This is a genomic window from Corallococcus exiguus (assembly GCF_009909105.1).
In the GTDB taxonomy this organism is placed as follows: domain Bacteria; phylum Myxococcota; class Myxococcia; order Myxococcales; family Myxococcaceae; genus Corallococcus; species Corallococcus exiguus.
This window is the reverse complement of the sequence record NZ_JAAAPK010000008.1, coordinates 1-114,827: the sequence shown is the minus strand read 5'-3', so window position 1 is coordinate 114,827 and position 114,827 is coordinate 1. Positions and strand designations below refer to the sequence as shown.

91 protein-coding genes, 1 pseudogene and 1 riboswitch (1 of these 93 running past the window's edge) are annotated in these 114,827 nt (G+C 70.0%); of the genes and pseudogenes, 39 read left to right on the top strand and 53 right to left on the bottom strand.

All coding sequences use genetic code 11. From position 1 onward, the window contains the following. From GTZ93_RS26835 to GTZ93_RS26825, 3 genes are all read right to left on the bottom strand, one after another. Positions 1–894: the 5' portion of an exo-beta-N-acetylmuramidase NamZ family protein gene (locus GTZ93_RS26835; protein WP_139919878.1), read on the bottom strand. Its footprint begins 297 nt before the window's first position; the window shows 894 of its 1,191 coding nt (coding positions 1–894); the start codon lies at positions 892–894; the stop codon falls past the left edge of the window. Positions 895–938: 44 nt separating this feature from the next. Beyond that, on the bottom strand, positions 939–2,273 hold the full coding sequence (locus tag GTZ93_RS26830; RefSeq protein ID WP_161663089.1) for an adenylate/guanylate cyclase domain-containing protein: 1,335 nt from the start codon (positions 2,271–2,273) through the stop codon (positions 939–941). A gap of 67 nt (positions 2,274–2,340) precedes the next feature. Next, complete coding sequence (locus GTZ93_RS26825; RefSeq protein ID WP_139922146.1) at positions 2,341–3,075, bottom strand: tetratricopeptide repeat protein; 735 nt, start codon at positions 3,073–3,075, stop codon at positions 2,341–2,343. 75 nt (positions 3,076–3,150) lie between these two features. Between GTZ93_RS26825 and GTZ93_RS26820 the strand changes: the two genes are divergently transcribed. From GTZ93_RS26820 to GTZ93_RS26795, 7 genes and pseudogenes are all read left to right on the top strand, one after another. Then, the gene (locus GTZ93_RS26820) at positions 3,151–5,556 is read left to right on the top strand and encodes an endonuclease MutS2 (protein WP_139922150.1); all 2,406 of its coding nucleotides are present in this window, start codon (positions 3,151–3,153) and stop codon (positions 5,554–5,556) included. A gap of 79 nt (positions 5,557–5,635) precedes the next feature. Then, positions 5,636–7,822, top strand: coding sequence for a putative metal-binding motif-containing protein (locus GTZ93_RS26815; protein WP_139922144.1), 2,187 nt, complete (start codon positions 5,636–5,638; stop codon positions 7,820–7,822). 57 nt (positions 7,823–7,879) lie between these two features. Then, entirely contained in the window at positions 7,880–10,135 is a 2,256-nt protein-coding gene (locus GTZ93_RS26810) for a putative metal-binding motif-containing protein (RefSeq protein ID WP_139922142.1), read from the top strand. A 78-nt stretch (positions 10,136–10,213) separates the two neighbouring features. Beyond that, the gene (locus GTZ93_RS26805; protein WP_161663088.1) at positions 10,214–12,295 is read left to right on the top strand and encodes a putative metal-binding motif-containing protein; all 2,082 of its coding nucleotides are present in this window, start codon (positions 10,214–10,216) and stop codon (positions 12,293–12,295) included. A gap of 56 nt (positions 12,296–12,351) precedes the next feature. Continuing rightward, positions 12,352–12,852 (top strand): annotated as a pseudogene (locus GTZ93_RS43310) (putative metal-binding motif-containing protein); the annotation flags it as partial. 1,003 nt (positions 12,853–13,855) lie between these two features. Further along, the gene (locus GTZ93_RS42945) at positions 13,856–14,101 is read left to right on the top strand and encodes a hypothetical protein (protein WP_261778898.1); all 246 of its coding nucleotides are present in this window, start codon (positions 13,856–13,858) and stop codon (positions 14,099–14,101) included. Between the two features lie 598 nt (positions 14,102–14,699). Next, complete coding sequence (locus tag GTZ93_RS26795; RefSeq protein WP_139923480.1) at positions 14,700–15,290, top strand: DUF642 domain-containing protein; 591 nt, start codon at positions 14,700–14,702, stop codon at positions 15,288–15,290. Between the two features lie 264 nt (positions 15,291–15,554). On the opposite strand, the gene GTZ93_RS26790 is transcribed toward GTZ93_RS26795, so the two are convergent. Both GTZ93_RS26790 and GTZ93_RS26785 read right to left on the bottom strand, forming a co-directional pair. Then, entirely contained in the window at positions 15,555–15,776 is a 222-nt protein-coding gene (locus GTZ93_RS26790) for a hypothetical protein (RefSeq protein WP_139923481.1), read from the bottom strand. 6 nt (positions 15,777–15,782) lie between these two features. Beyond that, the gene (locus GTZ93_RS26785) at positions 15,783–15,923 is read right to left on the bottom strand and encodes a hypothetical protein (protein ID WP_161663086.1); all 141 of its coding nucleotides are present in this window, start codon (positions 15,921–15,923) and stop codon (positions 15,783–15,785) included. A gap of 215 nt (positions 15,924–16,138) precedes the next feature. Here GTZ93_RS26785 and GTZ93_RS26780 point away from each other — a divergent pair, with 215 nt between their 5' ends. After that, positions 16,139–19,519: an ATP-binding protein gene (locus GTZ93_RS26780; RefSeq protein WP_139923482.1), complete on the top strand. Its 3,381-nt coding sequence runs from the start codon at positions 16,139–16,141 to the stop codon at positions 19,517–19,519. A gap of 4 nt (positions 19,520–19,523) precedes the next feature. Here the strand turns inward: GTZ93_RS26780 and GTZ93_RS26775 are convergent, their stop codons facing one another. Then, positions 19,524–21,929: an ABC transporter permease gene (locus GTZ93_RS26775; RefSeq protein WP_161663085.1), complete on the bottom strand. Its 2,406-nt coding sequence runs from the start codon at positions 21,927–21,929 to the stop codon at positions 19,524–19,526. A 167-nt stretch (positions 21,930–22,096) separates the two neighbouring features. On the opposite strand from GTZ93_RS26775, the gene GTZ93_RS26770 reads away from it, so the two are divergent. From GTZ93_RS26770 to GTZ93_RS26755, 4 genes are all read left to right on the top strand, one after another. Beyond that, positions 22,097–22,879, top strand: a complete 783-nt coding sequence (locus GTZ93_RS26770; RefSeq protein WP_139921393.1) for a class I SAM-dependent methyltransferase — start codon at positions 22,097–22,099, stop codon at positions 22,877–22,879. Between the two features lie 15 nt (positions 22,880–22,894). Continuing rightward, positions 22,895–23,353 (top strand): YdeI/OmpD-associated family protein, encoded by a 459-nt coding sequence (locus GTZ93_RS26765; RefSeq protein ID WP_139921391.1) that lies wholly within the window; start codon positions 22,895–22,897, stop codon positions 23,351–23,353. A gap of 80 nt (positions 23,354–23,433) precedes the next feature. Beyond that, positions 23,434–24,078, top strand: a complete 645-nt coding sequence (locus GTZ93_RS26760; protein WP_139921388.1) for a hypothetical protein — start codon at positions 23,434–23,436, stop codon at positions 24,076–24,078. Positions 24,079–24,121: 43 nt separating this feature from the next. Continuing rightward, positions 24,122–24,637: a hypothetical protein gene (locus GTZ93_RS26755; protein ID WP_120581624.1), complete on the top strand. Its 516-nt coding sequence runs from the start codon at positions 24,122–24,124 to the stop codon at positions 24,635–24,637. On the opposite strand, the gene GTZ93_RS26750 is transcribed toward GTZ93_RS26755, so the two are convergent. Together GTZ93_RS26750 and GTZ93_RS26745 are read right to left on the bottom strand one after the other, a co-directional pair. After that, positions 24,604–25,566 carry a class I SAM-dependent methyltransferase gene (locus tag GTZ93_RS26750; RefSeq protein ID WP_139921386.1) on the bottom strand — a complete coding sequence of 321 codons (963 nt, stop codon included), beginning with the start codon at positions 25,564–25,566 and terminating at the stop codon, positions 24,604–24,606. The genes GTZ93_RS26755 and GTZ93_RS26750 overlap by 34 nt on opposite strands. A 24-nt stretch (positions 25,567–25,590) precedes the next feature. Continuing rightward, positions 25,591–26,619, bottom strand: coding sequence for a zinc-dependent alcohol dehydrogenase family protein (locus GTZ93_RS26745; RefSeq protein WP_257979405.1), 1,029 nt, complete (start codon positions 26,617–26,619; stop codon positions 25,591–25,593). Positions 26,620–26,730: 111 nt separating this feature from the next. Between GTZ93_RS26745 and GTZ93_RS26740 the strand changes: the two genes are divergently transcribed. Continuing rightward, positions 26,731–27,642 carry a LysR family transcriptional regulator gene (locus GTZ93_RS26740; protein ID WP_139921384.1) on the top strand — a complete coding sequence of 304 codons (912 nt, stop codon included), beginning with the start codon at positions 26,731–26,733 and terminating at the stop codon, positions 27,640–27,642. Here GTZ93_RS26740 and GTZ93_RS26735 read toward each other — a convergent pair. Further along, the gene (locus GTZ93_RS26735) at positions 27,635–28,858 is read right to left on the bottom strand and encodes an MFS transporter (RefSeq protein ID WP_139921383.1); all 1,224 of its coding nucleotides are present in this window, start codon (positions 28,856–28,858) and stop codon (positions 27,635–27,637) included. The genes GTZ93_RS26740 and GTZ93_RS26735 overlap by 8 nt on opposite strands. Before the next feature lie 77 nt (positions 28,859–28,935). Between GTZ93_RS26735 and GTZ93_RS26730 the strand changes: the two genes are divergently transcribed. Beyond that, the gene (locus tag GTZ93_RS26730; RefSeq protein ID WP_161663084.1) at positions 28,936–29,829 is read left to right on the top strand and encodes a LysR family transcriptional regulator; all 894 of its coding nucleotides are present in this window, start codon (positions 28,936–28,938) and stop codon (positions 29,827–29,829) included. 4 nt (positions 29,830–29,833) lie between these two features. On the opposite strand, the gene GTZ93_RS26725 is transcribed toward GTZ93_RS26730, so the two are convergent. Together GTZ93_RS26725 and GTZ93_RS26720 are read right to left on the bottom strand one after the other, a co-directional pair. Continuing rightward, positions 29,834–30,697: a sigma-70 family RNA polymerase sigma factor gene (locus GTZ93_RS26725; RefSeq protein ID WP_139921379.1), complete on the bottom strand. Its 864-nt coding sequence runs from the start codon at positions 30,695–30,697 to the stop codon at positions 29,834–29,836. A 1-nt stretch (position 30,698) separates the two neighbouring features. Next, positions 30,699–31,160, bottom strand: coding sequence for a carboxymuconolactone decarboxylase family protein (locus GTZ93_RS26720; RefSeq protein WP_139921377.1), 462 nt, complete (start codon positions 31,158–31,160; stop codon positions 30,699–30,701). Between the two features lie 117 nt (positions 31,161–31,277). On the opposite strand from GTZ93_RS26720, the gene GTZ93_RS26715 reads away from it, so the two are divergent. Continuing rightward, entirely contained in the window at positions 31,278–31,889 is a 612-nt protein-coding gene (locus tag GTZ93_RS26715; protein ID WP_139921375.1) for a pyridoxamine 5'-phosphate oxidase family protein, read from the top strand. Positions 31,890–31,892: 3 nt separating this feature from the next. On the opposite strand, the gene GTZ93_RS26710 is transcribed toward GTZ93_RS26715, so the two are convergent. From GTZ93_RS26710 to GTZ93_RS26700, 3 genes are all read right to left on the bottom strand, one after another. Further along, the gene (locus GTZ93_RS26710) at positions 31,893–32,927 is read right to left on the bottom strand and encodes an ABC transporter ATP-binding protein (protein WP_167548418.1); all 1,035 of its coding nucleotides are present in this window, start codon (positions 32,925–32,927) and stop codon (positions 31,893–31,895) included. Continuing rightward, positions 32,927–34,585: an ABC transporter permease gene (locus tag GTZ93_RS26705; RefSeq protein ID WP_161663083.1), complete on the bottom strand. Its 1,659-nt coding sequence runs from the start codon at positions 34,583–34,585 to the stop codon at positions 32,927–32,929. Before GTZ93_RS26705 ends, GTZ93_RS26710 begins: the two co-directional genes overlap by 1 nt. Before the next feature lie 463 nt (positions 34,586–35,048). After that, a complete protein-coding gene (locus tag GTZ93_RS26700) occupies positions 35,049–36,095 on the bottom strand; it encodes an ABC transporter substrate-binding protein (RefSeq protein WP_139918470.1) in 1,047 nt (348 codons plus the stop codon). 158 nt (positions 36,096–36,253) lie between these two features. On the opposite strand from GTZ93_RS26700, the gene GTZ93_RS26695 reads away from it, so the two are divergent. Then, entirely contained in the window at positions 36,254–37,246 is a 993-nt protein-coding gene (locus tag GTZ93_RS26695; RefSeq protein ID WP_139918472.1) for an aldo/keto reductase, read from the top strand. Between the two features lie 73 nt (positions 37,247–37,319). Beyond that, positions 37,320–38,678 carry a glycoside hydrolase family 16 protein gene (locus GTZ93_RS26690; RefSeq protein WP_139918474.1) on the top strand — a complete coding sequence of 453 codons (1,359 nt, stop codon included), beginning with the start codon at positions 37,320–37,322 and terminating at the stop codon, positions 38,676–38,678. 61 nt (positions 38,679–38,739) lie between these two features. Here GTZ93_RS26690 and GTZ93_RS26685 read toward each other — a convergent pair whose 3' ends face one another. After that, positions 38,740–39,948 carry a polysaccharide deacetylase family protein gene (locus tag GTZ93_RS26685; RefSeq protein ID WP_139918476.1) on the bottom strand — a complete coding sequence of 403 codons (1,209 nt, stop codon included), beginning with the start codon at positions 39,946–39,948 and terminating at the stop codon, positions 38,740–38,742. A gap of 102 nt (positions 39,949–40,050) precedes the next feature. Between GTZ93_RS26685 and GTZ93_RS26680 the strand changes: the two genes are divergently transcribed. From GTZ93_RS26680 to GTZ93_RS26665, 4 genes are all read left to right on the top strand, one after another. After that, positions 40,051–40,920 (top strand): ABC transporter substrate-binding protein, encoded by an 870-nt coding sequence (locus GTZ93_RS26680; protein ID WP_139918478.1) that lies wholly within the window; start codon positions 40,051–40,053, stop codon positions 40,918–40,920. Then, the gene (locus GTZ93_RS26675; protein WP_139918480.1) at positions 40,917–41,711 is read left to right on the top strand and encodes an ABC transporter ATP-binding protein; all 795 of its coding nucleotides are present in this window, start codon (positions 40,917–40,919) and stop codon (positions 41,709–41,711) included. The genes GTZ93_RS26680 and GTZ93_RS26675 overlap by 4 nt, the downstream gene beginning before the upstream one ends. Further along, the gene (locus GTZ93_RS26670) at positions 41,708–42,643 is read left to right on the top strand and encodes a FecCD family ABC transporter permease (protein ID WP_139918482.1); all 936 of its coding nucleotides are present in this window, start codon (positions 41,708–41,710) and stop codon (positions 42,641–42,643) included. The genes GTZ93_RS26675 and GTZ93_RS26670 overlap by 4 nt, the downstream gene beginning before the upstream one ends. A 143-nt stretch (positions 42,644–42,786) precedes the next feature. Next, complete coding sequence (locus GTZ93_RS26665) at positions 42,787–43,626, top strand: tetratricopeptide repeat protein (protein WP_121753633.1); 840 nt, start codon at positions 42,787–42,789, stop codon at positions 43,624–43,626. Positions 43,627–43,647: 21 nt separating this feature from the next. Here the strand turns inward: GTZ93_RS26665 and GTZ93_RS26660 are convergent, their stop codons facing one another. From GTZ93_RS26660 to GTZ93_RS26650, 3 genes are all read right to left on the bottom strand, one after another. Continuing rightward, positions 43,648–43,866 carry a DUF3185 family protein gene (locus GTZ93_RS26660; RefSeq protein WP_180946065.1) on the bottom strand — a complete coding sequence of 73 codons (219 nt, stop codon included), beginning with the start codon at positions 43,864–43,866 and terminating at the stop codon, positions 43,648–43,650. A gap of 51 nt (positions 43,867–43,917) precedes the next feature. Further along, positions 43,918–47,067 carry a ribonuclease R gene (gene rnr, locus GTZ93_RS26655; RefSeq protein ID WP_139918483.1) on the bottom strand — a complete coding sequence of 1,050 codons (3,150 nt, stop codon included), beginning with the start codon at positions 47,065–47,067 and terminating at the stop codon, positions 43,918–43,920. A 127-nt stretch (positions 47,068–47,194) separates the two neighbouring features. Then, positions 47,195–48,595, bottom strand: a complete 1,401-nt coding sequence (locus tag GTZ93_RS26650) for a protease inhibitor I42 family protein (protein WP_139918485.1) — start codon at positions 48,593–48,595, stop codon at positions 47,195–47,197. 162 nt (positions 48,596–48,757) lie between these two features. On the opposite strand from GTZ93_RS26650, the gene GTZ93_RS26645 reads away from it, so the two are divergent. The 3 genes from GTZ93_RS26645 (at position 48,758) to GTZ93_RS26635 (ending at position 51,625) form a co-directional block, all read left to right on the top strand. Further along, positions 48,758–49,987 carry a molybdopterin molybdotransferase MoeA gene (locus tag GTZ93_RS26645; RefSeq protein ID WP_139918487.1) on the top strand — a complete coding sequence of 410 codons (1,230 nt, stop codon included), beginning with the start codon at positions 48,758–48,760 and terminating at the stop codon, positions 49,985–49,987. 122 nt (positions 49,988–50,109) lie between these two features. Further along, positions 50,110–50,784, top strand: a complete 675-nt coding sequence (gene ribA, locus GTZ93_RS26640; protein ID WP_121753638.1) for a GTP cyclohydrolase II — start codon at positions 50,110–50,112, stop codon at positions 50,782–50,784. 34 nt (positions 50,785–50,818) lie between these two features. Further along, positions 50,819–51,625, top strand: coding sequence for an MBL fold metallo-hydrolase (locus GTZ93_RS26635; protein ID WP_120577806.1), 807 nt, complete (start codon positions 50,819–50,821; stop codon positions 51,623–51,625). A 6-nt stretch (positions 51,626–51,631) separates the two neighbouring features. Here the strand turns inward: GTZ93_RS26635 and lipB are convergent, their stop codons facing one another. The 11 genes from lipB to GTZ93_RS26580 form a co-directional block, all read right to left on the bottom strand. Further along, a complete protein-coding gene (gene lipB / locus GTZ93_RS26630; protein WP_139918489.1) occupies positions 51,632–52,717 on the bottom strand; it encodes a lipoyl(octanoyl) transferase LipB in 1,086 nt (361 codons plus the stop codon). Further along, positions 52,714–54,453, bottom strand: a complete 1,740-nt coding sequence (locus GTZ93_RS26625; RefSeq protein WP_139918491.1) for a ClpX C4-type zinc finger protein — start codon at positions 54,451–54,453, stop codon at positions 52,714–52,716. Before GTZ93_RS26625 ends, lipB begins: the two co-directional genes overlap by 4 nt. Before the next feature lie 99 nt (positions 54,454–54,552). Further along, the gene (locus GTZ93_RS26620; RefSeq protein WP_139918492.1) at positions 54,553–55,824 is read right to left on the bottom strand and encodes a dihydrolipoamide acetyltransferase family protein; all 1,272 of its coding nucleotides are present in this window, start codon (positions 55,822–55,824) and stop codon (positions 54,553–54,555) included. 43 nt (positions 55,825–55,867) lie between these two features. Further along, positions 55,868–56,797, bottom strand: coding sequence for a lipoyl synthase (lipA, locus tag GTZ93_RS26615; RefSeq protein WP_014396538.1), 930 nt, complete (start codon positions 56,795–56,797; stop codon positions 55,868–55,870). Positions 56,798–57,087: 290 nt separating this feature from the next. Next, a complete protein-coding gene (locus GTZ93_RS26610; RefSeq protein WP_161663082.1) occupies positions 57,088–58,536 on the bottom strand; it encodes an OmpA family protein in 1,449 nt (482 codons plus the stop codon). Positions 58,537–58,745: 209 nt separating this feature from the next. Beyond that, a complete protein-coding gene (locus GTZ93_RS43305) occupies positions 58,746–59,594 on the bottom strand; it encodes a SpoIID/LytB domain-containing protein (protein ID WP_161663081.1) in 849 nt (282 codons plus the stop codon). Positions 59,595–60,100: 506 nt separating this feature from the next. After that, positions 60,101–62,404 carry a penicillin-binding protein 1C gene (gene pbpC, locus GTZ93_RS26600; protein ID WP_161663128.1) on the bottom strand — a complete coding sequence of 768 codons (2,304 nt, stop codon included), beginning with the start codon at positions 62,402–62,404 and terminating at the stop codon, positions 60,101–60,103. Continuing rightward, positions 62,404–68,301 (bottom strand): Ig-like domain-containing alpha-2-macroglobulin family protein, encoded by a 5,898-nt coding sequence (locus GTZ93_RS26595; protein WP_139922712.1) that lies wholly within the window; start codon positions 68,299–68,301, stop codon positions 62,404–62,406. Before GTZ93_RS26595 ends, pbpC begins: the two co-directional genes overlap by 1 nt. A gap of 104 nt (positions 68,302–68,405) precedes the next feature. Further along, positions 68,406–68,618 (bottom strand): hypothetical protein, encoded by a 213-nt coding sequence (locus GTZ93_RS26590; protein ID WP_139922709.1) that lies wholly within the window; start codon positions 68,616–68,618, stop codon positions 68,406–68,408. Between the two features lie 106 nt (positions 68,619–68,724). Then, positions 68,725–70,128 (bottom strand): hypothetical protein, encoded by a 1,404-nt coding sequence (locus GTZ93_RS26585; RefSeq protein WP_161663080.1) that lies wholly within the window; start codon positions 70,126–70,128, stop codon positions 68,725–68,727. A 64-nt stretch (positions 70,129–70,192) separates the two neighbouring features. Continuing rightward, positions 70,193–71,149 (bottom strand): SDR family oxidoreductase, encoded by a 957-nt coding sequence (locus tag GTZ93_RS26580; RefSeq protein ID WP_139922175.1) that lies wholly within the window; start codon positions 71,147–71,149, stop codon positions 70,193–70,195. 102 nt (positions 71,150–71,251) lie between these two features. Here GTZ93_RS26580 and GTZ93_RS26575 point away from each other — a divergent pair, with 102 nt between their 5' ends. Further along, positions 71,252–72,250: a helix-turn-helix transcriptional regulator gene (locus GTZ93_RS26575; RefSeq protein WP_139922177.1), complete on the top strand. Its 999-nt coding sequence runs from the start codon at positions 71,252–71,254 to the stop codon at positions 72,248–72,250. Here the strand turns inward: GTZ93_RS26575 and lpdA are convergent. Then, the gene (lpdA, locus tag GTZ93_RS26570; RefSeq protein ID WP_120581104.1) at positions 72,247–73,644 is read right to left on the bottom strand and encodes a dihydrolipoyl dehydrogenase; all 1,398 of its coding nucleotides are present in this window, start codon (positions 73,642–73,644) and stop codon (positions 72,247–72,249) included. The genes GTZ93_RS26575 and lpdA overlap by 4 nt on opposite strands. A gap of 81 nt (positions 73,645–73,725) precedes the next feature. Between lpdA and GTZ93_RS26565 the strand changes: the two genes are divergently transcribed. Then, complete coding sequence (locus tag GTZ93_RS26565; RefSeq protein WP_257979453.1) at positions 73,726–74,865, top strand: hypothetical protein; 1,140 nt, start codon at positions 73,726–73,728, stop codon at positions 74,863–74,865. Between the two features lie 59 nt (positions 74,866–74,924). Here GTZ93_RS26565 and GTZ93_RS26560 read toward each other — a convergent pair whose 3' ends face one another. The 10 genes from GTZ93_RS26560 to hisG form a co-directional block, all read right to left on the bottom strand. Beyond that, complete coding sequence (locus tag GTZ93_RS26560; RefSeq protein WP_120562860.1) at positions 74,925–75,368, bottom strand: DofB protein; 444 nt, start codon at positions 75,366–75,368, stop codon at positions 74,925–74,927. Positions 75,369–75,590: 222 nt separating this feature from the next. Further along, the gene (gene hisIE / locus GTZ93_RS26555; RefSeq protein WP_139922180.1) at positions 75,591–76,208 is read right to left on the bottom strand and encodes a bifunctional phosphoribosyl-AMP cyclohydrolase/phosphoribosyl-ATP diphosphatase HisIE; all 618 of its coding nucleotides are present in this window, start codon (positions 76,206–76,208) and stop codon (positions 75,591–75,593) included. Next, positions 76,205–76,987 (bottom strand): histidinol-phosphatase, encoded by a 783-nt coding sequence (hisN, locus tag GTZ93_RS26550; RefSeq protein ID WP_139922182.1) that lies wholly within the window; start codon positions 76,985–76,987, stop codon positions 76,205–76,207. Before hisN ends, hisIE begins: the two co-directional genes overlap by 4 nt. Next, positions 76,984–77,745 carry an imidazole glycerol phosphate synthase subunit HisF gene (gene hisF / locus GTZ93_RS26545; protein WP_120581100.1) on the bottom strand — a complete coding sequence of 254 codons (762 nt, stop codon included), beginning with the start codon at positions 77,743–77,745 and terminating at the stop codon, positions 76,984–76,986. Before hisF ends, hisN begins: the two co-directional genes overlap by 4 nt. Further along, positions 77,745–78,290, bottom strand: coding sequence for an imidazoleglycerol-phosphate dehydratase (locus GTZ93_RS26540; RefSeq protein WP_120581099.1), 546 nt, complete (start codon positions 78,288–78,290; stop codon positions 77,745–77,747). Before GTZ93_RS26540 ends, hisF begins: the two co-directional genes overlap by 1 nt. Next, entirely contained in the window at positions 78,287–79,003 is a 717-nt protein-coding gene (locus tag GTZ93_RS26535) for a 1-(5-phosphoribosyl)-5-[(5-phosphoribosylamino)methylideneamino]imidazole-4-carboxamide isomerase (RefSeq protein ID WP_139922184.1), read from the bottom strand. The genes GTZ93_RS26540 and GTZ93_RS26535 overlap by 4 nt, the downstream gene beginning before the upstream one ends. Next, positions 79,000–79,593 (bottom strand): imidazole glycerol phosphate synthase subunit HisH, encoded by a 594-nt coding sequence (gene hisH, locus GTZ93_RS26530; RefSeq protein WP_121753694.1) that lies wholly within the window; start codon positions 79,591–79,593, stop codon positions 79,000–79,002. The genes GTZ93_RS26535 and hisH overlap by 4 nt, the downstream gene beginning before the upstream one ends. Continuing rightward, the gene (locus tag GTZ93_RS26525) at positions 79,593–80,630 is read right to left on the bottom strand and encodes a pyridoxal phosphate-dependent aminotransferase (RefSeq protein WP_161663079.1); all 1,038 of its coding nucleotides are present in this window, start codon (positions 80,628–80,630) and stop codon (positions 79,593–79,595) included. Before GTZ93_RS26525 ends, hisH begins: the two co-directional genes overlap by 1 nt. Next, complete coding sequence (gene hisD, locus GTZ93_RS26520; RefSeq protein WP_139918283.1) at positions 80,627–81,928, bottom strand: histidinol dehydrogenase; 1,302 nt, start codon at positions 81,926–81,928, stop codon at positions 80,627–80,629. The genes GTZ93_RS26525 and hisD overlap by 4 nt, the downstream gene beginning before the upstream one ends. Further along, a complete protein-coding gene (gene hisG / locus GTZ93_RS26515; RefSeq protein WP_120596683.1) occupies positions 81,925–82,782 on the bottom strand; it encodes an ATP phosphoribosyltransferase in 858 nt (285 codons plus the stop codon). Before hisG ends, hisD begins: the two co-directional genes overlap by 4 nt. Positions 82,783–83,075: 293 nt before the next feature. On the opposite strand from hisG, the gene thiO reads away from it, so the two are divergent. The 3 genes from thiO (at position 83,076) to moaA (ending at position 86,668) form a co-directional block, all read left to right on the top strand. Further along, positions 83,076–84,191, top strand: a complete 1,116-nt coding sequence (gene thiO / locus GTZ93_RS26510) for a glycine oxidase ThiO (protein ID WP_139918281.1) — start codon at positions 83,076–83,078, stop codon at positions 84,189–84,191. Positions 84,192–84,363: 172 nt separating this feature from the next. After that, a complete protein-coding gene (locus GTZ93_RS26505) occupies positions 84,364–85,596 on the top strand; it encodes an HD-GYP domain-containing protein (RefSeq protein ID WP_139918280.1) in 1,233 nt (410 codons plus the stop codon). 67 nt (positions 85,597–85,663) lie between these two features. Next, on the top strand, positions 85,664–86,668 hold the full coding sequence (moaA, locus tag GTZ93_RS26500) for a GTP 3',8-cyclase MoaA (protein ID WP_139918278.1): 1,005 nt from the start codon (positions 85,664–85,666) through the stop codon (positions 86,666–86,668). 3 nt (positions 86,669–86,671) lie between these two features. On the opposite strand, the gene GTZ93_RS26495 is transcribed toward moaA, so the two are convergent. After that, positions 86,672–87,079, bottom strand: coding sequence for a DUF4870 domain-containing protein (locus tag GTZ93_RS26495; protein WP_120575787.1), 408 nt, complete (start codon positions 87,077–87,079; stop codon positions 86,672–86,674). A 128-nt stretch (positions 87,080–87,207) separates the two neighbouring features. Continuing rightward, positions 87,208–89,079, bottom strand: a complete 1,872-nt coding sequence (gene thiC, locus GTZ93_RS26490) for a phosphomethylpyrimidine synthase ThiC (RefSeq protein WP_139918276.1) — start codon at positions 89,077–89,079, stop codon at positions 87,208–87,210. 45 nt (positions 89,080–89,124) lie between these two features. Continuing rightward, positions 89,125–89,237, bottom strand: a riboswitch (TPP riboswitch). Between the two features lie 339 nt (positions 89,238–89,576). Between thiC and GTZ93_RS26485 the strand changes: the two genes are divergently transcribed. Next, positions 89,577–91,517, top strand: a complete 1,941-nt coding sequence (locus GTZ93_RS26485; RefSeq protein WP_257979157.1) for an amidohydrolase — start codon at positions 89,577–89,579, stop codon at positions 91,515–91,517. 55 nt (positions 91,518–91,572) lie between these two features. On the opposite strand, the gene GTZ93_RS26480 is transcribed toward GTZ93_RS26485, so the two are convergent. Next, the gene (locus GTZ93_RS26480) at positions 91,573–92,697 is read right to left on the bottom strand and encodes a hypothetical protein (protein WP_139918272.1); all 1,125 of its coding nucleotides are present in this window, start codon (positions 92,695–92,697) and stop codon (positions 91,573–91,575) included. Positions 92,698–92,771: 74 nt separating this feature from the next. Here GTZ93_RS26480 and GTZ93_RS43475 point away from each other — a divergent pair, with 74 nt between their 5' ends. Next, positions 92,772–93,230: a Kelch repeat-containing protein gene (locus GTZ93_RS43475; protein WP_455423667.1), complete on the top strand. Its 459-nt coding sequence runs from the start codon at positions 92,772–92,774 to the stop codon at positions 93,228–93,230. Here the strand turns inward: GTZ93_RS43475 and GTZ93_RS26475 are convergent. From GTZ93_RS26475 to GTZ93_RS26465, 3 genes are read right to left on the bottom strand one after another with little or no spacing between them, the layout of a single operon-like run. Continuing rightward, positions 93,178–95,445 (bottom strand): xanthine dehydrogenase family protein molybdopterin-binding subunit, encoded by a 2,268-nt coding sequence (locus GTZ93_RS26475; protein ID WP_139918270.1) that lies wholly within the window; start codon positions 95,443–95,445, stop codon positions 93,178–93,180. The genes GTZ93_RS43475 and GTZ93_RS26475 overlap by 53 nt on opposite strands. Before the next feature lie 11 nt (positions 95,446–95,456). Next, on the bottom strand, positions 95,457–95,918 hold the full coding sequence (locus GTZ93_RS26470) for a (2Fe-2S)-binding protein (protein WP_120553579.1): 462 nt from the start codon (positions 95,916–95,918) through the stop codon (positions 95,457–95,459). After that, positions 95,915–96,586, bottom strand: coding sequence for an Isoquinoline 1-oxidoreductase subunit (locus tag GTZ93_RS26465; RefSeq protein WP_139918268.1), 672 nt, complete (start codon positions 96,584–96,586; stop codon positions 95,915–95,917). Before GTZ93_RS26465 ends, GTZ93_RS26470 begins: the two co-directional genes overlap by 4 nt. Positions 96,587–96,938: 352 nt before the next feature. On the opposite strand from GTZ93_RS26465, the gene GTZ93_RS26460 reads away from it, so the two are divergent. Beyond that, positions 96,939–97,304 (top strand): hypothetical protein, encoded by a 366-nt coding sequence (locus GTZ93_RS26460; protein WP_120596694.1) that lies wholly within the window; start codon positions 96,939–96,941, stop codon positions 97,302–97,304. Position 97,305: 1 nt separating this feature from the next. On the opposite strand, the gene GTZ93_RS26455 is transcribed toward GTZ93_RS26460, so the two are convergent. Continuing rightward, complete coding sequence (locus tag GTZ93_RS26455; protein WP_139918266.1) at positions 97,306–98,016, bottom strand: siderophore-interacting protein; 711 nt, start codon at positions 98,014–98,016, stop codon at positions 97,306–97,308. A gap of 194 nt (positions 98,017–98,210) precedes the next feature. On the opposite strand from GTZ93_RS26455, the gene GTZ93_RS26450 reads away from it, so the two are divergent. Beyond that, complete coding sequence (locus GTZ93_RS26450) at positions 98,211–98,918, top strand: DUF6600 domain-containing protein (RefSeq protein ID WP_180946058.1); 708 nt, start codon at positions 98,211–98,213, stop codon at positions 98,916–98,918. Here GTZ93_RS26450 and GTZ93_RS26445 read toward each other — a convergent pair. The 3 genes from GTZ93_RS26445 to GTZ93_RS26435 form a co-directional block, all read right to left on the bottom strand. Further along, complete coding sequence (locus GTZ93_RS26445; protein ID WP_139918264.1) at positions 98,875–100,593, bottom strand: B12-binding domain-containing radical SAM protein; 1,719 nt, start codon at positions 100,591–100,593, stop codon at positions 98,875–98,877. The genes GTZ93_RS26450 and GTZ93_RS26445 overlap by 44 nt on opposite strands. A 121-nt stretch (positions 100,594–100,714) precedes the next feature. Continuing rightward, entirely contained in the window at positions 100,715–101,698 is a 984-nt protein-coding gene (locus GTZ93_RS26440; RefSeq protein WP_139918262.1) for a hypothetical protein, read from the bottom strand. Then, positions 101,695–104,112, bottom strand: coding sequence for a helicase-related protein (locus tag GTZ93_RS26435; RefSeq protein WP_139918260.1), 2,418 nt, complete (start codon positions 104,110–104,112; stop codon positions 101,695–101,697). The genes GTZ93_RS26440 and GTZ93_RS26435 overlap by 4 nt, the downstream gene beginning before the upstream one ends. A gap of 241 nt (positions 104,113–104,353) precedes the next feature. Here GTZ93_RS26435 and GTZ93_RS26430 point away from each other — a divergent pair, with 241 nt between their 5' ends. Beyond that, the gene (locus GTZ93_RS26430) at positions 104,354–104,830 is read left to right on the top strand and encodes a ferritin-like domain-containing protein (protein WP_161663078.1); all 477 of its coding nucleotides are present in this window, start codon (positions 104,354–104,356) and stop codon (positions 104,828–104,830) included. 60 nt (positions 104,831–104,890) lie between these two features. Here the strand turns inward: GTZ93_RS26430 and GTZ93_RS26425 are convergent, their stop codons facing one another. Then, complete coding sequence (locus GTZ93_RS26425; protein ID WP_121753679.1) at positions 104,891–105,898, bottom strand: fatty acid desaturase family protein; 1,008 nt, start codon at positions 105,896–105,898, stop codon at positions 104,891–104,893. Between the two features lie 86 nt (positions 105,899–105,984). Next, on the bottom strand, positions 105,985–106,812 hold the full coding sequence (locus GTZ93_RS26420) for a PPK2 family polyphosphate kinase (RefSeq protein WP_139918257.1): 828 nt from the start codon (positions 106,810–106,812) through the stop codon (positions 105,985–105,987). A gap of 434 nt (positions 106,813–107,246) precedes the next feature. Here GTZ93_RS26420 and GTZ93_RS26415 point away from each other — a divergent pair, with 434 nt between their 5' ends. The 4 genes from GTZ93_RS26415 to GTZ93_RS26400 all read left to right on the top strand — a co-directional run bounded on the left by GTZ93_RS26415 (position 107,247) and on the right by GTZ93_RS26400 (position 112,902). After that, complete coding sequence (locus tag GTZ93_RS26415) at positions 107,247–108,899, top strand: OmpA family protein (RefSeq protein ID WP_161663077.1); 1,653 nt, start codon at positions 107,247–107,249, stop codon at positions 108,897–108,899. Between the two features lie 58 nt (positions 108,900–108,957). After that, positions 108,958–110,979, top strand: a complete 2,022-nt coding sequence (locus GTZ93_RS26410; RefSeq protein ID WP_161663076.1) for an Ig-like domain-containing protein — start codon at positions 108,958–108,960, stop codon at positions 110,977–110,979. Between the two features lie 195 nt (positions 110,980–111,174). Next, positions 111,175–111,375: a hypothetical protein gene (locus GTZ93_RS26405; protein ID WP_139923302.1), complete on the top strand. Its 201-nt coding sequence runs from the start codon at positions 111,175–111,177 to the stop codon at positions 111,373–111,375. Between the two features lie 87 nt (positions 111,376–111,462). Further along, the gene (locus GTZ93_RS26400) at positions 111,463–112,902 is read left to right on the top strand and encodes a cytochrome-c peroxidase (protein ID WP_139923304.1); all 1,440 of its coding nucleotides are present in this window, start codon (positions 111,463–111,465) and stop codon (positions 112,900–112,902) included. 10 nt (positions 112,903–112,912) lie between these two features. On the opposite strand, the gene GTZ93_RS26395 is transcribed toward GTZ93_RS26400, so the two are convergent. Next, complete coding sequence (locus GTZ93_RS26395) at positions 112,913–113,416, bottom strand: SRPBCC family protein (RefSeq protein WP_161663075.1); 504 nt, start codon at positions 113,414–113,416, stop codon at positions 112,913–112,915. A gap of 441 nt (positions 113,417–113,857) precedes the next feature. On the opposite strand from GTZ93_RS26395, the gene GTZ93_RS26390 reads away from it, so the two are divergent. Then, complete coding sequence (locus GTZ93_RS26390; RefSeq protein WP_139923307.1) at positions 113,858–114,490, top strand: OsmC family protein; 633 nt, start codon at positions 113,858–113,860, stop codon at positions 114,488–114,490. Positions 114,491–114,827: the final 337 nt, after the last annotated feature.

Below are 114,827 nucleotides of genomic sequence, written 5' to 3'. Positions count from 1 at the left end.
CGACTGGCCCGTGTACTTGTCGAACGTGGGGGTGAAGCCCACCGGACGGAAGGTCACGCCCGGCAGCCGCTCCTTGTCCAGCCGGGCCATCAGCTGATCCGTGTCCACCCACGGCGCGCCGAACTGCTCGAAGGGCCGGCAGGTGCCGCGGCCTTCGGACACGTTGGTGCCCTCCAGCTGGCACATGCCCGGGTACACCAGCGCTGTGTCCGCGGTGGGCATGTTGGGCGACGGCGGCAGGAACGGCAGACCCGTGTCGCTCCAGTGCATGTCGCGCGTCCAGCCCTCGCACGGCACCACCGTGAGCTCACAGCCGAAGCCCTCCTGCGCGTTGAACAGCCGGGCCAGCTCCCCCGCCGTCATGCCGTGGCGGTTGGGCAGCGCGTACAGCCCCACGAAGGAGCGGAACTTCTCCCCCACGAGGTTGCCCTCCAGCGTCACCCCATCCAGCGGGTTGGGCCGGTCCAGCACGTAGAACGCCACGCGGGCCTGGGCCGCGGCCTTCATCGCCAGGGCCATGGTGTAGACGTAGGTGTAGTAGCGGCTGCCCACGTCCTGGATGTCGAACACCAGCGCGTCCAGCCCCTTCAGCCACTCCTGCCGCGGCGAGAGCGACTCGAAGGTGGAGCCGTAGAGGCTGTGCACCGGGACGCCCGTCTTGCGGTCGCGCGCCTCGTCCACGGCCACCATGTACTGGGCTTCACCCCGGATGCCGTGCTCCGGCCCGAAGAGCGCCGCCAGCGTCACGCCGTCCGTGCCGGCCAGCAGATCCGCCAGGTGGCGGAAGCGCGAGTCCACGCTCGTGGGATTGACGATGGCGCCCACGCGCTTGCCCTTGAGCGCGGAGAACCCCTGCGCCGCCCACACATCCAGTCCCGTCTTCACCTTCGTCACGTTCAGTCGCCTCGTCCCGCAGATACGCGCGGGCGCAGGAAGGGTCAGTTCGCGGGGAGACGCTTGAGCGCGTCCGCCGCCGCCTGCTTCGAGTCACAGGTGCCCAGGCCGAGGAACCCACCGGCCGTCCCTTCGTTCGGGCCTCCGTCGTCGGCCAGGGATTCCAGGGCGCCGCGCGCGTCTTCCAGGCGCAGGCTGCCCACGGCCGCCGCCGCGCTGGAGCGCACGCCGCACTGCTCATGGTTCAGCAGGGAGATGAGCCGGGACGACGCACGGCCGTTGGCGTCCTTGCGCACCGCCGCCGCGTAGTGGACCACCGCGGCGCTCATGTTGCCCTGCGCCTCCTCCAGACGCCCGCTGAAGTAGGAGCGCTGGTCCGCCTCCTCCAGCTTGATGAGCCGCTTGGCCTCGTTCACGCGCTGGGTCTTCTCCGGGCCGGTGGTGCCCTCCACGTCGCGGATGGCCCGCATCGTGGCGCCGCCTCCGCCGACGAGCAGCCCCCCGCCCAACAGCACCACCACCAGTCCCGCGCACATGCTCCAGCCGGCCACGGTGGACGACACCTTCGTCGTGATGGCGGGCGGCAGCTTCGCGTACACGCGCGCCCAGAGTGCATCCGTCGCGGTGCGCGCCTGCTGGCCCAGCACCGTGGCCCGCTGCCCCACCGCCACCGCGCCCGCCGCCGCACGCTGGCCCACCGCCACCGCGCCCTGCCCCATCGCCGCCGCGCCCGCCGCCGCGCGCTGGCCCAGATCCAGATTCGACTCCACGCGCGCCAGGGCCAGGTTGCCGTAGGGAGGCAGCAAGGCCGCCTCTTCCGGCGAGGGCAGCACCGCGTCAGGCGCCGCCGGCGCCAGCACCCGGTAGGGCGCGCGCGGCACGCGGAAGACGCGGATCTTCCCGGGGATGCCCTTCAACTCGAACGCGCCCACCTCCTGCGACGGCACCTCCGCCTTGTTCATGGAGAGGTAGACGGCCTCCGTGAAGAAGACCTCGCCCGCGTCGGTGATGCCCTCCACGCGGGCGGCGATGTTCACCGGCTCGCCGAAGATGTCGTTGGTCTCCACCCGCACCTCGCCCACGTTCACCGCGACGCGCACGTGGATCTGCTCGTCCTCCTGCAGCTGCCGGTTGTGGTGCCAGAGCCGGTCCTGGATGGCGATGCCGCTCAGCACCGCCTGGGTGGGGGACTCGAAGGTGACGAGGAACGCGTCGCCAATCGACTTGATGATGCGTCCACCGAACGCCTTAAACAGCGGCGCGAGCAACGCGTCGTGCACCTGGAGCAGACGCTGGTTCTCCTCCAGCGTCTGCCGGCTGGTGCGTTCGGTGAAGCCCTTGATGTCGGTGAAGACGATGGCGAGGTTGGCGGTCTTCAAAGCGGGGGCAGTGTATGCAGCGCGTCGCGCGAAGCAATCGCCACGGACCGCGCCCCGCCGCTCGCTGTCAGCGCTTTGAAGGTTTGAGGGCCCGCATGTTGCGCTTCTCCGGCGCCGTCAGCTGCGCCCTCACCTTCGCTGCGAGCTGGGGCCTGTCCGTCCGCTCGTAGAAGGCCGCCAGGGTCCTCAGGACACCCGGGTTGTCCGGCTGGGCGTCGCGCGCGGCCAGGAACTCCCGCTCCGCGTCCAGCGTGCGGCCCTGCTTCTCCAGCACCGCCGCCAGCTGCATGCGCACCTGCACCCACGCGGGCCGGGACTTGGACAGGGGGCGGTAGTGCAGCTCCGCCTTGAGCCAGTCCCCCGCCTGCGCCCAGAGGCCCGCGAGCCGGAAGCGCGCGTCGTCATACGACGGGCGCAGGGTCACGGCCTTCTCATAGGCGCGGATGGCGTCGAAGGTGGCGCTCTTCTCCTCCAGGAGCTGCCCCTGGAGGAAGTACACGCGGGGGTTGTCCGGGGCCTCGCGCAGGGCGGCGTCCAGATGGGTACGGGCGCGCTCCAGCTCCGGGGCGCTTCCTCCCTTGAGGAGCAGCCGCGCGGCCTCCAGCCGGGGCAACTCCCAGCGGGGCTGGTTGGTAATCAGCCGCTCCAGGGCGACGAGTGCACCCGCGTCGTTGCCCGAGGTCTCCAGCGCCAGCGCATCCGCCAGCGGACTGGGGGCCGGGGCCGCTTGCGCCGTCAGGACCGGAGAGGCCGGTGCGTCGGACGCGCCCGCAAGCAGCGCCGCCACGAGAACCCACATCATGGTTGGCAGATAGCAGGTCCCGGTGGGCCACCTCAATACTTCCGCTTGACGGACACCCGGCCTCGCATGAAACCCATGACCGTGCAGATTTCCCAAAGGACGTTGGAAGACCTTGGTTTCCCGGAAGTGCTCCGCGCGCTGACGCAGCGCTGCCGCACCGAGCCAGGAAGGGAGCGGGTGCTGGCCCGTCCATTCCTGGACACCGAGACGGAGGTGGCCGAAGCGCTGGCGCTCGTCGACGAGGCCCGCTTCCTCTCCCAGCAGCAGTTCTCCATGCCCCTGGGCGGCGTGACGGACCTGCGCACCGCGGTGGGCCACGCGGAGAAGGGCGGCGTGCTGGAGCCCCGCCAGCTCATCGACGCGGCCCAGCTGCTCTTCGCCTTCGCCCGCACCCGCGAGGCCCTGGACGAGCGCAAGGAGCGCGTCCCCCGCCTGGTGGAGATCTCCAAGCGCCTGCCCTTCCTGGAGGCCATGGCGCGCCGGTTGGATCAGTGTTTCGAACCGGACGGAACCATCTCCGACCGCGCGAGCCCCGAGCTGAAGGAAGCGCGCGACCGCGCACGCGGCCTGCACCGGAGGATCAAGACGCGCCTGGACGAGATGCTCCACGACGCGACGTTCACCACCAAGCTGCGCGAGAACTACTACACGCTGCGCAACGGGCGGTACGTGGTGCCGGTGGTGTCGAACTACCGCGCGGAGGTGGATGGCATCGTCCACAACGCCAGCCAGACGGGGCAGACGCTCTTCATGGAGCCCCAGGCGATGGTGGGCCTGGGCAACGACCTGGCCATCGCGCAGTCGGAGGTCGCGGAGGAGGAGCTCAAGGTCCTCCAGGAGCTGAGCCGGCTCGTGGGCCGCGAGTCCGCGCGCATGCTGGAGGGCCTGGAGGCGGTGGCGGAGCTGGACGAGGTGGAGGCCATCGCCATCCTGTCCGCGGACCTGGACGCCACGACGCCCACCTTCGTGGGTGTGAAGGAACTGCAGCTGCGCGCGCTGCGCCACCCGCGCCTGGTGCTCAAGGGCACGGAGGTGGTGTCCAACGACGTGACGCTCACCGAGAGCGCCCGGGCGCTGGTGGTGTCCGGCCCCAACGCGGGCGGCAAGACGGTGACGCTGACGGGCGTGGGGCTGTGCGCGCTGATGCTGCGCGCGGGCCTGCCCATCCCGGTGGGCGAAGGGTCGCGGATGCCTCTGTACCGCTCCGTGCACTCCACCGTGGGTGACACGCAGGACCTGTCGCAGGGCCTGTCCTCGTTCAGCGGCCACGTCACCCTGCTGCGGGACATCCTGGCGGCGGTGGGGACGGACTCGCTGGTGCTCATCGACGAGATCGCCTCGGACACGGATCCTCGCGAGGGCGCGGCCATCGCCATCGCGGTGCTGGAGGAGCTGTTGGGCAAGGGGGTGTACGTCCTGGTGACGACGCACCTGGAGGAGCTCAAGGCGCTGGCGCACATGGATCCGCGCTTCCTCAACGCGCGCGTGGGCTTCGACTCCAAGCGGATGGCACCCACGTTCCGGTTGCAGATGGGCGCGTCCGGTCAGTCGTCCGCCATCGACGTGGCGGCGCGGGTGGGCCTGCCCGCCTCCGTGTGCGAGCGCGCTCGGGAGCTGTCGCTCAACGCGGGCGGTCCGCTCACCAAGGCGCTGGCGGCCGCGGAGGACGAGCGGCGCAAGCTCTCCGAGGAGTTGGAGAAGGCGCGCATCGCGGCGAAGGAGGCGGAGGCGCTCCGCGCGGACCTGGAGAAGCAGAAGGTCGCCTTCGAGCGTGAGCGCAAGGGCCGGATGATGCAGTTCAACGAGGACGTGCACTCGGCCAGCGAGCACGCCGCCCAGGAGGTCCGCGACCTGCTGGCGAAGCTGCGCTCGGAGCAGAACGAGAAGGCGCTCTCCGAGGCACGGCTTCAGCTGCAGCAGCGCGCGGATGAGGCGCAGAAGCGCGCGGCGGCGGCGAAGGCGGAGCTGTTCCAGGTGGAGGCCCCGGGGCCCGCGACCCTCAAGGTGGGCGCGTGGGTGCACCACTCCGGCCTGGGCCGGGACGTGGAGATCCTGGAGCTGACGGAGGGCCAGGCGGTGGTGTCCGCGGGCGGCGCGCTGAAGATGCGCGTGGCCACGACGGAGCTGTCCGGTTCACGGGGCAAGAAGCCGCAGCAGGCGAAGTTCCCGGAGCAGCGGAAGGGCGAAGCGGCCCTGAAGCGAGCGGCCTCCGCGGCGCCGTCGCAGGTGGAGGCCACGAACTTCCGCTGCGACGTGCGCGGAATGCGCGCGGACGACGCGCTGGCGGAGCTGGAGACGTTCCTGGACCAGGGCCTGCGCAAGGGTGAGGACGCCGCGCTCATCATCCACGGCCACGGCACGGGAGCCCTCAAGCAGGCCATCCGGGACCACCTGGCTGCCTCGCCGTACATCCGCATGTTCCGCCCCGGCGAGAGCCACGAGGGCGGAGACGGCGTCACCGTGGTGTCCCTGCGCGGCTGAGGTCCCCTGTTGACGGGGAGTCGGGGTCTTACCGGCCCCGCTCCCCTGCCCCGGGAGGTGTTGGCTACAGTGCGGAGCCATGGTTCGGCTCTGTCTGCTGGGATGCGTGTTGCTGCTGGCTGCCTGTGGGGAGAAGGCTCCCGACGAAGGCGCCATCCGTGTGTCCGTGAAGTACGGATCCTTCAAGCCCGCGTGCGTGCGCGTGGAGGTGGAGGACACGAAGGGGCACCAGGAGGCCACGGACATCCCGGCCACCCAGTTCAAGACCCCGGACAAGCAAGAGGTCCTGGTCGCGGTGCGCCGCAAGGCGGACTGGGACACGGCGCTGAGTCTCACGGTGTCGTCGTACACGGAGGCCACCGGAGACAGGTGCTCGGGCGAGGTCGTGGAGACGCGCTCCAGCGAGCAGCCCGTGGTCGTCCCCGCGAAGGAGTTCGCCCGGTGGGACCTCCGGCTCTCCGCCGAGGACAGCGACGGGGACAGCTACCTCGCGGGTGCCACGTGGTCAAAGCCGCCCGACTGCGTGGACTCCGATCCCACCATCCACCCTGGCGCCACCGAGACCTGCGGCGACACGGTGGACTTCAACTGCAACCAATTGGTGGGCTGCCAGGAAGCGAACTGCTGGGGCACGGCGTGCGACGACGGCAATGCGTGCACGCTGAACGACCGCTGTGTAGGCAATGGCATCGAGGCGCGGTGTGCTCCCGAGACCACGACGACCTGCAACCAGCCTGGCGTCGCGTGTCAGCCACGTCAGGAGTGCCGGCCCGACACCGGCATGTGCGAGACCGTGGAGTCCCCCGCGGGACAGACTTGCGACGACGGCAACAAATGCACGGACGGAGACAGGTGCGACGCCAACGGGACGTGCTCGGGCACCCCGAAGTCGTGCACCACCACGGAGCAGTGCTTCGCAGCCCAGGGCACCTGCAACGCGAGCACCGGCGCCTGTGAATTCACGCCGCTCCCCAACACGACGCCCTGCCAGGACAACGAGAAGTGCACCGATCCAGACCGCTGTGATGGGTCCGGGGCGTGCGTGGGAACGCCCAAGGTCTGCTCGGCGCCGCTGTGCCAAAAGGTCAAGCAGGTCTGCTCGGCCACGAGCGACTGCGAGTTCGAGCCCGACGTCAACGCCCTCTGCACGACCTCGGGAGGAGTTCCCGGCGTGTGCCAGGCGGACCTCACGTGCACCCCGTTCCCCTACCGGCCCTACAACTTCGATCCGACCACCATCGCGGCCGCGGACATCGGTGAGATCAAGACCAGCGGGGACATCACGTTCAACACCACCGACAAGAGCTGGAGCCCCACGGGTGCCATCTCCACCGCGGGGTCACTCAAGATCGTGTCGATGCCGCAGCAGAATGGGAATCCGCCCGTGCTGCTCATCCCGGTCCGGACCCTCGAGCTGAATGGAACCCTGCGGATCAGTGGCCCCTCCCCCGTCATTCTGGCGGTCTATGGCGACGCGAACGTCAGCCAGTCCATCCTGGTCTCGGGCACCATCGCGAATCCCACCTTGGCCTGCGGCACCTCCCAGGGCGGGAACGGCACGTTCGGCGGAAAGACGGGCGGTGGCGGTGGCGGCGCTGGCAATGGCACGCCTGGCATTGCCGGAGGAGGGGGCTACAACAACAGCACACGGTTTGGCGCCGCGGGAACCTCCCGGCCCTCCGGGGCCGAGCCCCTCCTGGGAGGCTGCCCCGGCGGCAACGGTGGCGGCAATGGTTCATCGACTCCTGGCACGGGTGGAACAGGAGGAGGCGCCATCCAGCTGTCGGTCGCACGCAACCTGACAATTTCGAAGGCCGTCGGCGCGAGTGGCTTCGGTGGCCAGAGAGGTTTTGGAGGAGGCGCGGGCGGGGGCGGCAGCGGCGGCCGGATCGTGCTCGAAGCCTTCCAGCTGACGCTTAATTCGAGTGCCCGCGTCACCGCCAACGGCGGCGGTGGTGGCAGGGGTGGCTCCAGCACCAACAATGACGGCGTGGACGGGGCCAATGGCAGCGAGGACTCGGCGAGCCCGGCCCCTGGCGGCGACAGCGGGAACGACACAGGAGGCAACGGCGGCGCCGGCGGTGCGGGCACGGCAGGTCCCGTCAAGGGCGCTGACGGCATCAAGGATGGCTTCGGCACCGAAGGCAGCGGCGGTGGTGGTGGCGGTGCCGCGGGCGCCATCCACCTGCGCAGCGTCCAGACCTGTTCTCTCGCGGGCGGACACCTCGTCAGCCCTCCGGCCACGGGCGGTTGCCTCACCCCCTGACCTCTCCGATTTCGCCAGATTTCAGGAGAGCGGAGACGGCAGGTACAGTGCGGAGCCATGTCTAGGCTCTGCCTGTTGGGGTGTGTGCTGCTGCTGGCTGCCTGTGGGGAGAAGGCCCCCGACGAAGGCGCCATCCGTGTGTCCGTGACCTATGGCACCTTCAAGCCCGCGTGTGTGCGCGTGGAGGCGAAGGACGCGAAGGGGAACCAGGAAGCCACGGACATCCTCTCCAGCCAGTTCAAGAACACGGAGAAGAACGAAGTCCTGGTCGCGGTGCGCCGCAAGGCGGACTGGGACGCGACGCTGGGCCTCACGGTGTCGTCGTACGCGGAGACCGACGGCAACCGCTGCGCGGGGGAGGTGGTGGAGCGCTTCACGAATGCCGCGCTCACGATCGTTCCCAAGGAGTACACGCGCTTCGATGTCACGTTGATTGCGAAGGACGGAGACGGCGACGGCTCCCCTACCGGCATCGAGTGGGCGGGCATCTCCGACTGCGACGACAAGCGGGGCGACGTCCGACCGGGCGCGGTGGAGCAGTGCGACACGGCCGTCGACTACGACTGTGATGGGAAGTTCGCGTGCGCGGACTCGGACTGCTCGGAGAAGACGTGCACGGACGGGGACCTGTGCAACACGGGCAAGCGGTGCGTCGGCGTGGGGCCGGCGGCGCAGTGCGGAGGTGGCGCGCCCAAGTGCACGCAGCCGGCGGGCCAGTGTCAGGCGACGGTGACGTGTGAGGCCTCCACGGGAAAGTGTATCGAAGAGGCCTTGCAGGTGGGCGCGGCCTGCAACCCTGGGAACCTGTGCGTGACGAATGGCCGGTGCACGGCCGACAAGCAGTGCGTGGGAGACGTGAAGACGTGCACCACGCCAGACAACACCGATTGCCAGGAGTCCACGGGCACCTGCAACCCGACCAACGGCTTCTGCACCTACGCCCCCAAGCCGGTCTCCACCTCCTGCGTGGACGGCGACGTCTGCCATGATCCGGGCTTCTGTGATGGCAATGGAACGTGCATCGGCACGGACACGCCCTGCCCTCCCACGGAGTGCAAAACGGCCGTGGGTTGCACGGCGAACAACTCCTGCGTCTACGTGGGAGATCCGACGCAGGCCAACCTGCCCTGCAGCGATGACAACTCGGGAACGCCGCGTGTGTGCAGCGCGACAGGCCAGTGCGTCGCGTTCCCCTACACGCCCAGCAACTTCAATCCGAACACCATTCCTGGCGATGACATCGGCTATCTGACGACCACGGGAGCGGTGGTGTTCGACACGGAGACCCGGACCTGGACACCCCAGGCGAACGGAGGCCCGGACACCACCGCCTTCAAGGTCCTCACGCAGCCCCAGACTGGCGGTTCCCCCGATATCCTGCTCATTCCCTTGCGGACCCTGTCCCTGGGTGGCGAACTGCGCATCGTGGGCACCCGTCCGGTCATCCTCGCTGTGTATGGGGATGCGACACTGAACCACGACATCCTGGCCAGCGGGCGCATCGTGAACGACTCACCGATTCCTGGAGCTGGCGGCAATCAAGCGTGCGCCACGTCGTCGCAAGGAAAGCCCGGGCAGTTCAGCGGAGGCCAGGGCGGCGGCGGAGGTGGCGCGGGTGGAGCGACGGCCGGAGCCAATGGCGGCAAGGGGGTCAACTCCAACGCCACGCCGGGCGACGCGGGTCCCCAGCAAGGCTCGACCCCCACGCCGCTTCTGGGTGGGTGCGCGGGAGGCGCTGGCGGTGGCACGGGCAACGCGGCCGGTGGGCCAGGCGGCGCTGGTGGTGGCGCCTTCCAGATCTCGGTCGCCAGGACATTGACGGTCGGCAAGGTCCTCTCCGTGAGCGGCGGTGGCGGCCTCGGCGGCAAAGCGGGCAGTTCGAGTGGTTCGGCGGCGGGAGGCGGCGGTGGCGGGAGCGGCGGGCGCATCGTGCTGGAAGGCTTCCAGGTGAGCCTGACGTCCGACACGCGGATCACCGCCAACGGCGGCGGCGGTGGCGAGGGCGCCGCTGCCGGCACTGGCGCCGCGGATGATGGAAGGAATGGCGCGAGTGGCCTCGAGGACGCCAACAGCAGTGCCAACGGCGGCACGGGGGGCGCTCCCCTGGGTGGAGACGGTGGCAAGGGTGGCACCTCAGCCGCCCCCACTCTTGGCGAAAACGGAGGAACGCTCTTGCTGGTGAACGGTGGCGGCGGCGGTGGCGGTGGCGCCGCGGGCTCCATCCACCTGCGCAGCATTCGCTCCTGCGTCCTGAACAACAACGCCGTGCTCAGCCCGGCTCCCACGGGAGACTGCCCCACCCCCTCACCCTGACGTGTCGGGTTGGCCACGGGTCACGTCATCAGCCGCGAGGTTTCAGGGGAGAAGGGGCGACAGGTAAACTGCGGAGCCATGTATCGGCTCTGCCTGTTGGGATGTGTGGTGCTGCTGGCGGCCTGTGGCGAGAAGGCTCCCGACGAGGGAGCCATCCGCGTGTCCGTGAAGTATGGCTCCTTCAAGCCTGCGTGCGTGCGCGTGGAGGCGAAGGACGCCAAGGGGAACCAGGCAGCCACGGACATCCTCTCCAGCCAGTTCAAGAACGTGGAGAAGAACGAGCTCCTGGTCGCGGTGCGCCGCAAGGCGGACTGGGACGCGACGCTGGGCATCACGGTGTCGTCGTACGCCGAGGGCTCAGGCAACCAGTGCTCGGGGGAAGCCGTCGAGCGGTTCACGAACGCTTCGCTCACTGTCGTCCCCAAGAAGTTCACGCGCTTCGACGTCACGTTGGAAGCAGTGGATGAGGATCGCGACGGCTCCCCTACTGGCGTCGAATGGGCGGGCGTCTCCGATTGCGACGACACGCGAAGCGACATCCACCCAGGCGCCTTGGAGACCTGTACCGGGACGGAGGACCTCAACTGCAACCAGATGATGGGCTGTCAGGAACAGGATTGCGTGAACACGGCCTGCGACGACGGCAATCCCTGCACCGACGATGACCGTTGCACGGGCACCGGCCCCACCGCGCAGTGCATGGGCGCCGAGCGCACCTGTTCGAAGGCCGCGACCTGCATGCAGACCTCGGGGACCTGCAACAAGGCCACCGGGGAGTGCGAGTTCAAGCCGCAGTCCTACGGGTCGGCCTGCGTGGATTCCCAGACCTGCACCATCAATGACTTCTGCGACGGCAGTGGCGCCTGCGTCGGCGGAACACCGACTCCCTGCCCTGCCCGGACCTGTTTCCTGGCCGCCACCAGTGGCTGCGTGGCGAACAATGACTGCAACTACCCTCCCGACCCGGCGCAGGTGAACACGGCGTGTGTGGATCCGGCCAACTCGCGTCCGGGATGGTGCCGCACAGGGGACGGCGCCTGCAGCACGTTCCCCTACCGCCCCAGCAACTTCGATCCGGACGCCGTCCCCGCCGCGGACATTGCTGCCCTCATCACCACCGCCGAAGTGACGTTCAACACGGACACGCTCACGTGGGCTCCGGAAAACGGCGTGACCAACAGGAACACGCTCAAGCCGAGGCTCATCACGACCCTGAACGGGGGCCTCTCGGCGGTGCTGCTCCCGGTGAGTTCGCTGACCCTGGGCGGAACACTGCGCTTCGTGGGGTCGGCGCCCATCATCCTCGCCGTCTACGGGGATGCGAATCCCGGGCAGCCCATCCTGGCCAATGGCCGTTTCGACAGCGGCGCCACCGTGCGCGGCGCGGGTGGCAATCATGGCCAGTGTGGCTCCGCCACGGGCGTGAACGGCGGCGTGACCAGCAGCAAGGGAGAAGGCGGAGGCGGAGGCGGCAACGCGGCCACGGGCGCTGCGGGAGGCGTGGGTTATTCGGGTGGGACGACAAGAAGCGGAGGCAATCCCCAGAACAACGATCCCCTGCTGTTGCAGGGGGGCTGTGCCGGCGGAGACGGCGGCGGCACGGGCACCATGGCGGGAGGACGCGGGGGCGCCGGTGGCGGAGCACTCCAACTCTCCGTGGCGAGGACCCTGACGCTCCAGAAACCGCTCTCCACGAGCGGCGGCGGAGGTGCCGGCGCCATCGCCAGCAGGACCTCGGGCGCGGGCGGCGGGGGTGGCGGCGGCAGCGGGGGCAGGTTGGTGGTGGAGGCCTTCGCGGTGAACCTGACGGCCGCCGCCCGGCTCACCGCCAATGGCGGAGGGGGTGGAGAGGGGGCCACGTTCAAGAGCAACAACGAGGACAACGGCGCCAACGCGAGCAGCGGCAGTGTGGACAGCGCGACCCCTGCCCCTGGTGGCTCGAGTGCTTCGGAGAGCGCGGGGAATGGCGGACAGGGAGCGGCGCGGAACGGCGCTGCGGGCCAAGGACAGAACGGCGGGACCACCAACAACTACGAAGGCGCAGGCGGTGGTGGTGGCGGCGCCGTGGGGTTCATCCACCTGCGAGGCATCCAGTCCTGCACCGTGAACGCCGCCGCCGTGCTCAGCCCTTCCGCCACGGGAGGCTGTACGCAACCCTGAACACCTGCCGGCCTGGAATTCCAGCAATGGAGGTCTGACGGGTACAGTGCGGCACCATGCGTCTGTTCTGTCTATTGACCTGCATGGTGCTGCTGTCCGCCTGCCGCATGAAGGAGCCCGCCGAGGGCGTACTTCGCGTGACGGTGAAGTACCCCTCCTACCGGCCCCAGTGCCTACGTGTGGAGGTAGGCGACGGAAGCAATCAGGTAGAAACTGACCTTCCCTCGAGCCATCTCAATAGACCAAACGCGAAAGAGGTCCAGGTCGCGATGGTCCGCAAGCCGGCGTGGGGCGACAGGCTGAACGTGAAGGCGACTTCCTTCGCGTCCTTCAATGGCAATCAATGTGGGGGAGCAGTCGTGGAGGTCCACGAGGACCGTGCATTGGATGCACCTCCCGGCAAGTCCATCGACTGGACCGTCACCTTGCTGGCGGTGGATCAGGATGGCGACGGCTTCGTCGCGAGTGCTCCCGGCACGGAGTCTCCAGACTGTGATGACTCCCGAGCGGACGTCCATCCTGGGGCTCCGGAGCTGTGCGACGTAGGGGTGGACTCTGACTGTGACGGCCTCAAGTCCTGCGAGGACAGTGACTGCACGGAGAAGGCATGTACGGAAGGTGACCCGTGCATGGTGGGCAAGCGGTGCGTGGGGACTGGCACCGCGGCGTCGTGTGAGGGAGGAACACCGAAGTGCACTCAGGCGCCGGGGCAATGCCAGCCCACGATGACCTGCGATGCTTCGTCAGGTGCATGTATCGAAGGAGCGGTGCCAGTAGGCGCCGCTTGCGATCCCGCGAACCTGTGCATGAGCAACAGCCGGTGTACGACGGACAGGCAGTGCCTGGGCGATGTGAAGACGTGCACAACGCCTGCGAACACTCAGTGCCAGGAGTCCACGGGTGTCTGCAACCCAACAAGCGGTATGTGTGAATACTCTTCGAGGCCGGCCACCACGTCCTGTGAGGACGGGGACGCCTGCCATGATCCGGGCTTTTGTAATGGCAATGGCGCATGCACGGGCACCCCAACGCCCTGCCCTCCCAAGGAGTGCAATGCGGTCGCGGGCTGCACGCGCAACGCCTCCTGCCTCTACGCGGGAGACCCGGCTCAGCTCAATCAGCCCTGCAGTAATTACACCACGGGCGCGCCGCGCGTGTGCCGAGCGGACGGCCAATGCGTTACGTTTCCCTATTCACCCAGCAGCTTTGATCCGAACAGCATTCCAGGCCTTGAGATTGGCGAACTGAGGACCTCCGGCGCCGTGGTGTTTGACACGGACGCCCGCTCCTGGACGCCTGGTAGCGCCGGCCCGAATACAGGAGACTTCACCATCAAGACCTTGCCCCAGACGGGAGGCGCTCCTGATGCGCTCCTCATTCCATTGAGGACGCTGGTTCTGGGGGGCGAACTGCGCATCGTAGGCAGCCACCCGGTCATCTTCGCGGTGTATGGGGATGCGACATTGAGCCACGACATCCTGGCTAGCGGGCGCATCGTGAATGGCACACCCGTTCCCGGAGCCGGCGGCAACCAGTCGTGCGCGACGTCACAGGGGAGTAATGGAACGTACAACGTGGGGCCGGGTGGAGGAGGTGGTGGCGGTGGTGGGGCGGGTGGCGGGACGAGAGGAGGCCTTGGTGGACAGAGCTACGATCGCAGCGCACTTCCAGGTGCCGCAGGTGCTCAGCGGGCCACGCCTCTTGCGCCGCTCGTTGGAGGGTGTGCAGGAGGCAATGGCGGAGCCACGGCAGTCGGAGGTGGCGCTGGCGGTGGTGCCCTTCAGCTATCGATCGCCAGGACGCTGACCGTCGGAAAGGCCCTCTCCGTCAGTGGCGGAGGTGGCCTGGGCGGCTGGGCGAGTGCCAGTGGCCCCTTCGCACTGGGGGGTGGAGGCGGTGGGAGCGGAGGACGCATCGTGTTGGAAGCCTTCCAGGTGAGGCTGATCTCCGATGCGCGTCTCACTGCCAATGGAGGAGGGGGCGGACAGGGAGGCAGCGCAGGGTCCGGCACCGCCAGTAATGGGGCAAACGGAGAGAGTGGCAGCGAGACTGGTGAAGGGCGCGCCGCCGGTGGATCTGGAACCAGCATTGATGGGGGTCCGGGCGGCGCGGGTGGCGCTTCGATGGGTCCCTCATCGGGAGAAGACGGACATGGAGGTGGCGGTGGTGGAGGCGCCGCAGGCTCCATCCACCTACGCAGCGTCCAGCCCTGTGTCATCAATGCCTCATCCGTGATCAGTCCCGCACCCACGGGTGGCTGCACACCCCTCTGACCCGCCCGGAGGCCAACCAGCCCAGCAACCCCACTGTGAAGTTTCACACACTTGATGTGAAATCATGTACGGTATGTTTCGCCTGTCGCACGACGCGCGGGCGAAACACATATCAGGGGGAATCACATCATATGAATGGCAAGCAAGTGCTGCGTCGCGGCGCGGTGGTGGGCTTTGGCTTCTTCGCGCTGATGGGCTGTGGGGGCCCGGATGCCGCGATCCAGGAGCCGGAGCTCGGCAACGTCGAGCAGGGCGTCGTCGTGTCGACCAACGGCAGCTTTGAGAACAACAACATCGGCAATTTCAACTACGTGGTCCTCAACGCCGGTAGCACGGCGCTGCCGGGCTGGACCATCACCAGCGGCATCAAGGTGATGAAGAACACGTACAAGACGGCGCAGAGCGGCATCCAGTCCATCGACCTCAACGGCCTGGGCGCGGGCTCCCTATACCAGGACGTCCCCACCGTCGTCGGTGGCGGCTACACGGTGTCCTTCTACGTCTCCAACAGCCCCACCTGCACCACCGTGTCCCGGTCGGCCACCCTCAACTACGGCCCGAGCACCGCCAGCTTCTCCAACAGCTCCGGGACGTGGTCGACGTTCCCGCGCACCTACGTGTTCAACGCCACCAGCACCGTCTCGCGTATCGAGCTCATCAGCACCTCCGGTGGCGTCGGCTGCGGTCTGGCCATCGACAACCTCACGGTGACCGGACCGTGATGCACGCGGTCCGCTGATCCATGCGGGCTCAGGGCCGCCGCTCCCCTACTCGTGGGGCGGCGGCCCTCTCTGCGACTGGACGGTGGACCATGGGCCGCCTGACCGCCCTGCTCCATCCCACAGGCGCAGCCTCCGGTTCTGACCCGCCTGGAGGGCAGCAGTCAGCGCAATGACAGCACTCGCCAAGCCATACACACTGGAAGTGAACACACCTGGAGTGTGTTTCGCCCGCCATGAAGCACGGGCGACACATCTCAACGGTAATCACACCACATGAATGGCAATCACATGCTGCGTCTCGGCGCCCCGGTGGGCTTTGGCCTCTTCGCGCTGGCGGGCTGTGGAGGGCCGGACGCCGCGCTCACCGAGCCGGAGCTGAGCAGCGTCGAGCAGGGCATCAACGTCGCCACCAACGGCAGCTTCGAGACCGACCACCTTCTGCGCATCCGTCAGCCCTGCCTGCGCCACCGTGCGGCGGGAAGCCACGATCAGCTACGGCCCGAAAACCTCCGCGTTCTCCACGACATCCGGCGCATGGAGCCAACCGCGCATGTACGGGTTCACCGCCACCAGCACCACCACGCGGATCCAATTCACCAGCACGTCGAAGTTCACCAACTGCGGTCTGGCCATCGACAACGTCAAGGTGACCGGACCGTGATGCACGCGGTCCGGTGACCCGGGCCGCGAACGGTCGCCTGGTCACCCTCCAGGCGACACGCCGTTCATCGATGCACGTTTCGCCAGGGCCTCCGCTCTGCGCACTGGCCATCGCCCGGCGAAACCCCGAAGTTCCATCCCCCAGCAGTGGCCTCCATTCTTGAAGGCGCGCATGGGCGTGGAGGCACATGGGCGCGGTGGACGACATCCTGCGAGGCGGTGGCGCGTGTGGCGCCCTGCTGCGGCAGGTGGACTGGGCGAGGACGTCCCTGGGCCCCGTGGAGACCTGGCCCCAGTCGCTGCGCACGGCCGTCAGCATCGTGCTCGCGTCCGACTATCCGCTCTACGTCGCGTGGGGTCCGGAGTTCGTCCAGTTCTACAACGACGCGTACCGGCCCATCTGCGGACGCACGAAGCACCCCGCTGCCCTGGGGCAGGCAGCGGCCGTCACCTGGCCGGAGGTCTGGCACATGCTCGGCCCCGGCTGGGAGCGCATGCGCCAGACCGGCGAGGCCATCTTCGTCAATGACCTGATGATGCCGCTCGACCGCAACGGCTTCGTCGAGGAGTGCTACTTCACCTACAGCCACTCGCCCGTGCGCGACGAGTCCGGCGACGCGGCGGGCATCTTCGCGGCGCTCACTGAGACCACCGGACAGGTGGTGGGTACGCGGCGGCTGGACATGCTGCGCGAACTGGGTGCCTCCACCGCGGACCGGGCCACCACGGACGACGCCTGTCGCGAGGCCATGCGAGTCATCGCCGCTGCGCCGCTCGACGTGCCCTTCGCCCTGCTCTACCTGGTGGATGACGCCACCGGCACCGCGCGGCTCGCCGGGACGAGCGGGATGGCGGCGGGGGATGCGCTCGCTCCCGAGTCGATTCCCCTCCCGGACAGCACGGGCCAGGCGCGCGCGGACTGGCCCCTGGGCTACGCCGCGAGCACCCGCGCGGCCTTCCTCTGGGAGAGGCTGCCTGGGGAGACAGGCACCGTCAGGGTGGGGCCGTGGCCGGAGGGAACGGCCTCCGCGTGGGTGCAGCCCCTTCCGCGCGTGGGGCATGCGCGGCCCGCGGGCTTCCTGGTGACGGGGCTGAGCCGCAGGCTGGCACTGGATGAGAAGTACCGGGGCTTCCTGGAGCTGCTGGCCCGGGGCGTGACGACGGCCATCTCCCAGGCTCGCGCCCGCGAGGAGGAGCGCCGCCGCGTGGAGGCGCTGGCCGCGTTGGATCGCGCGAAGACGGACTTCTTCAGCAACGTGAGCCACGAGTTCCGGACTCCGCTGGCGCTGATGCTGGGGCCGGTGGAGGACGGCCTCCAGGATCCGCTGGAGCCGCTCGGTCCCCGGCAGCTCGAACGGCAGCGGACGGTGCACCGCAATGGCTTGCGGCTGCTCAAGCTCGTCAACACGCTGCTGGAGTTCTCCCGCATCGAAGCGGGCCGCCTGCACGCGACCGCGGTGCCCACCGACCTCGCCGCGCTCACCCGCGGGCTCGCCAGCGGCTTCCGCTCCACCGTGGAGCGCGCGGGCCTGACGCTCGACGTGGACTGTCCCCCGCTGCCGCACCCCGTGAAGGTGGATCCGGAGCAGTGGGAGAAGATCGTCCTCAACCTCATCTCCAACGCGTTCAAGTTCACGCACCAGGGCGGCATCCGCGTGAGCCTGCGCTGGCGCGGAACGCAGGTGGAGCTGCGCGTGGCGGACACCGGCACGGGCATTCCACCGGAGGAGCTGCCGCTCATCTTCGACCGCTTCCACCGAGTGCAGGGCGCGCAGGGACGCAGCTACGAGGGCAGCGGCATCGGGCTCGCGCTGGTGCGGGAGCTGGTTCGCCTGCATGGCGGCGACGTGCAGGCGGAGAGCCGCCCCGGCCAGGGCAGCACCTTCACGGTGACGCTGCCCGCGGAGGCGTCCTCCCTGGCTGACGCTCCACGGGAGACGGCGGCGTCCACGTCCGAGCGCGTCCCGACGAGCGCGACCGCCGCGACGTTCCTGGAGGAGGCGTCCGGCTGGTTGGGGCCGGAGGGCACGCCGGCCATGCTCGCGGTCGACGCGGCCCCCGCGCCCCTCATGCGGACCGTGGGCGGCCATGTCCTGTTCGCGGACGACAACGCGGACATGCGCGCGTATGTGCACTCGCTGCTCGCGGACCGCTTCGAGGTGACGCTCGCGGCGAATGGACTGGAGGCGCTGGAGTCCTGCCGGGCCCGGATGCCGGACCTCGTCATCAGCGACGTGATGATGCCGGAGCTGGATGGCTTCGGGCTCCTGCGGCGGCTGCGCGAGGACCCGGCGACGGTGCACGTGCCCGTCATCCTGTTGTCCGCGCGCGCCGGCGAGGAGGCCACGGTGGAGGGCCTGCGCATGGGCGCCACCGACTACCTGGTGAAGCCGTTCTCCGCGCGGGAGCTGCTGGCGCGCGTGGAGGGGAATCTCGCGGCGGCTCGGGCGGGCCGGGAGCAGCGCCTGGCGGAGCGGGAGCGCGAGAAGCTGATTGCCGTGGTGGAGCAGTCCTCGGACCTCATCGGCATTGGAGGACCGGACGGACGGGCTCTGTTCGTCAACGAGGCGGGCCAGCGGATGCTGGGACTGGAGGGGCCGGAGGCGGTGCGAATCACGCACCTGTTCGACTACTTCCTGGAGGAGGACCGCGCCTACGTGCGCGACGTCATCCTGCCCAGGCTGCGCGAGCACGGGCGCTGGGACGGAGAGTTCCGCCTCCGCCACTTCCGCACCGGAGCGGCGATCCCCGTGCACTACAACTTCTTCACGCTGCGCGATGCCGCGACGGGCGAGGACATGGGCATCGCCACGGTGAGCCGCGACATCACCGAACGCCACCGGCGCGAGGCGGAGGCGCGGGAGCAGCGGGAGTTCGAGCAGCAGCTCATCGGCATCGTCAGCCACGACCTGCGCAATCCGCTCAACGCCATCCTCCTGTCGGCGAACGCCCTGCTCCAGCGCGATGACCTGGGGGAGCGCGCGACAAAGAACACCGGCCGCATCATCAGCAGCGCCGAGCGCGCCAACCGCCTCATCCGCGACCTGCTGGACGTGACCCAGGCGAGGCTGGGAGGAGGGCTGCCGGTGCAGCGGCGCCGCATGGACTTCCACGAGGCCACGCGCCACGCGCTGGAGGAGGTCCAGGTGGCGTTCCCGGAGCGGCAGGTGGTCCTGGATCAGCAGGGCGACGGCCTGGGCTCGTGGGACGAGGAGCGGCTGGGCCAGGTGGTGCAGAACCTGGTCACCAACGCCCTTCGCTACGGCGAGCCGGGCTCCACGGTGCGGGTGTCCACTCGCGAGGAGGGGGACGACCTCGTCCTGGAAGTCCACAACCGGGGCCGTCCCATTCCGCCGGAGATGCTGACCACCCTCTTCCAGGCCATGCGGCGCGGCCACCATGACGAAGGCCGCTCGTCGCGCAGCGTGGGGCTGGGGCTCTACATCGTGCAGCAGGTGGCGCGGGCGCACGGAGGCCACGTGAGCGCGACCTCCAGCGAAGAGGCCGGAACGACGTTCACGGTCCGCATGCCGAGGGAAGCGCCCCCCGCCTACGACACCGTGTCCTGAAGCCCTATTCGTCCGCCCGGAGCGCGATGGCCGGCGTCACGCGCAGCGCGCGGCGCGCGGGCAACCCACTGGCCACGAGCGCCACCGCGCCCAGCAGCAGGGGCACGCCTCCGAACGTCAGGGCGTCCAGCGCGCCCACGCCGTAGAGCATCCCCGCGAGGCCGCGCGCGAGCACTGCCGCCCCCACGATCCCCACCCCCACGCCGATCGCCGCCAGCCGCAGCCCCTGCCCCACCACCAGCCACAGCACCTGCCGGTCCGTCGCGCCCAGCGCCATGCGGATGCCCAGCTCGCGCGTGCGCTGGCTCACCGTGTACGCCAGCACGCCGTACAGCCCCACGCCCGCCAGCGTCAGCGCGAGCAACGCCATGGCCGTGAGCAGGCCGCTCATCACCCGCGTGCGGCCCAGGCTCTCCTCCACCACGGCCTCCAGGTCGCGCACCTGGACCAGCGGCAGGCTTGGATCCACCGCGCGAAGCTGTTCGCGCAGCGCGGGCAGCAGCGCCTGCGAGTCCCGGGTGGCGCGCACGGCGACGACCATGAACAGGCCCTCGAATTGATCCATGGGCAGGTACACCTCCGCGCGCGGCTCCTCCGCGAGGCTCGCGTGGTGCACGTCTCCCACCACACCCACCACCTCCCGGAACGGCTCGCCGTCGAGCGTCAGTCGTGCGCGCTGGCCCAACGCGGAGCCCTTTGAAAGGAAGCGCCGCGCGAAGGTCTCGTTGACCACCATCACCGGCGCCGCGCCCGCGCCGTCCGTGGCGTTCACGTCGCGGCCCTCCTTCAGTGGGATGCGCAGCGTGGCGAAGTAGCCGTCGCTCACCGCGCGGAAGTTGACCGCTTCGCGCGCCTGGGCCTCCGCCTCTGTCTCACCGGGCAGCACCACCGCGCTGAAGCCGTTGCGGTTCCACAGCGGCAGCGTGCTGGCCAGTCCCGCGGACTGCACCGACGGCAACGCCCGCACCCTCGCCAGCAGCTCCGTACTCACCTGCCGTCGGCGGGTGTCATCCCTCCCGTAGGCCTCGCGGGGGAATGACAGGTCCATCGCGCTGACGCCTCGCGGGTCGAAGCCCGGCACCACGGCATGCAGCGCATGGAGCGTGCGCAGCATCAGGCCCGCGCCCACCAGCGGCACGAGCGCCAGCGCGACCTGCGCGACCACCAGCACGGCCCTCGCACGCATCGCGCCGGTCGCGCCCTTCCCCCCGCGAAGCCCCCCGAGCGCCCCCTTCGCCTCCGCGCGGGATGCGCGCAGTGCGGGCACCAGGCCGAAGAGGACGCTGGTCGTCAGCGACAGGCCCGCCGCGATGGCGAGCACGTGCGGCTCCAGCCGGAGTTCTTCCGGCGACACGACCTCTCCGGGGACGAACACGCGCAGGAGGTCCATCCCCCACAACGCCAGCAGCAGGCCCGCCGCGCCGCCCATCAGGGCCAGCACCGCGCTCTCCGCCAGGAACTGCCGCACCAGCCGTCCCCGGTCCGCGCCCAACGCCGCGCGCACCGCCACTTCGCGCTCGCGGGCACTGGCGCGCGCGAGCAGCAGGTTCGCCACATTGGCGCACGCCACGCACAGCACCAGCGCCATCACTCCGGCCAGCAGCCACAGTTGCTCGCGCGAGGTCTCCACCACCTGCTCATGCAACGGCACCAGCCGCACCCCGGGCGCCGCTTCACTCCCGCCCATCGTCGCGGCCCAGGCGCGCGAGTGCGCCTCCAGCTCCGCGCGGGCGCACTCCAGCGGGACACCCGGCCGCAACCGGCCCACGCCCCGCAGGTACAGCTCCTCCGAAGCCTGACCCGGAGGCGCGGGCGTCAGCGGCTTCCACAGGTCCACGCCCGGCCAGAAGCGGAACGACGCGGGCAGCACGCCCTGGACGACATGGGGCGCGCCATCCAACGTGAGCGTCTGGCCCACCACGTCCGCGCGTCCACCGAAGTGGCTCCACCAGAAGGCGTGGGACACGAGCACGCTCCGGTCTCGCCCTGCCCCCTGGGACTCAGGTCCGAAGTCCTGTCCACGCTCGGGCCGCACGCCCAGCAGTGACAGCAGGCCCGGCGTCGCGAGCCCCGCGCGCACCCGCTGCGCCGCGCTCGGGCCGGTCAGCGTGTAGTCCATCGCGGTGGCGCCCTCGATGGCCTGGAACGCGCTCGGACGCTCGCGCCACGCCTGGAGGTACGAGTACGCCACACCGCCTCGCTCACGCTGCGGCGTGGACTGGTAGAGGCGCAGCAGCTCCTGGGGTTCAGGGTACGGCAGGGGCTTGAGCAGCACCTGATACACGAGGCTGAAGACCGCGGTGGTGGCCCCGATGGCGAGCGCGAGCGTGGCCACCACCACCGTGGTGAACACGGGCTCGCGGCGCATCCGGCGCAGCGACAGGCGGACGTCTTGGAGGAGCTGGGACATGGCGTCGGTCCGAGGCGGGCTGCAACTCTAGCGCCACGGCCGCCCTGCGGGTCGGAGGGCCTCCGGGACGGACGCGCGGTGTCCGCTCGTGGCACGTGGCGTCCCGCAAGCGGACAATGACCTTCTTTTCGGAAGGCAGGCGCGGGCGCGGGCGGTATGGATCGCCCATGCGAAATGCACTGATGGCGGCATCGTTCCTGGTCCTCGCGGGCTGTTCCCACTCGACGCCCACGGCTCCGGCGTCTTCCACCCAGACGCAGGCGGCGGCCGTATCCGCACAGGCGCTGGTGGATGCGCCGGACCGCACGGAGGCGGACCGCAAGCTGGACGCGGGCCGGCATCCGGCCGCCCTGCTGGAGTTCGTGGGCGTGAAGCCCGGCATGCACGTGGCGGAGCTGATGGCGGGTGGCGGCTACACCACGGAGCTGCTGGCGCGCGCGGTGGGGCCCGAGGGCAAGGTGTACGGCGAGAACCCCAAGGTCGTGCTGGAGCGGTTCGCGGAGAAGCCGTGGCAGGAGCGGCTGGCGCGGCCGATGAACCAGAACGTGGTGCGCCTGGACCGTGAGCTGGACGCGCCCTTCCCGCCCGAGCTGAACGGCACGCTGGACGCGGTGGTGAGCCACATCATCTACCACGACACGGGATGGCTGGGCGTCGACCGGGCGAAGATGAACGCGGCGGTGTTCCAGGCGCTCAAGCCGGGCGGCGTGTACGTCATCCTCGACTCCAGCGCGAAGGCGGGCACGGGCATCACGGAAGGCCAGACGCTGCACCGCATCGACGAGCAATTGGTGCGTGACGAGGTGCAGGCCGCGGGCTTCCAGTTCCAGGAGGAGAGCAAGACCTGGCGCAACCCGGAGGACACGCGCGACTGGAGCTCCAGTCCGGGCGCCGCGGGCGAGCGCCGGGGCACGAGCGACCGGTTCGCGTTCAAGTTCGTCAAGCCGTAGGCCCGGGACACGCTCATGGCCGCGCGCAAGTTCAAGGCGAAGCTCGAGGTTGCCAACGACATAGGAGGCCGGTTCGTGCGCTGTCCGTTCGACAGCCGCGAGGAGTACGGCGAAGCCCGGCCGCCCGTGGTGGGCACCGTCAACGGACAGCCCTTCCGGAGCCGGTTGATGGTGTACGGAGGCATCACCTACCTGGGCTTCACCAAGGAGGTGCGCGAGGCCGCGGGCGTCGAGGACGGCGCGATGCTGAGCATCACGCTGGAGCGGGACACGGCACCTCGGGAGATCGAGGTGCCGGAAGACCTCCAGCGCGCGCTGGACGCGGAGCCCGCGCTGCGGGACGTCTTCACGAACCTGGCGTTCACGCACCGCAAGGAGTTCGTGAAGGCGCTCACCGAAGCGAAGAAAGAAGAGACCCGCGCCCGTCGCCTGGCCCAGACGCTGGAGAAGCTGCGCGCCAAGGTGGCAAAGTAGCCTCGGAGGCACACGAAGACATGGTCCCCAGGTGGCTTCGACTCGAGGAGGAAACGACCCTGTGGCGGGCAGTGCCCATCGTGGCGCTGCTGCTGCTCCTGGTCGCGGTGGTGTCCTTCGCCCCGTTTCCCCAAGCGCTGCTGATGGGTTACAGGAACAGCCCGCTCGCGGCCGCGGCAGGGCTGTCCTTCGTCCTGGCCATCGCGGCCATCCTGTCACGGGCACTCAAGCCGAGCCGGCGGCTGTCGGTGCTCTCATGGCTCCTGGCCGTACCGGTGTTCCTCTTGTTGCTCCTGGCGACGGCGGTGGCCTTCGGCCCGTTTGCCCTGCTGCTGCTGGACTTCCCGCTCGTGCTCGTGGCGGGGCTGTTCTTCGTCCTGGCCGTCCTGGGAATCCTGCCACGGGTGTCCAAGCCGAGCCGACGGTTGTCGGTGCTCGCACTGCTCCTCGCCGCACCGGTGTGCTTCTTCTTCTCTGGCACGGCATACCAGCTCCGCGGGCTGTACCGGCTTCATGCCGTGGCGACCGAAGCCTGCCGGGCCGCTCGCGAGAATGCCCAGCCGACGTCCGATGACGCCTTCGAACATGCCGTCCGGCTCGCGAAGCTGTCGCCCTCACAAAGCGCTTCCATGGTGCTGAGCTGCAACAGCCAGTTCGATCGGGTCTACATCACCAATGGCTTCGACCCGGTGTGGGGGATCTCCGACGACGGTGTCCTGCACTGAGCCCTCCATGGAACGCCAGGGGAATGAAGTAGCATCCGCCCCGATGACCTCTCCTCGTCCAGCGCCTTCTGCCCACGCCCAGTCCCAACAGAAGACACGCCTCCTCGCCTGTGGCGCGTCGGCCCTGCTCTTCGTGCTCGCCTGTGCGACGCCCGCGATGACCGTGTTCAACGCGAACAAGCGTGACGAGGAACAGATGTGGGGCCTCGCGCTGCTGCTCATGGGTTGGCTGGGGGTGTTCACGATGCAGTTCGGCTGGTTCGCGAACCCCCTGTTGTGCGTGGCCTTCGTCATGCTCCTGGTGGGTGCGGACCGGAAGGCGCTCTGGGTCGGCGGCGCGGCGTCCATCCTCGGACTGACGTCGCTCACCTGGTACATCAACCCCATCCCCGCGGATGAAAGCGGCGGGGACCGCTACCTGGAGCTGCTCTACCCCTCCATTGGCTTCATCTTCTGGCTGGGCAGCCTGCTGGTGATCCCTCTCACGGCCCATCACCTCTCGCAGCCCGAGGCGGAGTCGAAGCCTCAGGCGTCTTCATCACCCGAACCGGAAGCCTGACCTCTCACCGCCGTGAGCAGCAGGTCGTACTTGCCGCCCAGGAACGTGCGGAAGCCGTGCTGGTGCAGATAGCGGCGGTAGAAGGACAGGTCCTTCACCAGCAGCGACAGGTCCGGTTCGCGCAGGTTGCGCACGCGCGCGCCGTACACGACCTCTCCGTCGCGGAAGCGTGAGTTGGGGAAGCCCAGCACCAGCGAGGCCTTGGGCTCCAGGTGCTCCTGCACCAGCTTGCGCAAGAGCGCCCGGTCATCCACGCCCGGGCTCTGCAACGTGCCCACCGACACCACCGCGTCGAAGCGGCCCAGGTCCGAGGGCAACGCGTTCAGATCCGCCTGCACGAACGCATGGCGCGGATCCGGAAACGCCGCGCGAGCCTCCGCCAACGCGCTCGCGCTGTGGTCCACACCGACGAAGCGGATTCCCTCCACCTCCGCGAACGCTGCCAGCTCATCCCCCCGGTTGACGCCCAGGTCCAGGAGCCTCGCGCCCGGTGGCAGCGCCAGCCGCCCCACCGCCTCCAGCCAGGGCAGCAGGAAGCCCGCGTCCTCGAACTTCCGCACGCGCGCGAAGTCGGACGCGGCGCCATAGCGCTCCTGCGGCGCCTCCGTCCGAGCCCCGCCTCCCGCGTGCCACGAGGCCTCCGAGCCCAGTGGCTCGAACGTGAGCCGCACGTGCGTCGCATCCACCCCGCGAGGCGTGCGCAGGCGGCACGACAGCCCCTCCGCCAGGTCGCACCAGCTCCGCAGCGGACGGTGCACGAGCCCACCCTCCACGCGCTCGCCGGGATAGCACCCGTGGCCCAGGTCCGGATCCGGCACGTCGATGGACACGGGCCCGGACGCCAACAGCGCCTCCAGGTGGCGCAGGACGACAACCAACGGCTCGTCTTGGAAGCGGCGTGGGCTTTCGGCGGAGGGGCGCGACGACATGCGCCGCACCCTACTCCGCGTGGCTCAGTGGGACTCCACCACGATCTTCCCGAACGCGCCCTTCCGCAGGTGCTCCAGGGCAGCAGGCAGGGCCTCCAGCGGATAGCGCGCGTCGATGACCGGCTTGAGCCCGGTGGCATCCACCGCGCGCACCAGGGACTCCAGCGCCCTCCGGGTGCCCACGTTGATGCCGCGAATCGTCGGCTCCTTGAGCAGGAGCGGCCCGGACGGTCCCGTCACCGTGAAACCCTCGAAGACGCCAATCACGGAGATGGTCCCGTGCAACGCCACCGCCTCGATGGACCGGCCCAGGTTCGGGCCGCCCGCCAGCTCCAGGATGTGGTCCACGCCCCGGTCCGCGGTGATGCAGTAGACGGCCTCCACCCAGTCCTCGCGCTCGCGGTGGATGACGTGCGTCGCGCCCAGCGACTTCGCGCGCGCCAGCTTCTCGTCGCTGCCCGACGTGACGATGACGTCCGCGCCCTGGGCCCGAGCGAGCTGCAACCCGAACAGCGCCACGCCGCCCGTGCCCTGCACCAGCACCGTCTGTCCCGGACGCACCGGGCCGTTCTCGACCAGCGCGGTCCACGCGGTCAGCCCCGCGCACGGCAACGTGCTGGCCTCGCCCGCGTCCAGCGTGGTGGGCGCTTTCACGAACCAGTCCTCCGGAAACGCGACGTACTCCGCGAGCACGCCCGGATACGCCCCACCGAGCGTCTTGTACGGAGGCACACGCGCCGTCCCCAGCGCTGGCCCGTCCAGGCGCCCCGGCGAAAACGTGGAGATGACCTTCTCCCCCACCGCGAACCGCGTCACGCCCGCTCCCACGGCCGACACCACGCCCGCCAGGTCCGAGCCCGGCGTGAACGGGAACTCCAGCGACAGCCCCATCCCGCTCTCCAGCACCAGCAGGTCCCGGTAGTTCAGCGACACGGCCGCGACCTTCACCAGCACCTCGCCAGGCCCGGGCTCCGGAACCGCCACGGTCCGCAGGTGCGGTCCGTCACGTCCCACGGCATCCAGCTCCCAGCGCTTCATCGTCGAAGTTCCCACGCGCACGGCTCCTTGCAACAGGTTCGCGGGGGAAGGTATTGGCGAAGGAAATTCCCCGGTGGCGACAAGAATTCCTTTCACTGTCGCCGCCAGGGCGACAATGGGTGGACCATGAGCGATCCCCTGCAGGGCGTGGCCGTCTTCGTGGAGGCAGTGGAGGCCGGAGGCTTCTCCGCCGCGGCCGCGAAGCTGAACCTGTCGCGCTCCGCCGTGGGCAAGACGGTGGCGCGACTGGAGGAACGGCTAGGCGTGCGCCTCTTCCACCGCACCACGCGTTCACAGGGCCTGACCCAGGACGGCCAGGTCTTCTACGAACGATGCCTGCGCGCATTGGGTGAACTGCGCGCGGGCGAGGCCCTGCTCGAATCCGGCAAGCAGGAGGTCGCGGGCCGTCTGCGCGTCAGCATGCCCGTCCTCTACGGCCGCCGCTGCGTGGCGCCCATCCTGCGCGACCTGGCCCGCGCGCACCCGAAGCTGGAGTTGGATCTGTCGTTCAACGACCGCATCGTGGACCTGATGGAGGACGGCTTCGACCTGGTCCTCCGCAGTGTCGGGACCCGGGGACTCGACGCGGGTGACGGACTCACCGCCCGCCGCGTGGGCTTCCAGCGCATGACTGTCTGTGCGTCACCCGGCTACCTCCGCAAGCACGGCACGCCGCGCACGCTGGAAGCACTGTCCGGCCACGACGCCATCCGCTACGTCCGCTCGGGGACGACGCGCCCGTGGCTGTTTCCCCAGGAGGACGGCACGAACGTGGAGCTTGTCCCCCGGGCGAGGCTGCGCTTCGACGACCTGGAGGCCATCCTGGACGCGGCCATCGCGGGCATGGGGCTGGCGTGGCTGCCCTGCTGGCTCATCCAAGACGCCGTGCGCGACAAGAAGCTGGTGCGCGTGCTGACGGACCTCCCGGGGCTCTGCTTCGACGTCCACGCGCTCTGGCCCACGTCGCCGCACCTGCCCGTGCGGGTGCGCGTCGCCATCGACGCGCTCGCGCAGAAGCTTCCCGCCTTCGTCAAATGACGGCAGGCGACGCCGCGGCCCGCCGCGCCTGGATCTGTTCCCACACGAACGCGAGGACCAGGAACCCACCGCCCACCGAGCACACACCCCGCCAGCCCGCGTGGTCCCACGCGATGGCGGAGAGCGCGGAACCACAGGCGCCGCCCACGAAGTAGAACATCTTGTAGAGCGTGTTGAGGCGCGTCTGCGCGGTGGGGTGCAGGCGGTACAGCTCCGTCTGGTTGGACACCGTGGCGGCCTGCGCCCCCAGGTCCAGCAGCACCACGCCCGCGATGAGCCCGGCCCACAGCGTGCCGAAGACGGCGAACACGCCGAACGCCGCCAGCATCGTGACGATGCACGCCCGGACGATGCGCCGCGCGCCAATGCGCTGCGCGTGCCGGCCCGTGACGTTCGCGGCGAGCGCCCCCACCGTCCCGATGAGACCGAACATGCCCGCCGTGCCCGGCCCCTGGTGGTACGCGTCACTGCTAAGGAAGAACGCCAGCGAAGCCCAGAACGCGGAGAGCGCGGCGTACATCAGCGCGCCCGTGAGCGCGATGGCCCGAAGCCCCGGCACGTCCCGCTGCAGCGTCCACAACGATTGCAGGAGGCGCGGATAGGTCAGCCGCGTGGAGGACTCGTAGCGAGGCAGCCCCAGCCGCAGCGTCATCGCCACGCCCACCATGGTCGCACCGGCCGCGAAGTACACCCCGCGCCAGCCCAGGTGCGTGGCCACGAAGCCGCTGAGCGTGCGGGAGATGAGCACGCCCACCAGCGCGGCGCTGAGCACCACACCCAGGTTCCTCCCCCGCTCCTCGGGCGAGCTGAGCGCCGCGACGAAGGGGATGAGGATCTGCACCAGCACCGCCGTGAGCCCAATGGCCACGCAGGCCGCCAGGAACAGAGGGAACGTGGGAGCCAGGCCCGCCGCGAAGAGCGCCGCCGCCGCGAGCCCCAGCATCGTCACCAGCAGACCGCGCTTCTCCAGCACGTCGCCCAGCGGCGTCAGGAGCACCAGTCCGGCCACGTAGCCCAGCTGCGACATCATCGGCACGGAGCCCACGGCGGAGGCGGACAGGCCGAAGGTCTGCGCGATGACGCCCAGGAGCGGCTGGCTGTAATAGACGTTGCCCACCGCGAGCACCGTCGCCGTCGTCATCGTCCACAGCAGCCGGCGGTCCATCGGCACGGCCTGGGGCACGGCGGCGGTGAGCACGGCGGAGGAAGTCTCCATGCGACATGCCTAGCGCTCCCCCATTCATACATCCAATATATCCTGGGTCTGGAATCCAGACCTGGAGCGTATGGACCATGGAGCTGCGCCACCTGCGGTACTTCGTCGCGGTCGCGGAGGAGCTCAGCTTCACCCGCGCCGCGAAGCGGCTGCACATTGCCCAGCCGCCGCTCAGTCAGCAGATCCGCAAGTTCGAAACCGAGCTGGGCGGAGCCCTCTTCGAACGCGAAGCCCGCGCGGTGCGCCTCACGAAGCTGGGGCGCGAGCTGCTGCCGGAAGCGCACCAACTCCTGGAGCGCGCGAAGCGGTTCCAGGAACACGCGGCACGGCAGGCCCGAGGCGAACAGGACGTGCTGGTGCTGGGGCTCATCTCGTCGTTCGCGACGCCCCGGTTCGCCACGATGCTCCGGGCCTTCCAGAAGAAGGTACCGGGGGTCCACATCGAGCTGAGCAACCATCCGTCCGCGTGGCAGTTGGAGGCGTTGGAGCGCGGCACGCTGGACGTGGGCATCCTGCGCCCGCGCGAGCGGATGCCTCCGAACGTCGTCTCACACCTCATCCGACGGGAGCCCTTCCGGCTGGCGGTGCCCTCACGGCATCCGTTCGCGAAGCGGAAGGCGGTGGCGTGGAAGGACCTGCGGGATGAACCGCTCGTCCTCGTGGAGCCCGGCGTCGCGCCACCGGACTACTACGCGGCGTTCTTCGACCGGCTCCGCGACGCGGGCGTCGAGCCCGCCGTGCGCCAGTACGCGCAGAACGTCGCGACGAAGATCTGGTTCGTCTCCGCGGGCTTCGGCATCGCGCCCATGCCGCACACGCCCGACACGGAGCACCACTCCGGCGTGGCCTTCATCGACCTGCCGGACGATGCGCCGGTGACGAACACCGCCATCGCCTGGCGCAAGGCCGGAAGCACCCCGGCCCTGCTCCGGTTCGTCGAGTTCGCGCGCGAGTCCTTCGCCGCGCACTGAAGCCCTACGACGGCTCGCCGCCCACCGCCCGCCGGATGCCCATCAGCTTGTCGGGGTTGCGCGTGATGTAGAGGGCGACGATGCGGCCGTCCTCGATGCCGAGCGCCGTGGTCTGCAGCGTCCCATCCGCCTCCAGCGTGACGAACGCGGGCAGGCCGTCGATGGAGCCCTCGTACACGAGCTGTGACGAGTTCACGCCCGTGCGTCGGACGAACGCCTCGAGCATGCGCACGATCTTGGCTTGGCCGTAGATGGGATTGAGCACCGCCTTCGCCTTGCCGCCCCCGTCCGAATAGAGCACGACGTCCTGGGCCAGCAGCGCCTGGAGCGCGTGCGTGTCACCGCTCCGGGACGCGGCATGGAACGCCGAGGCCAGCTCGTGGCCCTTCGCCTCGGTCACGGGGAAGCGGGGCCGGGCCTCCTGGACGTGGGCCCGCGCCCGGCTGGCGAGCTGTCGGCACGCCGCGGGATCGCGGTCGATGGCCTTCGCCACCTCCTCGAAGTCCATGCCGAACACGTCGTGCAGGAGGAACGCGGCGCGCTCCAGCGGGGACAGGCGCTCCAGGGCCATCATCAGGGTCAGCGTCAAGTCGTCGCCCTCCACTGTCTCGATGATGGGCTCTGGAAGCCAGGTCCCCACGTACTCCTCGCGCCGCACGCGCGCGGACTTCAGGACGTCCAGGCACAGCCGGGTCACCGTGCGGACGAGCACGGCCTCGGCGTCCCGCACGGCGTCGCGGTCCGTCTGGTGCCAACGGAGGTACGCCTCCTGCACCACGTCCTCCGCCTCCGCGACGATGCCCAGCATCCGGTACGCGATGCGGAGCAGGCGGGGGCGGAGCGGGTCGAAGGCGTCCGCGGGGTTCACGTCAGGCGGCTTCACTGCGCGAGGTCACCGGGTGCATGGACCGGAAGCCGACGGAGATCCGGTTCCAGGTGTTGATCAGGCCAATCAGGAGGGTCAGGCTCACGATCTCCTCTTCCGTGAAGTGCGGCTTGAGCGCAGCGTAGTCCGCATCCGGGGCGTGCGTCTGGGAGACGAGCGTCAGGGCCTCGGTCCAGCCCAGGGCCGCCCGCTCGCGCTCAGTGTACAGCGGCGACTCACGCCAGCCGTCCAGCAGATAGATGCGCTCCTCGGTCTCCCCGTGCGCGCGGGCGTCACGGGTGTGCATGTGGATGCAGAAGGCGCAGCCATTGAGCTGCGAGGCGCGAATCTTCACCAACTCCTGGAGGTTCGACTCCAGCCCGAGCGCCGACACCTTCCCGCTGTACTCCATCATGGACTTGAGGGCGTCCGGCGCGACCGCGAAAGGATTCATCCTGGCCTTCATTAGGAACTCCTCGTTCTGGGGGGCGAAGTGCCCTTCCATCCCCAGGACGACGCAGCCGGTGCCGCGTGTGACATGGCCATTTTAAATGCCTAAAAAGGCCCCGGGAGGCGCCCCCGGATGAAGACCGTGAACGATGTGGAGACGCTCGAACGCCTGTACGGGGTTCCTGGGAAGTCGTCCGTGCTCAAGGAGGTGGACCACCTCCACCCGGCGTACCGACCCTTCATCGAACGCTCACCGTTCATGGTGCTCGCCACGTCCGGCCCTGAAGGGCTGGATGCCTCGCCGCGAGGAGACCCCGCCGGGTTCGTGGTCATCGAGGACGCGCGCACGCTGCTCTTGCCCGACCGCCGGGGCAACAACCGCATGGACTCGCTGCGGAACATCGTGGCGGATCCGCGCGTCGCGCTGCTGTTCTTCGTCCCGGGCGTGAACGAAACCCTGCGCGTCAACGGGCGGGCGAGCATCGTCATCGAGCCGTCGCTGCTGGAGCGCTTCACCTTCGAGGGGAAACAGCCCCGCTCCGTGCTGCGCATCTTCGTGGAGACGGTCTACTTCCAGTGCAGTCGCGCCTTGATCCGCTCCGGGCTCTGGGACCCGGCCCGGCAAGTCCCCCGTGCCGAATTCCCGAGCCCCGGATCCATCCTCGAAGCGCTGAGCCCGGAAGACTTCGACGGAGGCGAGTACGACCGTGAGCTGCCAGCCCGGGTGAAGACGACGCTGTACTGAGCCTCAGGCGCCCGCGTCGAACACCGTGGCCTTGCGCACGCGCACCCGGAGCGTCTGACCGGCGCGCACGCCCTCCAGCGCCGGCCCGATGACGCGCAGGAACGCATCCCCCACCGGGAAGCGGTACTCCGCCGCGTGCCCCAGAAACAGACGAGCGGAGAGCACCAGCGGCGTTCCAGTCTCCCCCAGCTCCAGATCCTCTGGACGCACGACCAGCGTCCCCGGCCCGGGCTTCGCGTCCATGGGCAGGTCGAACGAGGTCTCCGCGCCCGCACAGTGGAAGGCGCCCGCGCGCACCTCGCCCCGCAGCACGTTCGCGCCTCCGACGAAGCCCGCGACGAACGGAGTCGCCGGTTCCCGGTACAGCCGCTCCGGAGTGTCCACCTGTTCGATGACGCCCCGGTTCATCACGGCGATGCGGTCCGACAAGGCCAGCGCTTCGCCCTGGTCGTGCGTGACGAACACGAGCGTCGTGCCCAGCCGGGCTCGCAGTGCGGCGATCTCCGCGCGCAACTCCTCGCGCAGGGCCGCGTCCAGGTTGGAAAGGGGCTCGTCCAGCAGCAGCACGCGAGGCCCTGCCACCAACGCCCGCGCGAGCGCCACGCGCTGCAACTGTCCGCCGGACAGTTCGTGCGGCATCCGCGCCGCATAGGCCTCCAGCCGCACCCAGCGCAGGGCCTCGCGCACGCGGGAAGCCACCTCGTGGCGTGGCACCTTCCGGAGCGACAGGGGATAGGCGACGTTCGCTTCGACGCTGCGATGCGGCCAGATGGCGTAGCTCTGGAACACCATGCCCAGGCCGCGCTTCTCGGGAGGAACGCGCACACCGGGTGCAGCGACCACTTCATCCCCCAGGCGGATGACGCCCGCGTCCGGATGCTCCAACCCCGCGAGCATCCGCAGCGTCGTCGTCTTCCCGCATCCAGAAGGGCCCAGCAGGGACACCAGCTCGCCCTGCCCTACTTGAAGGCTCAAGCCACGCACCACGGGCGTCCCGCCGTAAGCCTTGACCAGGTCCTCCAGGACGATGGCCGCCATCACCGCACCTCCGGAACTCGACGCCTGGCCCACGCCAGCACGGCCTGTCCCGCGACCACCAGCACCACGAACGCGCAAGCGAGCACGGCCGCGGCGGCCGGGTCCGCGTAGCTCTGCAACTCGAACAGCAGCGTGCCCAGGACCTCGGAGCCCGCGGGCACCAGCAGCACGGACAGCGTGATCTCCGTGGCGCACGCGAGGAACGCGAGCACGAACGCCACCACGAGCGCGGGCCGCAGCAATGGCAGCGTCGCGTCCACGAACGCCCGCACGGGCCCGGCACCGCCGACGCGCGCGGCCTCCGCGAGCGAAGGATCCACCTGGGCCAGGGCCTCGGAGCTGTTGCGTTCGCCGAGCGCCAGGTACTTCCCCACGTAGCCCACGAGCATCAGCCACGGCGTATGCGCCAGCGCCAGCACGAACGCCACGCGGTCCAGCACCACCAGCCGCCAGTCCCGAGAGAACGCCACCAGCAGCGCGAGCGCCAGCACCGTGCCCGGCACCGCGAAGGGCCACACCGCCATCGCCTCCACGGCCGCGCCGCCACGACGAAAGGCTCGCCGAAGGAGCGCACCTGCAAGGCCCAACCCCACCACCAGCAGGCCCGCCCCCGCGGCGAGCAGCACACTGCGCCCCGTGGCCCGCAGCGTACGCGCGTCCCACAGCACGCCAGACCAGTGCGACAGCGTCAGCGCGTCCCAGGTCAGCGCCGCGCCGAAGCTGCGTTGCAGCGAAGTGAGCAGGATGGCCGCCAGGGGCAGGACCACCAGCACCCCGCCCACGAGGCCCACTCCGGCGAGCGCGGCGGTCCGCCACGTGCCCAACGCGAGCACGCGAGGAGACACGCCCTTCCCCGCGCTCAATCGCACCCGTCCGCTTCGGCCCAGCACCCAGGTCAGTCCCAGCGCCAGCGGCGTAAGCAGCAGGAGGAACGACGCGAGCACTGACGCACGAGGCAATCCCTCCTCGCTGCCCAGCAGCACCAGTTCATAGATGCGCGTGGTGAGGACGCGGGTGGGCGGAGACGCCGAAACGCCCAGCAGATACGGCACGCCGAAGGACGATGCTGCCATGAGGAACACCATCACCGCGCCCGACAACAGCGCGGGCATCACCAGGGGAGCGGTGGTGTTCAGCACGGCGCGAAGCGGCGAGGCGCCACACACCCGGGCCGCTTCTTCCAGAGCCGGATCCACGCGCCGCAGCGCCGCCGCCCCCGCGAGCAGCACCAGCGGCAGGCCCGAGAGTCCCTCCACGAACGCGATGCCCGCCGCGCCATAGAGGTCGAACACGTCCGCGCCCAGCATGCGGTTCAGGTAGCCGGCACGAGGGCTCGCGAGCGACAGCCACCCCATGCCCCAGATGAACGCGGGGATGGCGGACGGCAGCGTGAACAGCACGGTGAACGCGCCACGCAGGGGCAGGTCCGTGCGGAACAGGAGGAAGGCCAGCGGAGCCCCCAGGCACAGCGCCCACGCCGTCGCGCCCAGCGAAATGCCCAGCGTGTTCACCAACGCCCCGGACTCCGCCGCGAGCACCGAACCCAATCCCCCCGTCGCCGCACCCACGCCCCGCACCAGGAGCGCCACGACCGGAATCACCGCGAAGAGCAGCAGCGGCACGAGCCACAAGGCCAACGCAATCCACCGCCCCCTCATCGCGCGCCCCCATCAAGGCTCACGTGCTGGTGCTTGCGGTACGCCAGTCCTTCGGACAGGCCGCCAATCCAAGCGGATGAGAAAGGAAGAATCCTGAAGAGGCGCCCCGACGGCGGCCCACTGAAAAAACCTGTCCGACTGTCGGACAAGCCTGGGCCACCGCTCGAGCCTGTCCGACTGTCCGACTGGTTTGGACTACCGAGCGAACCTGTCCGACTGTCCGACAGGTTTGGCCTATCGAGCGAACCTGTCCGGCTGTCCGACAGGTTTGGACAGCCGCCGGGGACCCCGCGTGCTGACGGCTTCCCGCTGTCGCTCCCCATCGTCCTGGCTGCATCCTCAGCCAGGACGGAGGTGCTCCCTTCCCAACAGGGCAGCGAGAACCTGTCCGACTGTCGGACAGGTTTTGAGCGCGCCGCTCCGGCGGAGGCCCTCTCCCGTCCTCCGCAGGGGCGTTCCTGACTCATCGCGCGAACGCCCGGCTGAAGGCTTCCTTGATGTCGCCGCCGTGCAGCAGCCCCTGCTCCAGCAGCTCGGGCGTCCAGGGCTGCGCGCGGCTCAGCAATCCGTCCACGCCGGACTCTCCGCGCGGGCCGCTCAGGCGCGGGTCCACGGCGTGCATGTCCCCCTTCTCCACGATGATGCGCTGGCCCTCGGGAGACAGCAGCACGTCCACCAGCGCCTTCGCCGCCACCGGATTGCGAGTCGACGCGAACAGTCCCACCGGTCCCGGGATGACCACCGCGCCGTCCTCCGGCCAGATGACTTCGATGGGACTGCCCTTCGCCTTCGCCGTCAGCGCGTTCTCCAGCAGCAGCACGCCAGCGTCGACCTCGCCGCTCTCCACCTTCTGGAGCACCGCCGCGTTGCCACCCGCCACCACCGCGCCCCGCTCCCTCAACCCGGCGAAGTAGGCGTCTCCGCGCCGCGCGTGCAGAAACACCGCCCACGTGAACGCGGTGCCCGACGTGAGTGGATCCCCAATGGCCACCCGTCCCTTCCAGCTTCCATCCACCAGCGCCGCGAACGACCTCGGCGCATCGCCCGCGCCCACGCGGTGCACCAGCACCATCGTGGACAGCCGCACCGCTGCGTACCTCGCGTCCAGGTCCAGCAGCGTTCGCGGAATGCGCAGCGCGTTCACGGACGCGTAGCGCAGGAACGCGCCATCCCGCGCCAACCGCTCGTAGAGGAACGGATCCGACGTCATCAGCACGTCCGCTCGCACCGCGCCCGCGGCCCGCTCCGCCTCCAGCCGGCTGGCCACCTTCTCACTGCCCGCCTGGTACCAGTGCACCTGCACGCCGGGCAGCCGCTCCTTGAGCAAGGGATCCAGCGCATCCAGCACGTGCCGGTACATCGACGTGTAGACCCACACCTCTCCGGACGGAGTCGAGGCCTGCGCCACGACGGCGCCTCCCGACGGTGCGGCGGATTCGATGCGGCACGCGGCCAGGAGGATCAGCGCGAGGAGCGGACCCACGCGCCGCACAAGGAGGGGAATGCGCATGCGGGTGTCGATTATGCGGCACACGCCCGCCCTGCACACGCACTCCGCAGCGGTGGCTCCTGCACATTCGACCCTCGCGCCCGTTGTCCCGGGCGTCGCCCGGTCCCAACGTCGGCCTCCCAGACGCTGCCTGCCCTCTGGAAGAAGGACGCCCGCGCATGACCCGGAAGGAATTCCTCGCCGCGACGCTGTCGCTGATGGTTGCCCCGCCCGTGCTCGGGGCTTCGCCCAAGAAGGCGAAGAACGCGTCCGCCGTGCCTCGCCGCAAGCTGGGCCGCACCGGCCAGGAGGTTTCGTGCATCGGGCTCGGGGGCTTCCACATCGGCAAGCAGAAGGAGGAGTCGGAGAGCATCGCGCTCATCCGTGGCGCGTTGGACCAGGGCATCAACTTCCTGGACAACTGCTGGGACTACAACGACGGCAAGAGCGAGGAGCGCATGGGCAAGGCGCTGCGCGACGGCTACCGCGCCAAGGCCTTCCTGATGACGAAGGTCGACGGCCGCGACAAGAAGACCGCCGCGAAGCAGATCGATGAATCGCTCCAGCGCCTCCAGACGGACCACCTGGACCTGCTCCAGCTCCACGAAGTCATCCGAGACAACGACCCCGACCGAGCCTTCGCCGAAGGCGGCGCCATCGAGGCGATGAAGGACGCGCAGAAGGCAGGCAAGGCGCGCTTCCTGGGTTTCACCGGCCACAAGTCCCCGGACATCCACCTGAAGATGCTGGAGACCGCGAAGAAGCACGGCTTCCGCTTCGACACCGTCCAACTGCCCCTCAACGTGATGGACGCCCACTTCAACAGCTTCGAGAAACGCGTGCTGCCCGTGCTCGTGAAGGAGGGCATCGGCGTGCTCGCCATGAAGTGCATGGGCGACCCGTTCATCCTGGACAGCAAGACCGTCACCGCTCCCGAGTGCCTCCGCTACAACCTGTCCCTGCCCGTCAGCGTCGTCATCACCGGCATCGATTCGCAGGAGCGCCTGCAGCAGGCGCTGACCGCGGCGCGCACCTTCAAGCCCCTGAGCGAAAAGGACGTCCAGGCCCTGCTCGCCAGGACGAAGGACGCTGCCCAGGACGGCGCCTACGAGAAGTACAAGACGAGCCACCACTTCGACGGAACCGTCCAGAATCCCCAGTGGCTCGGCTGAGGCGCTTCCAGACTTCCTGGCAAGACGCGTTAAAACCGGCAAATATGAATGCTCCCCCTACCCCGGAGCATTCATGCACCGCCCTTTTCGAGCAGGCCTCGTCGCCGCAGGACTCCTGACCACCCTCTCCGGCTGTTCTCCCGAGCCGGAAGCCGCCGCCCCGGTGGAGGCGGAGGGTTACGGCCAGACGCAGCAGGGCGAGCGTGCGTACGACCCGGGCTCGGGGTGGTCGCTGTCGTGGCAGGACGACTTCACGGGCACGACGCTGAACACGGGCGCGTGGAACGTGCTGACGAGCAACTGGGATCCGGTGACCAACAACTGCAACTTCGGCACGGGTGAGCTGGAGTTCCCGCGCGCGCAGAACGTGGCGGTGGCCAACGGCAAGCTGATCATCTCGGCGGAGCGCACGGCGGACAATCCCACGGACTCGCGCTGCGCGGGGCAGTACCGGTCGTTCTATTCCGGCCGCATCCACACCAAGGGCAAGGTGGAGGGGCGCTACGGGAAGATCGTCGCGAGCATCAAGGTTCCGCCGGGCTACGGCATGTGGCCGGCGTTCTGGACGCTGGGCTCGAACATCCAGAGCGCGGGCTGGCCGGCCGCGGGGGAGATCGACATCCTGGAGTGGAAGTCCACGGAGCCCACGTGGATGAAGTCGGCGCTGCACTGGCACAACGGCGGCAACGCGGACTGGGGCACGGGCGCGAGCCGTGGCGTGGACCTGTCGCAGGACTTCCACACGTACGAAGTGGAGTGGAACGCGAACACCATCGTGTTCCGCCTGGACAAGGACTTCGTGTCCACGGCGACGTTCAACCACAACGAGTCGGAGTTCCAGCAGAACCACTACCTCATCCTGAACCTGGCGCTCGGCGGCGTCTGGTACGGAAACCCAGCGCCCGCCTCCATCGACCTGGCCTGGGGCGCGAAGAAGACGATGGAGGTGGAGTGGGTGCGCTGGTACCAGCCGGGCGGCTCGCAGTCGCTGGGGCTGACCAACCCGGGCTTCGAGAACGGCATGACGGGCTGGACCACCTGGAGCCCGAATGGCACGGGCACGGCGGCGTTCTCGGAGACGTACAACGGCGGGCACTCGGGCAGCTTCCACCTGACGCAGTGGACGTCCGCGGCGGCGTACGAGGCGTGGACGTACCAGACGAAGTCCGGTCTGGCGTCCGGCAATTACAAGCTGCGCGCCTGGTTCCGCAAGGGAGGCACGTTCGACTTCGCGCGCTTCCAGGTGAAGAACTGCGGTGATTGCGCTCCGGCCATCACCAACCTTGGCACCTACGGCAACTACACGCTGCTGGAGACGCCCGCCATCAACGTCACCAACGGCTACCTGGAGTTCGGCCTGCACAGCAAGTCGCCGGCCCACAACGGCTCCAACTTCATCCACATGGATGACGTGGAGCTGATCAAGCTGTAGGCCCTGATTGCCTTCACGCGCGCGCCGGAGCTGGCACCGGCGCGCGCAGTGGCGCCGCGACTTACGGCACGAGCACGAAGTCGTCCATGTACAGCGTGCCCTGATCCGATCCCGATTCGTCCATCACGTAGAAGTCATCCACCGTGCCGGACGTCGCGCCCAGGGCGCTGAGCGGGATGGAGACCTTCTGCCAGGTCCCCGCCGAGATGGGGTGCCCCAGCGCCGTCTCCAGGCTCATGCTGCCCAGCGGCGTGCTGCCGTTGTAGAGCGCCAGCCGCACCTGCTGTCCACCCGTCGTGCCTCCGTGCACCCAGAGGTCGATGGACTGGTACAGCGACAGATCCAACCCCGAGTGGTGGAACATCAGCGCCTCCCAGTAGTCCGGCTCGAAGCTGACCGCCGTGGATCCCGAGTGCACCGTGACGGACTGGTCCAGGTCGTGCGTCGCCCAGCTCCAGTTCTGGAAGCCGCTGCCCATCGCGTCGTCGTAGACCACCGTGCCCACCGACGGCGGCGCCTCAGTAAGACCGTCCGTCAGCGCGAGTCCCTGCTCCACCGTCACCGTGCGGATACCCGTGGACTGCACGTAGTTGAGGATGTTCGTGAAGTTCGTCGTCCGGTACTGCGTCTCGCGCGTGGGCGCGCTGCTGGTGAACTCGTGGAAGAGGATGATGAGCCAGCTCTTCTCCGCGATGGCCTGGTTGATCCACCCCTTCACCTGCGCCACCGTCACCGCGCTCGACACGTCGTTGGCGCGCAGTTCGTAGATGACCGTGTCCTTGAAGTTGCGGCCCGCGTTGATGGTGCGGTGGCTGGCGTACTCTGTCTTCAGCGCCGTCATCACCGTCGCGTTGTACGCGCCGTAGGGTGACGCGAAATCCTTGCCGCACATCGCCCCCACGTTCGTCTGCAGCCACGTGCGCGAGTCGTGCAGTTCCGACGTCAGCTGCGCGGGCGTCAGCGACGTGAGGTCCGCGTGCGTGCGCGTGTGGCTGGCGATTTCATTGCCCTCCGCCTTGAGCGTCTGCACCTGCGCGAGGCTCATATAGCCGCCCCATCCCTGCGCCACCGCGTCGGTGACCAGGTAGTACGTCGCGGGGATGTTCCGCGACTTCAGCGCCGGCCGCGCCAGCGTGTACTGCGTGCTCCAGCCGTCATCCAACGTGATGGAGATCATCCCTTCCGCGAACGGCGACGCGGCAAAGGCCGAGGAAGTGCAAAGCAGCGCCGCGGCGCAAAGCGCGCGGGACGTCCAATTCATCCAGGTCATGTCCGGGTATTCCCTCTGTGAGGAGTTCCCAGGATAAGCGAAACCCAGACACCGCTTCCCGGACACCCGTCCGTCACGCGCGTGCTAGAAGTCGGCCCGCCCATGAGTCTCTTCCGCCTCCCCTCCCTGCTGTGCGTGGTGCTCGCGCTCGCGGCGGGCTGCCAGCGTCCCGCGCCCCCCGCTCCGGAAGCCCAGGCGCGGCGGATCGTCTCGCTGTCGCCCTCCGTCACGGAGACGTTGTTCGCCCTTGGGGCTGGCGCGGAGATCGTGGGCGTGTCCGACTACACCGCCCTGCCCCAAGGCACGCCCGCCCTGCCCAAGGTGGGCACCACGTTCGCGCCGAACTTCGAGGCCATCGCGAAGCTCAAGCCCACGCTGCTCGTGGATCAACAGGTGAAGCAGGCCCCCGCGGAGGCGCTCTCCGCGCTCGCGCCGCTGAAGGTGCTGCCGTGGACGTCGCTCCAGGAGGTCGTCGGCAGCGTGAAGGAGCTGGGCCGGCTGAGCGGCCGAGAGCCCCAGGCCGAGGTGCTCGCGGAGAAGCTGAGCCAGACGCTGTCTCGCCCCGCTCCGAAGGATGCTCCACGCGTATTGCTGGTGCTGGGCGACACGGCGGGCACGCTGTCGGAGGTCTGGTACATGAAGCGCGCGTCGCTGCACGGCGCCGCGCTGGAGGCGGCGGGGGCTCGCAACGCCGTCGCGGAGGACGTCACGGGGCCGCCCAACCTGTCGCTGGAGGGTGTCATCGCGCTGGATCCGGACGCGGTGCTGGTGCTGATCAGCGCGCCGGCCCTGGATGCCGCGAAGCAGGCGCAGCTCCTCGCTCCGTGGAAGCAGCTCACCGGCCTGCGCGCGGCGCGGGAGGACCGGGTGCGGCTGGTCATCGGGCCCGACGTGCAGTCCACCGGGCCCGCCATCCTCGATGTCGTCGAGCGGCTCCGCGCCGCCCTGGGCACCCTGCCCTCCGCACGATGACGGCCGGGCTGACGCTGGACGCGGTGACGGTGCGGGCTCGGGGGCGGACGCTCCTGGACAGCGTGTCCCTGCGCGTGGCCCCCGGTGACTTCGTGGCCATCGTCGGGCCCAACGGCGCGGGCAAGTCCACGCTCCTGCGCGTGGCGCTGGGCCTGCTGCGTCCGGACGCCGGGCATGTGTTCGTGGACGGGCAGGACGTATCGGGCCTCGCCCCCCGGGAACGTGCGGCAAGGCTCGCGTGGCTGCCCCAGCGGCTGGAAGCAGCGGAACCCATCACCGCGCTGGAGCAGGTCGTCTCCGCGCGCTACCGCTTCCCCGAATCCCGCCGGGCCTCCGAGACAGCTGCACACCAGGCTCTGGCGGAAGCAGGCGCCCAGTCCTTCGCCCTGCGCCCCATCACGGAGCTGTCCGGCGGTGAGCGGCAGCGAGTGGCGGTCGCCGGGCTGCTCGCGCAGGAGACCCCGCTGGTGTTGCTGGACGAGCCCGCCAACTTCCTGGACCCCGCGCAGCAGCTGGAGCTGTACACGCGCATGGGCCACCTCTGGCGCGCGGGGCGCGGCATCCTCTGCGTCACCCACGACATCAACGTGATCTCGCACGCCCACGCTCCAGGCACGCGCGCTCCCCGCGTCGTGGGCCTGTTCCAGGGCCGCGTGGCCTTCGAGCGGAACCACGACGCCCCCGACCTGGGCGAACAGCTGGGCGAGCTGTTCGGCGTTCGCATGCACGGGACATCCGTTGAAGGCCATCGCGTCTTCGTGGGCCTGCCCCGGAGCGGAGGCGCCTCGTGAAGGCCTGGGTCCTCGTGGGGGTCTGCGTGGCCGCGTGCGCGGTGGCGCCGTTCATTGGCCCGGGGCTTTCCCCGGACTCGGTGGACTTCGTCTTCTGGCAGCTGCGCGTGCCCCGCACGCTGATGGCCATGCTGGTGGGCGGCACGCTGTCGCTGGTGGGCGCGGTGTATCAGTCCCTATTCGCGAACCCTTTGGCCGCGCCCAGCACCGTGGGCACCACCGCGGGGGCGACCCTGGGCGCGCTGGTGGCCATCATCCTGGGGGCGCGGCTCGCGCCGGGTGGACTGCCGATCATCACCGCCGCGGCCTTCATGGGGGCGCTCGGCGTCAGCCTGGTGGTGGCCGCCATCGCCGCGGGCCGCCGCGTGCGGATGAACGACGTGGTGCTCGCAGGCATCGCGTGCTCCATGGCGGCGGGCGCCATCTCCACTGGCTTGCAGTTCACCGCGGACTCCGCAGAGCTCATGGCCGCCATGCGCTGGTCGCTCGGCCACCTGCCGCAGGTGGGCTACTCGGGCGTGCGGCTCCTCACCCCGTTCGCGGCCGTCACCATCGTGGGGCTGCTCGCCCTCACCCGCGCGCTGGAGGTCTTCATCGCCGGCGAGGAGCACGCCGAGTCCCAGGGTGTCCCCGTCCGCCGCGTGCGCACGGTGGCCATTGGCCTGGGAGCGCTGGGCGTCGCCGCCTGCGTGGCGTGGTGCGGCCCCATCGCCTTCGTGGAGCTCATCGTCCCGCACCTGGTGCGCCGGACGCTCGGTGTGAGTCGCCGGGTGCTGCTGCCCGGGTCCGTGGTGGTGGGGGCCGCGTTCCTCGCGTTGTGCGATGCGTCGGCGCGGTTGATCCTCCCCGGGCGTGAATTGCCCGTGGGAGTGGTGACGGCCGCCCTGGGCGCACCCCTGCTCGTCTCCCTGCTCGCGCGCGCACGCTCCTGAAGCGCCCTGCCGGACAGGGCCCCCGGAGAGCACAGCCCCGCCTTCAGGACGAGGGGTACCCGAGGCGAGTTCGGGTATATTCCGCGCCACGTGGGGCCCCCGGCTGGGACGTGCCCCCTGGAACTTCACGAAAGGCTTTGGGCATGAAGCGGCTGGGTAGCGTGGGTTTGATGCTGGGTGTGCTGACCCTGGGCGGTTCCTTCGGCTGCGCCGATGAGAAGGAAGAGAAGGCCAAGGAGCACCGGGTCAAGGGCACCAACTTCCTCGCCGACAAGAACTACGCGGAGGCGGTGAAGGAGTACGAGGAGTCGCTGAAGATCGACCCGAACCAGGAGAAGGTCTGGGAGAAGAAGGCCTTCGCGCACATGCAGGCGGGCCAGACGGAGGAAGCCGCGCAGGCCGCGCTGAAGCTGGTGGACTACGCGAAGACGCCCGCTGAGAAGGCCGACGTCTACCGCAACGTCGCGGCGATGTACGCGAAGAGCGGCCCGCTGGACAAGGCGAAGCAGTATTTCGAGGAGTGCCTGAAGATCAACCCGAAGGACACCGACGCGCTCGGCTGGATCGCGGAGGTGCACTCGCAGCGCGGTGGCGCCCGCTCCATGTCCGCGCCCGCGGTCCCCGCGGAGCTGGAACTCGCGCTGAAGACGTATGATCAGGTCATCGCCATCAACCCGGACCTGCCCAACCCGTACCTGAACAAGCGCGTCGTGATGTTCAAGTACATCGAGCATGAGAAGGCCATGATGCAGGCCGCCGATCAGGAGGCCGTCGAGGCCGCCACGCCGCCCAAGCCGGAGAAGGGCAAGAAGCCCGTGGTGGATCCGACTGCCGCGGAGCGCGTCGCCGCCGCCAAGGCGAGCTCCGCCGCGCACGCCAAGCGCATCGAGGAGCTGACGGCCCAGGCCACCGAGGCGACCAAGCAGTTCAGCGAGGCGACCAAGCGCGCCAAGGCCGCTCAGGCCTCTGGCGCCACCAAGTAGTCCCGGTGGAGGGGACGGGGCCTAACGTCGGCCTCGTCCTCCCCCGAAGAGGGCCAGCAGCACGCCGCCCACGAGCGCGGCGCCGCCGCCCGCGACGTAGAGCGTGGTCTGCTCGGTGTTGCGGCCGGTGATGAGCTCGGTGGCGCGCTCCGAGAGCGAGTCCCGCGCCTTGAGCCCGGTGAACAGCAGCACTCCGCCCGCCACCGCGAGCATCAATCCCACGATTCGCACAGCACCCACACGGCCTCCTTGAGTGGAACGGCTGCGTGGCCGGAAGTTCCGGCCCCGCGTTCAGCGCTTGCGCTTGCCTGGGGCGCCTCGCCCCTGCTTCTGGCTCGCGCCCTTCGAGCCGCCGGCCTTCGTAGGCGCGGACTTCTTCGAGGGCTTCGCCTTCGCGCTCGCGCCAGAGGCTGCCTTGCGGACCTTCTTGGACGCGCCCGCGCGGCCCGGAGCCGCCTCCGTGGAGAGCTGACCCCGCTGCGCGGCCAGCGCGCGGATCCGGTCGAAGCCCGGGTGCGGTGAAGCGGCTGGGGCGCTGTCGTCGGATTCGATAGCGGGCGGAGTGAAGGCCTCGCGAGGCACCTGAGCCTCGGAGGAGGTACCGGCCTCGTCGCCTTCCTCGACCACGGGGAGCGAGGGACGGATGACCTTGCGCTTGCCCTTGGCCGGAGTGGCGGGCTCCGCCTTCGGCGCGGGGGCCTCTTCCGTGCGGGACCGCAGGTAGCGGGACGTGGCGCGAGCGGGCGCGGCCTCTTCGCGGCGCCCTTCCCGGCTGAAACGTCCTCGCGGACGCGACGCGGCCGGCGCTTCTCCCAGGACTTCATCGCCATAGCCGGAGACCGTCGCGGCCTCCACCGTGGCGGCGTCCTCGGGAGTGGGCGGCGCCCACGCCTTCTTCACTCCGAACGGCGTCTCCTCCGACTCGCCGAGCGACCGCCACTGCTCCGCGTCCGTGGCCTCGTCCGCCCCGGCGGGCTTGCGCGACGGCGTGCGGCCCGTCTTCGCGGCCTCGCGCTCGCCGCGTCCGGGCCTGCCGCCCTTGTGACGGCCCGGCGCTTCGTTCACGTATTCGCGCCGGCGCGGCGCGGGACTCGCTCCGGGGGTCCGCTGGAGCGGGGCCTCGTCCGCGAACTGGAGCGCCTCGAAGTCGATCTTCCGCGACGTCGTGTTCGCGGACAGCAGCCGCACGCGCAGCTTCTGCCCCACGCGCACGCGCCGGCCATTCGAATACACGAGCGAGTGCGTGCGCTTGTCCAGCTTGGAGCCCGGCCCCAGCGACTCCGCCTTCACCAGGCCCTCGACGTGGACCTCGTCCAGCTCCACGAAGAAGCCGAACTCGGCGATGCCCGCCACGGTCGCGTCGAACTCCTCGCCCACGCGGTCCTTCATCATCAGGGCCGCGTAGAACGCCACCACCTCGCGCTCCACCGTCATGGCCGCGCGCTCGCGCTCCGAGCACTGCTGCGCCATGCCCTCCAGCCGCTCCTCCTCGCGGTCCAGCTGCGCTTCCGAGGGCTTCTTGCCCTTGCGCGCCCACACCGCCTTCAGGACGCGGTGCACCAGCAGGTCGGGATAGCGCCGGATGGGCGACGTGAAGTGAAGGTAGTTCTCCGCCGCCAGGCCGTAGTGGCCCACGCGCGTCGCCGTGTACACGGCCTGCATCATGGAGCGCAGGAGCAGCTGGTTCAGCGCCCGCTGCTCCGGGTGCCCCTGCAGCTGGGTGATGAACGCGTCCAGCTCCTTGGACGAAACGCCGTCCTCCACGTCGAGCTGGAAGCCGTACGCCTCCGCCAGCACCGCGAACGCCGCCAGCTTCTGCGGATCCGGCTCGCCGTGGAACCGGTACACCGTGGGCAGGCCCTCGTCCTGGAAGTACGTGGCTACCGCCTCGTTGGCGGCCAGCATGCACTCCTCGATGAGCCGGTGGCTGTCCTTGCGCTCGCGCTTCTCCATGCGCTGCGGCAGGCCATCCTCGCCCAGCAGCACCTTGTGCTCCGGCACGTCGAAGTCGATGGCGCCTCGCGCCTTGCGCATGCCCATCAGCGCGCGCGCCAGCGCCATCAACTGCTCGAACTGGGGCTTGAGGAAGTTGCGGTGCGGCACGTCCTTGCCGTCCAGGACATCCTGCACCTCGTTGTACGTGCAGCGCGCCACGCTGCGCATCACCGCCGGGTACAGCTCGTGCGTACGCCGCTGGCCGTGGCGGTCGAACGTCATGTCCGCCACCATGCACAGCCGGTCTTCGTCCGGGCGCAGCGAGCAGATGCCGTTGGACAGCCGCTCCGGCAACATCGGCAGCACGCGGTCCGGCAGGTACACGGACGTCGCGCGGTTGAGCGCCTCCGCGTCCAGCGCGCTGCGCTCCTTCACGTAGTGCGACACGTCCGCGATGGCCACCACCAGCCGCCAGCCTCCGGCCTGGGGCTCCGCGTACACGGCGTCGTCGAAGTCGCGCGCGTCCTCGCCGTCGATGGTGATGAGCGGCATCGAGCGCAGGTCGCGGCGGTTGCCCTCCGTGGCCTCCGCTTCGGTGACCTTCACCGCGAACGCGTCCGCCTCGTCCATCACCTCCGGCGGGAACTCGTCGGAGAAGCCATGGGCGAAGGCGGACCCCAGCACCTCCGCGCTCGGGTCGCCCGGCCGTCCCAGCGAACCGGCCACCTCACCGAACAGCCCCTGCCCGGGCTCCAGCAGGTCCGCGCCCACGCCCAACCGGACCTTCACCAGGTCGCCGTCGCGCGCCATCTGCGTCGGCGGCACGCGGATGGGCCCCGGCAGGCTCGTGTCCGTGGTCATCACCAGCGAGTGCCGGCCCTGCGCCACGTACGTGCCCACGGCCAGCTCACGCCGCCGGTTGATGACACGCACCAGCCGGCCCTCGAACCGGCCCGGCCGTCCCGCCACCTCCACGATGACGCGGTCGTTGTCGAGCGCCCGCTGCGCCTCGCCGGGCGGCAGGAAGATGTTCTCGCCCTCGCCCGACACCGGGTGCACGAAGCCGAAGCCGTCCCGGTGCATGTGGAGGATGCCCTCCACCGCGGGCTGCCCGGAGTCCTCGAAGCGGTCTTCCCGGAAGCCACGCTGCAGCGAGCGCCGGACGTCGCCGCCGCCACGGAAGCCCGGACGGTCGTCGCGGAAGCCGCCGCGGCGCTCCTCGCGTCCGCTGCCCGGGGCGGGGCCCCGCTTCTTGAAGGGGGGCGTGGAGGCGTCCCGGCGCGATTCGGAGCTGGCCTCGGGCGCGCGGGGCACGCGAGGGCCTTCCAGGCGGAAGCGCTTGCCGTCCTTGACGATGGTGCCCGCGCGCACCAGTTCACGCAGGGCGCGCTTGAGCTCGGTCTGCTGGCCGGGATTCATCCCCGCGACGCGAAGGAGCTCCTTCACGCCCAGGGGGTGATCGGCTTCAGCGAGCAGCTGTCGGATGTGATCTTGGGAGAGGCTCACGGTGGGGATGCGGCAAGGCCGCTGAGGGAACGGGTAAGCCCGAAGGGTGCGGGCGGGAACCCCCCGGCTCCCATTCGCCCTCCCTGGCAGACCTTGCGGTCCAGGGAGGGCCCGTGCGCCCAAGCCGTCAGGGCTTGACGGTGACGCTGATCTTGAAGGAGCGCTCCACCACACCCGGCGTGAACGCCTTGGCGAGGAAGAACTCCACTTCGAAGTTGCCGGGGTTGCGCGGCGTGAAGAAGAACTCGCGGGTGGCGGGGCCGCCGGCGGCGCCCTGCTCGAAGTTGGCCTCGCGCAGACCCACGCGCTTGGCCAGCGTCGGCTCGATGGCCCAGGTGGCGCCGGGCTGCTCCTGCAGGCGCACCGTGAGGCCGTGGTTGAGCTTCACGTCCACGGACGTGGGCACCTCGCCCTCGATGTGCACCAGCTCCATCTCGTCGCGAGACACCGAGCGCGCCTCGGACGGACGCGGCTCCACCGTCTCCGCGGTGATGCGGCCACCCCAGCCGGACGTCTTGTCCACCACGCCCGTCACCTGGAGCGTCTGCCCCACGTGCTTGCGCAGGCTCTTCACCGCGGCCTTGCCCTCGATGGCGAAGGACACCTGCTGGCGCGTGCCGCCGTTGGACACGACGAGCACGAAGTCCTCGCCCATCATCTCCAGGTTGCCCCGGATGCTGGCGAAGCCCTTGATGCCGGCGCCCATGCCCGCGGCGACGGCCATGGAGACCTCGCCGGGCGACAGGTAGCGCAGCTTCGGCTCTGAATCCGACGGAGCCGGCGCGACCTCTTCCACCTCGGGCTTCTTGGCGGAGTACTTGCGTACCTCCACCACGCCGCTGTGGTTGGTCGTCTTCTTGATGAGGCCGCTCACGGAGACCTTGTGGTCCACGTAGGCCGGCAGCACTTCCTGATCCGGTCCCTGCAACAGGAACGTCAGCTCGCGCTTGTCGCGGCCCACGACGACCAGGTGGGGCATCTCGCCGCTGAGGACGAGCCGGCCCTTGAGGCTGCCCTCGCCCGTCACGCCGCGGCCCTCGCCGGCGGTGAGCAGCTGCTCCATCTCACGCTTCGTGAGCGGCTCGCCCACGGGCGGAAGCTTCGTCGCGCGCGGACGCGGCTTCTCCACGGGAGGACCGGCGGGGACGACCGACGGGGCCTTGCCTCCCGCCTTCCCGGCACCCTTCTTCCCGGGAGGGGCGGCGGGCGCGGTCTTCGCGGCGGGCGCGGTTTTGCCGGCCTTCGCGGGAGGCGTCGTGGGAGCAGGGGGAGCGGCCTTGGCCGCCGCCTTCTTGGCGGCCGCGGGGGCCTTCTCCACCTTCTCCGCCACCGCCTTCTTCGCCGCCGCGACCTTTCCCTTCGCCCCTTCAGCCACCGCCTTGACGACCTTCGTCGCGGCCGTCGCCACCTTCTTCGAGGCGTTCCTGATCAGATCCAGGCGGGCCGCGTTGTCCTTCTTCGCGGCAGGCTTCGCACCGGCTTTTGCAGCGGGAGTCGGCTTCTTCGCCCCGGACTTGGGCTTGGCCATCGACGCTGTCTCCTTGGAAATTTCCCGTGTGCTATCAACGGGTTGGCGGGACGCCCCTGCTGTTGGACGCGAGCCTCGCGATCACGATTGCTTGTAACGATGATCAGCTGGGCTGTCAAACTAACACTTGATTTTCCCACGGACTTTGGGTGGGAAAACAGCATGAGTGACACCCCCGAATTGCTGCCGGTGGAGGAGGCCCGAGCGCGGATCCTCGGGCTGTGCACGCCGCTGGCCACCGAGTGGGTGCCCGGGGATGACGCCCTGGGCCGCGCGCTGGCCGAGGACGTCCCCGCCCGCCGCACCCTGCCCCCCTGGGACAACTCCGCCATGGACGGCTTCGCGGTCCAGGCCCGGGACCTGGCGGGCCCCCTGCCCGTGCGGCTGACGGTGGGCGAGACGGTGTTCGCCGGCAGGCGCCCCACCCGGGAGGTCGTCCCCGGCACGTGCGCTCGAATCATGACCGGGGCCCCCCTGCCCCCCGGCGCGGACGCGGTGGTGATGCGCGAGCGCACCCGCCCCGTTCCGGGCGAACCGGACGCCGTGGAGCTCCTGGAGGCCGTGGGGCCGGGGAACTTCGTTCGCCCCCGGGGCGAGGACGCGAAGGAAGGCGACGTCTTGCTGCGGCGCGGCACGCCCCTGGGCATCCCGGAGCTGGGGCTCCTGTGGGCGCAGGGCCAGGGCACGGTGCCGGTGCCCCGCCGGCCGCGCGTGGCGGTGCTGTCCACCGGCGACGAGCTGTGCCGCGTGGACGAGCCCCCCGGCGACGGCATCGTGGACATCAACGCCCCCGCCCTGGCCCTGGCGGTGCGGCGCGCGGGCGGCGTGCCCACGCTCCTGGGCATCGCCCGGGACACGCGCCAGGCCGTCCAGGAGGCCCTGGCGCGCGCCGAGGGCTTCGACGTGGTGCTCACCAGCGCCGGCGTCTCCGTGGGCGACCACGACTTCGTGAAGGACGCCCTGGGGGCCCTGGGCGTGGAGCAGCGCTTCTGGCGCGTGGCCATCAAGCCCGGCAAGCCGCTGGTGGTGGGCCAGCGCGGCTCCACCCTGTTCATGGGCCTGCCCGGCAACCCCACGTCCTCCCTGGTGACCTTCGAGCTCTTCGTGCGCCCCGCCCTGCGCCGGCTCCTGGGGCACTCGGACGTGGAGCCACCCCGCGTCGCCGGCCGCCTGGAGGGACGGCTCTCCAAGGCCCCGGGGCTTGCTCACTTTGTGCGCGTCACGGCCACCTGGCGGGCGGGCGAGCTGTGGGCAAAACCCCTGGGGACTCAGACGTCGGGTGCCCTGCGTTCAGCTGCGGCAGCCACACATTTGCTTCACTTCCCCCGAGAAACCAACAGCCTGGCTGATGGCTCCCATGTGGAGCTGCTCCCCCTCTCGTGGGTCGCTTGAGCAACGCAGTCCACGTCCGCCGCATCCAAACAGGCGGGTTTCACCACACCCATCGGGGTGTCACCTTGACTTGCATCCAGGGGGGCGAGAAGTAACGGCCCCCCTCTGGGAGACGACCTACCATGTCCGACACGCGCTCACCCCAGGTCCTGCCGACCCGAAAGCCGACCCAGCACCTGGAGCGGTACTCGGAGGCGGACGTGCCCACGGCCCGCGGGGTGCTGAAGACCATCGTCTTCCGCGACAAGCGGAACGGCCGCGAGCACGTGGCGCTGGTGGTGGGCGAGCCCAAGGGGCTGGAGGGGGTGCCGGTGCGCATCCACTCCGAGTGCCTCACGAGCGAAGTCTTCGGCAGCCTCAAGTGCGACTGCCGCGAGCAGCTGGACCGGGCGCTGGACTTCGTGACCCAGAACGGACTGGGCGTGGTGCTCTACCTGCGCCAGGAGGGCCGGGGTATCGGCCTGGGCAACAAGATCAAGGCCTACGCCCTGCAGTCCAAGGGCCTGGACACCTACGAGGCCAATCGCCAGCTGGGCTTCGCGGATGACTTGCGCTCGTACGACATCGCTGCGGAAATGCTGCGGTCGTTGGATGTGCGGTCGGTGGACCTGATCACCAACAATCCGCTGAAGATCGCCGGGCTGGTGGAGGAAGGCGTTGCGGTTCGGCGCCGAATCCCTTCCCGGACCGAGCACAATCCGCATAACGTCGACTATTTGAAGACGAAGCGCGAGCGTACGGGGCACCTGATTGAGCTCTTCGCGGAGGACGACGACACGGAAGCCAAGGCCGGCTGAGCGCCCGGCCCGGCGGAGCACCGCGCGCTTCGAGGTGCGCTTCTGGGGGGTGCGCGGTTCCATCCCCGCGCCAGGTCCGGCGACGAAGCGCTACGGCGGCAACACGCCGTGCGTGGAGGTCCGCTGTGGAGATGAGCTGCTCATCTTCGACCTGGGCTCTGGAGCGCGCGGGCTGGGAGATGCGCTGGTGGCGACGCGAAAGCCCGTCAAGGCGTCCATCTTCATCTCGCACTACCACTACGACCACCTGCAGGGCCTGCCGTTCTTCTCGCCGATGTTCTCTCCGGCGAACGACGTGACGCTGTACGGGTCACCTCGGGACGGCAAGTCGCTCAAGCAGATCCTGGCCGGGCAGATGGTGCACCCCTACTTCCCGGTGACGGCGGAGGAGGTGTTCCGCACGCGCCTGGCGTACCGGGACGTGGTGGTGGGCGAGGACATCCCGGTGGGCAAGGCCACGGTGCGCACGCTGGAGCTGAACCATCCCGGCGGCAACGTGGGCTACCGGGTGGACTTCGGCGGGCGCTCGCTGGTGTACGCGACGGACGTGGAGCACGGCACGGCGCTGGACGCGAAGCTCTTCGACTTCGCGCGGGGCGCGGACGCGCTGATCTACGACTCCATGTACACGGAGGACGAGTACCGGGTCCGCACGGGCTGGGGCCACTCCACCTGGGAAGCGGCGGTGCGCGCGGCGGACGCCAGTGGGGTGAAGCAGCTGGTGCTCTTCCACCACGACCCGGGCCGCGACGACGCGAGCATGGACAAGCTGCTGCGCGAGGTGCGCAAGCACCGCAAGGACGCCATCGCCGCGAAAGAGGCGATGGTCATCAAGCTGTAGAGGCTGTCACGGCCCGGGCGTCTTGAGCGCCCGGGTCACCGTCTCGCGCAGGCCCCGGAAGGGCAGCCGCGCGAGCGCCGTGGGCACGTCCACCCACTCGAAGGCGTCGTGCTCCGGGCCCAGGCGCACCTGGGTGTCCGGCGCGGCGTGCACCGCGAAGCCGTGCTCCTCCACCAGCTTCGGCGGCAGCACTTCCCCCAGCGCGAACGCGTGGCGGTAGGCCAGGTCCACCACGGGGAGCCGGAGGCCCGTCTCCTCCGTCACCTCGCGGCGGGCGGCCTCCACGGGGGACTCGCCCGGCTCCAGGCGCCCCGTCACCGTCTGCCAGAAGCCACCGCGCTCCGGCGTCCGGCGCAGGAGCAGCACGCGAGCCTCGGGCCCCCGGCCGTGCATCACGGCGACGCTCACCGTGCGCAGGTCCACCGTGCCGTCCACGCGTTGGGCATCGAAGACCTGGGTGAACTCGCGCGCGAGTACCTCCTCCACGTCCGGGACGGACACGGGGTGGCCCAGCTCGCGCTGCATGGACGTGACGCCCGCTTCGCGGATGCCGCACGGGACGATGTGCTGGAAGTGCTCCAGGTTCGTGTTCACGTTGAGCGCGAAGCCGTGCGTGGTGAGCCAGCGCGACAGGTGCACGCCAATGGCGCCAATCTTCCGCGCGTCCTGCGAGCCCTCCTGGCCCAGCCACACGCCCGGCCACTTGGGGATGGCGCCGGCGGTGAGACCGAAGGTCGCGAGCGTCTGGATGAGGCCGCGCTCCACGTCGCGCACATAGCGGCGCACGTCGCGGCGCTCCGGTGGCAACAGGAGGATGGGGTAGCCCACCACCTGTCCGGGGCCGTGGTAGGTGACGTCGCCGCCGCGGTTGGTGTCGAACACCTCCACGCCCTCTTCCGCGAGGCGCGCGTCCGTGGCGGTGATGTTCTCGCGCTTCGCGGCGCGGCCCAGCGTGAGGACGGGCGGGTGCTCCAGCAGCAGCAGCGAGTCCCCGATGCGCTCCTGAAGACGGGCCTCGCCGAACAGGTGCATCAGCTTCAGTCCGTCCTCGTACTCCACCCGGCCCAGGCGGAAGACGGTGAGCGTGTTCATGGTGATCCCTTTCGCCCCCCTCGTGGGTTGTGGGATGGCGCGGCGGGCGTCTGGGCCGCTTCCAGGCTCCAGCTGCCCGCGTAGACGCGCGACAGGAGCGCCTGGAGCTCATGCCCCGCGCGTGGAGAGCGGACCGCTTCGGCGGCGAACGCCCCCAGGACTTCGTCCGTCAGGGTGACCGCCGGCTGGCGCAGGGCCAGGGTGCGGCGGGCCACTTCGACCAGCTCCGGCACTGTCGGGCGGCGCACCGGGAGCAGCACCTGCACGCGCTCCAGGAGGGACACCGGCACGGTGCCCTGCACGGCTTCAATCATGCCCGCGGTGGTGGGGACGGGCAGGCTGCCGCCCTCCCCTCGCACCCACAGGCCCAGCGATGACACGGCGCCACGAGCACTCATCACCACCGCGCGCGCCGGGCGGTTCGCGAGGAACGCCGTCAACGCGGCCTGGGCCCGGGGCTCCAGGCGGTCCACGTCCTCCACGAGGAGCGGCTCCGTGCCCGGGGTGGACTCCAGTGCGTCCACGGACGCGAGCACGCCCTGGCCGCGCCGCTGGAGCGTCTGGAAGAAGAGGCTCTTGCCGCAGCCCTCCGGGCCCACGAGCAGCAGGCAGCGCGCGCCCGCCTGGACCGTGCGCTCCAGCAGGGTCTTCACCTCGTCGTGGCCCACCATCTCCACGGCCCCCGCGCGCGGCTCCTCCACCACCGGCTTGCGCACGGGAGACGGAGCGACGACGTCGCCCAGCAGGCCCTGGGATTCGCCCAGGCAGCCCTTGCAGATGAACGCGCCCGCCGGGCCCGCCACCAGGTCGCCGACCTCGCCTCGGGGCCGGCAGCAGAACGAGCACCATGCGTCCAGGGCCGGGTCCGCGCGGGTCGGGCCCCGCTCGATGATGCGCTTCTCGCGCCGACGGCTCCGCGTAGGCTCGGCGTGCACGGGCGAGGTGTCCTCGTCCGGCGGCCGCAGGAGGCCTCCGGGAACGACGGGGTCCTCGGCGCCCGAGGCGCGCAGCAGGCCGGTCGCGGGATCGAGCTCGTCCTCTTCCGGAGGCAGGAGCATTCCGCCCGGGACGACGACGTCGTCGTCAGGGGCATTGCGCTGGCCGCTCGGACTGACGGCCTGCGTCCGACCGGACAGGGGCCGCGACTCAGCCGAGGCGGCTCCCTCCGCTGACGGCGGCGAAGCATCGCGATTCGCAGCCGAACGCGGCCCCCCGCCAGAAGCGGTGGCCTCCGCGTCTTCGAACGAAGCTCGCGGGCCACCGGCATCGCTACCAGCGGTTCCCTCGGGAACGGCGGCTGGGCTCGCAGCGGCGGTCCCCTGATGCGGAGTGAGGGCCTCGGCCGGGGACGGCGCACCGATGGCGGCGATCCTTCCAGCGAGCCGGGGCAGGCCGGGTTCGGTGGGCAGCTCCGAGCCGGTGGAGTCGTCCAGCGTGTGCGCCACGGCGTCCGCCTTGTCGTTGAACGCGTCGGAGACGGCGTCGCCCCAGCTCACCGCGCGGAAGGCCACCGCGTCCTTGTTGCCCGTCATCGCCGCGGTGAAGGCCGGGCTGACGTCCGGGGCGCGGGCCTTCATCTGGCGCGCCTGCCGCAACAACTGCGAGGCGCGCGAGGTGTGCCCGGACTTCTGGTACAGCGCGGCGGCCTGCTCCAGACACTGCGCCGCTCGCGCGCGGTCCCCCTGGAGCTCGGCGGTCTGCGCGGCGCGGATCAACTCACGGGGATTGTCGGCCATCGCGGATGCCCGCCTTCAACGTTGCTGTTCCGGAGGTCCCCCGCTTCCCGGCCGCCCCCCGGAGCAGGAGCGGTCGGGAGTGCCCCACGACGCGTGTCCTCACGCCATCGCGAGGAACAGCAGGTCCGGCGCTTCCAGGTACTTGATGATCTCGTACACGAAGCTCGCCGCGACATCGCCGTCGATGACGCGGTGGTCGCAGGACAGCGACAGGTTCATCATGTCCCGGACCACGACCTGGTCGTTCTTCACCGCCGGGCGCTTCTTCAGCTTGTGAACGCCCAGGATGCCCACCTCCGGGTGGTTCAGGATGGGCGTGGCGAACAGGCCGCCGCTCTGCCCCAGCGACGTGATGGTGAAGGTGCCGCCCGTCAGCTCCTCCATCTTCAGCTTGCGGTCGCGCGCCGCGACGCTCAGGCGGGTGATCTCCTTCGCCAGCTCGCCCAGCGTGAGCTGGTCCGCGTTGCGCACCACCGCCACCGTGAGGCCGTCCGGAGTGGCCACCGCGATGCCGATGTTGTACTCGCCGCGCACCACCAGCTCCTGCGTCGCCTCGTCGAAGTTCGCGTTGAGGTGCGGGAACTTCTTCATCGCGGCGATGGTCGCCTTCACGATGAACGGCAGGTAGGTCAGCTTCGTGCCGTCACCGGCCGCCGCCAGCTGGCTGTTGAGCCGCGTGCGCAGCGCGACCAGGTCCGTGGCGTCCACCTCCTCCACGAACGCGAAGTGCGGCATCGTGAACTTCGAGCGCACCATCTTCTCGGCGATCTTCTTGCGCAGGCCGCGCAGCGCGACGCGCTCGTCGCCCTTGCCCGCGGACAGCGGCGCCGCCGGGCGCGCGGCCTGGGGCGCGGGAGCCGCGACCTCGTTCTTCTTCGGCGCGCCGGTGCCACCCTCCAGCGCCGCCACCACGTCCGCCTTCGTCACGCGGCCCTGCGGGCCAGAGCCGGAGATCTCCGCCAGGTCCAGGCCGTGCTCGCGCGCCATGCGGCGCGTGACGGGCGTGGCCAGCACCTTCGTGGCGGAAGCCGGGGCCGCGGGCGCCGCCGCCTGTGCGGGGCTCGAAGCCGGAGCCGAGGGAGCGCCGTGGGACGCCGGGGCGCCATGGGCCTGCGCCGCGGGGGCGCCGCCCTCCATCTCCAGCGTCACCAGCAGCTGGTGCACCTTCGCCATGTCGCCCTCACGGCCGTGCGTCTTCACGACGCGGCCGGCGTGGGGGGTGGGCACGGTGACGGTGGCCTTGTCCGTCATCACCTCGGCGAGCACCTGGTCTTCCTTCACCAGGTCGCCCTCCTTGACGTGCCACTTCACGAGCTCGCCCTCCGTCACGCCTTCGCCGAGATCCGGGAGCTTGAATTCGAAAGTCGCCATGAGCGGGAGTGTCTCTCTGGGGTTGGGGAAGGGGTGCGTCCGGTCAGCCGAGTCGCTCGACGCGCTCGCGCTCCATCAGGCCCTTCATGAAGAATTCGGCGGCGCGGTAGCTGGAGCGAACCAGCGGCCCGGACGCCACGTAGAGGAATCCGAAGGACTCCGCCAGCGCCTTGTAGGCTTCGAACTGCGCGGGCGTCACGAAGCGCTCCACGCGCAGGTGGTACTGCGACGGCTGCAGGTACTGGCCCAGCGTGAGCACGTCCACGCCCACGTCGCGCAGATCCTTGAACGTGCGCTCCAGTTCCTCGTCCGTCTCGCCCAGGCCCACCATGACGGACGTCTTGGTGTAGACCTTCTCCGGGCGGTTCTTGAGGTACTCCAGCACGCGCAGGGACTGGCGGTACGTCGCGCGGCGGTCGCGCACCGTGGGCGTCAGCCGCTCCACCGTCTCCACGTTGTGCGCCACCACGTGCGGCTTCGCCTGCGCCACCGTGGCCAGGTCCTCTTCCTTCCCCTTGAAGTCGGGGATGAGCACCTCCACGAGCGTGCGCGGGCTCTCCTTGCGCAGCTCCCGGATGGCGGACGCGAAGTGGCCAGCGCCTCCGTCCGGGCGGTCGTCGCGGTTCACCGACGTGACGACGATGTACTCCAGGTTCATCTCCCGCACCGCCTGCGCCAGATGGATGGGCTCCATCGGGTCCAGCGGCGGTGGCGCCCCCACCTTCACGTGGCAGAAGCGGCAGGCGCGCGTGCACACCTCGCCCATCAACATCACCGTGGCGGTGCCACCGCCCCAGCACTCGGCGATGTTCGGGCAGCGGGCTTCCTCGCACACCGTGGAAAGCCCCACCCGCTTCACGATGGCCTTCACCCGCTCATAGCCCTCGCCATGCGGCAGGCGCACCTTCAACCACTCGGGTTTACGGGTGCTTTCAGAGACCTGTGGGAGGGGAAACCTGTCGGGAGTCGCCATGGGTCGCGGGCCTTCTAGAGGGTGGGTGAAAGCAGGGTCAAGCGTGAAGCCCTAACGCCTCGCGTTAGCGCGGGCCAACCCCGAGGACAACTTCCGGGAGGTGTAACGCGGTGGACAGGGCGCGGCCATGCGCGGCGGGCAGCCCCATCCTCCAGCGGGACCCGAGCGGCGGGAGCGCCTCCTCGGCCGCCTGCCGGGCGGGGTGTGAGCACGACCTCGTGACTCAAGACAGCGGCGCCCGGCCCTCGAAGTGAGGACCGGACGCCGCCGGGGCCACGTGGCCGGGGGGACTACTGACCGAGGACCTGCACCTCGATGCGGCGGTTCTGCACGCGGCCCGCGGGGGTGTCGTTGGGGGCGATGGGACTGGCGTCACCCTCGCCGCTGACCTCGATGCGGTCCTGCGGGATGCCTCGGCGCACGAGCGCCCGGCTCACGCTCTCCGCACGGCTCTGCGACAGCTGACGGTTGGCGTCCGCGTCGCCGGTGGAGTCCGTGAAGCCATTGATGCGCACGCGCGAGTCAGGCTTCTCCTGCATCACGACACCCAGCTCGCCCACCATCTTCTGGCTCTTGGCGGTGAGCTGCGACGAACCCGTCTTGAACTCCACGCCCTCCAGCACGAAGCCCTGCTCCGCGCTGGGGCCGTTGAAGGCCTCACGCAGGCTGTTGGGGTCGCTCGCGCGCATCTTCTCCTGGCCCGAACCGCCGGTGCCCGCTTCCTCCTTCTTCTGGGTGTCCGCCGCGCCCGCGGTCTGCTTCTCCACGTCGCCGGAGCCGCCCGTGCCCTCATTGGTCTGCGTGCCGGCACCACCCGTGGCGGGCGGGGTCGGCTGCGCGGTATGCGGCGGCTCCGCGGGAGGCGTCGCGGGCTGCTGCGGCTGCGTGGGCCGCACGGGCTCGGGGGCCTGCGCGACGCGCTCCTGTGCGGGAGGCGGTGTGGTGCGGCTCACCTGCGGGGCCCGGGCGGACTCGTGCCTGCGTCCACGCAGGGCGCCCCACGCGAGCGCGACCAGGGCGAGCAGGGCCAGCGGAACGGCCCAGCCGGCGATGCTCTTCTTGCGCTCCGGTGGACGGTTGTAGGTCGTCCGCGGCGTCGCCTCGCGAACGGTGTGAGCCTCGCGCACGGGCGCCGTCTCACGGACCTGCGTCACGGTCTCGCGGTGGGGTTCGATGACCTCCGCGACCGCGTGGCGCGCACCGCCGAAGCCCAGGATGCCGCCCAGGCCCGCCGGCAGCGCGGCGGCGATGTTGTTGCGCTGGCCGTTGAGCAGCTGCATCAGCCCGGACGAGCCCATGCGCTGATCACGCACCTGTTTGCCCAGGACGCCCATCAGCATGGGTGCGGCCAGGGACAACAACCGCGTCGCCGAGCCGGCGTTGCGCATCCCGCCGAAGCGCGTGAGCCCGTCGGTGATGCCGCCCAGCTTGTTGCCGAAGATGCCGCTCAGCATCCCCTTCCCGCTCTCCTCCTCGTCGAGGAGCCCCTCGCCTACGCCCCCGGCGCGAGGGGGCGCGTCCGGTCCGGTGTAGCCGCCCTCGTTGAGCTTCGTCAGCAGGCGGTGGGCACCGGCCTCGTTTCCGCCCTGGTCCGCGACGCCCGCGGCCACGGCGGCGATGGCGCCCGGCAGCGCCTTGGTGGTGGCCTGCGGATCCTCGCCCAGCGAACCGCTGATCTTCTGGAGCAATCCCTTCTGCATGAACTGTGAGCCGACTGCTTCGATCAGATTGAACGCCATGTGATGCCTCCCGGTTGGGTTCCGCACCGGGATGGCCGGTGCGCGAAGCCACCTCCCCACCGGACCGCGCGGGGCTGAGGGCTCTGGTGCAATCGATACGGAGCACGACGGCTGCTGGTAAGCCCTCACAGAGAGGCCAGGGGAGAGCCCCCGGAGGGCCGTCACCTTCGCGGACGACTGCGAACAGGAGGCCATTCCGGCCCTCGCGTTCACTTGTCCCGCGGCGTCTCCAGAAGGGCGCGCGGGAAGTAGTGCGCGAGCAACTGCTCCGCGGTCCAGCCCTGCCGTGCGAGCAGGGCCGCGCCGGCCTGACAGAGGCCGACTCCGTGGCCGTGGCCCTGTCCTTCGAGGAGTGCCTGGTCACCGCCAAGCGTCATCGAGAACCGCGCGCTGCGGATCCGATCCCAACCGGCACGTGCTCCGAGCGCGCGGAAGAACGCGTCGCCGCGGCCATCGCGTCCCGAAGCGCGGTCCACGATGCGCACCACCGCGCCGCTGGAGTCCCTGTCCAGCAGCAGATCCTCCGCCTGCGCGGGGACACCGACCGCGACCGAAGCCGCGGCCGTCACCAACGCGCGAGGCACGACGGCGCGCCACGGAGACGCGGGACAGCGGTCGGGCACGGCGGCGGCACCGGTGAGGTCGGGGGCACCGAACACCGCCACGGGCTCGGCCGTATGTCCGCCGCAGCTCGCGTGGAATGGAGCGAGGGCCACTGCGCCACCGGGCAGCCGCAGCACGACGCCTTCCGTGGAGCGGGCGGCATCGCGTGCGCGGCGCAGGTGGCGGGCGAAGCCCTCACCGCGAAGGACCTGGCAGTGGGTGAGATCGCAGGCGCGGGCCTCGTCGTGCCGCTTGCCGGAAGCGAGCACATAGCTGCGCGCGGTGATGGCCTGGGCACGGAGCGCCTCGAAGGGGGTGTCGATCTCGGTCTCGCTCGCGGTGACGGCGGCGACGTAGGCCTCCAGCGCGAAGGTGGCGACGACGATCAGTTCACCGTCCCTGGCCTCCAGCGAAAGCGCGGCCGCATAGCGCCGGTCCAAGCCACGGCCACGCACATGCCAGCGGCCAGCATCGAGTCGTAGGGCGTGAGGCTGGGGGCGGCCGTCCACGACGAGCGTGTCTCCCGAGGCAACGACCTCCAGCGAGCGCGGACCGTCCAGCCGCAGCCGCGCGGGCCGGTGCTTGGAGAGGATGCGAACGTCGACCTGTGTATCGGCCGTGGGCTTGCGCTCGCGGGCGGCAGGCGAGGAGGACGCGCTCGCATCGACCGGTGAGTTGACTACGGGCGACGACCGCGCGGGCCGTGAAGTGGGGCCGACTTGCGTATCGCCTGCGGGCTTGCGCGCACGGGCAGCAGGCGCGGAGGACGCGCTCGCATCGGTCGGCGATCTGGCTGCTGGCGACGACCGCGCGGACCGTGAAGTGGAGCGGACCTGCGTATCAGCCACCGGGCGCAGCGCGCTTCGCCCAGACGAGGGGGCATCCAACGCGCCCGTACTCTCGACGCCAGGCGCCGTGCCCGCCACCAGCGCGGCGATGAGCACGGCCGCGCCCGCCGCGTTCATCGGACCCGGAACCGCGTCACCGCCAGCGGTTCGGAACCACCGGGCGCCCAGAGTTCCAACCGGCGCTCGCCCGCCACCGCTGGCAGTCGTGTCACGAAGGGCGGGCGCAGCTCGATGCGGCGGCCGTCGTCCGTGCGCAGCTCCAGCAGCTTCGCCCCCTGTGGCGCCATCACCCGCACGGGCACGGCCTGCGCGCTTTCGGGCAGCTCGGGTTCCACCAGGAACTCATCGCCGTTCGCCGGCAGGATGAAGCCGGGCTGCGCTCCCGGCCCTCCCTCGGCGCTCACGGACGTGGAGGCCAGTCCTTCCGCCTGTGCCCACGCGAGATACGCCGGGCCCACGTCCAGCGAGCCGTCGCCACGGTGCATGGTGCACGTGTGGCGCGGCGCCGTGCCCGGCAGGTAGACCTCCTTCATCGCGCCGGGACAGTTCGGGCCCGCGCGCTCGCCGGACAGCGGGCAGATCTCCGCGGCCTCGAAGTGGCTCCGGTCCACCAGTGGCGCGGCGCGCAGGCCCCTCATCGCCAGCGCCATCACCCGCGCGAACACCGGGCCCGCGCCCGTGATGCCGGACACCCCGCGCATCGGCGTGCCGTCGAAGTTGCCCACCCAGACCGCCACCGTGCGCTCGCGCGTGAAGCCCGCTGCCCAGTTGTCCACGTGCGCCCGGCTCGTCCCCGTCTTCGCCGCCACCCGGAACGGCAACCGCAACGCATTGTCCAGACCGAAGGCCGGTGCCCGCGCGGCCTCGTCCGCCAGCACGTCCGTGAGCAACTCCACCGGCCTCGCCGCCAGGAAGCGGTGCTCCTCCAACTCCTGCGGAATCCTCAGCGGCTTGCCATCCGGCCCGAACGCGACGCGCACCTCCCTCAACGGCCCCACCACCCCCCCCCGAGCCAGCCCCCGGTACGCCCGAGCCAGCTCGCGCAGCGTCACGTCCCCGTTGCCCAGCACGATGCCCACGCCGTAGTGCGACGCGCTCTCCTTGAGACTCTGGAAGCCCGCCTCGCGCAGCACGCGCAGCACCTGCTCCGGCCCCAGCGCGTCCGCCACCCGCACAGCCGGGATGTTGTAGCTGGACGCCAGCGCCGCCCGCAGCCGCACCGGGCCGTGCGCGCGCCGGTCGTAGTTCTTCGGAACGTACGCGCCACCCGGCGTCGCCAGGTGAACCTCCACGTCCGCGAGCACGCTCGACGGTGTGAAGCCCTTGCTCAGCGCCAGCCCATAAGCGAACGGCTTGAGCGCCGACCCAGGCTGCCGCAGCGAACGCACGCCATCGTTCTGCCCGCCCTTCTCCTCGTCCAGGAAGTCCGAGGACCCCACGTACGCGAGCACCTCGCCCGAGGCATTGTCGATGACGATGGCCGCCGCCTCGCCCACGCGCCGGTGCGCCAGGCCCCGCAGCTCCTCCGTGATGGCCTTCTCCACCGCCGCCTGGAGCGCGGGGTCGATGGTCGTCTCGATGCGCGACGCCCGGTCCAGGCCCAGCTCCGGCAGCCGCTGGAGCAGCGCCGTCGTCAGGTGCGGCACCTCGAACACGCGCTCCGGAGGCACCAGATCCAACGGCGTCTCCTCCGCCAGCCGCGCCTCCTCCTTCGTCAGGAAGCCCTCCACCACCATGCGCGACAGCACATCGCGCATCCCGGCCATGGCCATCTCCGGCCGCCGGTACGGATCCCTCCGCGCGGGCGACCGAGCCATCCCCGCGAGCAGCGCCGCCTGTCCCGCCGACAGCCGCTCCGCGGGCCGCCCGAAATACCGCCGCGCCGCCGCCTCCACGCCGAACGTGGAGTTCCCCAGCGGCACGCGGTCCAGGTACTCCAGCAGCACCTGCTCCTTGGACAGGTGCGCCGTCAGCCGCAGCGCCCACAGCGCCTCGCCGGCCTTGCCCCACCACGAGCGCTCCCGGGGCACCAGCCTGCGCGCCAGCTGCTGCGGAATCGTGGACGCGCCGGACACGATGCGCCCGGCGGACACGTTGTCTCGCGCCGCCCGGGCCACCGCCACCACGTCCACGCCCGGATGCCACGTGAAGCGTTGATCCTCCGCGGCGATGAACGCCTGCCGCACCTTCGGAGGAATGCGTCCCTCCGGAAGGCCCACACTGCGTCCGTCCTCGCGGGAGAGCACCTCGCGCAGGGCGTGGCCCGTGCGGTCGGTGAGCACCAGCGAGGACAGCGCCTCGCGGGACAACAACGTCCCCGGCAGGGGCCACGCGATGAAGCCCGCGCAGCCCACCACCAGGAGCGCCGCCAGTACCGCAACGGCGCGCACCGTCCCGCGAAGCGTGAGGCGCTTCATCACTTCGAAGCGACCTCGTCCGGCATCAGCACCGGGAAGCGCCCACCCTCGGAGCGGCCGAACACCTCCGGCGCGTACATCTCCTCCGCGTGCGCGGGCTTGAGCAGGAAGTCACCCGGCGTCGTGGCCCGGGCGACAAAGGTCGCCACGTGCACGCCGGGGGGCAGCTCGTCGGCGAAGAACACCACGCGGTCATCCCGCATCTCCGTGTGGTTGAACGGCGACCAGAAGCGCGTCGCCCAGACGTTCTCGGACTCGTCCGTCTCCGACAGGTCCTCCTCGCTCTCGTACTCGTAGCCCTCGCCGGGGCCCTCCTCCTGGCCGGAGCCCGCGGGGCCCGGCAGCCGCGCCGTGCTGGCCAGCGACGTGTCCACCGGCTCCAGACCCGCGGGCAGCGGCACGTCCACCGCCACGAAGTTGCGCCGCATGGGCGTGGCCACGCGCACCCGCACGCGCACCAGCTCGCCCGCGCGCGCCGCCTTCGCCTGGCCGCCGCCCGTGTACGGCTCGAACCAGCGCTGGACGATGATGCCCCGGTCCATGGGGTCCACCGGCAGCTGCGCCGGTGCGTAGCGCAGCAGCGCCCCGTAGTAGAGGTTGCCCGTGCCGTTCACCCCGAAGGTGAGCGGCTGCGCCTTGTCCGCGGGGCCCAGCTTCTCCACCGGCACCTGCACCGTCTTCACGCCCATGTCGCGGCCCTTGAAGTCGGCGGAGGCGATCACCTGCCCGCCCAGCTTCACCACCGCCTCGAAGGACGGCACGGCCGTCTCCTTGCGGCGCACCACCTCCGACAGCGCCATCAGCGTGAAGGCCGCCTCCTGCGTGTTGCGGAAGCGCCCATCACCCTCGCGCGCGGACGCCAGGTAGCGCCCCATCTTCGACACGTACGGGTGGTCCGGCTGCACGTCCACCAGCGTCTGGAGCACCAGCGCCGTGGTGCGCGTGTCGGAGGACCAGAGCGGCGCGTACGTCTTCGCGTCCGTCTCCTGGAAGTGCACGCCCGCCGCGGACTCCTGGGCCTTGTTGAGCAGCTCCTGGAGCAGCTTCTGGCCCTGCGCGCGGTTGCCCTTCCCCACGAAGATGGCGTCCGTCAGCATCGCCTGCGCGAAGAGCGGCAGCTTCTGCCGCTGCTCGAACAGCTCGTTGTAGTACGACGGCCGCGGCGCCCCCATGCGAGACAGCGTGTAGAGCGCGAAGACCCGCGTCTCCAGGCCCGGCGCGTTGCAGCCGTACGCGCACTGCGTGCACACGCCCGCCGCCACCTTGTCCGCCAGGTACTTCTTCGCCTTGTCGAGGACGGCCGCCTCCACCGGGTAGCCCACCTCCTTCGCGCGCGCCAACGCCAGCGTCGCGTACGCGGACGCATACGGCGAGGAGCACTCACTGGAGGCCCAGAAGCGGAAGCCGCCGTCGTGGTTCTGGAGCGCCTGGATCTTGCGCACCGTCGCCGTCACCACCGTGTCCGGATCCAGCGAGCCCTGCGTCTTCAGCGCGTCCTCGCTGAGGAAGCCGCGCACGAACGCCTGCTTCTGCTCATCCGAACCACCGGTCCACGCCACGCCGAACTTGCCGGACAGCTCGCGCAGCGCGACGAACGGCACCAGCCGCGACGACATCTGCTCCAGGCAGCCGTAGGGGTAGTCCACCAGCTGGTTCATCGACTCGTCGAACCCGCCCATCACCGTGGAGGACATCGTCAGCGAGAGGCCGCCCATGCCCGGGCGCACGCCGCCCGGCGGCTTGAGCCCCTCCACGCGCTCGCTGGTGGTATCGCCGTAGACCGCCACCGCCTCCATGCCCACGGGCAGCTGCACGGGGATCTTCTGCTCCACCGCGTCCGTCTCACCGCCACCGGCGACGGCGAAGCGCAGCACCGCGGTGCCCGGCTGCTCGGCCACGAAGGTGAAGCGCACCTCGCGGGCCTTGCCGTCCAGCTGCACCGTCTTCTCCGAGGGCCCCTCCACGCGCACGCCCGTGAGTTGCGCGGTGACCTTGACCTCCTTGATGGCCGGGTTGGTGGTGTGGATGACCACGCCCGCCTCCGCCTTGTCACCCACGCGCACCAGCCGGGGCAGCGCCGGCAGCGCCAACAGCGGCTTGGCCACCTGCACCTTGCTCTCGCCCACGCCAAAGCGGTCCGCGTCCGTCACGGCCACCGCCATGATGCGGAAGGTGGTCAGGTTGTCCGGCAGCGTGAACTCCACCTTCGCCATGCCCTGGTCGTCCGTCTCCACCGACTGGAACACCGCCGTCGTCTTGAAGTTGGACCGGATGCCGGAGCCCGTCGTGTCGGAGCCGCCGGAGCCGCCCGGCCGCGAGCCCTTCTCGCCGTACAGCTTGCGCAGCACCAGGTGGATGAGCGGCTCGCCGATGCGCACCGACAGGCCGCGCTCCTGGAACATCGCGTCCAGCGGATCCGGGGCCTTGTAGCCCGTCAACCGCAGCACGCCTTCGTCCACGGCCCAGAGCGTGACTTCGGACTTCGTGCCCTTGCCCGTCGAGTCCTTCACCGCGACGTCCACCGTCACCTTGTCGCGCGGGCGCTTCTCCGGCGCGTCCGGCGTCAGCGCCACCGACAGGCGCTTGGCCTTCTTCTCCACCTTCAGCTGCGTGTAGCCCACGCGAACCGCGGGGCGGCCCGGGTCATCACCGGACTCGATGCCCTTGGCCGCCTCCACGCGGCCGCGCACCAGCACCACGCCCACGAAGACGTTGGGGATGGCGCCCTCACCCAGAGGGACGTCCAGCGCGGTGGCGCTGCCCTTGAGCTTCACGCGGCGCACGCTGAGCACGCCCTCGCGCTCCACCGTGAGGATGGCGTCCGCCTGCGGGTACGGGCTCTTCACGAGAATCTTCGCGGTGTCGCCCACGTCGTACAGCTGCTTGTCCGCCACCAGGTCGATGCGGTCCGTGTCGTTGCGCTGCCAGGACACCCAGCCGGAGCCGGTGACGTAGAGCGAGTCACGCGTCGTCGCCTTGCGGCCCTTCGCGTCCGTGGCCACCGCCTCCATCACGTAGAGGCCGGGCTCGGCCGGGGTGAACTTGCACGGCTGCGGCGTCGCCGCGCTCTTCACCGAGCACTTCGCCGCTTCCGTCTCCACCGGCTCCGTGACGGTGAACCACTGGCCGCCATCGCCCTTCTTGCGGATGGACTTCCACTCGCGGCGCTTGATGTTCACATCCACCGCGACGCCGTCCTGGCGCTTGCCCTCGGGCGATACGGCGACCAGCTCCAGGGCCACCTCCTTGCCGGCCTCCGCGAAGCCGGTGGAGAGCGTGCGCAGGCCCGCGTAGACATCCGCGGGGTGCACGATGATGAGGTTGCGGTTGGCCACGCGCTGGCGGTTGACGTCCTCCACCTCCGCCTCCAGCGTGTACTCCCACGTCTTGCCACCGGGCGCGTCCGCGGAGCCGACCGCCAGCGCCAGCTGGCCCTGCGCGTCCGTGCGGCCGTCACCGGAGCCGAACGATTCGCTGCTGTGCTCCGGCTGATCGTCGTCCCACCACCAGGTGTTCACCCCGAAGGTGAAGGCTTCATTGCCCGGGGGCGTGAAGAAGGAGCTCACACGCTGCACGCTCCAGCGCACCTGCGCGTCGCCCATGGCGCCGCCGAACAGGTAGCGCGCGTCCACGCGGGCGGTGAGCGGCTCGCCGGCCGCGACGTCCTTCTTCGGCACCGCCACGTCCACGCGGAACTGCGGCGCGCGGTACTCCTCCACGCGGAAGGTGCCGCCGTAGTTCAGCGTCTCGCCGCCGACCTTCAGCTTCGCGGCCACGTCGTAGTAGCCAAGCGGAATGTCCTTGCCCAGCTTGAGGTCCGCGCGGAAGGTGCCGTACTTCGTGACGGTGGCCTCCGTCTGGAAGACCTTCTCGCCGCGCGAGCTGGTCACCGTCACCTGCGCCTTCGCGTTCGCGGGCGGCGACTTGAGCACGCCCAGGCGGCGGTAGCGCGCCACGCCCTTGAGCATCACGTCGTCACCGGGGCGGTAGATGCCACGGTCGGCGAACACGAAGCCCAGGCTGTCCGGGACGCGTCCCTCCCACGCGCTCTGCAGCGAGAACGCGCCGGGCGACATGCCGCCTTCCCACGTGGACAGCGTCACGCCGATGTCCGTGTCCTTCACCGCGGACACCATGGCCCAGGGCGTGTTCCAGGTGGACTCGTCCTTGGGCTTGAGCAGCTCCGACAAGCCCGGCACCTTCGCCAGGCCGTTGGCGTCCGTCGTCCCCGTCCAGTGCTCCGTGCCCTGCTTGTCCCAGAGCGTGAGCTGCGCGTCCGGCACCGGAGCGCCCGTCGCCAGCGACGTCACCCACACCACACCGGAGGCCGCGCCCAGCTTCGCGTGCACCGCCAGGTCCGTCACCTGCCCGATGACCCGGCGCGGATACTTCTGCTTGAGCGACGGCGCATCCAGCCGCGCGAGGAACAGGCCCGTCTTCGCCCCGTTGAACGCCGGGCGCAGGTCGAGCGGCGAGGTGCGCTCCAGGTTGCGCGCGGCCTTCGTGTCCACCGTCGTGCGGTAGGGCTCCGAGGACGGCCACTCGTTGGTGTCGATGAACCGCGCGAGCTCGGCGGGGGACAGCGACCACACCTCCGCCAGCACCTCCGGAACGTTGGTCGTCACCAGCGGGATGGAGCCGTCACCCGACGCCTCCACCAGCGCTTCGCGAGAGCCGGAGTCGAAGGACGGCTCCACGTCCGACAACTTCACCTGGCCCTGGAAGGCCGGGCCCGTCTGGCCGAAGAGGTCCTTGTACCCTTCCGCGACCTTGATCTTGTACGTGGTGCCGGGGCGGTAGCGGCCGGGCAGCGACACGTAGGGGTTCTTCAGCTCCGAGCCCCCCCAGGGCATCTGCGTCTGCACGCGCTCCCAGTCGATCTCCGCCTTCGGCTCCAGCGTCACCTTGCCCTTGAGCGAGGCCACATCCAGCTCGTTCGACGTGAAGAGGATGAGCGGGCCGTAGGAGCACTGCTCCTCGCCCCAGGTGAACACGCACGCGCCCGCGGACTCCACCTTGAGCGCGCCATAGGTGGCGTAGGCGTAGCGCACCGCCTCGCCCATGGGCAGCGGGCCATCCGTGCCCGTCAGCTCACCGTCCACCACCAGGGTGAACTGCGTCCCCGAGGGCAGCTTCTGCGCGGGCTTCAGCTCGTACTTCACGCGGCGGTCCTGCGACTTGCGCGCCGGACCGCTGCCCACCTGCACTTCCTTCACGTCCGCGAGCGGCGTCGTCTTCACCAGCGTGAGCGGCACGGGCGCGCCGGTCGCGGGCTCCAGGCGCGCGTGCTGCGCCAGGTCCTTCACGGCCTGGTTGAAGGTCAGCGTGAAGACCTGCTCCGGCTGCACCCAGCGGAACTCCGACTCCGGCTGCGCGGTCTGGAGCGAGGGGCGCTGCGTCTCGAACTGGAAGGTGTACGGCTGCGCCAGCGCGGTGCCGTCCATGGCCTTGAGGCCCGCGGGCACCGTCACCGTGTACTGCGTCCCCATCTTCGCGGGAGCGCTCGGCACGAACTCCACGCTCGCGGAGCCCAGCCAGCGCCACTCACCTTCCAGCGCGGGGGCGATGGTCGCGGGGGCCGCCAGGCCACGCTCCGCGGCGACCGAGCCCAGGGCGATCATCGGCTTGGTGAAGGTGATGGTCGGCCGGGCGCTGCCATAGACCTGGCCCGTCGGCCGCGCGGCCGCGATGGAGAGCGGGCCTTGCGACGCGGCGTCCTCCGCGTCGATCTTCAGCGCGGGAGGCTCGGGCAACGGCTCGACGGCGAGGCCAGGGGACTTCGAGGACGGAGTCGGCGCGGTGCCGGTCTCCGGGGGGCCGCCCTTCGAGTCCTTGTCGCCGCAGGAACACGCGGTCGCGACGACGAGGCAGAGGGCCAGCAGAGAGAGTCTGCGCATGATGGGGCTCACGAAGTTCCAGGGCGGGCACTCGTGGCTGTCCCCCCTGAAAAATGACGCGAGCACCGTACCATGGGGCACCCCGCCCCGCTGTCACTCCCGCGTCATCCAGTGAGTCGCGGATCCGAGCCTCGGATTCCGAGTGTTTGAGAGTCACGGCCCGGGCCTGGAACGCGTCCGTAACGCGGCCGGACATCCATCACCGGAGGGCCGTCCGCGAGCACGGAGGTGGGGGCGAAGGCCCGGGCGACGGACACGACACAGCCGCCCAGCAGCTTGCGCAGGTGGGACTTCGGACGGCGAGGGGATGACGCCATGGGTGCCTCCGGCCGGATGGGGAGACACCAAGGTGGAAGGGGTGAAGCGGCCGGGCCATCGCACCGGTGCGCAGCGCCCCTTCGTTCACTGGACACTGGTGGGCCGTCAGCCGCCGTGGAGCAGCGTGGCGCCCGCTCCGAGCCCCAGCAGGAAGGCCACGATGACGAGCAGCATCACCCAGCGCACGGCGACGCCGGTGGCGCGCGGTGCCTGCTGACCGATGGTGGCGCGCGCGGGCGCGGATTCGTCCGGCACGAGGATGCGGACCTGGATGGCGGCGGTGCGCAGCACTTCGTCCACGTCGGTGAGGAACTTCTCGTATTCCTCCGGGGCCAGCTCCAGCGGCGTGCCGTGCTGGAACTCGTAGCGCTTGGCCACGGCCTCGTGGTTTCGCAGCGAGGCCTGTCCCTTGGCCACGTCCACCCAGCCCGCGACGAGCGCGGGGGCGGTCCCCTTGCGGTCCACGAGCGAGATGGCCTGACGGGCCTGCTTGCCGCCCGCGGTGCTGGGGCCCTCGGGTTCGTCCACGCGGAGGATGCGGTGCGGGGAGCGGCCGTAGATCTTGTGCTGGAGTTCGCCCTTGAGGCGCTCCGCGAGCAGCGCGGAGTGGGTGGCGAACATCGTGCGCAGCTCGGGCGTCGCGTCCGACTGGCTCGCCGCCTGCGCGGAGGGGAGCGGCGCGAAGATCATCGGCTCCGGCCGGCTGGCCTTGCGAGGCGGCTCGGAAGAGCTCCCGTCCAGTTCGGCGCCGCGGCCCGCGCGGATGATCTCCGGCAGCTCGAAGCCCTCCTCCTGCTTCGCGCCGTCACGGCCCAGGCGGGCGATCTCTGGCAGGCCCTGCCCCTCCTCGCGTGCACTGCTACGCGCGGAGCCTGCTCCTCGGGGAGGGCGGACGATCTCCGGAAGGACCTGGCCCTCTTCGCGAGCACCACCGCGTGAAGGACGGACGATCTCCGGAAGGTCCTGGCCCTCTTCGCGAGTCACCGCACGCCCCGGACGCACGGCCTCTGAAGCGCCCTGCCCGTTCTCGCGTGCACCGCCACGAGGTGGGCGCCCGCCCTCTCCCGCGCGCCCCTGCCTGCCACCATCCCCGTCACGCGAAGGGCGAGCGACGGTCTCCGGAGCGGCAAACGCGGCGGCGTCCTCCTCCCACGCGCCCTGGCCAGGGGGCGGCGGCGGGGGCGACAGCCCATCCACGCGCGTCTCCAGGACCAGGTCATCGTCGGGAACGGGAGGCGGCGTCATCCGCGACTCCAGGCCCGTGAACTCAGGTGTGCGCGGGGGCGCGCCCGAAGAAGGCGCGGTCCGCGACTGGTTGCCCCAGGACTTCCGGCCGGGAGTCGCCGCGGAGGAACGGGCTGCCTCCGCGGCGTCGCGCTGCACCGCGGGCGGCACCTGGGTCTGCTCGGTGCGGACCTCATCCGTCTCGTCCAGGTCGTCGTCCAACGGTGCGACCCGGGTCTCGTCGATCCGATCCGGCTCGTCGTTCCTGCGGTGTCCCTTGGCCATGTGCGCGACCTCTCGCGTCAGACCATAGCGCTTCGCCCGACCGCCGGGGACGAGCCGTGCACGGTCAGTATTTCGGCCAGTCCGGACACACGATTTCGATGGAGCCGCCAAGCCACGACGCATAGGCCGCCTCATCCGCGACGGTGTACGGCTTCCCATACGTCCGCTCGAAGTACTCCGCCCAGTGCGGCCGCGAGCCATCCAGGTCCGTGAAGCCGTACTCGCGCGCCAGCGTCCAAGACGCGACCACGCGCCCCGCCCTGCGGTGGACCTCCGGATCCGCCGCGAGCGCCGCCACCCCGCGCCCCACGTACGACGGCGTCTCCGACGCGATGAAGTCCGGGACGTTCTTCACCGCGTCGCGCCAGTTGGCCTCCTTCACCCCGAAGCCATCCAGCATCTCCTCCGAGCGCAGGAACCCCGGCGTCACCGCCATCGCCGTGATGTTCGTGCGGCGCAGGTCCCTCGACATCGCGAACGCCAGGCGGATGACCGCCATCTTCGTCACGTCGTACGCGACGCCGCCCCGATAGCCGAACGAGTCCCCATCCGTCACCTCCACGATGAGCCCCCGGTCGCGCTCCAGCATCAGCGGCACCGCGTAGCGGCTGGTCGCGAGGTGCGTGTACACGGCGCGGTCGAACATCAACCGAGCCTTCGCCGGAGACTGCTTCCAGAACGCCAGCCCCAGCTCGTGCAGCGTCTCCCCGCCCCAGATGTCGTTGACCAGCACGTCCAGCTTCCCGGCTTCAGAGCGGATGCGCTGACACAGCGCCTCCACCTCCTCCTCCACGGTGTGGTCCACCCGCACCGCGATGCCCTTCCCGCCCAACGCGGTCACCTGCTCCGCCGTCTCTTCAATCGTCTCTGGCCGGGACGCCCCGCTCGCCAGATTCCCCCGCACGCTGCGCCCGGTGCAGTACACCGTGGCCCCCGCCGCCCCCAGCATCGTCGCGATTCCCCGGCCCGCGCCCCGCGTCGCTCCAGCGACCAGGGCCACCTGTCCTTCGAGTGGCTTCATGTCAGTGCTCCCCTTTCACGCGCCACCATGCACCCCCAATCATGACAACCTCTGTCATGATTACCGGCCCAGGCTGCACCTCTCCCGAAACCCAGAGGGCCCATGCGCGCGGATCGCCTCGTCCACCTGTTGATGCGCCTCCAGTCCCGGCCCCGCAGCACCGTGGGCGAGCTGGCGCGCGAGCTCCAGGTCTCCAGCCGCACCGTGCACCGGGACCTGGACGCCCTCTCCACCGCGGGCGTCCCCGTCTACGCCACCCGAGGCGCCACCGGCGGCGTGGCGCTGATGGAGGGCTGGCGCACGCAGCTCACCGGCCTCACCCGCCCGGAGCTCCAGGCCCTGGCCACGGTGGGCGCTCCTGGAGCCCTGGACGACCTGGGCCTGTCCGGACCACTGCGCACGGGACTGGTGAAGCTGGCCGCGGCCCTCCCCGCCCTCCAGCAGCCCGCGCTGGAGCACGCGCGCCAACGGCTCCACGTGGACGCCTCCGGCTGGTTCACCGGCCGCGAGCCCCTGCCGCACCTGGGCAAGCTGCGCGACGCCGCCTGGCAGGACCGCCGCGTGTCGCTGAGCTACCAGGACTTCGACGGCGCCCGCTCCCGACGGACGGTGGACCCCTACGGGCTCGTGATCAAAGCGGACCGCTGGTACCTCGTCGCGGGCACGGACAAGGGCCCGCGCGTCTTCCGGGGCGGACGCATTGGCGACGTGCGGCTGCGCCCGCAGGGCTTCACCCGCCCGCAGGGCTTCGACCTGCCTGTGTTCTGGAAGGACTGGTGCGCGAAGTTCGCCACCGAGCGCCCCCGCTACGACGTCACGCTCTCCTGCACGCAGGAGGGGGAAGCAGCGCTGCGGAGGATGCGTCCCCCGGCCGACGGTGAGCGCATCGACAAGGCGCCCGCGGCACGCGGTGGGAAGCGGAAGGTGACGCTGGATTTCGAGCGGGAGTCCATCGCGGTCTCCCAGCTGTGCGAATTCGGGGCGGGCGTGGAGGTGCTCGCCCCGGAACCGCTGCGCCAACGGCTGGCCGCGCTGGCGGCCTCACTGCAGGCGCTCTACGGCGGGCCCGGCCGGACGGGGCCGGGCCGCCGTCCCCGCTAGAAGTGCAGCGGGTGACCCAGCGTGGCCTCGGCGCCCTCGTGCATGATCTCGGAGAGCGTCGGGTGCGCGTGGATGGTGTGGGCCAGCTCCTCGGTGGTGATCTCCAGCTTCATCGCGACGCAGGCCTCGGCGAGCAGCTCCGTGGCGTGCGGCCCGATGATGTGGATGCCCAGCACCTCGTCGTACTTCTTGTCGGAGACGATCTTGATGAGGCCGACCGACTCGTTGGAGATGGCCGACTTGGTCACGGCGGCGAAGGGGGCGTTGCCCACCTTCACGTCGTAGCCGCGCTCCTTGGCCTTCTTCTCCGTGAGGCCCACGGACGCGACCTCCGGGTAGCAGTACGTGGCGGACGGCGTGAGGTCGTAGTTGATGGGCGCGGGGTTCTTCCCGGCGATGTGCTCCACCACCATCACGCACTCGGCGCTGGCCATGTGCGCCAGCATCGGCGTGGGGATGACGTCGCCAATGGCGTAGACGTTGGGCTCGCTGGTGCGGCACAGCGTGTCGACCTTGATGAAGCCGCGGTCCACCTGGACGGCCGTCTTGTTGAGGCCCACGTCCTCCGTGACGGGCGAGCGGCCCACCGCGGACAGGAGGATTTCGGCCTCCAGCGTCTTCGTCTCGCTGCCCACGGACATGGTGACGCGCACGCCGTCGGCGGTGTGCTCCACCTTCTCCACCTTCGCGCCCGTGTGAACGTCGATCTTGCGCTTCTTGAAGACCTTCTCCAGCTCCTTGGAGATGTCCGCGTCCTCGATGGGGAGCAGCGCGGGCATGTACTCCACGATGGCCGTCTGGCTGCCCACGTGGTTGAACACGGAGGCGAACTCGCAGCCCACCGCGCCGGCGCCCAGGACGATGATGCTCTTGGGGATGCGGTCGATGGTCAGGATGGAGTCACTGTTCATCACCCGCTTGTGGTCCACCGCCACGTTCGGCAGGGACTTGGGCACGGAGCCCGTGGCGATGATGATGTTCTTGGTCTCCAGGGTCTGCTTGGAGCCGTCCTCCGCCGTGACCTCCACCTTGCCCTTGCCGGCAATGCGGCCGTGGCCCTTCACCACGGTGATCTTGTTCTTCTTCATCAGGAAGTCGATGCCGTTGGCACCCTTCGTGACGACCTTGTCCTTGTGCTTCTGGGCGTTGGCCCAGTTGACGGTCGGGTTCGCCACATCGATGCCGAAGTCGGACGACTCCTTGATGTGGTGGAAGAGCGACGCCGTCCACAGCAGCGACTTGGTGGGGATGCAGCCGCGGTGCAGACACGTGCCACCCAGGCGCTTGTCCTTTTCGATGATGGCCGTCTTCAGCCCGAGCTGGGCCGCGCGGATGGCGCCCACATAGCCGCCAGGACCCGAGCCGATGATCACCACGTCGAAAGTCTCAGCCACACACGCCTCCGGTCATTTTTGCGGATGGAACTCGCGGGCGCTGATAACCCCCGGTCCCGGTCGGAATCAAGGAGTTTGCTCGTGCGTCGCTTCCCGCTCCACACGCTTCTCTTGATGCTAGTAGCGCTGCTGGCGTTCGCGCGCCTCTATTACGTGTCGCATCAAGCCCCGCCCGCTCCGGCCCCCGGGAAGGCGCCGGCCACGAAGCAGCCGGTGAAGATCACCCCGCCCGACCTGGGCCCCGCCGCGTGCCGGGGCCTGGACGCCGTCCTGGGGGACCTCCTCCAGCAGAGCGACGGGGGCACCGGAGGGGACGCGGGCACGGCCTGGAGTGACGCGCACCGGCAGCTGGGCGACTGCCCCACCCCTCCCGCCGCCGCATGCGCCCGGGGCCCTGCCCTGGCCTCCCGAGCGCCGCTGACGGCGAAGGACGGCCTGCCCCGTGAGCTGCTCGCCACCCTCTGCGAGCGATGTGCGCCCGCTGACAATCCCTGCGGCCAGGCGGTAATGCAGGCGCTGCGGGAGGCCGCGCGCCGGGGGAACCCGCCCCTCCAGGAGGCAAGCTGGAGCCTGGAGCACGCGGGGCCCGCCCTGGGCGCGGCCTGCCAGGAGCTCGCGCGCCAGGCCGTGGGCCCCGCGGCCATGACGGGGGCGGAGGTGGAGCCGCAGCTGCTGGCGCTCATGGAGGCCCTGGCGCCCACGTGTGTGAAGACGGAGCAGTTGCCCCCGGCGCTCCTGAACGCTGCGGCGGTGCAGCAGGCCCGGCGGGCGCCCATGCTGGCGACGCTGAACACGGCGGGCACGGTGGAGACGAAGCCCATCAAGCCGGATCAGCCGACGGGGCCTGGGGATGCGTTCCGCGCGTTCGACCGGGACGAGCTGTCCGGAGTGAAGCTGCCCATGGCGGAAGCGGGCACGGGGGCTGACGGCGCGCTGCGGCTGGGGTACGCCCCGTCGCTGAAGTACGTGGCGTCCTTCCAGGTGCGGGCCACGGGGCCGGGCTCCCTGCGGGCACACGTCCGCGCGCCGGACGGCGTGGGACACGCGGAGCCGGGGGGCAAGGGCTTCTTCGTGGATCCCACCGTCTGCCGCTTCCACGGCACGGGCAGGTGGGAGATCTGCAAGCCCGGGGTCCCCCTGCTCGACGTGGACGCGGTGAGCGTCCTTCCGGAGCGGCCGGGGGTGGAGCTGAAGGAGCTGGAGATCATCGGCGCCCGGTAGGCACGGGCGCCATCACGCACGCGGCGTCGGAGGGGCTCCGACGTCGCCCGCGTGGTGCGTCAGGCGATGAGGCCGCGGTCGCGCGCCTGACGGAAGATGGAGGACGCGTCCTTCTTCAGCGCGGTGGACACGTCCTTGACGATGGCGTCCGCCGACTTGGCGACCGACAGGTAGTTGTCGAACGTGCGCGTGAGGATGAGCACGCCCGAGATGATGACTCGCTGCAGGTTGTGCTGCAGGTCCGTGCCCTCGTAGACGAGCCAGGACTGCTCACAGTAGCGGCGGCCCTCGGCGACCATCTGGTTCAGGTGCGCGCGCTCGGTCGCGTCGGGAACCTTCGCCTTGGGGCTGATGGACGCGATGTAGAGCACGTTCTGCCCCAGTCGCTGCGTCGCGTCCTCCATCTGCGCCATGATGGCCTGGACGTCGTCCTTCGTCGGCGGGTTGTGCCAGCGCGAGAAGAGGACGCGGTCGATGAGTTCGGATTGGTACGTGGCAGACACGAAGCCTCCGGGATGCGAACGCTGATGACGACGGGGCCGCTTCGTCGGGCACGGCCCGTGTCGCAGGCCGGAATCTGTACCAGGATCACAGAGGCGGTTGAAGAGTAGCGGACACACGCATGCACCTTTGGGGCGCCTGTGTGCCAGTCACGCTGTGAGGATGCAGTGCAGCTGGACAACTCCGCCTGGGTCGCAACCGACACGCCGGGTTATCCAGGGATTTCAGGGCCGTTTCGGACGGGCGCGGGCGGCGAGGACGGCCTTCACGTCGTCCAGCGTGACGCCCAGGGCACGCACCGCGACGAGCGCGTGGAAGAGCACGTCGGCGGCCTCTTCCGCGGCCCGGTGCGTGTCCGCGTCCGCGCAGGCGGTGACGAGCTCCGCGGCCTCTTCCCCCACTTTCTTCAGGCGAAGGTTCCGGTCCTCCAGCAGGCGCCGCGTGTAGCTGGGCTTCGCGCCTTCGGGCTGGGGACCGGCCGCGCGAGCGGAGAGCGTCGCGTCCAGGTGCGCGAGCGCGTCCCAGCGGCCCTCGCCGAAGCAGGTCTCTTCGCCGGTGTGGCACGCGGGGCCGGCCTTGCGCACGCGCGCGAGCACGGCGTCTCCGTCGCAATCCGCGGTGAGTGAGACGACCTTCTGGGTGTTCCCGCTGGTGGCGCCCTTGTGCCAGAGGCCGCGCGTACGGGAGCGGTAGTGCATCTCACCCGTGGCGAGCGTGCGCTCCAGCGCCTCGCGGTCGGCGTGCGCCACCATCAGCACGTCGCCGGTGCTCGCGTCCTGCGTCACCACCATCACCAGCCCCTGGCCCTTGTCGAAGTTCAACCGGGAGAGCTCCAACGTCATGGCTGGACTCCCGAGCGCAGCACCTCGCGCACGCGCTTGGACAGCGCAGCGTTGGTGGCGATGCCATCACCGCCGAACGCCGTGCGCGTGCCCTTCCAGTCGGTGAAGACGCCGCCGGCCTCCTCGATGATGGGCTGCAGGGCCGCCGCGTCCCAGGGCGACAGTCCTTCGTCCACCATGACCTCCGCGCGGCCGGTGGCGACGAGGAGATAGCCGTAGCAGTCGCCCCACGTGCGGGAGAGGGACGCCTGCCGCGACAGCTCCTTCCACGCCGCGCCCTTCGCGGGGTTCTGGAGGAAGCGCTCGTCGGTGACGAGCACCACGGACTGCGCCAGCGAGTCCTGATCCGACACGCGCGCCGCGGATCCGTTCCAGAAACAGCCCAGGCCCGGGGACGCGACGACCAGCTCGTTCACGGCCGGGAAGTAGGCCGCGCCCGCGAGGATGGTCTCCCCTTCCGCCACTGCGACCAGCGTGCCCCACAGCGGTACGCCCCGGATGAACGTCTTCGTGCCGTCGATGGGATCCAATATCCACCGGCGCTTCGCGCCCGGCCGGGACTCGCCGAACTCCTCGCCCAGGATGCCGTCCTCGGGGAAGCGCGCCTCCAACCATTCGCGGGCGGTCCACTCGGCGGTGCGGTCCGCCACCGTCACGGGCGTGCCGTCGCTCTTGGTGTCCACGGCGATGCCGCGCCGGAAGAAGTCCAGCGCCACGTCACCGGCCTTGCGCGCCACGTCGGCGGCGGCCTCCATCAAGTCTCGCGGGTCCGCGTTCATGTCGTGCTCCGGATGGCGATGCCGTTGTCGTTCAACAGGGACTTCAAGGCGCCCACCGTGGTGAGGCCGTCGTGAAGGATACCGGCGACGAGCGCCGCGTCCGCGGCGCCCAGGGTCAGGGCATCGCGCACGTGCTCCGCGCGGCCCGCGCCTCCGGAGGCGATGACGGGCACGTCCACGGCCTCCGCCACCGCACGGGTCAGGTCCAGGTCGTAGCCCGTGCGCGCCCCGTCCCGGTCGATGCTGGTGAGCAGCACCTCGCCCGCGCCGCGCCGGACGCATTCCTTCGCCCAGGCCACGGCGTCCAGGTCGGTGGGCCGCCGGCCGCCGTGTGTATAGACGCGGTAGCGGTCTCCCTCGCGCTTCGCGTCGATGCTGGCCACCACGCACTGGGCGCCGAAGCGCTCCGCGCATCCGGTGAGCAGCTCCGGCGTGGCCACTGCCGCGGAGTTGATGCTCACCTTGTCCGCGCCGGCCCTCAGCGCGCGGCCCACGTCGTCCACGGTGCGCACGCCTCCGCCCACCGTGAGCGGGATGAAGAGGCGCTCCGCGGTGCGCTGGACCAGGTCCCACAGCGTCTGGCGCTCCTCTGTGCTCGCGGAGATGTCCAGGAAGGTCACCTCGTCCGCGCCGGCCTCCTCATAGCGTTGGGCCAGTTCCACGGGGTCGCCCACGTCGCGCAGTCCTTCGAACTGGACGCCCTTCACCACGCGGCCGCCCTTCACGTCCAGGCACACGATGATCCGTCGACGGAGCATCACTTCACCTCCAGGGAGACACTGCCCTTCATGCTGAAGACGACGCCGGAGTCCACCATCGCGTCGCGCAGCGCGAGCCCCAGCGCCTTGAAGGCCGCTTCGGTGAGGTGGTGGCTGTCCTTGCCGCGAAGCACGCGCAGGTGGAGCGTGATGCGCGAGTGCTCGCAGAAGGAGCGCATCCAGTGCTCGTACAGCCGGTTCTTCAACGGGCCCCGGTAGAAGAAGCGCCCGCCCGCGTCCAGGCACGCCTGCACCAGGGCGTCATCCATGGGCAGGGTGCGCTCGCCGTAGCGCGCGGCGGTAGCGGGGATGACGCGCTGGACGGCGGTGCCCAGGGTGATGGCCACGTCCTCCATCAGGTGGTGGCGCAGGTCGCCGCGAGCGCGCAGGGTCAGGTCCAGCCCCGCGTAGCGCGCGAACGTGGCGAGCATGTGGTCGAAGAACTTGAGGCCCGTGTCCACCCGGGCCACGCCGGTTCCGCGAGCCAGCTCCACCGTGACCTGGGTCTCCTTCGTTTCGCGAACGACCGTGGTGACCGTGCTCATTGCGTGAACTCCCGCGCGACCGCGCGCGCATCCAACCGCCCCGTGTACAGCGCCATGCCCACCACCGCCCCGTATGCGCCCACCTTCGCCAGCGAGCGCAGGTCCTCGATCGTCGTCACCCCACCGGAGGCGTAGAGCCGGTGCCGGCTCGAACGGACCACCTCCTCCATCAAGGGCAGGTCCACGCCGCCCAGCTGCCCCTCCTTGTGCACCGCCGTGACGAGCATCCCGCCCAGCGACAGGGGCTCCAGCGCGGACAGCACGTCGCGGATGTCGCGCGCGCTGCCGGACGTCCAACCGCGCGTCACGACCTCGCGGCCCTTCACGTCCGCGGCGACCACCACGCGGCCGGGGAAGCGCTCCGAGACCTCCGTGAGCCAGGCCAGGTCCTCGATGGCCCGGGTCCCCACGACGACCGAAGACGCCCCGTCCGCGAGCACCGCCTCCACGCGCGAGGCCTCACGAACACCGCCGCCCACCGTGAACGTGAGGTCCGGGGCATGCGACACCAGCCGAGCCACCGCATCCGCGTTGGAGCCCTTGCCCAGCGCCGCGTCCAGATCCACGACGTGGAACGTGCGGAAGCCCAGCGCGAGCCACTGCTTCAAGGCATCCAGCGGATCCTTCACGCGCACGCGCTCCGCCTCGTAGGAGCCACCCACGAGCTGCACGCACGCCCCTTCCCGCAGGTCGATGGCCGGGATGGCGATCATGAGGACACCTCCTGGAGGAACGCCTGCACGAAGCGCACGCCCGCGTGGGAGGACTTCTCCGGGTGGAACTGCACGCCCAGCACGTTCCCGCGCCGCACGGAGGCGGGGAACCGGTCGCCCTCGTGCGTTGTCCAGCCCACCACTTCGCGAGACTCCACGGCACGGCAGACAAAGCTGTGCGCGTAGTACACGGTGGACAACCGCGCGGACTGGAGCGCCCGGTCCTCCTCCACGTCGTTCCAGCCAATCTGCGGAACATGCCGCGCGGCCAGCCGCGTCACCCGACCCGGGAAGTAGCCGAGTCCCTGCCCTGCCCCCTCGTCGCTCTCGTCGAAGAGCAGCTGCATGCCCAGGCAGATGCCCAGGCACGGCAGACCGGCGTCCAGCGCCTTGCGCATCGCCTCGCGTCCCGGAGCGAGCCTCGCTGCCGCCGAACCGAACGCCCCGACGCCGGGAAGCACCAGGACGTCCGTATCCAGCGCGCGCAGCGGATCCTCCTGCACGCGCACGTCCGCGCCGGGCGTGGTGGCCAGCGCCTTGATCAGCGAGTGCAGGTTGCCGGCGCCATAGTCGAACAGGGTCACCCGCATCACAGCACCTCCTTCAGGGCCTTCAGCGCCGAAGCCATCATCGGCCAGGGACCGCAGCCGATGCGCAACGCATCGCCCACGCCCGTGAGCCCTTCGAACACCCGTACGTTCACGTTGCGCTCCCGCAGCGCCTCGCCCACCCGAGGCGCATCCGGCACGGGGACGAGGAGGAAGTTCCCTTCCGAAGGGAGCGGCTCCAACCCCAGCGCCTTCAAGGCGCCGCGCAGCCGCTCGCGGTTCTCCACCGCCTCCGCCGCACAGGCCTCCATCCACGGGACGTCATCCGTGAGCGCGGCCACAGCCACGGCCTCGCCCAGCGCCGTGTGCTTGTACGGACCCCGGGCCTTCTCCACCTCCGCAACCAGCGACGGTGCCCCGACGCCCCACCCCACCCGCAGGCCCGCGAGTCCGAACGCCTTGGACATCGTGCGCGTCACCAGCACGTTGGGCCGCGTCCGAGCCAGGTCGAGGAAGTCCCCGCCCCGCGTGAACTCCACGTACGCCTGATCAATGAGCACCACGCCCGGAGCGGAGTCCACCAGCCGCTCCACCGCCGCGCGCGAGGCCACCGTGCCGGTGGGGTTGTTGGGCGTGCACACGTAGATGAGCTTCGCCCCCGTGGCGAGCAGGCCGTTCACGTCCAGATCATGATCCGCGCGCAACGGCACGGGCACCGGCTTGAGCGCGCTCAACCGGGCGTACATGGGCACCATCACGAACGTGGGATCCGGAAAGGCCACCGCGTCCCCGGGCTCCAGGAAGGCTCGCAGCGCGCAGTCAATGACGTCGTCCGAGCCGCAGCCCGTCGTCACGTTCTCCACCGAGACACCCGCGTACGTGGCCACGGCGCGCTTCAGGTCCGGCGCATAGCCGGCGGGATAGCGGGCCAGCCGAAGGAAGCCCTCCTCTCGCAGCACGCGATCCGCGGACGGCGGTGCGCCGAAGAGGTTGGTGTTGTCACTCAGGTCCACCCGGCACGGCTTCTTCGCCGGGGAGTACAGAGGGATGTCCCGATACGTCTCGCGAAATGGAATCACGGCACCCTCCAGGCCCGAGCCGCGGCCGCGTGGGCGAAGAGGCCCTCGCTGTCGGCCAGAGTTCCCACGTCGTCCGCCATCGCCGCCGCCGCTTCCGGTGTCACGCGTTGCCACGTGGTCCACCGGTAGAAGTCCAGCACGCTCAGTCCCGAGTACGCCCGAGCCAGTCCCGCCGTGGGCAGCACGTGGTTCGCACCGGTGAGGTAGTCACCGAAGGCCACCGACGCGCGCTGTCCCACGAACACCGTGCCCGCGTTGCGAACCCGCGCCAGGTCCTCCGTGGGCGTCGCCGTCGCGAGCAGCAGGTGCTCCGGAGCGAACTCCGCGACGAAGGGCCACGCCTCCTCCAGCGAGTCGATGCGCAGCACCGCGCCCCTGCTCCCCAGCGCAGACAGGACGATGTCGCCGCGCCGGGCGACGCGGGCCTGCTGCGCAACCGCGTCCCGCACCGCCTGCGCCAGCGGAGCGCCCACCACCAACGCCACGCAGCAGGCCTCGGGGTCGTGCTCCGCCTGGGCCAACAACTCACGCGCCACCGCGTCCGGACGGGCGCTCGCGTCGGCGACCACGAGGATTTCGCTCGGGCCCGCGGGCGCGTCGATGGCGACAGCGTCCACCACCTGGAGCTTCGCCGCCGCCACGTACGCGTTGCCCGGTCCGACAATGCGGTCCACGCGGGGAACGCTCTGGGTTCCGTAGGCCAGCGCGGCCACCGCGCCCGCACCTCCCAATGCGAACACCCGATCCGCGCCCGCGAGCGCCGCCGCCGCGAGCACGCCCGCACTGGGAAGACCGTCCGTCCCCGGCGGTGAGCAGACGATGATCTCGCCCACACCCGCGACCTTCGCGGGGACCACGCCCATGAGCACGCTGCTGGGGTACACCGCCCGGCCACCAGGGGCATACACGCCAACGCGGCTCAGCGGATCCGGCCGGCGCCCCACGATGACCCCGGGCTCCGTCTCCACCTCGATGGCCTGGGGCCTCTGCGCCGCATGCGCCCGGGCGATGTTGCGTGCCGCGCGGGTCAGCGCCTCGCGCACGTCGGAGGGAATCGACTCCAACGCCGCGCTCCACCGTTCACGCGGAACCTCCAGGGCCGCCAGCTCCACGCGGTCGAACTCCCGAGCGAAGTCGAAGAGGGCCCGGTCGCCTTCCGTACGAACGCGGGCAATCAGTGCCTGGACGCGGGAAGCCACCAGCGCATCCGACTCTCCCGTGCGCGCCAGCAACCTCCGCCGCGCGTCGGGCGCCAGCGAGGACAAGGCCCCCTGGTACTTGAGGACGGAGGCGCTCATGCCATCAACCTCTCGATGCGCGTGACGAGGATGCCCTGCCCGCCCAGCGCCTTCAGCGCATTCACCGTGCGATAGAGGTTCCGCGACGAGACCACCGCGTGCACCGCGACGAAGTGGCCCCCGTTCATCACGTCCACCACCGTGGGGCCGTTGAGGCCGGGCAGCACCTCGCGCACCTGCTCCAGGGACGTCTTCGGGACGTTGGCCATCAGGTAGCGCCGCCCGCGCGCCGCCAGCACCGACCCCAGCGCCTGCGTCAGTTCCTCCAGCGCGCGCCGCGCCTCCGTGCCGTTGCGCGGACACGCCACCAGCCGGGCGCTCGACTCCAGCACGGTGGCCACTTCCTTCAGTCCATTCATCTTCAACGTGGACCCCGTGGACGTGAGGTCCACCACGATGTCCGCGATGCCCAGGTGCGGAGCGATCTCCGCCGCGCCGCTCACCGGCACCACCGTCACCTTCTGCCCTCGCTGCTGGAAGAAGGCCTGGGTCAGCCGGGGGAAGCAGGAGGCCACCCGCATCCCCTCCTTCACGTCCTCCACGCGAGAGATGCCGCTCTCGTCGCGCGCGGCCACCACCAGCCTGCAGCGGCCGAACTCCAGGTCCATCAGCGGCTCCAGCTCGCGCCCGGCCTCGTTCACCAGGTCCCAGCCGGTGACTCCCGCTTGCGCGGCGCCGTCCGCGACGAACTCCGGGATGTCCTGGGCGCGGACGAAGATGGCTTCGAACTCGCCGCCCAGGGACGCGGTGAGGGCCCGCTCGCCCCGAGCGCGCACCTCCAGGCCCGCGTCGTTGAACAGTTCGCGCACTTCCTCGGACAGACGTCCTTTGTTGGGCAGGGCAATCTTCAACATGGGTGGGCTCGGGGGACTGCGGTGGCGGAAACGAAAAAAGGCCCGTCCTGGGGGGACGGGCCTTCGATCACTGCGGCATCTGCCGGAAGTGGGTGCGTTCTAGTGCGTCACCCAGGCATGCGCGCGGCGAACGGTCCCGTCATGGGCCGGCCGATGATGCGCATGGTGATGATGCAGGGACGTGGAACGCACGGCCCTAGGGTTAACGACCGGAGGCCTCAGCGTCAAGTCGCCCCGGGTCATGGCCTGTCTTGATGCTTGCAAACCCGTGCTCGCTTGAGCACAAGCGGCGCATGGCAACCTCCGACGTCCTCGTGGTGGGCGGTGGTGTGATGGGCTGTGGCATCGCGCTCAAACTCCGTCAGGCCGGTGCGCGCGTGACGGTGCTGGAGCGCTCCATCCCCGGCGCCGAAGCCTCCAGCGCCGCCGGCGGCATCCTCGCGCCCCAGTGGGAGTCCGAAGGACCGGGCCCCTTCTTCGAGCTGTGCCTGCGAAGCCGCGCCCTCTACGGAAGCTTCGCCGCGGAGCTGCGCGAACTCTCCGGCGTGGACATCGCGTACCGGCCGTGCGGCCTGCTTCGCGTCGCGTTCGACGAAGCGGACCTCCATCACGTGGAGTCCACCGTGGGCTGGCAGCACGGCATGGGGCTGCGCGCCGAGCTGCTCGACGGCAAGGCCGCGCGCGAACTGGAGCCGCACCTGTCCCCCGCCGCCGTGGGCGCCGCGCACTTCCCGGATGATCACCAGGTCGACAACCGGCTCCTCGTGCGCGCGCTCACCATGGCCGCCGCGCGCGTGGGCGCGGTGTTCAAGAGCGGCTACGTGCGCGGCGTGGTGCACGAGCACGGCCGCGCGGTGGGCGTGGACCTGGACGGCGAGGTGCTGCGCGCGGACGCCGTGGTGCTGGCCGCGGGCTCGTGGTCGTCCCTGGTCCAGGGTGCGGGCGTGTCGCCGCAGGCGGTGCGCCCGGCGCGCGGACAGATGGTGCAGTTGCAGACGCGGCTGCCGCTGCTGGAGCGGGTGGTGACGTCCGCGAAGGGCTACCTGGTGCCTCGCGCGGATGGGCGGATCATCGCCGGGAGCACCATGGAGCACGTGGGCTTCGACAAGCAGGTGACCGCGGCCGGGCTGGCGCGGATCCTCGACATGGCGCTACAGCTGTGCCCGGACCTGGCCAGCGCGCCCATCACGGAGACCTGGGCCGGCTTCCGCCCCTGGACCCAGGACGCGCTGCCGTACATTGGAGAAGGCCCCTCGCCCGGCCTGTTCCTCGCCACCGGGCATTTCCGCAACGGCATCCTGCTCGCCCCCATCACCGCGAAGCTCGTCGCCCAGGCCGTGCTGGGAGAGAAGCCCTCGGTGGACCTCACCCCCTTCCGCTATGACCGGGGGACGATGGCGCGCGGTTGACGCGGCGTGCCTGCCCGCCCTACTCCGGAAGGCGGGGAATGCTTCAAGAACCGGAGACGTTCACTTCGGAACCAGGGCTCGCACCCCACCCTGGATGGCAGGGAGGCGAGAGGGTGATGATTTCTCGCACTCGTTCGCCTTTAATCCCTGGAAACCTCTAGAATCTTCTGCCGTGGAAGCCATCCCCCCCGCACCGCCCAGAATCCTGATCGTCGACGACGACGATTCCGTCCGCGACGTCATCTCCGTGCTCCTCCGTGAGGAGGGCTACAACTGCGTCGTGGCCAACGGCGCCGAGATGGCGCTCGACGTGGCGGGTGAAGAAGAGACGCCGCTCGTCATCAGCGACATGAAGATGCCGGGCCGCGACGGACTCTGGCTGCTGGAGAACCTGCGCGAGCGTCTGCCGGACACGTCCGTCATCATGCTCACCGGCTACGGCGACACCGAGTCCGCCGTGGACTGTCTACGCCGGGGCGCGGTGGACTACCTGCTCAAGCCACCCAAGCTCACGGACCTCATCCGCGCCATTGAACGCGCGCTCGCCAAGCGCCGCATCGAGATGGCGCGCAAGCGCTACCAGAAGAAGCTCGAGGGCAAGGTGCGCGACCGCACCGCCGAGCTGCGCAGCGCGCTGCACAACATCGCGAACACGTACCAGAACACGCTGCTGGCGCTGGTGGCGGCCCTGGACGCGCGCGAGCACGAGACGAGCGACCACTCCCAGCGCGTGGTCAGCTACACCTCCGCCATCGCCACCCGCATGGGTATCCACGGCAAGGAGATGGAGGAGATCGGCCGCGGCGCGCTCTTGCACGACATCGGGAAGATCGGCGTGCCGGACGCGGTGCTGCTCAAGCCCGGCAAGCTCACCCCCGACGAGTGGCTGGAGATGCGGCGTCATCCGGAGATCGGCTTCCAGATGATCCAGAACATCCCCTTCCTCTCCACGCCGGCGGACATCGTCCTGTCGCACCAGGAGCGCTTCGACGGCGCGGGCTACCCCCGCAACCTCCAGCGCAATGAGATCCACATCGGCGCGCGCATCTTCGCGGTGGCGGACACGCTGGACGCGATGACGAGCGACCGGCCGTACCGCAAGGGCACGACGTTCGCGAACGCCATCCAGGAGATCAAGCGCTGCGCCAACACGCAGTTCGACCCGGACGTCGTGAAGGCGTTCCTGGACATCGGCGAAGAGGGCCTCATCCGCATCAAGAAGGAGATGGCGGAGAAGAAGCTCAACCCGATGCAGGCCGCCGCGGACGCCGCCGAGTCCGAAGCCGAGCTGGCGCGGCTCACCGACCTGGACGACGAGCCAGACTCCCCGCCGGTGGGCAGCACGGCCACGCCCATTGGCGCGCCGCCCGTCGCCATCCGTTCAGCCTCCGGGACCGAAGGCTGAGACGGACCGCGGGAAGCGGTGCCTTTCCGCGCGGGGGTTGCTATCCATGAAGGCGGAAGGCCCCGCGATGACCGCCCCCCTGCCCGCTTCCAATCCGCTCGCCCCGCCGCTGTGTGACGCGCAGGGGCGGCGCATGACGTACCTGCGGCTGAGCGTCACGGACCGCTGCAACTTCCGCTGCACCTACTGCTCGCCCGCGTCGTGGGGCGGGAAGAAGGACCTGCTCGACGCGGGCGAGTTCGAGCGCATCGTCTCCGTCTTCGCGCGCATGGGCATCCGCCGCGTGCGCCTGACAGGCGGCGAGCCGCTCGCCCGGCCGGACATCCTCGACATCGCGCAACGCATCGCCGCTGTGTCCGGCGTGGAGCACCTGGCCATCACCACCAACGCGAGCCGCCTGGAGTCGCTGGCCGGGCCGCTGCGCGATGCGGGCGTCACCCAGCTCAACCTGAGCCTGGACACGCTGTCCGCGGAGGTGTTCCGGCGCATCTCCAAGCAAGGCGACTTCGACGCGGTGCTGCGTGGCATCGACGCGGCGGCGGGCGCGGGCTACCAGTCGCTGAAGCTCAACGTCGTGGTGATGCGCGGCATCAACGACGCGGAGGTGCCGGAGCTGGTGAAGTACGCGCACGCGCGCGGCATCACCCCGCGCTTCATCGAGCTGATGCCCTTTGGTCAGGGCACGCCCGTGCCCACGGCGGAGCTGCTGGAGCGCCTGGCTGCCTCAGGCCGCGTCCTCACCGAGGAGCCACCGGAGAGCGCCGCGTCGCCCACTTCCGGGCCGGCTCGCTACTGGAGCACGGACAGCGGGCGCGTGGGGTTCATCTCCCCGCTGACGCAGAACTTCTGCGGCGGCTGCAACCGGGTGCGGGTGGCGTCCAACGGCGACCTGCGCAGCTGTCTGGGCGGCCGGGCGCAGGCGCCGCTGCATCAGCTTATCCGGGGCGGCGCGACGGACGAGGAGCTGGCCGTGGCCGTGCGCCGCGCGCTCGGTGAGAAGCCAGAGGGGCACCGCTTCACGGAGGCCGGAAACGGCGCCACGCTCCTGCCCATGATGGGCATTGGCGGCTGAGGGCTACTTCACCAGCCGGATGTTCACGGGGTAGCGGTACAGCTCGCCGTCGTTGGCCTTCAGGCCGGCGATGACGCTGAACACCAGCGACGCCAGGAAGACGATGGCGCCCGTGACGACGCCCAGGCCCAGCGCGCACACCAGGATGCCGGAGATGGCCATGCCGATGGTCGTGGTGATCTGGAAGTTGAGCGACTCCACCGCGTGCGCGCGGATGAAGGACGACTCCTTGCCCTTGGCCAGCATCAGGAACAGCGGCACCGCCCAGCCCAGGAAGCCCGCGCCCACGATGAGGCCGGCGATGGAGCCCAGATGGGCCAACATCCCCATCGTCTTCTCATCCTGGGTCGCCGTCGGCGAGCCGGTGATGAACGTGCCGAACTGCTGATCCTCGCGCTGACCTGGCTCCATGAAACGCCCTCCCAAACTGAGTGGGGCGCGACGGGTGCGCCCAGATGAGCGCACCATGACATGCCGTGTCGGTGCCTGTCATCCAGCGGACAGGGGCCGAGCCTGCAAGCCCCGTCCACCGGCGAGCGTCAGCGGTACAGCTCGTGTCCCGCCTTCTTGAATTCCTCGCTCTTGTCCTTCAGCCCCTGCTCCAGGGCCTGGGTCTCGTTGACGCCGACCTTGTCCGCGTAGTCGCGCACGTCCTGGGTGATCTTCATGGAGCAGAAGTGCGGGCCGCACATGGAGCAGAAGTGCGCGACCTTGGCGCCTTCGGCGGGGAGCGTCTCGTCGTGGAAGGCGCGGGCGCGCTCGGGGTCCAGGGACAGGTTGAACTGATCCTCCCAGCGGAACTCGAAGCGCGCCTTGGACAGGGCGTTGTCGCGAGCCTGCGCGCCCGGGTGGCCCTTGGCCAGGTCCGCGGCGTGGGCCGCGATCTTGTACGTGATGACACCCTCCTTCACGTCGTCACGGTCGGGCAGGCCCAGGTGCTCCTTGGGCGTCACGTAGCAGAGCATCGCCGTGCCGAACCAACCGATCATCGCCGCGCCAATGCCGCTGGTGAAATGGTCGTATCCCGGCGCGATGTCCGTGGTGAGGGGCCCCAGCGTGTAGAACGGCGCCTCGTGGCACACGGCGAGCTGCTTCGTCATGTTCTCCTGGATGAGGTGCATGGGGACGTGGCCGGGGCCTTCGATCATCACCTGCACGTCGTGCTTCCAGGCCACCTTGGTCAGCTCGCCCAGCGTCTCCAGCTCGCCGAACTGCGCGGCGTCGTTGGCGTCCGCGATGGAGCCGGGGCGCAGGCCGTCACCCAGGCTGAAGCTGACGTCGTACGCCTTCATGATCTCGCAGATCTCCTCGAAGTGCGTGTAGAGGAAGTTCTCCTGGTGGTGGGCCAGGCACCACTTGGCGAGGATGGAGCCGCCGCGGCTGACGATGCCGGTGAGGCGCTTCGCGGTGAGCGGCACGTACTGGAGGCGCACGCCCGCGTGGATGGTGAAGTAGTCCACGCCCTGCTCGGCCTGTTCGATGAGCGTGTCGCGGAAGATGGCCCAGGTGAGCTCTTCGGCCTTGCCGTTCACCTTCTCCAGCGCCTGGTAGATGGGCACGGTGCCGATGGGCACGGGCGCGTTGCGGAGGATCCACTCGCGCGTCTCGTGGATGTTGCGGCCGGTGGACAGGTCCATGACGGTGTCCGCGCCCCAGCGGATGGACCAGACCATCTTCTCCACTTCCTCCTCGATGGAGGACGTGACGGCGGAGTTGCCGATGTTGGCGTTGATCTTCACCAGGAAGTTGCGGCCGATGATCATCGGCTCCAGCTCCGGGTGGTTGATGTTCGCGGGGATGATGGCCCGACCCCGGGCGATTTCATCGCGCACGAACTCCGGCGTAATCACGCGCGGAATCGCGGCGCCCCAGGAGTGGCCGGGGTGCTGGGCGGCGAGTGAAGCGTCGAGCTTCTGGTTCTCGCGCACGGCGACGTATTCCATCTCCGGCGTGATGATGCCCTTGCGGGCGTAGTGCATCTGGCTGACGTTGGCGCCGGCCTTCGCGACGCGGGGCTTGCGGATGTGGCTGAAGCGCAGACCGTTGAGGCGCGGGTCGGCTTCGCGGGCGCGGCCGTATTCCGACGTGATGCCGTCCAGTTCGTCCGTGTCGCTGCGGGCGCGGATCCAGTTCTCGCGGACAGCGGGCAGGCCCCGGCGCAGGTCGATGTCAGCGGAGGGGTCGGTGTAGGGACCGCTGGAGTCGTAGACGTGGACGGGGGGGTTGGCGGTCTCCGGGCCGGCGTGGCCGTGGTGACGCGTGGGTGTCTGGGCGATTTCGCGCAGGGGGACGCGGAGGTCGGGGTGCAGGGACCCAGGCACATAGACCTTGCGTGAGGCGGGAAGCGGGCCGCGGCTGATCCCCTCCAGCACCTTCCCATCGACCTTCAGACTCTTGGACGCTCCACTCATCGGACGGCTCCTCGTGAGAACGGATGGGAGTCGGGACGGGAGCATGGAGCGCCCACACCGCTTCCCTCCGCCGGTGCTAACCGGTTCAGGTTCAAAGGGATCGGACGCGGCCACACGTCCATCTCAGCCCCCTTCCGGAGGCGCCCCTAGCGACTGCGGAGCGGTGTAGCGCAGGGGCAAGCCCGCTTCAACCCGTGTGGAGGTGAGCCTGGGTCCAGTGGACGCACGGTGGCCCTGCGGGGAGGGAGACGCGGGCCGTCTCAATCAAAGACTCACATTTCATCAAGCGATGACACGTCCGCTCCGCCCATTGACACGTCAAACACAAACCTGACGCGTCAAGAAAATCTTGAATTACCACTTTGACCGCGAAGAGGGCTTCCATAGACTGCGGGCTTCCCCCAACAGGAGTTCGCATGCAGCAGCACCCATTCCGGAAAGCACCGGCTTACGGCGGCACACGTCCCCGCTCCCTCGCGATGTTCGGAGCGCTCGCGATGCTGACGTCCTGCGCGACGAAGGGTCCCGTCGCCCCGGTGGTCGACGACACCACGATCTTCGTCGGCAAGGTCATCACCCTGGATGACCAGGGAACGATTGCCGAAGCCGTCACCGTGGACGGCAAGGGCCGCATCTTGAAGGTCGGGACCGAGAAGGACCTGAGCGCGGGGCTCGGCGTGGGCTCCAAGCGCGTCGAACTGGAGGCGGGACAGGTCCTCCTGCCCGGGTTCATCGATCCCCACCTGCACATCCTGCCGACGCTCATGCAGAGCGTGCTGGGCACCCACAACCTGGCACCCTGCCTGCCCCCGCCCTACAACCTGTCCACGCCCGAGGAGTGCAAGCAGCATCAGGACCTGCTCAGTGCGCTGAGCTCCATGACCGTGGCGCCCACCACGCCAGAGACGGCCAACACGTTCGTCCTCGGGATGAACCTGGACCCGTCGCGGCAGCAGTTCATCGCCGGCAAGTGTGGCGTGACGTCGACCGTCGGGTTCATGCAGCAGCCGAAGCTCTACCTCGATGCGTGTGTGCGCAAGGACCGGCCGGTCCTCATCCTCGACCAGTCCGGCCACCTCGCCTACGTGAACGAGAAGGCCTTCGAGGCCGTCTGCAAGGGGAAGACGCCCTGCGTCCCTCCGGATTCGGTGACGCAGAACGGCGGGCGGTGGGTCGTCGATTCGAAGGGCCAGTACACAGGATTGATCGAGGAGTCCGCCGGCTACGCCCCCTTCCTGGAGGCCACGCAGCAGGGAATGCTGATGCAGAAGGCCATCCCGAACGGGAGCCTCCAGGACCTCCACAAGGCCATCCAGGCCCTGCGTGAAGCCGGGCTCACGACCATCGCGGACGGCGGGCTGTCCAGCCGGTCACAGCTCGAACTGGTCAAGCTCCTCGCCATGAACCCGACCTTCCCGCTGCGCGTCACGGGCGTCGTGACGAACCTCGCGGCCGGTCCCGTCGTGAACAAGGACGGGGCCGTCACTGCTCCTGCGCTCAAGCCGAGCGGCCCCTCGTGCACGCCGAGCCCGACCAACGACTGCGCGCTGCCCAAGTGGCTGGGCGCAGGCGCCATCAAGCTCTGGGTGGACGGTTCGACGCAGGGCTGCACCGCGCTGCTCGGAAAGCCCTACGCCTACAGCGCGGACGGACACTGCCCGGACGCGAAGGAGGGCCAGGGCGACTTCAAGAGCGCGAAGGAGCTCGCGGATGCCATGCGCCCGCTGTGGGCTGACTCAGCCTGGCGATTCCAGCTGCATGCCAATGGCAACCAGGCGAACCAGTGGGCTGTCGACGCGTTCTCCCAGCTCCAGTTGGAGCAGGCCAACACGCACCGGATGCTGCTCATCCACAACACCGTGGGCCAGGAGTCCGTCTCCCAGGCGATTGGTGAGCTGCGCAAAGGCACCCATGTCACCGCCAGCCAGCAGAAGGTGCCCGCGATGGACCTGCGGGTGACACACCTCATCGGACACGTGGCGTACTGGGGTGATGCCCTGGCGCAGATGCTCCAGAAGAATGGCGCGCACAAGGACATCGACATCGACCCGGTGGACTTCAACCGCCGCAATGGCATCCCCTACTCCTTCCACAGCGACTCCATGGTGACGCCGGCGCGGCCGCTCTGGTTCGTCGAGCAGGCCGTCACGCGGCGCACGTGGGCCTATCCTTCCTTCCAGAAGTCCTATGTGCTCGGGCCGCAGCACGCGACGAGCGTCGAGGAGGCCCTGCGCGCGGTTACCATCGAGCCGGCCCGCCAGCATGAGATTGACGGCTGGGTGGGCAGCATCGAGCCGGGCAAGGTGGCGGACTTCGTCGTCCTGGGCGCCAATCCGCTCGACCGTGACGCCTCCAAGGGCGGTGACCCGACGACCATCAGCCAGATTCCGGTGATCCGGACGTACCTGGGCGGCAAGGACCCCGCGGGCAAGCACTGAGTGATTCACCGGGCGCGTCGTTCATCTTCCGGGCGACGCGCCCGACTCCGGCCAGTTAAGACGCCCGGAGCTCGGCGCCGGTGTCCCTTGCACGGGTCGCCAGGGCGCGGCGCAGCGCCGACCCCGCCCATGCGAGCTCTTCCTGCGACAAGTCCATGCCCAGCAACTCGTGGCCCTGGTCGTGCTCGATGACGATGCCCCGGCCGCGGGAGACATGCGTCCGCGCATCGCGCACGTCGATGTCCTGGATGCGTGACCTGGGCAGCCGCAGGACCTTCCGATGCCTCCAGGGGCCGTACCGCATGACCTCGATGCCCCGGGACGAGGCGTTGAGGGACCAGCGACTGGTGGCTTCCCGGGCGACCCACAGCCAGAAGAAGGCACCGCAGGCGATGAACAGGGAGCTCGCAATCACAATCACCTGCGTGCTGGCTGCCTGCGGGCCGAGTATCTGTCGCAACTGCCTCAGCAAGAAAAGAGGCCCGCCCACCGCGATGAGAACGGCGAAGGCTCCCTGCGCCGCGTAGGTGGGACGCCATCCACAGGGCGGCAGTTCCAGCGTCAGCCCCCGGGCGTCCTGTCGGAACTGGATGCCGCTGCCGAAGGGCAGGTCCGGAAGGCGCTCCCCCGTGAACGGCGTTTCCTCCATGCGCGCGCCCACCGCACGGCTCTGTCCGCCCTCAACACTGAGGCCCAGTCCGAGGAACCTGGAGACCGCCTGCGCCAGCTCCAGCGCCTCCTCCCGGTCATCGCTGTGGGACAGGACGACGGCGCCCGAATCTCCCATCAGCGCCACGATGTAGACCTTCGCGATGAAGAGGCCCTCCGTGGACCCCTTGTCTCGCTGGTAGACGGCCACGGACGTGAAGGGTTCCAGGGGCTCGGCCTTCGCGCCCAATGCTTCCCGGTAGCCGGTGCGGCGCCACACGGAGCGGGTCTCCCGGTTCAGCAGCACCTTCCACCGCGACGTGAGGTTGTGGATCGCCAGGGCGCCCATCGCGATCATCAGGATCCAGACGCGCACTTCACCCGCGAAGAAGCCTGTCGAGAAGGCGATGACCGGGAAGGCCAGCGACAGCAGCAACGCGCCACGGTACAGCCATCCTTCGATGGGGCGGACTTCGTGCTGGATGGTCAGGAAGGGGCCGGAAGCGGACCAGCGGTGGGAGCCACAGCGCATCCGCCCCAGGTTAAAGCCTTGGGAAGGGCTGCGAAAGCCGCCGGATCAATCGTCCGTGTCTGCTTCAGCCGGCGGTGTGGACCGGCGAGAAGATGATGGTCTGGGGCGGGCTTGGCTGCGGTGGCCCCGATGCTCCCTGTGGCGACGGCGCGACCTATGCCCCCGCGAGCGACGCCTGGAGCCCCCCCATCAAGTCCGATTACGCGCCCGCTCCGCGCTGGGGACACACAGCCCTCTGGACCGGCACGCAGATGCTGGTCTGGGGCGGCAAGGATGCCCGAGCGCCGCGTGTGTTCAGGGATGGGGCCATCTACCACGCGAAGGAAGACCTCTGGACGACCATGAACTTCGTCAAAGCCCCCGCGAACCGCTATGCGCACTCCGCGGTGTGGATCGACGGCGTGATGTACGTCTGGGGGCGGTGCGGATACCCCCCTGTCGGATGGCGCCCTGTGGGTGCCGTGACGGCGGGGCTTCCGCCTACACCTTCACGGTCTTCACCAACGGCAGTTCGCGCACGCGGGTGCCCGTGAGCGCGAACACCGCGTTGGCCAGGGCCGGGGCCACGGGGGGCACTCCGGGCTCTCCCACGCCTCCGGGGCGGCCGTCGCTGGGGATGATGTCCACGTGGATGCGCCTCGGCGTCTCCGCGATGCGCGCCAGGCGGTAGTCGCGGAAGTTGCTCTCCACCACGGCGCCGTCCTTCATCGTGATGGCGCCGTAGAGCCCCAGGCTCAGGCCGAACACCACCGCGCCTTCCATCTGCGCCCGCACGCGCTCCATGTTCACGATGGTGCCCGCGTCCGCGACGATCCACGCCTCGTCCACCCGGATGCGCTCGTCCGCGTCCTTCACCACCGACACCACCACCGCCACGTACGTCAGGAAGCTGCGGTGCGCCGCCAGCCCCAGCGCCCTTCCTTCCCGCTTGCGCTCGTCCCAGCGAGACAGGCCCGTCACCCTTTCAATCACCCTGCGCAGCCGCGCCGTGTCCACCGGGTGCTCGTCCAGGGACTGGCCGTAGTTCGGCACCTTCGCCACGCCCAGGTCCTTGGGCGTCACGATGCGCGACGGCCCCAGCACCTCCAGCAACGTGTCTCGCGGATCCGTGCCGCGCTCGTGCGCCAGCTCGTCGATGAAACTCTGCACCGCGAACGCGTGGTAGATGTTCGCCACGGACCGCAGCCAGCCGATGCGCGTGTGCGCTCGCGCCTCGCAGTTCTCCATCCGGATGTCCGGGATGGCCAGCGGCAGGTCCACGATGCCCTGCCCCATCTCTCCGTCCCCCGCGAACGTCGCGTCGGAGAACGTGGAGCCGATGGGCGGGAACGCGATGCGCTGGTGCCACGCCACCACCTTGCCGTTCGCGTCCAGGCCGGCCTCCAGCCGCTGCGCGCTCGTGGAGTGGTAGTAGTCGTGGCGCACGTCGTCCTCGCGCGTCCACTGCAGGCGCACCGGCGCGCCCACCGCCTTCGCCACCAGCGCAGCCTCCACCACGTAGTCCGGCTTCGACTTGCGGCCGAACCCGCCACCCAACAGCGTCACGTGGATGATCACCTTCGACGGGTCGAGGCCCAGCGCCTTCGCCACCTCGCTGCGCGCGGCCTGCGGGTTCTGCGTCGTGGCCCACACCTCGCAGGTGCCGTTCTCCACCTTCGCAACCGCCGCGGGCGGCTCCATGGGCGCGTGCGCCAGGTGCGGCGTGTTGTACGTGGCCTGCACCCGCTTCGCCGCCTTCGCTAGCGCTCCTGGCGCGTCGCCGACGTTGCGCACCACCTTGCCCGGCTTGCCAATCACCTCCAGCAGCTGCTCGCGGTACGCCTCCGAGTCGTAGACGGCGTTGTCCCCGCCCTCCCACGTCACGTCCAGCGCCGCGCGGCCCTTCATCGCCGCCCAGGTGTTGTCCGCCACCACCGCCAGGCCTCCCAGCGGCTGGAACAGGAAGGGCTTCGTCGCCGCCGGCAGCTCCACCACCTGCCGCACGCCCGGCACCGCCAGCGTCTTCGTCGCGTCGTAGCGGGCCACCTTGCCTCCCGCCACGGGCGGACGCGCGATGACCGCCGTGCGCATCCCCGGCAACACGACGTCCGCGCCGAACACCGCCCGGCCCGTCACGATGTCCGGCCCGTCCAGCAGCGGCAGCTCCTTGCCCAGGTGCTTGAGCTCGCTGCGCGGACGGAGCGTCACCGCGTCCTTCTTGGGCACCTTCAGCTTCGCCGCGTCACCGGCCAGCTCACCGAACTTCAGCGTCCGCTGCGAGCCCTTGTGGAAGACGGCGTGGTCGCGCGCCTCGCACTCCGTGGGCGCCACCTTCCAGCGCTTCGCCGCCACCGCCACCAGCATCGTGCGCGCCGTCGCGCCCGCGTAGCGCAGGTCGTCGAAGATCTTCCGCACGCTGCTGGAGCCGTCCGTGTTCTGGTCTCCGTAGGCCTCGTCGCCGTCGCCCTGGACCACCTTCACGTGGGCCATGTCCGCGCCCAGCTCGTCCGCGATGAGCACCGGCAGCGAGCTGCGCACGCCCTGCCCCATCTCCGAGCGGTGACAGACGATGGTCACCACGCCGTCCGGCGCCACGTGCACGAAGACGTTGGCCCTGAGTCCCCCCGTGGGCACTTCCGGCAGCGACGTGGGCATGGGCGCGGCGTGGGCCCTCGCGGGCAGGAACACCTCCAGCCCCAGGCCCGCGGCCACGAGTCCCATTCCTTCGAGCACGGAACGGCGCGACAGACGGATGCGAGTGTCTTGCATGGTGGCGGCCCTCACTCCGTCGGCAGTCCCGCCGCCTTCTTCACGGCGGTGCGGATGCGCGTATATGTCCCGCAGCGGCAGAGGTTGCCCGCCAGCGATTGATCGATCTCCGCGTCGGTGGGCTTCGGCTTCTTCGCCAGCAGCGCCGCCGCCGTCATGATCTGCCCCGCCTGACAGAAGCCACACTGCGGCACCGCCAGGTCCACCCACGCCTTCTGCAACGGATGCGAGCCATCTGGCGACAGGCCCTCGATGGTCATCACCTCGCGGCCGTCCGCGCGGCGCACCGGCGTCACGCACGAGCGCACCGCCGCGCCGTCGATGTGCACCACGCACGCGCCGCAGAGCGCCTGGCCGCAGCCGTACTTCGTGCCCGTCAACGTCAGCACGTCGCGCAGCGCCCAGAGCAACGGCATCTCCGGATCCACGTCCAGCACGTGCTCGGTCCCATTCACTCGCAGACGGATGCTCACGGTCGGCTCTCCTCGCGCGGGCACTCCGCGCCGTCCTTCACCCACGCGGCCACCAGGGCCCCGAACTCCGCCTGCGTCCCCGGCGCCGGAACCCGGTCCGCCCCGGGCTTCCAGCCCCAGCCCACCAGCTCGTCATGCGCCGAGTGCTCAATCAATTCCGCCAGACTCTTGCCGCCGTTGCGCGCCGGGTCCTTCAACTGTTCGCACAGCGCGCGCGGCGTGCGCCCCTCCCACGCCATCACCTTGGGCGCCACGTGCCACTTGGGCGCGCCGGGGATCCGCGCCAGCTGCGCGTTGCGGTCCTGATGGCAGGAGGTGCACTCCAGGCCGGGCACGCCCTGGTCCTCGGAGCCCCGGACCACCGGCGGGTCGTGCACCTTGCCCTCTTCGCCCTGCAGCGGACTGTCGCCCACGGGGTGGCAGTTGACGCAGCGGGGATGCAGCATGACCCGGCTCGCCTCCAGGAACAGCGCTTGCGAGCGCTCCTTCTTGTCGCCAATGCCCGCGAAGGCCTCCGGCGGCCGGAGCGCCTGTGGATTCGCGGGCGGCGGCACCACGGACGGATGCGCCGCGCGGCCTCCACATCCCGCGCTGATCAGGAGCGACAGCGACAGCGCCGCCGCCCCCGCGCCCAGCACGGCTCCCAGTGCCTTCGAGCGAAGATTCATCGTGCCCCGTCCATCCCTTCGGCCAGAGGTCGTCCGGCCTCACACGCAGCGTCGCGAGGCCGGACGGGCCATGCTGCCCCGGTCCCGCCCTCCACGAGCCTGTCAAAATGCCGCATGGCCTGTGAAGGTTTTCTTCAGAACGCGGCCAACCCTGCGAGTGGGCGGTGTCATCACGCACCGTGAGGGACGGCAGCCTTCGTGAAGGCTTCGTGCCTGGGTGACACGGGCCGCGGGCGGGATTGACGGAATGTCTTTCGGGGCCGCTGGGGGTGCCGCGCAAGTGCGCGGAATCGCATGCGCGGGGTGTTGGAACGCCATGTGTATTGGGAAGAACGCAAGGAGATAGCCCGCCATGCGCCAGAGCCCCGCGTCGTCCCTGTTCTCCCTCACCCGCCTCTTCGTCGAGCAGTGTGCCCGTTGGAGGCTGCGCGAGGAGGTCATCGCGTTCATCCTCGAGTTCGGCACCCCCGCCCGGGCGTGTGGTGCCACCCACCTCACCGTGCACGAGCGAGACCTGCCGGTCGCGCTGCGTGACTCGTCATTGGCGCGGCAGGCGCGGGGGTGGATCCTCATCCTCAATGACGAGGACCGGCTCCTCACCTGCTACCGCCGCCAGGACGCCTCGCGCTTCCTGCGGCAGAAGTCCAAGCGCCGTCCCGCGGGCGTGACCCGGGGCCGCGACGACTTCCTGCGCGGCCTCCAGTTCGCTCCGGCCTGAATCAGTCGAGCCCCGTCTTGCCCACCGCCCAGTAGGCCTTCACCTTCGACGTGGCGCGTTCGCCGTCGCCGCGCAGCCGCGAGCGCAGGGCCTGGATGGACTGCGCCCGGCCTGTCATCACCAGCGTCGCGCCGGGCTTCGTGCGCAGGACTTCGCGCAGCCGTTCGTGGACTTGCGTCAGGTGCGCGTCGCCTGCCGTGCGCTCCACGTCCTGGCCCTCGAAGCCCAGCTCGCGCAGCGCGGGCGCGCAGTCCTCGCGGCGTGTCACCTCGAAGATGGGGGTGACGTCGCGCTTCGCTCCGGTGCGGAACGCGTGCGCCACCGCGAAGGACGTCTCGTCACCGAAGAGCACCACCGGCGCGTCGCCGGACTCCAGCGCCACCGAGCGCCGGGGGCCGAAGAACTGCACCGTGTCCCCGGTGCGCACATCGCGGCCCCACTTCGCTCCCGGGCTGTCGCCGTGCAGGTACACCAGGAAGGCCGTGGCCCCTCGCGCTTCGTCCCACGACAGCGGCGTGTACGTGCGCATGCCCAGCCCTGGCAGGAACACCTGCACCTTGTCGCCGGGGCTCCATCCCTGCCCCCGCAGCGCGGGCCCTTCACAGTCAATCTGTCGAAAGGCGCGCGAGACTTCGCGCACCTGGGTCACCTTCGCTTCGGTGAAGAGAAACCGGCCCAGCATGCTTCCGAGCATGGCCTTGGCGTTTGCCATTGGAGCCTCCGTTCAGGCGTTCATACGCCTCCTGCACGTGCACGGCTCGTGAAGTTGCGTGAAGGCGTCCTCACCTTGCAGGGCAGAGACCCCCACGAAAGGAACCGGACATGGGCCCCTGGCATCCCCGGGTGCGCTGGCTTCGGACCGGCGGCGCCACTGTCCTTGCCATCCTGGCAGGCGGAGGCTGTGCGATGGGCCCGGATGAATTCGGGCCGCAGGTGACGTCGAGCTCGACGCCGCTGGACAACCCCATGTCCCAGTTCCGGGAGGTACTGGCGCCCTACGGCACCTGGATGGACCTGCCGGACGTCGGCTGGGTCTGGCGGCCGGACCCGAACGAGGTGGGCGTGGGCTTCACCCCGTATTCCACCGCCGGCCGGTGGGTTTCCAGCGACTGGGGATGGACCTTCGAGAGCGATTGGAACTGGGGCTGGGCGCCGTTCCACTATGGCCGGTGGTTCACCACGCCGGAGGAGGGCTGGCTGTGGTGGCCCGACAGTGAGTGGGCTCCTGCCTGGGTGGACTGGCGTTGGGGGAATGGCTTCGTTGGCTGGCAGCCCCTCTCGCCGCCGGGCTTCAGCACCGGGTTGAGCTGGAGGTTCGTGAGCGCGAACAACTTCGTGCAGCCCGACGTGGAGTCGCATCTCCTTCCGGAAGCGCAGGTCCAGAACCTGATGCGGCAGACGCAGCCCGTGGGCGAGCACGTGGTGGCCCGCGAGGGGTACTGGAACCGGGGGCCGGAGCCGGAGGAGGTTGCACGGGTCACCGGACAGGAGGTGCCGCTCGCGAGGCCGATGACTCCGCCCACGGGTCATCCACCGCGTGCATCGGCCACGAGCCCTGAAGGCGCTGCGCCTATGCCGGCTGGAGGAAGCGTCCGTCCACCAGATGGTCGATGACCTCTCGGGCGGAGTGCGGATCCAGCCTCTCCTTGGCACCCAGGTGCGTCACCGCGCTGGAGACGGTGGTGGGCTTTTCGAAGGCGGCCAGGGCGGCGAGGAGGATGGCGCCGTCATCGCCCTGGGTCAGCGTGGGGTCGGTGAACCTTCGCGGGTTGACGGACGGCGCGCAGCTCAACGTGATTCCGTCCACCGAGCGCAGGACCGTCACCGGCTCCTTCGCCATCTTCGCGGGGGCCCGGTGGCTGCCCAGCCAGTCCCCCAGCGTGAAGCGCTCCACCGAGGACGCGGTGTTCTTGAGCCGCGTGCGCCCGTGGAGGTCGACGTGCTTCCTCGCGTCCCGGTGCTTCCAGGCCAGCGCGTCCACCCGGTCCGAATTGCGCTGCACCGCCGCTTCCAGCTCCTTGTCCTTGAAGCGGATCATCGGCACGGACACGTCGCCGGGCTCGCGGCGCTCGAAGTAGCCGAGGAACTCCGCGAACGTCTTCGCCTCCGTCACCATGTCGAAGCGCGCGGGGTGCTCCGTGACGAGCGCCCCGGGCTGCGCCTCCAGCCGCTGGTAGCCCACCACGCAGTCCAGGCCGATGATGCGTTCCACCAGCCGCAGCTCCTCCGCCAGCCGCTCCCGGCTCGTGAACGGAAGGCCCCCGATGCCAGAGATTTCAATCTCCACGTTCGGATGGCGGCGGGCGGACTCGATGACCTCCAGCAGCTCGCGGTCCTTCGCGCAAGGCTTGAGCAGGCCCTTGGACATCTGCTCCAGCCTCTGCTGTTCGGAGAAGCAGCCGATGTCGATGACCATGTAGATGCGCTGGAAGGTCTCCGCCAACGCCGAGACCAGCTCCACGCGCGGCACGCCCCAGAGGAAGTACGTGCAGCAGTGGCGCGACAGGTCCACGCCCGCCCAGGTGCTCCCCAGGAACTCCGCAGTGCTGCCCGCGAAGTCGTAGCGCATCTGCCACGTCCGGCTGGCGATCTCCTGGTGATCCTTGCGCACGTTCTCCTCGGCGCGCAGGAACGGCTTCGCGCGTCCGAAGTCCGCCTTCTGGTTGCCTCGCGCCCCGCCGCAATAGAGGCAGTTCTCGCCGCAGCCCTTCCCAGGCGCGACCCAGCCGGAGAAGGAGTGTGCGTCCATCTGGCTGAGGAAGATCTCGTTGAAGTGCGAGTAGTAGACGTCCTGCGTGTTGGTCGAGCGCTGCACGTACGCCAGCGGCAACCGGCGGGGACGGCCGTCCGGCGTCCGCGTCACGCAGTTGGGCGGGGCTTCCTCTCCGTTGCAGAGCGCCAGCAGGGGGACTTCCCCATCGCCCAGGATGACGTGGTCGATGCAGTCGTAGCCGCTCAACTCCTTCCACCAGTACGACGCGGAGTTGCCTCCCACGACGATGCGGATGGACGGGTCGATCTTCCGGATGGTCCGGGCGATGAGCAGCGCGCGGTCCACGTGGTGGAACCACTTGAGGCTGATGCCGATGAGCTTCGGGCGAACACGGGCGATGAGGCGCTCGAAGGACTGCGTCACGTCCCCTGCGCTTTCGTCCCCGTCCCACAGGCGCACGAAGGCTTCAATCCCGCCGCGCCGCAGGTAGCTCGCCAGGTAGAGGATGCCGCACGTGGCTTCGCCCGTTCCGGCACCGACGAGGAGGACTGGTGAGAGGGCACGACCACTGCTCATGGGACGACCACCGGACTGGGAGGGAGACGAAGGCCAGCGTATAGGCGAATCCGGGCAGGCCCCGCGTGGATTCGTCGCCTCCCCTCCTCCCAGGCCGCCGGCCTGCTCCCTGGACGGCCCCTCACTCCAGCAGTTCGGCCAGGTTCGCGGCGCGCAGCGCGGCCTGGAGCTCCGCGTCCTGTTTCTCCTCGGCGTTGAGCTCCATGCCCTGCTGCCGGAGCAGGACCAGGGATGACCGCCTCAGCGCCTTGTCCTTGTCGTTGAGCCCCATTTGCCCGGCGGTCCGGAACACCTCCAGGTACGGGAGGGTCAACAGGAGGAACATCGGGGAAACGCGGGAGCGGATGTCTGCGCTGAGCTCGCTCGCGGCCTTGAACACCGGGGCGGTGCTCTCTGGGGCCTGCTGCTCCGGCGTGGCCCCCAAATCGTGGAACGACCGAAACGCGTAGAAGAAGGCTTCTCCGCTCTGATCCAGCCCCATCAGGTCACCGACGCAGAAGCGTTCATAGCTCCGGTATCGAACGCGCAAGCGATACGGCAGCTTCGCGAGGAAGTCCTCGTGACGCCCGCCCAGCCGCGCCAGGAAGAGGCACTGCCTGGGGTCCATTCCAGTATAGGTCGCGAGCTGATACTGGATGACCTCCTCCTCCGTGAAGGGACTCGCGGCGATGAAGCGCTCGGCCTCGGCCGCGTTCCTGTCCTGGAGCCGATCCAGGACCGCCCACGTGAACACCTGCACGTCGTGGTGCTCGATGGCGTAGCGCAGCGCGATGGCCCGCTGGGCCGCCAGCTCCTCCGCGAAGGAGGGCTCCAGGACCTTCTTCACGACCAAGCCGGCCGCGACCGCCAGGATGATGCAGGCGAACACGACGCCCGCCCCGGATACCTTCGGGTTCTTCGCGATGAAGTGCTGCCAGAGGAGCATCAGCGCTCCGCCCAGCGCGATCACCCCTGCGGCGACCACCCCACCGACGACGGCGATGTAGCCGAACCCCATCACGAAGAACGCGTCGAGATAGGGTCCCTGGGAGTTCGCAAGCACCACGACGAGCATTCCGACGTAGAGCGCGAGGACGCTTCCAGCGAAGAAGAGGAATGCTTTCATGGGCGGTCGTTGAGCCGGCCCGAGCCTGCCGTCTCACGACCGCGAACACCACTCGTATCCGGCGCCGTCGCCGACGGTTTCCGTCCCCGCCTGCGCCGCCGCTTCTTCGATGCAGCACCCTGAGGCTGTCCGCCCAACGCCCGCAGCACCTGCGCGCGGACGCCGCCCTCCAATCGCAGTTGTTGCATGAGCGCCTGCACCTGCTTCGCGCCCTGCGGGTTCCGCAATCCCTCTCCCAGCCGCTCGACGATGTCGATGCGCAGCGCCACCGGCCCGATGACCTCGTAGCCGAAGGCCCGCGCGCTCCGGCCGGCCAGCGCGGAACCGTTCAGCGCCGGCTCCTGGGGAATGCCCTGCGGACACGGCGCCTGCTGGAACAGCGCCGTCAACATGGCCCGCCGCTCCAGAGCCTGGGGTGACAGGGCCTGGGTGACATAGAGGAACCGCTGGCCCTCGTGGACGCCCTGCGTCTTCAGCCGCTCGCGCGACTCCTCGTCCAGGAGCCGCCACTGTTCGCGCGCTTCGCCCTGGGAGATGACGCCCAGCCCTTCCGCCAGCTGGTAGGCCACGGCTCGCGTCGCCGGTGAGCGGCTCGCGCTCGTGAAGGACTCCGCGGGAAAGCCTCCCATGGCCTCCGTGACCAGGTCCCTCGCCAACGCCACCAACCGGCGCTCCAATCGCTGACGCGCGCCTCCCGTCCACACCTCCGGCTCCGCCAACGCCAGCTGCGGCGAGCGCCGGTCGCGCCCCCGCACCAGCCGGGCCAGCGGCTGCGCCTCGAAGGAGATTCGCCCCGTCGCGTCCACTTCAAAGGCGTCGTGCGTCGCGTCCACCACGCGCTGGACGAACTGCTCCTCCGTCATCAACGCGCCTTCCGCGCCCGGAACCTCCGTCAACAGGAGCCCCAGCTTCGCGAAGGGATTGTCCGAAGCACCGGCCTGCGGCTGCGTGCTGGCCCTCACGAAGCGGCGCGCGCTCCTCCTCGCGGCCCGTTGCACGAAGCGCTCCACCAGCCGCTCATGCAGGGCGTCTCCCAGCGCGTCCTCGATGCGGCGCGTGCGCTCCTGCCAGTCTTCCGCGTCATTCAGCCAGCCCGGACGATGGCTGATGTACGTCCAGATGCGGATGGCCGCGAGCCGGTCCATCAGCGTGTGGATGTCCCCGGAGGCATCGTCCAGCGGTGACACCTGCCGGCCCAGCCACGTCGGATCCAGCTTCCCGTCCCCGGCTGTCAGCTGGAGGAACGTCTCGCGCAGCAGCGCGACGTGCTGCCCGAAGAGGCCCTTGCGGAAGTCCGGCACCTGGCAGACCTGCCACAAGAGCTCCACGGACGCCTTGTCGGTGGTGAGCTCGCGGATGGCCGGCACCGCCGACAGGCCCTTGAGCGCATCGAAGTCGTCCGCGCGCTCCACCCGGACGAAGGCGCTGTCGCGAGGCGCCCGCGACAATGAATCCAGCAGCGCCTCCGGGCTTGCGAAGTCGAGCGAGGAATTGCGCCAGACGAGGCTGCGCACGGCCGGGAAGCGGTGGGTTTCGATGGCGGAGACGATGCGCGGCGGCAGCTCCGGCAGCGTGTTCAGCGCGCCGAAGCTCCCGTCGTTGAGGTGGCGCCCCGCGCGGCCGGCGATCTGCGCCAGTTCGTCCGGATACAGGTCACGCTGTTCGGCGCCGTCGTACTTGGAGAGCGTCGCGAAGGCCACGTGGTTGAGGTCCAGGTTCAACCCCATGCCAATGGCATCCGTGGCCACGAGGTACTGGACCTCGCCGGATTGATACATGGCCACCTGCGCGTTGCGCGTCCGCGGTGACAGCGCGCCCAGCACCACCGCCACCCCGCCCCGCAGACGGCGCAGCGCTTCGGCCAGCTCATAGACGCGGTCCGCGGAGAACGCGACCACCGCCGAGCGCGGAGGCAGGCTCTTCAGCGAGCGGCGCCCGGCATAGCGCAGCTGCGACAGGCGCATGGCGCGCTTCGTGGACGCATGGGGAATCAGCGCCTGCACCATGGGCCGCATGGTGTCCGCGCCCAGGAACCAGGTCTCCTTGCGGCCGCGCGCGTGCAGCAGCCGGTCCGTGAAGACGTGCCCGCGCTCCCGGTGCGCGGCGAGCTGGATTTCATCCACCGCGAGGAAGTCCACCTCCCGGTCGGTCGGCATCGCCTCCACGGTGCAGATCCAATAGTCGGGCCGGGGCGGGATGCGCTTCTCCTCGCCCGTCATCAGCGCGACCCGGCCCTCGCCCACCTTCGCGGTTACCCGGTCGTAGACCTCACGGGCGAGCAGGCGGAGCGGCAACCCGATGATGCCGGAGTCGTGCTCGAGCATCCGTTCGATGGCGCGAAACGTCTTCCCGGTGTTCGTGGGCCCCAGCTCCGCCACGACGACGGACGGCCGGCTGGATGGGCTCGAGCTCATGGGCGAAGACTAACCCCGAAGCCCCTCCTCCGCCCTGGAGGCCGCAAGGGATGTTCGCGGACAACGTCCCTGCCCGCGCCCTGCGTGGAAGCAGGCGTCCGCGAAAGGCCCTTGCCAGATACAACGGGCCCCGGGGCGGGACGGACAGGCGCGGCGCTCCCGGCACGCGGGGGCAGATGGGATGGACGGCGCCGCCCGGGCCCCCCAGCTTCCGGACACGCAGCCGCCCGGGGGCAATGCCATGGCCGACACGCATTCGCAGCCGTCCGAGACCGACCCGGGGGAGCTGGGGGTCCGCATCACGCTGCTCAACGCCGCACTGGCGACCAAGGTCGTCTGCGTGCGGCGCTACACGCGCCACGCCCTGTTGGCGGGAGGCGCGTGTCACGAGGCGATGAAGGCCGCGTTCGGCCTGCACGCTCGCGACGAACAGGACCACGCGCTCAGGCTCGTCGAGCGCATCCAGCAGCTGGGCGGCCGGCCGGATTTCAACCTTGGAGGGCTCATGTCCAGTGGTGACACCCAGGACGACGAAGGGCGGACGCTGGTGGAGCTGCTGCGCGAGAACCTGGAAGCGGAGCGCGTCGCCATCGCGTCGTACCGCGACCTCATCCCCTACTTCGCGGAACGCGACCCCACCACGCGGCGGCTGCTGGAGGAACTCCTCGACGAAGAGGAGGCCCACGCCAACGCCCTGCACGCGCTGCTGAAGCCTTGAGACCCCGGCCCGGTGGGTTCCTCGGGCGGGTCCCGAACGGACCCGCCGGGCCGAGGATCCTCAGGCGCCCGGTGCCACCTGCACGTCGCGGTAGCGCACCATCCGCTTCAGCGACGGATCCCACAGGTTCAGCCGCAGGCACCCCACGATGTCCTTCAGCGTGAGCGTGGTGACGTGCGGCCCCTGGAGCTCCGGGATGGACGCCATCGCCTCCGGCAGCCGGTAGAACGGGATGCGCGGGTTGAGGTGGTGGACGTGGTGGTAGCCGATGTTGCCCGTGAACCACTCCATCACCGGCCCGAAGCGCATGTAGCTGCTGGCCTCCAGCGCCGCGTCCGCATGGCTCCACGACGCCTCCGGCAGGATGGCCACCTCGTCGAAGTTGTGCTGCGCGTAGAACAGGTACGTGCCCAGCGCGTACGCGGCGAACAGCGGCCCCAGGAAGGCCGTGAGATAGACGCCCAGGCCAAACCCATGCCAGACAGCCGCGGACAGGGCCACGTGCACGCCCAGCGCCAGCCCGGACGTCCAGTAGCGCTTCGGGTTCTTCACGAACGGCTGGAGGCACAGGCTGTAGAGGAACGCGGTGAAGTAGCCGAACAGCTGCGTCACCGGGTGGCGCTCCACCACGTAGCCCAGGCGCTGTGCGCCGGTGGCCTTGCGCCATTGCTCCGTGGTCCAGGTGGCGAAGGTGCCCGCCGAATCCGCCGCGATACGGGCGGTGTTGGCGTGGTGATGGTTGTGCGTGTCATTCCAGATGCGCGACGGGGTGAGCGTGAGCAGCCCCTGCACCTGGAAGAGCGCCTTGGCCCACCGGGACTTCGGCAGGAGCGCCCCGTGCATCGCGTCGTGGAAGAGGATGAAGCAGCGGATGAGCACCAGCGCTTCAATGAGGCCGCCCACGATGCGCAGGGGCCACCAGGGCGCGGCCACCGCCAGCACCACCGCGCCCACGAGCGCGGCGTAGGTGGAGCCGAGCGCCCAGAGGGAGCGCGCGGTGTCCTGGGCCGCGTAGGGACGCGTGCGGGCAATGAGGTCCTTGCTCGATGGCGACGCGGTTCGTTCCATGGGGACAGGGCTCCGGCGGTGCCCGCCCGGCGACACACCGGGACGGATGACCGCGAGCGTTGTCCCATCCCCATGTCACGGCCGGGTCAGCGCTTCTTACGCCAGGCGCGAAGCTCCGCTTTCTTCTGCTTGCCCACCTCGTCCAGCCGGGCCTGCCAGGTTTCACGGTAGGGGCGCAGGGCCTCCGCCACGGCGCGGGCCACCACCAGGTTGCGGTACCACTTGGCGTCCGAGGGCACCAGGTGCCAGGGCGCCTGCTCGGTGGACGTGAGGGCGAAGACATCCTCATAGGCGCGCGTGTAGTCCGCCCAGTGCTTGCGGTCCTCCCAGTCGCCCGCGGCGATCTTCCACGCCTTGCGCGGCTCCTCCTCGCGCGCCAGCAGCCGCTTCTCCTGCTCCTCCTGGCTGATGTGGAGGAAGAACTTGAGGACGATGGTGCCGTGCTCCGTGAGCAGGGTCTCGAAGTCGCGGATGTGCTGGTAGCGCACCTTCCAGAGTTCCTTGGGCACCAGGTTGTTCACCCGCGCCACGAGCACATCTTCATAGTGGGAGCGGTTGAAGATGGAGAACTCGCCCAGGCGCGGGGTCTTGCAGTGCACGCGCCAGAGGAAGTCGTGCTCCCGCTCCTCCGTGCTGGGCACCCCAAAGGAGATGACGCTCACCCCGCGCGGATTGAGGCTGCCCACCACGTGCTTGATGGTGCCGTCCTTGCCGGCGGTGTCGCGCCCCTGCAGGACGATGAGGACGGAGTTCATCTTCGCGCCCCACAGCAGGTCCTGAAGATCGAACAGCTCCTCGCCCAGCACGTCGAACTCCGTCTTGGCCACCTCCTTGTCCGTCTTCTTCGGCGGTCCCGTGGGGGTGCGCTCCAGCTTCACCTTCGCGCCCTGCTTGTCGTTGCGGATGATGTCCATGGTCCCCTTCGCTCCTGGTGTGGGCGCAAGCGTGCCCTGAGCGAAGGCGGATTCACACCGTTCCGAGCCAGGACGGCGGCAGAACGTCCGAGTCGAACCTTTCAAGGACCATCCGGCACAGGTGGTGGCGGCAGGACAGCGTGCCGCCTCCCTCTTGGGCCGGCAGGCTGTCCAGTTTCCAGATCCTGGTTCTTGAATCCAGACAAGGCGCCCCGCCAGGTGCTCCGCGAGCCCCCGAATCCAGTCACACTCCAGCAATGCGGCTGTTTCACTGCTTGCGATTGCCTCCGCGACAAGCGGCAAAACCAGGCTCAAGAGCTGCCCTGGCGGTCCCAACAAATCTCCAGAAATCAATCCCTCACAAATCCGCATCTCGCCCGTCCAGCTTTCGTTCCCCCTGTCGCCAGCCCGACCCGCCACATCACGAGAGCCAGATGTTCCGAACCTCAATGCTCCTGCCGACCCGCCTTCGTTTGTTGTCCACCCTGGCCCTGCTGCCCTCCCTGGCCAGCGCCGCCTCGACCACCGCCCCTGCTTTCGACCTGGAGCGGCTGAGCCTCAACCCCACGTCGCGCGCCGCGCTCGGCACGGCGGCAGGCAGCCTGCGCGAGCCCGGTGAGCTGCGCCTGGCCCTGGCGGCGCACTACGAGCGCTCGCCGCTCACGCTCTACCGCGATGGAGAGCGGATGGACTCGCTCGTCGGGTCGCGTACGCAAGTGCAGCTGGCGGGCACCTATACGGTGAGCAAGCGGTTCGAGGTGGGCGCCATCCTCCCCCTCATGGCCCACCAGGGCACGCGCGGGTTCTCCAACGTGGGCATGACGTCCCCCTCGTCGTGGGGCCTGGGGACGCCGGTGTTGCAGGGCCGGCTGGGGCTCCTGGATGAAGCGTCCGCGCCGGTGTCACTGGCGGCGGAGCTGGCGGTGGGCCTGCCCGTGGGCAACAAGGACGCGCTCCAGGGCAGCGGCGGCTGGGACGTGACGCCGCGCGTGTCCGCAGGCCGCACGGTGGGTCTGGTGGTGCTGGGCCTGGAGGCGGGCGTCCGGCTGCGCAACCGCACGGCGGTGGGTTCGAACGCGGTCGGCTCGGAGCTGCCCTGGGCGGCCACCGTGGCCACCACGGGCCACAAGCTGCGCGGTGAGCTGGGCCTGCGCTCCGCGGTCCCCCTGACGGACAGCCCCATGCCCATGGAGCTGCTGGCGGGCGGCCGCTACGCGCTGGGCTCCCGGATGGAGGTGTTCGCGCTGGGCGGCCCCGGCCTGGGCACCGCGCCGGGCACGCCCGCCTTCCGCGTGATGGCCGGCCTGTCGGTGTCCGCGCTCCAGGCGGTCCAGCCGGTGATGCGTCCCCGCATCGCGGAAGCCCTTCCCCCCACGCCCGCACCCGCCCCGGTGGTGGTCACCGAAGCTCCGGAGCCGGCTCCGGTGGCCCCGCCGGTGGCGGTGGTGGACGTGTGCGCCCCGAACCAGAGCCATTCGCTGGAGCAGTGCCCGGACCTGGATGACGACAACGACGGCGTGGCCAACGCCAAGGACCACTGCCCGGTGGACCCCGAGGACCGCGACGGCTTCCTAGACGATGATGGCTGCCCGGAGGCGGACAACGACGGCGACGCCGTGGCGGACGTAGTGGACAACTGCCCGATGGTGGCCGGTCCCGCGTCGAACCAGGGCTGCCCGGCGAAGCAGAAGCAGCTGGTGGTCATCACCCAGGACCGGCTGGAGATCCGCGAGAAGGTCTACTTCGCCTCTGGCAAGGCGCGCGTGCTGCCGCGTTCGTTCAACCTGCTGGACCAGGTGGCGAAGGTGCTCATCAGCCACCCGGAGCTGAAACACATCCTGGTGGAGGGCCACACGGATTCGCGCGGCCGTCCGGAGACCAACCGGACGCTGTCCCAGCAACGCGCCTCCGCGGTCGTCCAGTGCCTGGCGATGCGCGGTGTCCCGGCGGACCGGCTGATGGCCGCCGGCCGTGGCCCGGACGCTCCCGTCGCGTCCAATGACACCTCGTCCGGCCGTGAGCTCAATCGCCGCGTGGAGTTCCACATCGAGTCGGAGCCCACCTCCGGCCACGTCTCGCGCGACTGAGCCGCGGCCCAATCCCTTTCACAACTCTTTCACAGCATCCTTCTTTCCCGGAAACTCAATGACTACCTCTTCCTATCGCCTCCTCGTGGGGGCCCTGGCCGCGCTTTGCCTGAATACGCGTGCGACCGCCGAAGCGTCGCCTCTCACCACCGCCGTGTCTCCGGGCCAGCTGGCCGCGGCGCTTCCTGACGTGCCCCCCGCGGCGCCCGTCATCCTGACCCCTACGCTGGGGGTGCTGCTGTCCACCGCGCTGCCGTTCTACAGCGGCACCGCGGAGGTCGGCGCGAAGGTGACGCTGACCCTGGATGGGAAGATCGCCGCGACGGTGACGGCGGATCTGAATGGCCGTTGGAGCTACACGCCGTCCCTGCTGGAGTTCCTGTCCAACGGGGTGCACTCGCTGGTGGCGGTGAGCACCAACCTCGCGGGCCAGACGGGCCCCGCGGCGAGCGTGCAGTTCAGCATCCTGGCCCTGGGGCCGGAGACGGTCATCTTCAGCGGCCCGGCGCTCTCCACCGTACAGACGACGGCGCGCTTCACGTTCGGCTCGTCGGCGCTGCTGGTGTCGTACCAGTGCGCGCTGGACAACGACCACTTCGTGGCGTGTGGCACGCCTCGCGACTTCACGAACCTGGCCGAGGGCCCGCACCAGTTCCTGGTGCGCTCCAAGGACCTGCTCGGGCTGCTGACGGACCCCACGCCGGCGGCCTACTCGTGGACGATCGACCTCACGCCGCCGAAGACGACCTTCACGTCCACGCCGCCGGCCTTCACCAACGCCCTGATTTCGACGTTCGCCTTCAAGTCCTCGGAGCCGAACTCCACGTTCACCTGCGCGCTGGACAGCGGCCTGGCCCTGCCGTGCGCTTCGCCGTACCTGACGCTCCTGCTGGCGGACGGGCCGCACACGCTGGCGGTTCGCGCCCGGGACGCCGCGGGCAACCAGGAGACGGAGGCCACGACCTACTCCTGGACGGTGGACACGGTGGCGCCGGCGATTCCGCGGGTGACGTCGGTGACGCCGGGCGCGACGGTGGCCGTCTCGCCTTCGGAGGTGAGCGGCCGGGGTGAGCCCGGGTCGGTGGTGCGCCTGATGATCGACGGCGTCCTGGTGGGCACGGCGGAGGTGGATGTCGCGGGCCAGTGGACGGTCGCGGTGCCGGGCACGCTGGTGGACGGGGTGCACTTCCTGACGGCGTCGGCCACGGACGCGGCGGGCAACTCCAGCCTGCCCGTGACCGTCTCCTTCACGCTGGACACCACGGGTGCGGACACGCGCATCGTGGCGGGCCCGCCGCTGTTCAGCCCGAGCAGCAGCGCCAACTTCGCCTTCACGTCGGAGCACGCGGGCGCCACCTTCCGGTGCAACCTGGACGCGCTGTTCGCGACGCCCTGCACCGACCCGGCGGCGTATCAGGGCCTGGCGGATGGCGTGCACGTGTTCAGCGTGTTCGCCGTCGCGCCCAACGGGGTGCCGGACCTGACGCCGGCCGTGCACACCTGGAGGGTGGACACGGTGGCGCCGGTGGCTTCAGTGGTGACGTCGCCGCCGCCGGTGCTGGCCGGAACCGTGGCCTCCTTCGGCTTCGAGGCGAATGAGGTGCTGGCCACGTTCCAGTGCAGCGTGGACGGGCTGGAGTTCCAGGACTGCCTGGCGAACATCACGCTGGAGAACCTGGCTCCCGGGACGCACACCCTCCAGGTCCGCGCGGTGGACGCAGCCGGCAACGTCGGCGCCGCGGCGACCTACACGTGGGAGATGACCCCTGCCGGCGGTGGCACTGACGGCGGCACGGGCACTGACGGCGGCACCGGCGGCAACTCCGACGGCGGCACCGGCGGCAACTCCGACGGCGGCACCGGCAACGGCGGCAACACCGATGGCGGCGGCACCACGGACCCGGGCCCGGGCACCGGCGGTGGTCAGAATCCGAACGACCCCGGAGTGATTGGCGGCACGCCCTACGACGAGATGCTCGGCGGCGGACTGGGATGCGGCGCCACGTCCCCTGCTCCGGCCATGTGGGTGGGCGCGCTGCTCGCGGGCCTGATGGCGCGCGCCCGCCGCCGCAAGTCCTGAGCTTCACCCCCGCTTTGACAGTCAAACCGCACGGGGCGGTCAGTCGTGCCGCCCGGTGCCTGCCTTCACTCCAACCTGCGTGTGAGCCGCATGCCTCTCCCTACCGACCTCCGCTTTCGCGCGCCTCTCGTTGACGCTTTCGTCGCCACCCTGCTTGTCCCGGTTCTCGTTGGCCTCTTGTGGGTCGCGTTTCGGGTGACGGAGCACATCCCCGCGGATAGCTCCCCCACGAAGCTGATGTTGATCCGCACGGCTGTGCGCACGCCCTTCGTCTTCTGCCTGACGTGCGTCTTCTTCCGGGCCTTCACCGCCTGGGAGGACGTCTTCAAGCATCTGCTCCGGGAGCTCCAGCCGCGGACGTTCGAGCACCGGCCAAATTGGCTCCGGAAGGACTGACGGCATTCCCCCCCGCGCGCCTTCGCGGTGACACAAAACGGGGCGCGCGGTGTTCCCCTCCCATCGCAGCAACCGGGAGGGGAACACATGGCAGGTCATCGACTCATCGCGAGCACCCTGGGCGCCTTCGCGCTCGCCGGACTCGCGGGCTGCACCGACACCGCGGCCAACGTGGAAGCCACCGCCGGGCCCGCGACGTCCCAGGCGGAGTTGGCGTCCGTGGCCCAGGCGGCCGCCGGCAGGAAGCACTTCCAGGAGGCCCTGCCCGGCACCAACGGGCGCTCCTGCGCGACGTGCCACGTGTTCGCGGACGACACCGCGCTCAAGCCCGCGCACGTGGAGGCGCTCTGGGCCCGGAGCCCCGCGGATCCGCTGTTCAACCGCATCGACGCGGATGACCCGGCCGCCCCCGTGCCCACCTACGAGCACCTGAAGAAGGGCCTGGTGCGCGTGGTGCTCCCCCTCCCCGCGAACATGGACGTCATCGACGTTCAGGGGAACGTCATCACCGCCCCGGACCGCAAGGTGTCCGTCTGGCGCGGCGTGCCGAGCATCGCCGACACCGGCTTCTCCGGCCCCTTCCAGTTCGACGGCCGCGAAACCGACCTGGTCACCCAGGCCCAGAGCGCCGTCACCAGCCACAGCCAGGGCGGCACGGTGGCTCCGGCCGTGCTCCAGCGCATCGCCGCGTTCGAGCGCGGCGTGTTCAGCTCCCCTCGCGCCCGCTTCGTTTCGGAGTTGCTGGAGCGCGGCTGGCCCTTGAGCGCCATCCCGGATCCGGACGCCCTGCTCCTGCTCGACGCGTCCGAGCGGCGCGGCCGCGACGTCTACAACCTGGCCTGCGAGGCCTGCCACGGCGACCGCACGCGCAACCGCGTCGTGAACCGCGCCACGCACGACGCGCTCTTCTACGCGCTCAAGCCCGACGGCAACATCCAGTACACCGTCACGCCCGGCGGCACGGCCGAACCCGTGCGCGTACCCCGCCCGCACAGCGAGTTCCTCAACGCCGGCTACGCATACATGACCTACCTGGGTCAGCGCGGCGTCGTGCCCCTCTACAACACGTCCGTCGACTTCCCCCAGTACCGCTTCCGCTTCTACACGGACGGCACGCGCCAGCACGCCGTCACGGACCTGCCCCCCATCCCCGTCACCGCGAGCGGCGACCCGGATGACATCAACCCCGCGCTGGATGAGAACGGCGCGCCCATCGTGGGCCCCGCGCTCGCGGCCCAGTGGTACTCCACCGACCCCGGACGCGCGTTGATCAGCGGAGACCCCGCGGAGTTCGAGTCCTTCGACGTGCCGTCCCTGCGCGGCATTGCCCGCACCGCGCCGTACTTCCACGACAACAGCCACGCCACGCTCGCGGAGACGGTGGACACCTACAGCCGCTTCATCCTCCCGGGCATCCCTTCCGTGGGCGCGCTGCCGGTGCACCCGCCCGAGTTCCCGGGCGGGCCGCCGGAGTCCCTCAGCCCCGCTCAGAAGAAGGATCTGCTGCGCTTCCTCCAGCGGCTGTGAACGCCGCCGCTCAGCGCCGCCACTCCAGCTCCGGCGCCGACACCCGGGGCGGAGGCGGCAGGAAGGTGTGCGCCAGTCCCCGCAGGCCCCGTGCGAAGAACTCCTCGCGGATCCACTGGCTCAGCGCCGCCGCCTCGCCCTCGTGACCCGGCGCCAGCCTGAAGGTCGCGTGCCACTCCACGAAGGTCTGCCCGGTCGCCGTCACCGGCGTCACCCGCAGCTTCGCCACGAAGTCGCGCACGGGCAGCGCGCCCTCCACCATCTCGTACGCGTAGCTGCGCGCATGCGCGTCGTAGGCCAACCGCGCCTCCAGGTACACCTCGCCGTCGCGCGTGGTGAGCCGGCGCAAGGGGCCGGAGTCGGGGCGCGTCACCCGCTCGCTGGTGACGACGCCCGGGTGCCAGCGGGGAAGGCTGTCAAAGCCTCCCACGCGGTCCCAGACCACGTCCGCGGGTGCCTGGATGAGCTGACTCGCATAGGCCTCGGCCATCAGTGCCTCAGGTCGTTCGTGCATGGACATGCTCAAGAAGGGGCTCCGCCCCCAGGGCGGCCATGCGACTGGAGGGCGGCCCACCGTCCACGGGCGGGCCTCCAGGCGTAGGGCGTGTCCCTTGGGGAGAGCGCGCTCCCCTCAGGCCGTACGGCCCTGGAAGCCCTCGTAAAGCCATACAGTCAACGGACCCGCTCCCCCACCGCGTCGCATCGCATTCATGCCGCCCCCCATGTCAGGCATTGAGGCGCGTGATGTGGAGCAACGGCAGCGGAGTCGGAATCGTCCGAAAGGGCTGTTGTAAGCGCTCCGCATCCCGGGTCAGTCTGCGTGTGGCCCCGCGATCACCGGCCCACCTGGGGGGACTCGCCCCGCGGGGCAGGGTCTGGCGGGATGTGAAGCATTGCCCGAGCATGGCTGTTGAAGGCGCATGGTGCATGCCCCCCTTCGCCGAGGAGATGCCCGATGACCTCCGCTTCCATCACCGAGTACGAAACGCGCCTCTACTGGCAGGGGGACCGGGGCGCGGTGCTGACGAGCGACCATGCGCCCCCCGTTCCGATTGGCCGCCCGCTGTGCAGCCAGCAAGACGGGCCCGTGGACGGACGGTGGGACCCGGAGGCACTGCTCGTGGGCGCGGTAGAGGGTCGCACGCTGCACGCGTTCCTGGACGCGGCCCGGGAGGCGGGCGTGGGCGTGCTCTTCTACCAGAGCTCCGCCACGGCCCGGCTGGTGAGCGGGAGCCCTGAAGAGGCCGCCCACTTCACCGACCTCATCGTCCGGCCGCACGTGGCCGTGGGCAGTCCACGGGAGGCGGAGGACGCGCGACAGCTCTTCGCCCGGTTGCCGGCGCGGTGCTTCCCCAGCTCCATGCTCCAGCTCACCCCGCGCATCGAGCCGGTGGTGGAGGTCTGGGCCCACGCCCGTCGCGAGGAGCCCCCCGCACCTGTCGAAAACCACGCACCTGCGCCCATCGGGGCGGACGCGGTGGTTCCCTGGGGGAGCGGCATGCGCAGTGTGGAAGCACATGCCGACGAATCCACAGACGAATCCGCCCACGAAGCCGGTGAAGGAGCCGGAACCGAAGCCCACGCCTGAGATTGATCCGCCCCGGCCGCCCGTGCCGGAGAAGGATCCACCTCCGGGCGAGCCCAAACGCCGGGAACCCCCTCCGCCCCTACAGGACCCGGAGGTGGAGCCGGGCATCCAGGACCCACCGGCGCATGACCCCAACCATCCGGGGCCGCCGACCATCATCGCGTGACCGCCAGCCTGTGCTGGCCCGTACCTGAAGGATCCCCTCATTTAGCGAGTTGATCAGCATGCGCTCGCTCGGTAACTGAGTGCGGCGGAGGTGGCAGTCGGGCAAAGAGTGCATCCACCATGAGGCGCAAGGTGGCCATTGACGCAGAGCAGGTGCGGGCGTTCCTGACGG

Excerpts from the sequence above, each read along its gene's own strand:
- GTZ93_RS26825 (WP_139922146.1), bottom strand. The coding sequence starts at position 3,075 with ATGATGTGGGTTCTCGTGGCGGCGCTGCTTGCGGGCGCGTCCGACGCA.
- GTZ93_RS26820 (WP_139922150.1), top strand. The coding sequence starts at position 3,151 with ATGACCGTGCAGATTTCCCAAAGGACGTTGGAAGACCTTGGTTTCCCG.
- GTZ93_RS26815 (WP_139922144.1), top strand. The coding sequence starts at position 5,636 with ATGGTTCGGCTCTGTCTGCTGGGATGCGTGTTGCTGCTGGCTGCCTGT.
- GTZ93_RS26810 (WP_139922142.1), top strand. The coding sequence starts at position 7,880 with ATGTCTAGGCTCTGCCTGTTGGGGTGTGTGCTGCTGCTGGCTGCCTGT.
- GTZ93_RS26805 (WP_161663088.1), top strand. The coding sequence starts at position 10,214 with ATGTATCGGCTCTGCCTGTTGGGATGTGTGGTGCTGCTGGCGGCCTGT.
- GTZ93_RS42945 (WP_261778898.1), top strand. The coding sequence starts at position 13,856 with ATGGAACGTACAACGTGGGGCCGGGTGGAGGAGGTGGTGGCGGTGGTG.
- GTZ93_RS26795 (WP_139923480.1), top strand. The coding sequence starts at position 14,700 with ATGAATGGCAAGCAAGTGCTGCGTCGCGGCGCGGTGGTGGGCTTTGGC.
- GTZ93_RS26785 (WP_161663086.1), bottom strand. The coding sequence starts at position 15,923 with ATGGCCAGACCGCAGTTGGTGAACTTCGACGTGCTGGTGAATTGGATC.
- GTZ93_RS26780 (WP_139923482.1), top strand. The coding sequence starts at position 16,139 with ATGGGCGCGGTGGACGACATCCTGCGAGGCGGTGGCGCGTGTGGCGCC.
- GTZ93_RS26775 (WP_161663085.1), bottom strand. The coding sequence starts at position 21,929 with ATGTCCCAGCTCCTCCAAGACGTCCGCCTGTCGCTGCGCCGGATGCGC.
- GTZ93_RS26770 (WP_139921393.1), top strand. The coding sequence starts at position 22,097 with ATGCGAAATGCACTGATGGCGGCATCGTTCCTGGTCCTCGCGGGCTGT.
- GTZ93_RS26765 (WP_139921391.1), top strand. The coding sequence starts at position 22,895 with ATGGCCGCGCGCAAGTTCAAGGCGAAGCTCGAGGTTGCCAACGACATA.
- GTZ93_RS26755 (WP_120581624.1), top strand. The coding sequence starts at position 24,122 with ATGACCTCTCCTCGTCCAGCGCCTTCTGCCCACGCCCAGTCCCAACAG.
- GTZ93_RS26750 (WP_139921386.1), bottom strand. The coding sequence starts at position 25,566 with ATGTCGTCGCGCCCCTCCGCCGAAAGCCCACGCCGCTTCCAAGACGAG.
- GTZ93_RS26740 (WP_139921384.1), top strand. The coding sequence starts at position 26,731 with ATGAGCGATCCCCTGCAGGGCGTGGCCGTCTTCGTGGAGGCAGTGGAG.
- GTZ93_RS26735 (WP_139921383.1), bottom strand. The coding sequence starts at position 28,858 with ATGGAGACTTCCTCCGCCGTGCTCACCGCCGCCGTGCCCCAGGCCGTG.
- GTZ93_RS26730 (WP_161663084.1), top strand. The coding sequence starts at position 28,936 with ATGGAGCTGCGCCACCTGCGGTACTTCGTCGCGGTCGCGGAGGAGCTC.
- GTZ93_RS26720 (WP_139921377.1), bottom strand. The coding sequence starts at position 31,160 with ATGAAGGCCAGGATGAATCCTTTCGCGGTCGCGCCGGACGCCCTCAAG.
- GTZ93_RS26715 (WP_139921375.1), top strand. The coding sequence starts at position 31,278 with ATGAAGACCGTGAACGATGTGGAGACGCTCGAACGCCTGTACGGGGTT.
- GTZ93_RS26710 (WP_167548418.1), bottom strand. The coding sequence starts at position 32,927 with ATGGCGGCCATCGTCCTGGAGGACCTGGTCAAGGCTTACGGCGGGACG.
- GTZ93_RS26705 (WP_161663083.1), bottom strand. The coding sequence starts at position 34,585 with ATGAGGGGGCGGTGGATTGCGTTGGCCTTGTGGCTCGTGCCGCTGCTG.
- GTZ93_RS26700 (WP_139918470.1), bottom strand. The coding sequence starts at position 36,095 with ATGCGCATTCCCCTCCTTGTGCGGCGCGTGGGTCCGCTCCTCGCGCTG.
- GTZ93_RS26695 (WP_139918472.1), top strand. The coding sequence starts at position 36,254 with ATGACCCGGAAGGAATTCCTCGCCGCGACGCTGTCGCTGATGGTTGCC.
- GTZ93_RS26690 (WP_139918474.1), top strand. The coding sequence starts at position 37,320 with ATGCACCGCCCTTTTCGAGCAGGCCTCGTCGCCGCAGGACTCCTGACC.
- GTZ93_RS26685 (WP_139918476.1), bottom strand. The coding sequence starts at position 39,948 with ATGACCTGGATGAATTGGACGTCCCGCGCGCTTTGCGCCGCGGCGCTG.
- GTZ93_RS26680 (WP_139918478.1), top strand. The coding sequence starts at position 40,051 with ATGAGTCTCTTCCGCCTCCCCTCCCTGCTGTGCGTGGTGCTCGCGCTC.
- GTZ93_RS26675 (WP_139918480.1), top strand. The coding sequence starts at position 40,917 with ATGACGGCCGGGCTGACGCTGGACGCGGTGACGGTGCGGGCTCGGGGG.
- GTZ93_RS26665 (WP_121753633.1), top strand. The coding sequence starts at position 42,787 with ATGAAGCGGCTGGGTAGCGTGGGTTTGATGCTGGGTGTGCTGACCCTG.
- GTZ93_RS26650 (WP_139918485.1), bottom strand. The coding sequence starts at position 48,595 with ATGGCCAAGCCCAAGTCCGGGGCGAAGAAGCCGACTCCCGCTGCAAAA.
- GTZ93_RS26645 (WP_139918487.1), top strand. The coding sequence starts at position 48,758 with ATGAGTGACACCCCCGAATTGCTGCCGGTGGAGGAGGCCCGAGCGCGG.
- ribA (WP_121753638.1), top strand. The coding sequence starts at position 50,110 with ATGTCCGACACGCGCTCACCCCAGGTCCTGCCGACCCGAAAGCCGACC.
- lipB (WP_139918489.1), bottom strand. The coding sequence starts at position 52,717 with ATGAACACGCTCACCGTCTTCCGCCTGGGCCGGGTGGAGTACGAGGAC.
- GTZ93_RS26625 (WP_139918491.1), bottom strand. The coding sequence starts at position 54,453 with ATGGCCGACAATCCCCGTGAGTTGATCCGCGCCGCGCAGACCGCCGAG.
- GTZ93_RS26620 (WP_139918492.1), bottom strand. The coding sequence starts at position 55,824 with ATGGCGACTTTCGAATTCAAGCTCCCGGATCTCGGCGAAGGCGTGACG.
- lipA (WP_014396538.1), bottom strand. The coding sequence starts at position 56,797 with ATGGCGACTCCCGACAGGTTTCCCCTCCCACAGGTCTCTGAAAGCACC.
- GTZ93_RS26610 (WP_161663082.1), bottom strand. The coding sequence starts at position 58,536 with ATGGCGTTCAATCTGATCGAAGCAGTCGGCTCACAGTTCATGCAGAAG.
- pbpC (WP_161663128.1), bottom strand. The coding sequence starts at position 62,404 with ATGAAGCGCCTCACGCTTCGCGGGACGGTGCGCGCCGTTGCGGTACTG.
- GTZ93_RS26595 (WP_139922712.1), bottom strand. The coding sequence starts at position 68,301 with ATGCGCAGACTCTCTCTGCTGGCCCTCTGCCTCGTCGTCGCGACCGCG.
- GTZ93_RS26590 (WP_139922709.1), bottom strand. The coding sequence starts at position 68,618 with ATGGCGTCATCCCCTCGCCGTCCGAAGTCCCACCTGCGCAAGCTGCTG.
- GTZ93_RS26585 (WP_161663080.1), bottom strand. The coding sequence starts at position 70,128 with ATGGCCAAGGGACACCGCAGGAACGACGAGCCGGATCGGATCGACGAG.
- GTZ93_RS26580 (WP_139922175.1), bottom strand. The coding sequence starts at position 71,149 with ATGAAGCCACTCGAAGGACAGGTGGCCCTGGTCGCTGGAGCGACGCGG.
- GTZ93_RS26575 (WP_139922177.1), top strand. The coding sequence starts at position 71,252 with ATGCGCGCGGATCGCCTCGTCCACCTGTTGATGCGCCTCCAGTCCCGG.
- hisIE (WP_139922180.1), bottom strand. The coding sequence starts at position 76,208 with ATGACGTTGGAGCTCTCCCGGTTGAACTTCGACAAGGGCCAGGGGCTG.
- hisN (WP_139922182.1), bottom strand. The coding sequence starts at position 76,987 with ATGAACGCGGACCCGCGAGACTTGATGGAGGCCGCCGCCGACGTGGCG.
- hisF (WP_120581100.1), bottom strand. The coding sequence starts at position 77,745 with ATGCTCCGTCGACGGATCATCGTGTGCCTGGACGTGAAGGGCGGCCGC.
- GTZ93_RS26540 (WP_120581099.1), bottom strand. The coding sequence starts at position 78,290 with ATGAGCACGGTCACCACGGTCGTTCGCGAAACGAAGGAGACCCAGGTC.
- GTZ93_RS26535 (WP_139922184.1), bottom strand. The coding sequence starts at position 79,003 with ATGATCGCCATCCCGGCCATCGACCTGCGGGAAGGGGCGTGCGTGCAG.
- hisH (WP_121753694.1), bottom strand. The coding sequence starts at position 79,593 with ATGCGGGTGACCCTGTTCGACTATGGCGCCGGCAACCTGCACTCGCTG.
- hisD (WP_139918283.1), bottom strand. The coding sequence starts at position 81,928 with ATGAGCGCCTCCGTCCTCAAGTACCAGGGGGCCTTGTCCTCGCTGGCG.
- hisG (WP_120596683.1), bottom strand. The coding sequence starts at position 82,782 with ATGTTGAAGATTGCCCTGCCCAACAAAGGACGTCTGTCCGAGGAAGTG.
- thiO (WP_139918281.1), top strand. The coding sequence starts at position 83,076 with ATGGCAACCTCCGACGTCCTCGTGGTGGGCGGTGGTGTGATGGGCTGT.
- moaA (WP_139918278.1), top strand. The coding sequence starts at position 85,664 with ATGACCGCCCCCCTGCCCGCTTCCAATCCGCTCGCCCCGCCGCTGTGT.
- GTZ93_RS26495 (WP_120575787.1), bottom strand. The coding sequence starts at position 87,079 with ATGGAGCCAGGTCAGCGCGAGGATCAGCAGTTCGGCACGTTCATCACC.
- thiC (WP_139918276.1), bottom strand. The coding sequence starts at position 89,079 with ATGAGTGGAGCGTCCAAGAGTCTGAAGGTCGATGGGAAGGTGCTGGAG.
- GTZ93_RS26485 (WP_257979157.1), top strand. The coding sequence starts at position 89,577 with ATGCTGACGTCCTGCGCGACGAAGGGTCCCGTCGCCCCGGTGGTCGAC.
- GTZ93_RS26480 (WP_139918272.1), bottom strand. The coding sequence starts at position 92,697 with ATGCGCTGTGGCTCCCACCGCTGGTCCGCTTCCGGCCCCTTCCTGACC.
- GTZ93_RS26475 (WP_139918270.1), bottom strand. The coding sequence starts at position 95,445 with ATGCAAGACACTCGCATCCGTCTGTCGCGCCGTTCCGTGCTCGAAGGA.
- GTZ93_RS26465 (WP_139918268.1), bottom strand. The coding sequence starts at position 96,586 with ATGAATCTTCGCTCGAAGGCACTGGGAGCCGTGCTGGGCGCGGGGGCG.
- GTZ93_RS26460 (WP_120596694.1), top strand. The coding sequence starts at position 96,939 with ATGCGCCAGAGCCCCGCGTCGTCCCTGTTCTCCCTCACCCGCCTCTTC.
- GTZ93_RS26455 (WP_139918266.1), bottom strand. The coding sequence starts at position 98,016 with ATGGCAAACGCCAAGGCCATGCTCGGAAGCATGCTGGGCCGGTTTCTC.
- GTZ93_RS26450 (WP_180946058.1), top strand. The coding sequence starts at position 98,211 with ATGGGCCCGGATGAATTCGGGCCGCAGGTGACGTCGAGCTCGACGCCG.
- GTZ93_RS26445 (WP_139918264.1), bottom strand. The coding sequence starts at position 100,593 with ATGAGCAGTGGTCGTGCCCTCTCACCAGTCCTCCTCGTCGGTGCCGGA.
- GTZ93_RS26440 (WP_139918262.1), bottom strand. The coding sequence starts at position 101,698 with ATGAAAGCATTCCTCTTCTTCGCTGGAAGCGTCCTCGCGCTCTACGTC.
- GTZ93_RS26435 (WP_139918260.1), bottom strand. The coding sequence starts at position 104,112 with ATGAGCTCGAGCCCATCCAGCCGGCCGTCCGTCGTCGTGGCGGAGCTG.
- GTZ93_RS26430 (WP_161663078.1), top strand. The coding sequence starts at position 104,354 with ATGGCCGACACGCATTCGCAGCCGTCCGAGACCGACCCGGGGGAGCTG.
- GTZ93_RS26425 (WP_121753679.1), bottom strand. The coding sequence starts at position 105,898 with ATGGAACGAACCGCGTCGCCATCGAGCAAGGACCTCATTGCCCGCACG.
- GTZ93_RS26420 (WP_139918257.1), bottom strand. The coding sequence starts at position 106,812 with ATGGACATCATCCGCAACGACAAGCAGGGCGCGAAGGTGAAGCTGGAG.
- GTZ93_RS26415 (WP_161663077.1), top strand. The coding sequence starts at position 107,247 with ATGTTCCGAACCTCAATGCTCCTGCCGACCCGCCTTCGTTTGTTGTCC.
- GTZ93_RS26410 (WP_161663076.1), top strand. The coding sequence starts at position 108,958 with ATGACTACCTCTTCCTATCGCCTCCTCGTGGGGGCCCTGGCCGCGCTT.
- GTZ93_RS26400 (WP_139923304.1), top strand. The coding sequence starts at position 111,463 with ATGGCAGGTCATCGACTCATCGCGAGCACCCTGGGCGCCTTCGCGCTC.
- GTZ93_RS26395 (WP_161663075.1), bottom strand. The coding sequence starts at position 113,416 with ATGCACGAACGACCTGAGGCACTGATGGCCGAGGCCTATGCGAGTCAG.
- GTZ93_RS26390 (WP_139923307.1), top strand. The coding sequence starts at position 113,858 with ATGACCTCCGCTTCCATCACCGAGTACGAAACGCGCCTCTACTGGCAG.